Origin of the sequence: Micromonospora sp. NPDC049662 (genome assembly GCF_040675055.1) — a bacterium.
Taxonomy (GTDB): Bacteria; Actinomycetota; Actinomycetes; order Mycobacteriales; family Micromonosporaceae; genus Micromonospora.
In genome coordinates, this window is record NZ_JBFAOC010000005.1 from 112,959 (window position 1) to 226,952 (window position 113,994).

The window sequence follows — 113,994 nt, forward strand, 5'->3', positions numbered from 1 at the left end:
AACTGCCGCACCGGCGGTACCACCTTCTTCCCGCCGGTCACCGAGCCGCTGATGGCCGGAAACCCGGCCCGCCCGACCAGACCCGCGCGAGCGCGACTAGTGCACGGCGACGGCCAGGTCCGGGTCGACCGCGCCGAGGGTGGCGCGGGGCACGACCAGGACCATGACCGCCAGCGCCGCGGCCATGCCGCCCGCGATGACGATCGCCATCGGTACGCTCCCCGTCCCGAACAGCCCGGCCAGGGGCGCGGACAGCGCGCCGACGCCGAACTGGACGGCGCCGAGCAGCGCCGCGGCCGTACCGGCGGCCTCGCTGTGCCGGCTCATGGCCAGCGCCGGCGCGTTCGGCAGGGCCAGACCGGCCGCGGCCAACACCAGCCACAGCGACGCGAGCAGGGTGCCCAGGCCCCCGATGCCGGTGGCGGCGAACAGCACCAGCAGCAGGCCGGCCGCCGTCCCGGCGACCAGGGCCAGGACGAGGATCTGCTGTGGCGTGTAGCGCCGCAGCAGCCGGACGTTGAACTGGGTGGCCCCGATCAGGCCCACCGCGCCGGCGCCGAAGGCCAGGCCGAACTGCTGCTCGTCGAGGCCGTACTCCCGCTGGAGGACGAAGGACGACCCGGAGACGTACGCGAACAGCGACGCCATGGCCAGCCCGGCGACCAGCACCAGACCGACGAAGGCCCGATCGCTCACCAGTCCTCGGTAGTCCCGCAGGGTCGCCGCGACACCACCGTGCCGGCGGCGCGACACGTCGAGGGTCTCCGGCAGCTTCGTGGCCGCGACAACGATCAGCAACGCGCCCAGTACGGCCAACGCCGCGAACACGCCGCGCCACTCGGTCCAGCGCAGCAGTCCGCTGCCCAGCGTCGGCGCGAGGACTGGGGCGAGCCCCATGACCAGCATCAACCGGGAGAAGATCCGCGCGAACGACGCGCCGCTGAACAGGTCGCGGACGACGGCCGTGGCGACCACGGTGGCGGCGGCGACGCCGAGGCCCTGCAGGACGCGTAGTGCGCCGAGCACGGCGATGTTGGGCGCGACGACGCACAGTACGGACGCCACGATGTGCGCGGCGAGGCCGGCGAGCAGTGGCAGGCGTCGGCCGACCACGTCGGAGACCGGCCCGATCAGCAACTGGCCCAGCGCGAGGCCGATCAACGTGCCGGTGAGCGTCAACTGCACGGCGGTCTCGGTGGTCTGCAGGCCGGTCGTGATGGCCGGCAGCGCCGGCAGGTACATGTCGATGGTCAGGGGGCCGATGGCGATCAACGCACCGAGCACGAGCACGAGTTGCGTGCGTTGGCGGTTGGTCATCAGGTCGCCGGGCAGCGCGTCCTGCTCGGAGGTGGGCTTCGCCAACTTGATCTCTCTCCGGGTGCGGAAGCGCCGTCATCGAGGTCGACGAGGCCGGGGCGGGGTGACTCTCCCGGCTGCAACGCCATGGAGGTGGATCAAGATTCCCGCGCGGCGCTCACGTACCCGGGGAGCGGGCCCGCACCGGGTCGATCAGGCCCCGGTCCCCAGGCCACCCCCGCACCCTGGTAGCCGTCGTCTGCCGATCGAGGAATTCAATATCATTCCCTACTTTGGACGACTTACCGAGACAAGGGAGCGGCATGGCTCGGCACGAGCGGCCCGTAGATCCGACCGCTGGACCGTTGTCGTCTTTCGCCCATGAGCTACGAAAGTTACGTGTCGAAGCCGGCAACCCCACCTACCGGCGATTGGCCGAGATCGCCGGCTACAGCGCCTCGACCCTCTCCGCCGCGGCCAGCGGAATCCGGCAACCCAGCCTCGACGTGCTGCTCGCGTACGTCGGGGCCTGCGGCGGGGACACCGCCCAGTGGAGGCAGCGCTGGCTTGAACTGGACGAGGAGCTGCGGGCCGCCGGTTCGGCCGGCGCACCAGCCGACCCGGCGAGGGCAGCGACACCGGACTCGAGGCCGGCCGGACCGATCGCGACGCCTCTCGCCGAGTCACCATCCACTGTGCCTGCCGGGGATCCACCCGCCCCGGCTACCGGTGAGCCAACCGCCTCCAGCGGCGCAGCCGGACCGACCCACGACCAGCCCGCGAGCCCCCCGCGGCACCGGAAACTCCGACGGCGACTGGTGCTGGCGGCGGTGGCGGTCGCCAGCCTCGCCGGTACGGTCGCCGTGGTGCCGATGACCCAGCTGAAATGGCCGGCCAGCGGGGCGACGGCGGCTGGCACGACGACCACCACAGCCTGCCCGGCGACCACCACGGACGCCGCCTTCACCGCCGTCACCTACGGCAGTGGCGTGCATGTCCGGGGCGAGCCCCGCCGCGACCAGGGCATCCTCTACACCATTCAGCCCGGCTGCGTGATCGGGCTCACCGGCTACTGCCTGGGTGAGCGGATCGCCGACTCCACCTCCCAGACCCCCGACATCCGCTGGTTCAGCCTGGCCGACGGTGGACTGATCGCCTCCGGGGTGGTGCACGGCAACCCACCCCCGGGCCTGGAACCGTCCCGCTGCCGGGGCGACCGACCCGGGCCGGCCGCGATCGCCCTGGCGATCGCCCCCGATGTGACCGGCCCGGGTGGGTGGCGGCTGAGCGCGACCGGCACGCACGTGGAGATCGTCGGCTTCGCCGCCTACTACGCGGACGACCCCGCGCTGCCGGCGGAGCGCCGCTGGCACCAGATCGGAATGACCGGATTGGCCGCCCCGCCGTTCGACCTCGTCTGGAAGCTCGACCGCCGGTCCGGGCAACCCGGATCCACTGCCGAAATCCCGGTGGCCGCGGTCGCCTGTCTCGGCGGTGGCGCGCCGACCGACGTGCTCGACGTGCGGGTGGCCCGCCCCGACGGCTCCAGCACCGCCGAGGCCCTGCCGCTCGCCGCCGACCAGAGGCTCGCCGCCCGCCGTACCGCCTGCCTCTACCCCTGACGGGGGCGTACGCGGACGGACACCACCGGTGGCCCGGCGGGACGGATCCCACCGGGCCACCGGTTCGGCGTCACCGAACTCAACAGCCCTGGCGACCGGAGTGGATCCAGTAGGTGGTGCCGGCCCAGTCCATCTCGCCGTACGCGTCGACGCAGTTGTTCGCCGTGCCGGTCACTCCGCGCGGACCGGCGTAGTACAGGTAGTCGGCGTTGTCCTTGGTGGAGATCGCGGTGGCGGTGCACGAGCCGGTGCCGGAGGTCTCCGCGCACCGGGCGATCTGCACGGAGGTCCGCGCCGAGGAGCCGTACGCCGCGCCGCGGTGGTACATGCAGGCGCTGTTCGTGCCGCCGTTGGTGCTGTTGTAGTAGATGACCAGCTCGGCAACGGGCTTGCTCGGCGGGTACGCGTAGCTGTAGGTGACCGTGCCCGAGCAGGCCACCGCCGCCTGCGACGGGGCTGCCGTGACGACCAGCACCGTGCCGAAGGTCAGCAACGCCAGCAGCGCTCCGAACGCCTTGCGCAGCATCATGACTTCCACTCCTCCGGGACGGGGTTGGTTGAGAGCCGTCCCGCCGTCAACTTCTACGGAAGAGCGAAGTTGATCGCCGCTGACGAAGGCACCGATCAATCAATCCCGCACAACGCCGAACAACCGCGTACCGCGTCGCCGGGCCGGCTGATCGGCGCTGTCAGCCCTTCAGGAGTTGCCGCGCCATGACGACCCGCTGCACCTGGTTGGCGCTTTCGTAGCTCTGGGTGATCTTGGCGTCCCGCATCATCCGCTCGACCGGGTAGTCGCCCCGAGTCGGGGAAGGCATCGGGATTAACCGAGTCGCGATTTTCGCTTAATGCAATTCCCATTTCCGGTCGAGCACCATCAGCCGCAGCTCGACTACAGAGCGCTATATTCGCGTTTCCGCCGTCACGCGCCCGAACGGACCCTCTATTGTGGCCGAACGGTGGAATAGATACAGCTCAGAGCCATGAGTCGATCATGCGTACAGATTCCACGAGCATCCCCATCTACATTCCGCCCTTCCACAGAGAGTTATATGCGGAAAGGCCACTACGGATGCGTGAGGCGAGGATGATCGATCAATTGCGAGGGCTTGTTCCCGACAGCTCGACCGCAGTGGTTCTGGGACTGGTGGCCGGGGCGGTGATCGGGCTGGTCCGCGCCTACCTCCGGCACCGCACCCGGCTCCACGCGGAGCGGGAGCTGTCCGCACGGACAGCGGCCCGGGCGGCGGGCTTGATCACCCTGGTCAGCGGTCGCCACGAGAACATCACGGTCGACGAGCGGGACCGTGACGGGCACCGCGTCGTGGAGCTACGTGGACCTCGACAGACCAGCGACAAGGAGGCGGCGTGAACCGGAACAGTTCTGCCGCGGCCCGCGCCGCAACCCGCTCGCCCGAACCCACCCCGGCCGAGCTGGAGGCGTCCTTCACGGCCTTCTGCGACGACAACTTCCTGCGTGTCGAGCGCTTCCTGCGGGCCCGCTGCGCCAATCGGGACCTCGTCGACGAGGCGGTCCAGGAGACATTCATCACCACTCGGGCCAAGTGGGCGCAGATCCGCACCTTCGAGAAGCCCCTGGCCTGGGTGCTCAAGACGGCGCGGCACAAGCTCCAGGGGCAGCAGAGCCGGCGAAGCCGGACCAGCACTACCACGACGAACCTGGACGAGGTGCCCCCCGAGTTCCTCACCCAGCCGACCGACCCTCGGGAGGCGGACGAGTTGCTCGTCGCGTGGCTGCAGCAACTGCCGCCCCGGCAGGCGGAGGTGTTCGTCCTCTTCTTCGACGGCTGGCGGGACCTCGACATCGCCAGGATGCTGGGTCTCGCCCACACCACCGTTCGCGCCTACAAGCAGCAGGCGCGTCAGCATCTGCAGCGCCTCGCGGAACAGGCCGGTTTCAACAAGCCCACGGGGAGGTCATCGTGAACCTCGACGACGTCCTGGCACTCGCGGCCGAACGTGCTCCCACCCCCCTCGAACGCGCGCGCGCCCGACGCGCCAGCCGGCAGATCCAGCAGGCCTACGCCCACGCCGTGACGGCCGGGCGGGATCTCGTCGTGGATGTCGACCCGCACGACCCGCTGAACGCCGACGCCGACGCCGACGAAGCCGCCCGGATCGCCCGCGCGGCACAGCTGGCGAAGTTGGGCACCATCACCTGGATCTCCGCCACCGGAGAGATCTCCTGGTCCGACGAGATGTCACTGATCCTCGGCTGTGCCCCCGGCACGATCCGACCCTCCGCCGATCTGCTGTTCGAGCTGGTCCATCCCGAGGACGCGCACGCCGTTCGTCGGACCATCCACCTGGCGTGGCGGGAGCAGACGGTCAAGGAGACGACGTATCGGGTGGTCCGACCGGACGGGGCGACCAGGTACGTGCACTGCTACATCGAGGTCCTGATCGACCGGTTCGACCGGCCGCACGGCATCATCGGCACCGGTCAGGACGTCACCGACCTGGAGCTGGCCCGCCAGGAGCGGGACCGGCTCGCCCGCCGGTGCGAGACCGCACGCACCGAACTGATCAGCCGCGACCCGGCCACCGGCCTGCTGACCCGCCCGCGCTTCGCCGACGAGGTTGACCGGACCCAACGCGGCGGGTCGGGGGCCCTGCTCGTGGTGGCCGCCGAGCCACTGAACCTACCGATCTCCGGGCACGACCACGCGACCCAGGATCGGCTCGCCGCCGCGATAGCCGGTGTGGTGAAGAACGTGGCCCGCCGGACCGCCGTGTGCGGGCTCGTCGGCCCGGGCGAGTTCGGCGTGCTGCTACAGAACACCACGATGAGGTCGGCCACGACCATCGCGGAGAGCATCATCGACAGCCTGCGCAGTCACGCGTTCGTCGTCGGCCAGGACCGGGAACGGGTACGCCTCGACGCCTGGGGCGGTCTCGTCCGGTACCAGGACGGCGACGACAGTAGCGGCTTCGACCTGCTGGTGGACGCGGAGAGCGCCTGGCGACAGGCCAAGCGAGAGCAGGTGCCACTGACCGTGCTGCGACAGCCGGCCCGTCCCGAGGACCGGCAGGAGACCTGCCGGAGCCGAATCCGGGCGGCGGTCGCCGGCAACAGTTTCACGCTCTACGCCCAGCCGATTCTCGACCTCAGCCTCAACCAGATCACCCGCCAGGAGATCCTGCTCCGCGTCCTCGACGGCACGGGCCAGCCGGTACCGCCGTCGGCGTTCCTGGACGTCGCCGAACGGGTCGACGAGATCTGGCCGATAGACCGCTGGGTCATCGACCACACCATGGAGCTGATCGCCCACGGACCACGAACCTCGCACTACCAGGTGAACGTCTCGGGCCGGTCGCTCGGCGATCCGCACCTGTTGGAGCATGTCCACGAGGTCATGAAGCGGCACGTCATCGACCCCTCCCAGGTCACCTTCGAGATCACCGAGACGGCGTTGATCGGTAACCTGACGCAGGCGATCGACTTCGCCTGCGGGATCCGGGACATCGGCTGTCGGCTGGCCCTGGACGACTTCGGCTCCGGATACGGCACATTCACGCACCTGAAGTACTTCCCGATCGACCTGGTAAAGATCGACGGCGACTTCATCAGCAAGATCGAGGAGTCCCGTCCCGACCAGGTGATCGTCCAGTCCTTCGTCGACATGTGCCGGGGGCTGGGGATCCGGACCGCCGCCGAGTTCGTCCAGAGCGAGGCCACCCTGCGCCTGCTGCGCGACTACGGGGTGGACTTCGCCCAGGGCTACGCCGTCGGCAAGCCGACCCCGGTCGGCAACCCGCACCGGGCCCTGCTGGACTCCGCCGAGATCGAGACGGCCGGGCTGGGCGCCGCGTTGCGAACGGCGATCGGATGACGGGCCGCACCGGCGACCGTCGCGGGACGGATCGGCAGCGCCACCGACCGCCGCGTCCGGGCACGGCGGTCGGGGCGCGGCGGTCGGGGCGCGGACAGGCCGAGGCGCGGACAGGCCGAGGCGCGGACAGGCCGGGGCGCGGACAGGCCGGCCAGGGACCCGAGGCAGGTCCTAGACGACGTTGGCGAGGAGTTGCCGCGCCATGACGATCCGCTGGACCTGGTTGGTGCCCTCGTAGATCTGGGTGATCTTGGCGTCCCGCATCATCCGCTCGACCGGGTAGTCCCGCGTGTAGCCGTAGCCGCCGAGCAACTGCACCGCGTCGGTGGTGATCTCCATGGCGGCATCGGAGGCGAAGCACTTCGCCGCCGCGCCGAAGTAGGTCAGGTCGGCGTCGCCCCGCTCGGACTTGCCGGCGGCGGCGTACGTGAGCTGCCGGGCCGCCTCCAGCTTCATGCCCATGTCGGCGAGCATGAACTGGATGCCCTGGAACTCGGCGACCGCCTTGCCGAACTGCCGGCGCTCGGCGACGTACCCCTTGGCGTAGTCGAGCGCGCCCTGCGCGATCCCGACGGCCTGCGCGGCGATGGTGACCCGGGTGTGGTCCAGGGTCTTCATGGCGGTGGCGAAGCCGGTGCCCTCCGCGCCGATCATCCGGTCGGCGGGGATCCGCACGTTGTCCAGGTAGACCTCGCGGGTCGGCGAGCCCTTGATGCCGAGCTTCTTCTCCGGCGCGCCGAAGCTCACCCCCGGATCGGACTTCTCGACCACAAACGCCGAAATGCCCCGGGAGCGGGCGGCGGGGTCGGTGACGGCGAAGACGGTGTAGAACTCGGAGACGCCGGCGTTGGTGATCCACCGCTTCACACCGTTGAGCACCCAGTGATCCCCGTCACGCACCGCGCGGGTGGTCATCGACGCGGCGTCGCTGCCGGCCTCCGGCTCGGAGAGGCAGTACGAGAACATGGCATCGCCCGCCGCGACCGGCGTCAGGTAGCGGCGCTTGATCTCGTCGGAGCCGGCCAGCAGCAGCGGCATCGTGCCGAGCTTGTTCACCGCCGGGATCAGTGAGGAGGACGCGCAGGCGCGCGCCACCTCCTCGATCACGATGGCGGTGGCCAGGGCGTCCGCGCCCGCGCCGCCGTACTCCTCGGGGATGTGCGGGGCGTGGAAGTCGGCGGCCCGCAGCGCGTCGTAGGACGCCTTCGGGAACTCCCCGGTCTCGTCGGCCTCGGCGGCGTGCGGCGCCACCTTGGCGGCGCAGACCTCCCGGACCGCCTCCCGGATCGCCTCGTGCTCCTCGGGCAACCGGTAGACGTCGAACGACTCCCCTGCGGCCATGTCGGCCCCTCCCCTTCACCGCTATCATGCGCAGTCTGTGGCCTCCCCTGACCGCCGACCGCGCAGACTGAAGGATAGCGACTGCAGTTCAGGTGATGTTACCGGCGCGTAGGTATGGGCATGACGGAGCACCCGCGCCGCTGGGCGATGATGGAAGGCAGACAGTGAGCCACCCCTCCGGTGCCCGCCCAGGCGCCGCAGCAGAATGCGACGCGACGACGCGCCGCCAGTGCGAGCGGAGAAGACAGGCGTGACGATCCCCTACCCCACCATCCAGCCGACCCCCGCCATCGCCGCGGTGACGCCGCCCTCGGGCGCGTCTCGGCCGCGGGTGACGTTCCTGGGGACCGGTTACCTCGGTGCGACGTACGCCATCTGCTACGCCGAGCTGGGCTACGAGGTGCTCGGCTTCGACGTCGACGCGGACAAGATCGCGATGCTGAACGCCGGCGAGGTGCCGATCCACGAGCCCGGCCTGGACGAGCTGCTCAAGCGCAACCTCGCCGCCGGCCGGCTGCGGTTCTCGACCGACATCGCGGAGACCGCCGACTTCGGTGACGTGCACTTCATCTGCGTCGGCACCCCGCAGCGGGCCGACGGGATGGGCGCCGACCTGTCGTACGTCGAGGCGTCGGTGACCGGCCTCGCCCAGCACCTGACCCGCAAGGCGCTGATCGTGGGCAAGTCGACCGTGCCGGTGGGCACCGCCGAGTGGGTCGAGCAGCTCGTCGGCAAGCACACCCCGGACGACCTGGGCGTCGAGGTGGCGTGGAGCCCCGAGTTCCTCCAGGAGGGCTTCGCCGTCGACGACGTGCTGCGACCCAACCGGATCGTGGTCGGCGTCAAGAGCGAGTGGGCCAACGGCATGCTCTACGCCGCGCACAAGGGCGTCTTCGACCTGGCCGCCACCGAGGACCGCGAGGTGCCCCTGGTGGTCACCGACTTCGCCACGGCCGAGCTGGTCAAGGTCGCGGCGAACGCCTTCCTGGCCACCAAGATCTCCTTCATCAACGCCATGGCCGAGGTCTGCGAGGCCAGCGGCGGCGATGTCACCCAGCTCGCTCGGGCCATCGGCTACGACCCCCGCATCGGCAACCGTTTCCTCCAGGCCGGCCTCGGCTTCGGCGGCGCCTGCCTGCCCAAGGACATCCGCGCCTTCCAGGCCCGCGCACAGGAGCTGGGCGCGGGCGAGGCACTGCGCTTCCTGCACGAGGTCGACCTGATCAACCTGCGTCGCCGGACCCGCGTGCTCCAGCTCGCGGCGGACCTGCTCGGCCGCCGCTCCGGGCCGGCCGGTCCGGACTTCTCCGGCACCCGGATCGCCGTGCTGGGCGCGACCTTCAAGCCCAACACCGACGACGTCCGCGACGCCCCGGCGCTCGCCGTCGCCGCACTGCTGCAGAAGGCCGGGGCCGACGTCCACGTGTACGACCCGCAGGGCACCGAGAACGCCCGCCGCGCGGTGCCCGAGCTGACCTACGAGCCCGGGATCAACGAGGCGGTCGCCGACGCCGACCTGGTCTGCGTCCTCACCGAGTGGGCGGACTTCCGCAACGCCGACCCGGTCGCCCTGGGCGAGCTGGTCCGCGGCCGCAAGGTCGTCGACGGGCGCAACTGCCTCGACTCGGCACTGTGGACCCAGGCCGGCTGGGAGTACCGGGGTATGGGCCGTCCCTGACGATCCACCACTCACCGGCCGGCCGCGACGCACCCTTGGCGGCCGGCCGGTGATGTTGTTTGCCCCGGACCCGCCGACAAGTGTCGAAATCCGCGCCAGCTTTGGGCATGCTGCGACAGTGGGAGTCCACAGTGCGGGTGGAGGGGTGTCGTGGCGACCTTTCAGTGCTCCTCGTGCGGCCGGGAGATCAAGCCGGCCGTGCACTGCCCCCATTGCGGGGCCGACCAGCCGCAGTGGGTCGAGCATCTGGCGGACATCGAGCGCTCGATCGCGGAGATGAAGAGGCGCGACGCCGCAATCGCCAGCGAGCAGCGGCAGATCGCCGCCAAGATGCAGGCCGCGCTCTTCCAGCGGGACATCCTCGCCCACGCCGGTGAGGAACGGATCAAGCAGGCGACCCGACCCCGCCGGGTGCTGCGCCGCCGCCCCGGTCGCCGTCCGCCGACGGCCAGCCCCGGCACCGGCACCGCCGCACCGCCGCCCCGGGTTCCACGCCAGGGCACGCCGCCCGTTCCGGAGGACCCGCCGCCGCCCCCGCCCCGGCCGTCCTGGCTGGACGCCGACGATCCCGAACACCCGCCGGAGGCGTCCAGCCGGGAGGTGCAGAACATCCCGCTCGGGCTGGGCGCGCTGCTGCTCGCCGTGGCCGCGGTGGTCTTCGCCGCGGTGGCGACCAGCTCGATGGACGCGCTGGCCCGCCTCGGCGTCCTGCTGCTCGCCACCGCGCTGATGCTGCTCGCCCCGCCGGCGCTGGCGCGACGCGGGCTCACCTCCACCGCGGAGACGATCTCGGCGGTGGGTCTGCTGCTCGTGCCGCTGGCCGGCTATGCGCTCTGGGCGGTGGACCGGATCGGCAGCGGCACCTCGGGCGCCGTCTTCGCCGGGTTGATCTTCGCGGCCACCGCCGCCGTGTCCGTCGGCTACGCCGCCTGGACGGGTCTGCGCGCACCCCGCTTCGCGACCGTGGTCGCCGCGCAGCCGGTCCTGCCGCTGCTCGCGTACGACCGGATCACCGGGCCGGGTGGCTGGGCGCTGGTGCTGACCCTGGTGGCCCTGCTCGACCTCTGGTTGGCCCGCTCGCCGATCGTGGTGGAGCGCGCCCCCGGGCAGGACCTGCCGCAGCCGGCTCGGCCGTCGACGACGCCGCGCCAGCGCGACGCCGAGGCCCGACCGGAGGGCGACCCGGAGGAGGCCGGCGAGGTGGTCGACGTTGGCGCGGGCGCCGACGACACCCCCTCCGTCCGCCCGGTGCCCGGACTGCGCGAGCTGACCTGGTCGCTGCACGCGGTGGCCGTCGCGGTCGCCCTGGCGTACGCGGTCACCGCGCTGCTGCGGGCACAGGCCGTGCCGACGGCGACCGGCGCCGGGCTGGTGCTGCTGCTGGCCGCCGCCGTCGGGCTGGCCGGCGCGTTGGTGCTGCGCCGCCCACCGCTGCCCGACGTGGCGGCCGGCATCGTCACCCTGGCCGTGATCGGCGCGTTCGGCCGGGTCGCCTCCGTCGCCCTGCCCGGCCAGGCGTTGCTGCTGATCGCGGCGGTGATCACGGCGACCGGCCTCGCGGTACGCGCGATCCCCGAGGCCGCCCGCCGCGGCCCACAGATCGCCTCGGCGGTAGCGCTCACCGTCAGCGGGCTGATGGTCGCCGGAGGCGCCCTGCGGGCCGGCGTCGCCCCCGTCCGGGCAGCACTGCCCGCCTGGGACGCCGACCTGGACCGGCACGCCGCCGAGCTGGCCGCCGCCGTCGGCCCGACCACGTGGCAGCTCGCCGCCGCCGCGTTCCTGCTCACCATTGCCGCGATGCTGGCCCTGCCACCGGAGATCCGCCGCGAGTTCGCGGTCGCCGGAGCCGCGCTGACGGCGCTCGCCGTGCCGGCGTCGTTCGGCCTCGGTTGGGCGGCCGCCCCCTGGCCGATGGTGATCACCGCGATCGGCATCGGTGTCATCGGCCTCTCCGCGCGTACCCCCCGGGCCGCCCTGGCCCACGGAGTCGGCGCCGCCGTGGTGGGCCTGTTCGGCGCGGGCGCAGGCCTGTCCCGGCCCGCGCTCACGGCCGCGGTCCTGCTCGCCCTCTTCGCGGCCGGCGCGCTGGTCGCGTTGGCGCCCCGGGTCCGGATCGCCTCGGCCGCCGCCGAGACGGTCACCGCCTGGGCCGCCGGAGGCGCGGCCTTCGCGCTGCCCGGCGCGGTGGCCGCGTTCGTGGCCGCCACCGTCCCCGTCGACGACACTCCCACCCCGGCCAGCCTGCGCGAGGCGACCGTCCCGGTGCTCGCGGCGAGCTTCCTGGCCGTCTGCGTGACCCTCGGGTACGCCGCGATGGTGCAGGTCTCCCAGCGGCGCATCCCGGTGCCCCTGCCGGTCGGCACCGGGATGGGCGCGCTCGTCGTCACCGCCGCCGCCTTCGGCGCGCCCGGCGCCACCGTCGCCGACGCGTGGGTCGGGGCGCTCCTGCTGATCGCCGCGGTGCTGCTCTTCCTGGCCCCCTCGATCGACGCCGGCCGCCGCTCCGACCTGACCCTGGACGGCTCGGACCTGGCCGCCGCGGCGGTGACCACCGCACTGATCGCCACGATGGTGCGGATCGCCGCGGTCCTCGCCCCGGGTGGGCAGTTGGCGGTGGCCGCCGGCCTGGTCCTGGTCGTCGCCGTGGCCGCCCGCGCCATGCCCGAGGAGTGGCGACGCGGCCCGATCCTCGGCATCGCCGTCGGCGGCGTACTCATCGGGGTGCTCGCCGGTTGGACAGCGCTGCGCGGCGGCGTGGGCGTGCTGGCCACGCCCGGACCGATCTGGAACGGCGACCTGAGCAACTGGCCGGCGGCGCCGACCGGCGGCTCGACCTGGCAGGCGCCGATCGCGCTGCTGCTGCTGGCCGTCGCCGCCGGCGTCCTGCTGCCACCGCCCTGGCGCTGGGACGCGTCCGGCGTGGCCGTGGTGCTCGCCACCATCGGCGCGCCGGCCGCGTTCGACCTGCCCTGGTGGTCGCCGGTGCTGGTCGGGGCCATGGTCGCCACCGTCTTCGGGATGGCGGCGGTGGCCACCGAGGAGCCCCGGGCCGGGCTGTCCCGGGCCACCGTGGCCGGGGTGGTCGCGCTGCACGGGGCCGGCGCCGGTCTGGTCCGCCCGTGGACCACCGCGCTCGCGCTGGGCAGCATCGCGCTGATCGGTGTCGTCGTCGCCACGCTGGCCCGCGTCCTCGCCCGGCCCCAGGTGACCGACCTGGAGACCGAGGGCATGCCGCCGCACCTGGCGCAGATCGGCGGCGCGGCGGCCGGTGCCGCGCTGCTGGCGTTGCCGGGCGCGGTGGCGGCGCTGGCCGTCGAGTTCCAGCACTCGGCGCAGGTGGTGCTGACCGCCGCGCTGGCCGCGTCGAGCCTCGGTCTGGCCGGTGTGGCCGCCGTACGCCGGTACGTGCCGCAGTACCTGCCCTGGGTCAGTGTGGCCGTGGTCGGCGGGGCGAGCATCAGTGCCCTCGCCGCCATCCCGACCGGCCTGCCCGTAGGGGTCTACGCGGCCGCCGCCGCGCTGCTCGGTGTCCTCGCCGAGCTGATCCGTGCGGCGACCGTACCGCCCACCGCCGCCGCCCAGCCGGTCCGACGCTGGGCGGTGCTGCTCGACGGCGCGCTGCGCCGGCTGCCGGACGACCCGGATCGGCGGCGGTGGCGGGTCAGCCCCTCGGCCGGCGCGCTCGCGGCCGCCGCCCTGCCGACCGCCCTGGCCCTCGTCTCGATCGCGCCCGCGCTGGTCTTCGCCCTGGTCGAGCCGCAGCGCACGTTGAACCGGATCTGGCAGGGTCCGCCGCCGGAACTGCTCACCCCACCGCCGGACCTGGTCAATCCGACCCACGTGCTGACCGCGCTGCTGCTCACCGCGACGGCGGCCCTGGCCGCCACCGGTTTCAGCGGCGGACGGCGGTCCCGTGCCGTACCGGTGGTGCTCCCCGGCGCGGCCGTCACGCTGCTGATCGCGCCCATCGCGCTGGGCAGCAGGTGGCCGGCGAGCACGCTCGCCGCGCTGTCCGTGTTCACCATCTCCATGCTCGGTCTCGCCCTGACCCCGCCACCGCCGCTCGTCGAGCCGGCCCGTTCGTTGCGGCTGGCCCGGGTGCTCGTGTTCGTCATCGGTCTGGCCGCCGGTGGCGCCGGCCTGGCCGGCAGCCTGGCCGAGGAGCAACTGACCCTGTTCACCCTCGGCGGCGCGGTGGGCGTGGGCGTGGTGGCGGCCCTGTTCGGCACCACCCAGCGCGCCCGGATCCTCGGCTGGCTGTTCGCCTCGGTCATGGCTCAGCTCTTCGTGCTCACCGCCGGCCTGATCGCCGGGCTGGCCCCGGTCTGGTCCGCGTTCGGGGTGCTCGCCGTCGGCGCGGTCCTCCAGGTGCTCGCGGCGACCCTGCCCCAGCTGCGCCGCCCCGAGGCACAGCGCGAGGCGGCCACCGTGCAGTGGACCGGGTACGCCGCGGCCCTGATCGCGCTGGCGCTCGCCTTCGACTCGCCACGGCACATCGCCGCCCTGCTGGCCGCCTGGGGCGCCGTCCTCGGGGTGGCGGCGACCCGGCCCGGCCGGCGGCCCGTGGAGCGCCGGATCCTCTTCTGGGCGGTGGTGTTCTGCGAGATAACCGCCTGGTGGATCCTCATGCGCGTCGCCGACGTGGCGCTGCCCGAGGCGTACACGCTGCCGTTCGCCGCGCTGGCCCTGCTGGTCGGCGTGCTGGAACTGCGCCACCGGCCGGACCTGAGCAGCTGGGTGGCGTACGGGCCGGCGCTGGTCGCCGCATTCCTGCCGACCCTGGCGATCGTGCTCGCCACCGAGTCCAGCACGCTGCGGCAGATGCTGCTGCTGCTCGGTGCGGTGGCGGTGCTGATCTTCGGCTCGTCCAGCCGGCAGCAGGCACCGGTGATCGTCGGCGCGTCGGTCACCGCGATCGCCGCCATCCACGCGCTGTTCAGCCTGGGCCCGTGGCTGGTGCTGATCCCCGTGGGCATCCTGCTGCTCGTCCTCGGGGCCAGCAACGAACGCCGTCGTCGCGCCCAGGAACGCCTCCAGACCGCGCTACGCGGCATGAGGTGAAACCGGAGGGTCACGGCGGCGTGCGTGAGTGGGCACGGTGAGCGTGCCGGGTTCGTCGGTGGCCTCTCCGCGATCTTGCACTTTCTGTCGCCGCAAAGTTGGGCAAATGCCGCTTAGCGACCACCGAAAGTGCAAGATCGCGGAGGTGGTTGGGTGCGGGGCGCGGGGTGTGCGGGTTAGGGCAGGGTGGCCTGGAGGGCCGCGTCCCTGGTCTTGATGAGGTTCTCCAGGTCCTGCTGGTAGGTGGCCATCCGGGTGCGCAGCGTCTCGTCGGACGCGCCGAGGATCCGAACGGCCAGCAGGCCGGCGTTGCGGGCGTTGCCGATCGACACGGTGGCCACCGGAATCCCCGCCGGCATCTGCACGATGGACAGCAGCGAGTCCATGCCGTCGAGGTGCTTCAGCGGCACCGGCACGCCGATCACCGGCAACGGGGTCACCGAGGCGACCATGCCCGGCAGCGCGGCGGCGCCACCGGCACCGGCGATGATCACCTTCAGCCCTCGGTCGGCCGCCTCACGCCCGTAATCGATCATCGCGACCGGGGTCCGGTGTGCCGAGATGACCCGCACCTCGTACGACACCTCGAAGTCGTCGAGCACCTCGGCGGCGGCCCGCATGGTCGGCCAGTCCGAGTCGCTGCCCATGATCAGCCCAACCGTGGTCACCGGAGTCCTCCTTGGTTCGCGGCCACCCGGGTCACTCGTGCCCCACCTGGAGCCAACGCACGGCCCGCGCCGCCCGTGCCCGTACGTCGTCCAGGTCGTCACCGAGCACGGTGACGTGCCCGATCTTGCGACCGGGGCGTACCTGCTTGCCGTAGAGGTGCACCTTCGCCCCCGGCTCGGCGGCGAAGAGGTGGTGCAGCCGCTCGTCGACCGACATCCCGTCCGGTTCGCCGCCGAGGACGTTCGCCGACACGACGACCGGCGCGGTCAGCGCGGTGTCGCCCATCGGGTAGTCCAGCACCGCCCGCACGTGCTGCTCGAACTGCGAGGTCCGGGCACCCTCGATGGTCCAGTGCCCCGAGTTGTGCGGACGCATCGCCAGCTCGTTGACCACGATCGCGGGTCGACCGGCGTCGTCGCGCACCTCGAAGAGTTCCACGGCGAGCAGCCCGACCACACCGAGCGCGGTGGCCAGGTCGATGGCGAGCTGCTGGGCGGAGACTGCCAGCTCCTCGTCGAGACCGGGCGCCGGGGCCAGCACCTCGACGTTGATGCCGTCCCGCTGGACCGTCTCGACCACCGGGTACGCGGCCACCTGGCCGAACGGCGAGCGGGCCACCTGCACGGCGAGTTCGCGGCGCAGCGGCACCCGCTCCTCGACGATCAGCCGGGTGCCACCCGCGAGCAGTGTCGCGGCCAGCTCGGCGGCCTGGGTGGCGTCGTCCACCATCCAGACGCCCCGACCGTCGTAGCCGCCCCGAGCCGCCTTGAGCACCACCGGCCAGCCGACCTGCTCGCCGAACCCGACCAGGTCGGCGGGGTCGCCGACCGGCCGCCAGACCGGGTTGGGCGCACCCAGCTCGGTGAGGCGTTCCCGCATGACCTGCTTGTCCTGGGCGTGCAGCAGCGCGTCCGCCGGCGGGTACAGGGTCACCCCTTCGGCCGCCAGCGTGCGGATGTGCTCGTTGGGCACGTGCTCGTGGTCGAAGGTGACCACGTCGCAGCCCTTGGCGAAGGTGCGCAGGGCGGCCAGGTCGGTGTGGTCCCCGTACTGGACGTCGGCGGCGACCAGCGCCGCGCCGTCGTCGGGGGCGCTCGCGAGCACACGCAGTGACTGGCCGAGGGCGATCGCGGCCTGATGGGTCATCCGGGCCAACTGGCCGCCACCCACCATGCCGACAACAGGCAGACCGGTACGGGAATCCATAGCGCGGCCAGCCTACCGGTGCCCGACTCAGCCCAGCTCGGCGACCAGCTCGTCGACGGAGGTGACCGGCCGCTGGCAGACGAAACCCCGGCAGACGTAAGCGGCGGACCGCCCGTCGACCAACGGCCGGTCGGCGAGCAACGGCACTCCGGGCTGGTCCGGGAGGCCGGCGACCACCACCGCTCCGGGCGGGGCGTACCGGTGGGCGGCGGCCACCAGCGGATCGCCGGCCGGATCGTGGGTCACCACCGCGATCTCGTACGGACCGGACAGCAGCGCCTCGCCGACCGTGGCCGCGTACCCGCCGAAGCGGGCGTGCCGCCCGACGATCGGCGCAACGGTGGCGAGCGCGGCCTCGGCGGCCTCGCGGTAGCGGGTCTGTCCGGTCAGCGCGGCGTACGCGACCAGCCCGGCGACCAGCGCCGACCGCCCCGACGGGGTGGCGTTGTCGGTCGGATCGGCAGGCCGGGCGACCAACCGCTCGGCGTCGTCGGCCGTGTCGTAGTAGGCGCCGCCGGGAGCGGCGAAGCGTTCCAGGGCGTTGTCCAGCAGCTGGCCGGCCAGGGTCAGCCAGCGCCCCTCGCCGGTGAGCTGGTGCAGGGCGCAGAACGCCTCGGCCACGCAGCCGTAGTCCTCCAGCACCCCGGCCGGATCGCCGACCCTGCCGTCGCGGGAGACCCGGCGCAGCCGGCCGTCGACGACGTGCACGCTGGCCAGGTGCTCGGCGGCGTCCCGCATCGCGCCGTCGGCGACGATGGTGACGCCCTCCAACAGGTTGGCGCCCTCGTCCCGCTTCTCCAGGGCCAGCGCGGCTACCTGGAGGAACTCGACGATCGCGGTGATCGCCAGGCCGTTCCACGCGGCCACCACCTTGTCGTCGCGGGCCGGCTGGGGCCGGATGTCGCGGGCCGCGAGCAGTTGCCCGACCACCCCCTGCCAGCGGGTACGGACCTCGGGCGCGGCGTCGTCCACGTCCCGAGCGAGCTTGAGCACGCTCGTGCCGTGTTCAAAGGTGCCGTCCTCGGTGACCGCGAACAGGTCGGCGGCGAAGCGGCCATCGTCCTCGCCCAGCGCCTCGACGAGCTGCGCGGGCGTCCAGGCGTAGGTGAGCCCCTCGACGCCGTCGGTGTCGGCGTCCAGCGCGGACGCGAACCCCTCCCCCGGACGGTGCAGCTCGTCGGCGAGGAACCGGGCGGTGTCCCGGGCGACCCGACGCGCCAACGGATCGCCGGTCAGCCGCCAGAGCTGCGTGTAGACGCGCAGCAGCAGCGCATTGTCGTAGAGCATCTTCTCGAAGTGCGGCACCGTCCAGTGCGCGTCCACCGAGTACCGGGCGAAACCGCCGGCGAGCTGGTCGTAGATGCCGCCCCGGGCCATCGCCTCGGCGGTGTGCCGCACGATCTCCAGGCTGCGCGGGTCGCCGGTGCGCTGGTGGTGGCGCAGCAGGAAGAGCAGGTTCATGTGCGGTGGAAACTTCGGGGCGCCCCCGAACCCGCCGTTCGTCTCGTCGTACTCACCCGCCAGGTTGCCGGCCGCGGCGTCGAGCAGTGGGCCGTCCAGCGGCGCGGTGGGGCCGCCCACGGCCTGCGCGCCACCGATCGCCTCGACCACGGCGGCGCCCTGGCGCAGCACCTCGTCCCGCTGGTCCCGCCAGGCGGTGGTGACCGACTGGAGCAGGCGGGTGAAGTTGGCGCGCGGGAAGTAGGTGCCGCAGAAGAACGGGGTGCCGTCCGGGGTGGCGAAGACCGTCATCGGCCAGCCGCCCTGACCGGTCATCGCCTGGGTGGCGGTCATGTAGACGGCGTCGACGTCGGGGCGCTCCTCGCGGTCCACCTTGATCGACACGAAGTTGTCGTTCAAGAGCGCACCGACCTGCTCGTTCTCGAACGACTCGTGCGCCATGACGTGGCACCAGTGGCAGGCCGCGTAGCCCACCGAGATGAGCACCGGCACGTCGCGTCGTTTCGCCTCGGCGAACGCCTCGTCGCACCAGGGCCACCAGTCGACCGGGTTGTCGGCGTGCTGGAGCAGGTACGGGGAGGTCGCGTCGGCGAGTCGATTCACCGTTCCAGCCTCGCACAGAGAGAGGGAGCGCGGTTCGGCTGCGGTGTCGCTATGGTGCTCGGATGTCCGAGACGGGGAATTGGGCGGAGCCCACGGTCATCCGGACGGGCTGCTGCGAGGGGGCGCGCTGGCGGCTCGAACTGCCCGGCCCGGACAACACCCGCGACCAGAACCGGCTCGCCGGACTCGCGATGAACCCGGCCGCCCCGACCGACGTCCTGCTCGCCCTGGTTCGGGACGGCGGTCGGCTGCCACGGCTCGTCCTCGCCGAGCGCCTGCAAGGGAACTCGCCGCTGGCGCAGGAGATTCCTGACGTCGTCGCGGCGCTGGTGGCGGTGACGGTCGAGACCGGCGACCCGCATCTGTTGCAACGCCTCCTTTTCGAGGGCGACTTCCCGCCCGACGCGATCGCGGCCTTCCGCGCCTCGTCCGACCACCGGCTGCGGTCCGAGGTCCCCTGGCTGAAGGCGTGCCCACCGGAGACCGTGGCCGCGCTCGCCGACGATCCCCACCCCCAGGTGCGACGAAGTATCGCCTTCCTCACCAATGTCAGCCCGGAAATCCAGGCCAAGCTGGCCCGCGACCCCGACCCGGCCGTACGCGATGGGATCGGCCAACGCGAGTTCTCAGCCGAGATCGCCGAGATCCTGGCGCACGACGAGGTCCCCGCCATCCGGGCGGAAGCCATCGAACAGGCCGGAGACTGGCTGGGCGAGGAGTTGGCCGCCAGCCCCGACCCGGAGGCCCGCGCGACGGCCGCCCAGTGGGGACGCCTGTCCGTAGCGGCGATGGTGGCGCTGTCCGAGGACCCGGTCGTCGCCGTCCGTCGCGCGCTGACCTGGTCGGAGCACGTCTCCAGCCCCCTGCTGGCGGTTCTCGCCCGGGACAGCGATCCCGAGGTCCGCCGAGCGGTCGCGCTGCACTCCGCCACGTCGACGGAGACCCTGACGACGCTGACCCGCGATGTCGACGAGACGGTGGCCCGTACGGCTGTCGAACGATTCACGAAGGACAGCTTCCGGCCGCTGCCCAACCTGGAGCGGTTGGAGGCAGTTGCCGACCGGCTCTCCGTCGAGCAACTCCAGGACCTGCTCGGCAGGTGGAAGTCGGGTTGCGAGCCCGGTCCGAGGCCGTGGCCGGTTGAAGACGCGAAGGAAGCGCTCCAGACCCTCCTGACGCAGTGCGCGGGGTCCCGATCAGCACGCGTACGCGCTGCCGCCGCCGCCAACTGGTCGCTGTCGGAGGAGACCGCCGCTCAACTGGCCCAGGACCGCAACCCCATGGTCCGCCGCTGGCTCGCCCGGCACTGTGGGCATCCCGAGATCCTGCGCCGACTCGCCGAGACGCCCGTCCGGGGCATCGGTGCGGCGCTCGCGAGCAACTCGCGGACCCCGCCCGACGTGCTGAGCCGGCTGCCCGTCAAGCCCCATCTTCTGGCAGAGAACTGGAGCGCGTCGGGCGAGCTGCTGGCCCGGCTGCTCGACGGTGCCGACCACGTCACCCGGCTCGCCATCGCCGAGCACCGGAACACCCGACCGGAGGCATTGGCGGAGCTGGCCCGAGGCGACGTCGAACGGGACGTGCTCCGGGCGGCCTGCGCCCATCCGGCGCTGCCGGTGCCGGTCATGTGGGAGTTGCTGCGGCGACCCGCTTGACGGGAGCGCCGAGCGGTCAGGAGGCGCCGTCGGCGCGCAGCCGGAAGACGTTCGACTCGGCCGAGTCGCGCAGCGTGCCCAGCACCGCACCGATCTTGTCGGCCGGCATCGGCTTGAAGAAGTGGTAGCCCTGCGCGGACGTGCAGCCCAGCTCGGCCAGGGCCAGCCGCTGTTCGGCCGTCTCCACGCCCTCCGCGACCACCCGCAGCCCCAACTCGTGGGCGAGCCCGACGGTGGTCCGGACGATCGCCGCGGCCTCCGGCGAGTCGGCCATCCGGATCACGAAGGAGCGGTCCACCTTCAACTCGTCCACGGCGATCCGGGTCAGGAACGTCAACGAGGAGAAGCCGGTGCCGAAGTCGTCCACCGCGAGCTGTACGCCCATCGACCGGAGGTTGGCGAGCACCTCGTCGATGATCTCCAGCTCGCTCATCACCACCGTCTCGGTGATCTCCAGGACCAGTCGGCGGGGTGGCACCTGGTGGCGGCGCAGCGCGTCGCCGATCTCCGCCGGGAGGCGGGGGTCGAGCAGGCTACGCGCGGACAGGTTGACCGAGATCGGGACGTCCAGCCCCTCGCGGGCCCACCCGGCGGCCACCCCGAGCGCCTTGTCGAGCACGTACCGGGTGAACGTGCCGAGCTGTTCGCTGTTCTCCACCGGGCGGATGAAGTCGGCCGGGCCCAGCCAGCCGCGCCGGGGGTGCTGCCAGCGGATCAGCGCCTCCACCCCGGTGGGAGCGCCGGTCGCCAGGTCGACCGCCGGCTGCAACGCCAACACCAACTGGTCGTCGACCTTCAGCGCCTCGCGCAGTTCGGCGAGCAGGGCGAGCTGGTCGGTGCTGGCCGCGTCCCGGGTGCTGTCGTAGGCGGCAACGCTGCCGCCACCCTCCTTGGCCTGGTACATGGCGATGTCCGCGCGGCGCAGCAGCTCGGTCAGATCGGCGGTGCCGGCGTCGGCCACGACCACGCCCACCGAGACCTCGATGGACATCCGCACCCCGGCCACCTCGGTCGGCGCGGCCAGCCGCTCGGCGATCTCACGAGCCTGACGCAGCGCGTGTGCCATCGGCGCGGCCCGGTCACCCAGCACGGGAACCGAGGTGAGCAGCAGCGCGAACTCGTCGCCGCCGAGCCGGCCGAGCAGGTCACCCGGGCGGGCCAACGCGCTGAGCCGATTGGCCGTCAGCCGCAGCAACTGGTCGCCGGCCGCGTGTCCGAGGGTGTCGTTGACCTCTTTGAACTGGTTGATGTCCAACAGCAGCAGGGCCACCGGGTGGTCGTGTGCGAGCTGCCGCAACGACTGGTCGCCCTTGCCGAGCATGGCCGTACGGTTCGCCAGCCCGGTGAGCGCGTCGTGCACCGCCTCGTACGACGATCGGGCGGTGACCAGGCGCAGTTCGCGGTGGGTCGCGGCGTCGTGCAGCGCGGCGGCGAGCGCGTCACCGAACGCGGCCACCGCGTCCCGTTCGCGGGTCGTGGGCGGGGCGGAGCGGGGGAACCGGACCCGGAGCCGACCGACCGGCACGGCGCCCACCGACAGGGGGCGGACCAACTCGTACTCGTCGGGCTCCGACTTGTCGGGCGGGCCGACCTCCCGGTCGAGCAACTGGCCCCCGGCGTCCCCCCGGTAGCGACGCCACCTGCCGTCGGGCCGGGCCACCTCGACATCGACCAACTCGGCGTTGAACAGCGCCAGCGCGCCCGTCACCGCCGCGCTGGCGACGCCCCGCTCGTCGAGCTGGTTGAGAGCGGCGGTGGCCTCGGCGAAGGCGCGCCACGTCCGACGTTCCTGGTCCGCCCGCAGGCGGTAACGGTAGGTCTGTTGCAGCAGCCAGAGCAGCGGCGGGAGCAGCAGCAACCAGCGCGGGTCCAGCTCCAGCAGCGCGATCACGACCAGGCCGACCGCCACGTTGCCGACGAACATCAGCAACTTGCCGCGCAGCGCGGTCAGCAGCGGCGGCCCGATCGGCAGCCCGTGCCGCAGGCTCAGGCTCACCGCGCCGAGCCAACCCGTCACCATCAGGTACGTCACCGACCCGGCGATCACGGCAAGCGCCAGCACCGGAGTGGGCGGGGTGAGCAGGGGGTGCCCCAACGCGGTGGTGACGGACACGGCCAGCGCCGACGCGGCGGCCAGCGACGCGGCGATCCGGACGATCTCCAGCGGCGGGCGGCGGTCGCTGTGCAGGGACAACCCCGTCCAGGCCAGCCCGGCGCCGATCAGCGTGGCCGACGGCAGCCAGCCGGCCGGAGCGAGATAGAGGCAGACGATCAGGGCCGCTTCACCCCAGGTGATGCTGACCATGCCGGCGGTCCCGCGGAACCGGAGCCGGGCGAGTTGGGCCAGGGCCAGGACACCGACCGCGATGCCGAAGCGGGCCGGACCACCCAGCGGGTCGTCGGCCGGCAGCCCGGACGGAAGCGTCAACCCGACCACGGCGGCGACCAGCGCGGTCAGCGTCACCGCGACCGTCAGCACGCGCAGCCGGACCGGCATGCCGTGCACCCCGAGCCGGTCGAACGGGTCGCCGGCCGGAGCGGAGGTCATCGACCTTCCCCGTCAGCCGACCGACCAACGGTACGGCGGGCAGCCGGTGCTGTGCTGGCCATCGGCGCCCCCTCCCGCGCACGTCTCGGGGACTTTTGGTCCCCCGGCGGAAGGCTAAGCCAAACCGGGTGGTCGCAACAGGGGTCCGCCACCCGGTTCGGCGTGAATCACGCGCGGACTACCCGTTCCGCTGCTGCTGGTGCCCATTGGGAGCGTGCGTGGATGAATCATGCGCGCCGGTCCCGTCTGTCGGATCGACGACTGAAGCGTCGGCCCTGGTCGGATCGACCGCCGGCCCCGGCTGCGGGAACCGGTCGGGCAGACGCCGCAGTCGGGCGTTCATGTTGCGGATCAGCAGGATGGTGGCGGTAGCCAGCAGCAGGATGAGGAGGAGGCCCATCGGGCCGGCCAGACCACCCGTGCGGGTGTCCCCGAAGTTGTTCTCCGCGAGCACCTGGGCAGCGGTCAGCATGGTCGTCCTCCGATGTGCGATTGCCTACCAGGGTAGCCCTGGCCGGGATCAGCGCGCGTGCGCCGTCTCCCGCACTCCGGCGAAGAGGTCGGACTCGGGCAGCGGGCTCTCCACCATGGTGCGTACCAGCTCGAAATCCTCCGTCGGCCAGGCCTGCTGCTGCATCTCCATGGGCACGTGGAACCAGAAGCCGTCCGGGTCGACCTGGGTGGCGTGGGCGCGCAACGCGTCGTCCCGCACGGGGAAGTATTCGGCGCAGTCGACCCGGGTGGTGATCCGTGGGCCCTTGTCCGGACGCTCGTCCCAGCGCTTGAGCCAGTCCTCGTACGGCGACTCGGCGCCCGTGGCCAGCACCGCCTCGTGCAGCGCCATGATCTTGGCCTTGGAGAAGCCGATGTCGTAGTAGAGCTTCAGCGGCTGCCAGGGGGCGCCCAGCTCGGGGTAGCGCTCCGCATCACCGGCGGCCTCGAAGGCGGCCACGCTCACCTTGTGGCACATGATGTGGTCGGGGTGGGGGTAGCCACCCTCCTCGTCGTACGTGGTCACCACGTGCGGACGGAACTCCCGCATCAGCCGGACCAGCGGGCCGGCGGCCACCTCGACCTCCTGGAGGGCGAAGCAGCCCTCGGGGAGCGGCGGCAGCGGGTCGCCCTCGGGCAGGCCGCTGTCGACGAACCCGAGCCAGGCCTGGTCGACGCCGAGGATCGCCCGCGCGGCGTCCATCTCGGCCCGCCGGATGTCCGCGATGTTGGCCCAGACGTCGGGCCGGTCGAGCTTGGGATTGAGCACGCTGCCGCGCTCACCGCCGGTGCACGTCACCACCAGCACGTCGACCCCCTGGGCGACGTACTTCGCCATCGTCGCCGCACCCTTGCTCGACTCGTCGTCCGGGTGCGCGTGGACGGCCATGAGACGCAGCTGCTCTGCCAACTTACGGCGCTCCTCGTCTGTGTCGGCCGGTGGACCCGACCGGGCTCGACCGGCTGACCTGCCAGGAACCTCCCCCGCCCCGCCGCCGGTCGGCACCTGCGGGACCCGACCTGCCGTTCCTGGCATTCGGCCGGGCTGGGAGGATGGACTCCTGCCATTCTTGCCGATGCCGCCGACAACAACGCCAGGAGATACCCGCCGGTGACCGAGACGCACGCCACAATTTCACCGGGCGCGCCGGTCTTCCCGGCCGGGCGCTACGGCCGACGCCGGGCACCCGGCGGAGGCCGGCGTCGTACGCTGCTGGCCGCCCTGGTGCTCCTGGTGCTGGTGGTGGGGCTGAGCCTGATCTCACTGCGGCTCTACCGGCAGTACGGCGACCCGGTCTACGACGCCCAGGTGATCACGTACACCGACATCACGGACAACCAGGTGGTGGTCGACTTCCGGGTACGTGTGCCGGAGGGCGGCTCGGCCGTCTGCGTCCTGCGCGCCCGGGACCGCGCCGGCGTCGAGGTGGGCCGCGACGAGGTCACGGTGACCGCCGGCCCGGGTGAGCGGCACGTCGGCGCCCGGCACCGGCTGAACACCAGCGCCCGACCGTTCATCGGCGAGGTGCTGCGCTGCCGAGCGCCGTCCTGAACTGCGGAGACATCACCCGGTAACGGCCGTCGCCCGGCATCGAGCGCGGGTGCCGGATCCGGACACCAGCGGTGATCGCCGACACGCTGTGTCGTACCGCACTGGTAACTTGGTAGTTCACCTGTCAGCCAGCCACGCACAACCAAGGAGAACGCCTGTGTCCACTGGCAACGAGGCGCCCGCCACCTGGCTGTCCCAGGACGCGTACGACCGCCTCCAGGCCGAGCTCGACGAGCACATCGCCAACCGGCCGGCGATCGCGGCCGAGATCAACGCCCGCCGCGAAGAGGGCGACCTGCGGGAGAACGGCGGCTACCACGCCGCCCGTGAGGAGCAGGGCAAGGCTGAGGGTCGCATCCGCTACCTGCAGGAGCTGCTGCGCACCGCCAAGGTCGGCGCCGCGCCGACGGCCGACGCGGTGTCACCCGGCATGGTGGTGACGATCTACTTCGACGACGACACCGACGACACCGAGACCTTCCTGCTCGGCTCGCGGGAGATCGCCGCCACCACCGACCTGACGGTCTACAGCCCCGAGTCGGCCCTGGGTAAGGCGATCCTGGGTGGTCGCGCCGGGCAGACCTGCACCTACACGGCACCGAGTGGCGCCGACATCAAGGTGACCGTGGTCAGCTTCGAGCCGTTCTCCGGCTGAGCGGCAGCTCCCCTACGGTGTAACGCCGCCGGGGCGTGGCACCGCCTGTCACGCCTCGGCGGCGAACACCACCTGATAGCCACTGGCCCGCAGCGCGCTGATCAACGTGTCGGAGTGCTCCACACCACGGGTCTCCACCGACAGCGCCACCTCCACCTCGCCGAGGCCGAGGTGCGGGTTGGCCCGCTGGTGTTCCACGTCCACCACGTTGGCCCGGTGCTCGGCGATCTGACTGAGCAGTGACGCGAGCTGCCCGGGCCGATCCGAACAGCGCACGGTCACCCGCAGGTAGCGGCCGGCCGCGGCGAGACCGTGCTCGATCACCCGCATCATCAGCAGGGGGTCGATGTTGCCGCCGGAGAGGACCGCCACCACCGGCGTCTCCACCTCCACCACGCCGGCCAGGAGCGCGGCCACGCCGACCGCCCCGGCCGGTTCGACGACCTGCTTGCCCCGCTCCAGCAGCATCAGCAGGGCCCGCGAGATGTCCTCCTCGGAGACCGTGACGATCTCGTCGACGAGCTTGCGGACATGGTTGAAGGTGATCTCCCCCGGCCGTCCGACCGCGATGCCGTCCGCGATGGTGGCGAACGCCGGCAGCCGGACCGGCTCTCCGGCCACCAGGGAGGGCGGGAAGGCCGCCGCGCCCGCCGCCTGCACCCCGATGATGCGTACGTCCGGGCGGAGCGCCTTGGCGGCCACCGCCATGCCCGAGATCAGGCCGCCGCCGCCCACGCCCGTGATGATCGTCCGCACGTCGGGACACTGTTCGAGGATCTCCAACGCCACCGTGCCCTGCCCGGCGATCACGTCCCGGTGGTCGAACGGGTGGATGAGCACCGCACCGGTCCGCTCGGCGTACGTCTGTGCGGCCACCAGCGACTCGTCGACGGTGTTGCCGGCCAGCTCGACCTGCGCGCCGTACCCCTTGGTGGCGGCGACCTTCGGCAGCGGCGCGTTGACCGGCATGAAGACCGTCGCGTGCGTGCCGACCAACCCGGCGGCGAGCGCGACGCCCTGGGCGTGGTTACCGGCGCTCGCCGCGACCACGCCACGCGCACGCTCCGCCGCCGACAGCCGGGAGATCCGCACGTACGCGCCGCGCACCTTGTACGAGCCGGCGCGCTGCACGTTCTCGCACTTGAGCCACGTCGGCCCGCCCAGTGCCGCGCTCAGCGGCCGGGAGGGCTCCAGCGGGGTGGTCCGGACGACGTCGGCGAGCAGTTTCCGCGCAGCCCGTACGTCGTCGAGGCCGACCAGTTCCGTCATGCCCCGATCGTGCCATCCGGGCCCGGCGGCCTCGGCGGCGACACCGGGGTACGCGACGCGACCACCCGCGTCGACGGTCCTCGGACGCCCCGATCGCCCGACTTGCGGGCCGCCCCCGCGTTGATCCACTCCAGATCGCCGACGTGGGGCTGTCGGGTCGCCCGGACAGCGCCACATCGGCGATCTGGAGTGGATCACGACCTGGGCGCGGCCCCCGGCGTCTCCGAGGGCGCCACGGCCGCCGGGGACGCCACGGCCGCCGAGGGCGCCACGGCCGCCGAGGGCGCCACGGCCGCCGGGGCCGCCGGGGCGGGCTGGCCTGCCGACGTGACCGGGGCCGGCGGCCAGGCTTGTGCTGGCCAGACCGGGGCGGTCGGCCACGCCGGGGCGGCGCGGGCGATCCGGGCCTCCTGGGCGGCGGAGATCCGGTGGATCAGCAGGATCAGCGTCACCGCCGCGACCGCGCAGCCCAGCGCCGGCAGGGCGTTGCGAAGCAACGAGTCCCGGTAGTGGTCGACGTACGCCTGGTAGCCGGCGTCGTTGAACGGGGTCTCCGGCAGCTTCGCGTACGCCCTGTCGTCGAGGCGGCTGCTCAGCCGCTCGCCGATGCTGAACACCAGCCAGGAGCACCACCAGACGCTCACGAGGGTGGGCGTGAACCGCCGCCAGAGGCTGTCCCGAGCGATGTTCGCCACGACCCGGGCCGGCACCACGAAGTTCGCGAACGGCACCAGCCAGCCGGCGATCGCCCAGCCCGCTCCGAGGGTGGGCAGTGCGCCGGGGAAGGCGTCGGTGTTCTTGCGCGCCCGCCAGGTCCAGATGATCACCAGGACGGCGGCGGTGAGGTAGACGACGGCCATGGTCAGCGCCACCAGGACGTTGATGATCACCACACCGAGGAGCAGGTCCGGGTCGTCGTCGGCCATGGCCCGCCGGGCCAGCGCCATCCCGATCAGCGGGGACAGCGCCACCACCAGGTAGAGCACGGCGGTCGCGCCGACCGCGACGCTGGCCGCCAGCCCGATCCCCCGTACGCGGTAGGTCGGCAGCCCCGGCGTGACCGCCGGCTGGCCGAGCGGCGTGTAGCAACGCGGGCATTCGTTGTGCTCGGAGGACGTGGCGTCTCCGCAGGTCTGGCAGCGCATTGGTGTCCCCCGTGGTTCGCGCGATGGTGCGCGCACACGCTAGACGATCATGCGCTGGCCGGCGACCCCGTTCCGACGAGGGGATAGCCGGGCGCGTGGCGCACCCACGGGGCGGTCATCTCGAACTGACCGGCCACACCGAGCAGCAGCAGCTCCGAGCCGGGCGGACCGACGATCTGCACGGCGACCGGCAGGCCGTCCGGGCGGCGTCCCACCGGTACGACGATCGCCGGCAGGCCGGCGACGTTCCACGGCGCGGCGTACGGGGCGTACCTGATGTTGGCCGACAGGTTCGCCCGCCAGGACCGCTCCGACCAGCGGCCGGCCTCCGGCGGCGCGCTCGCCAGGGCGGGCGTGAGCAGCAGGTCGACGGAGTGGTCGGTGAAGAAGTCGACGGACCGCTGCCGCCAGGCGACCCGGTCGGCCTCCCGGACGTAGCCGCGCCGCTGTGCCCACTCGCCCAGCGCGACGTGCCGCCGGGTACGGCGTTGCAGACCGCGCCGGTCCAGCCCGGCGGCCCGGACGTCGGCGGCTGCCGCGGCGAACCAGGTGGCGAGGCCCTGCAGGCCCAGGGCCGTGGGGTAGACCGGATCGGCCGGCACGGTGTCGTGGCCGGCGGCGGCGAGCAGCCGGCCGGCCGCGGCCACCGCGTCCCGGTTGGGCGCGTCCGGCGAGACTCCGCGTACCGGAGAGCGCAGCGAGACACCGACGCGCAGCCGTTGCGGCGGGACCAGCTTCTCCGGGCGTCGGCCGGCGAGCACCGAGAAGCCGACGGCGGCGTCGGCGACCGTGCTGGCAAGCATCCCGTGCTCGGTGAGACCGAACCAGTCGTCCGCGCCGAGCTGGCAGGGCACCACACCGCGGCCGGGTTTGAGGCCGACCAGGCCGCAGCAGGCCGCCGGGATGCGGATCGAGCCGAGGCCGTCGTTGCCGTGCGCGATCGGCACCAGGCCGGCGGCGACCGCGGCGGCCGCGCCGCCCGAGGAACCGCCGGGGGTACGCGTGCTGTCCCACGGGTTGCGCGTCACCGCGCTGTCGTCGTCGGTGAGCGCCCAGAGTCCCAGCTCCGGCATCCGGGTGACCCCGAGGATCACCGCGCCGGCGCCCCGCAGCCGCCGGACGACCTCGTGGTCGGCCTCCGCGACCTCGGTCCGCGCGGCGGCCGACCCGTTCCAGGTGGGCAGGCCCGCGACCGGGGTGTTCTCCTTGACGGCCACCGGCACCCCGGCCAGGGGGAGGTTGGCCAGGTCCTCCTGCTCGTCGACCTTCTCCGCCTCGGTGATCGCCTCGCCGCCGCGAACGGCGCGGAACGCGGCCAGTTCGCGGTCGGCCGAGGCGATGTACTCGAGGTGGTCGGCAACGACCTGGGTGGCCGAGACGTCACCCCGCCGTACGCCCCGGGCGATCTGCTTGGCGGTCGCCCCGACCCAGGTCGCCATGATGTCCTGCACGGCCGTCCTCCCCAGCGGTCAGCCCAGCGCCTGCTCCAGATCGGCGAGCAGGTCGTCGACCGTCTCGATGCCGACAGACAGTCGCACGAGATCGCCGGGAACTTCAAGCGGCGAGCCGGCAGCACTTGCATGTGTCATCCGACCCGGGTGTTCGATCAGCGATTCGACGCCGCCCAGCGACTCGGCGAGCACGAAGAGCTTGGCCCGGTTGCAGATCTCGACGGCGTGGTCCTCGCCGCCGGCGGCCCGGAACGAGATCATGCCGCCGAACCGGCGCATCTGCTTGGCCGCCACCTCGTGACCAGGGTGCGAAGGCAGCCCGGGGTAGATCACCTCGGACACCTTGGCGTGCCCGTCGAGGTAGGCGGCGAGGCGCTCGGCGTTGTCGCAGTGCCGGTCCATGCGTACCCCGAGGGTCTTGATGCCGCGCAGGGTGAGCCACGCGTCGAACGGGCCGTTGATCGCGCCCATCGCGTTCTGGTGGTAGCGCAGCTCCTCGCCGAGCGCGGCGTCGGCGACGACGAGCGCGCCACCGACCACGTCGGAGTGCCCGCCGATGTACTTGGTGGTGGAGTGCACCACCACGTCCGCGCCGAAGGCGATCGGCTGCTGAAGGTACGGCGAGGCGAAGGTGTTGTCGACCACCAGCAGCGCGCCGGCGTCGTGCGCCACACCGGCCAGGACGGCGATGTCGGCGATGCCGAGCAGCGGGTTCGTCGGCGTCTCCACCCAGATGATCTTCGTCCGTCCGGGCTGCACGGCGGCCCGGACCGCGGCCGGGTCGGAGACCTTGGCCGGCGTGAACTCCAGCCCCCAGCGCTGGGCCACCCGGGCGAAGAGCCGGTAGGTGCCGCCGTACGCGTCGTCCGGAATGATCACGTGGTCGCCCGGCTGGCACACCGCCCGCAGCAGGGTGTCCTCGGCGGCCAGGCCACTGGCGAAGGCGAGACCCACCGGCCCGCTCTCCAACGCGGCCAGGCACTCCTGGAGGGCGTCGCGGGTCGGGTTGCCGGAGCGGCTGTACTCGTAGCCGAGCCGAGGCGCGCCGACGGCGTCCTGGGCGTACGTGCTGGTCTGGTAGATCGGCGGGATCACCGCGCCGGTCCGGGCCTCGGGGTCCTGACCGGCGTGAATGGCGAGCGTCTCGAAGCCGTGACTCATTCTGGTGAGGCTAGTGCCCCGTCCCGGCGACCCGGCACGGAACCCGCGCCCCGGGCGGGGGCCGGACCCATCCGGTCCGACCCCACGCTCCGGTTCAGCGTCGGGAACGGCCCTCAGGCGGCCGGGACGGGCAGGACGTGCAGGGTGACCGGGTGGTTTCCGGTCCAGTCGTAGGAGACCGCGTAGAGCCGGGCGCCGTTCGGGGCCCAGGCCAGCGCGCCGGGGCTGAGCTCGTCGCCCAGCTCGAAGTGGGCCAGCTCGGTGCCGCCCGTGGAGAAGACGAACACGTCCGGGTCGTAGGAGGCGTCCGCGCCGCCAGCGATCCGGGTGCCGTCGCGCGAGACCTCGACCGCATTGGGGTACGCGCCGGTGCGGAAGGTCGCCGACGGGGTGGTGATGTCGGCGAACGGGAACGCCTGCACCTCGTACGGGGCGCCGGACGCGGTGAACACGGTCGCGCCGGTCGGGTCGAGGGCGATGTCGCGCAGGTTGCTGCCAATCGCCATGAACTCGTTGGTGCCCGGCGCGCTCAGCGCACCACCGGTGCCGATCGTGTACGTGTATACCGACGCGGGGCTCAGGCCGGGCTGCCCGGCCAACAGCACCGAACGGTTCTGGCTGGCGGCGGTCAGCAGCGGAGCGCCGTAGAAGCCGCTACCGGTGTCCAGACCCGTGGTCACCCGCGCCGGCTGGCGGCCCAGGTCGATCCGGCCGATGTTGCCGTCCCAGCCTCCGCAGCCGTACCCGAACCACAGGTACCGCCCGGTCAGCGCCAGCGACGACGGGCACTCGCCCGCGCCGGTGTCGTACCGGGCCGACTCGACGAGCGTGCCGGTGTCGAAGGCGGCGATGGCATTAGCGGTCGGCAGCGCCACGTAGAGGGTCTGCCGGTCGGCGCTGAGCAACAGGTCGGTCGGACCGGGCAGGCCGGACAGGGTGCCCACGACCGCACCCGTCGCGCTGGCCACCACGACGTCGGTCGAGGACGGCCCGCCGCTGACGAAGACCCGGTCACCGGCCGAGACCACGTCGGCCACCGCCGGCAACGACAGCGGGGTGGCCGTCGGCGCGGGTGCGGCCTGGGCGGGGCCCGGGAGACCGGCGGTGAGCAACCCGGCGGCCAGTACGGCCAGTGCCAGGGTCGTGCCTCTCTTGCTGTGCACGTGCGTCCCCCCCATGTTCTTGATCCAGACCCGTAAATGAGTACCACAGTCGATGCGTACGTGGGGGGCAGGTCAGCGCAGATCGGCGCTATAGCCTGGCGCGATGGACGGGTGCGTGTTCTGCGGGATCGTGTCGGGTGACGTTCCGGCGTTCCGGGTCGCCGACGAGCCGGACGGGGTGGCGTTCCTGGACACCCGCCCGGTCTTCGCGGGGCACGTGCTGGTGGTGCCCCGGACGCACCTGGTGACCCTGGCCGAATTGCCGGCCGACCTGCTACCCGGTTACTTCGCGCTGGTCCAGCGGCTGGCCGTGGCGGTGGAGGCCGGCCTGGGGGCCGGTGGGACGTTCGTGGCGATGAACAACCGGGTGTCCCAGTCCGTCCCCCATCTGCACACCCACGTGGTCCCCCGCACCAAGGGTGACGGGCTGCGTGGCTTCTTCTGGCCGCGCACCCGGTACAGCGACGACGCCGAGGCACAGACCTACGCCGACCGGATCGCCACCGCCCTCGACGGCGGGGCCTGAGTCACAGTGGCGCGGGTAAGGAAGCAGAACCCACCGGTGTTACACGCTGGGAGACGCATGAGAGGAGTCCCACCGTGTTCCTGCGCCGTATGAACGCCGAGATGATCACGCCCGAGCAGGCCCTGCCGGGCCGCCCGATCTCGATGCCGGTCGCCGACCGCCACGAGGTTCTGGGCACCCCGCTGAAGGGTCCGTTCCCGGAGGGCCTCCAGGTGGCCGTCTTCGGCATGGGCTGCTTCTGGGGCGCCGAGCGGCTGTTCTGGACGCTGCCCGGCGTGTACACGACCTCCGCCGGCTACGCGGGCGGCTTCACCACCAACCCGACGTACGAGGAGACGTGTTCCGGCCGCACCGGGCACGCCGAGGTCGTCCAGGTGGTGTACGACCCCAGCAAGATCACGTACGAGGACCTGCTGAAGGTCTTCTGGGAGAACCACGACCCGACCCAGGGCATGCGCCAGGGCAACGACGTGGGCACCCAGTACCGGTCGGCGATCTACACGACCACCGACGAGCAGCGGGCCATCGCGGAGTCGTCGCGGGACGCCTTCCAGCCGATCGTGACCCGGGCCGGCAAGGGTGAGATCACCACCGAGATCGCCCCGCTCGGCAGCTACTTCTTCGCCGAGGACTACCACCAGCAGTACCTGGCGCCGACCAAGAACCCGAACGGGTACTGCAACCACGGCCCGAACGGCCTGAGCTGCCCGGTCGGCGTGGCCCGTACCGCCGGCTGACCCACCTGCGTGAACGCGATGCCCGGCTGCCGACGAGGCGGCCGGGCATTCCCGTTTGGCCCTGTGATCGAAATCCGTTGCCGAGCCCGGCGGGAACTCGATAACGTGGCCGTACACGTGAAAGGAGGTGGTCCAGACTTGTATAGCAATCGGACTCGTGAGGTGGCTGTCCGCTAGCCGCTGTCCTCGACAGTGATCGTCCGCCGCGAGGCGGGCAACCAGTACGACCGTCGAGACCGTGTGGCAGCGGTGCGGCGAAAACCACGACAGCCACCCGACCCCCGGGGTGCCGGCTTAGTCCAGCCGGCCCACGCGACAGCGTGGAGCGCCCCGGGGGTCGCTTCATCTCGGTGGGAGATCAGCGTGTCGATGCGCGAGCTGGTGATTCTCGGGACGGCCAGCCAGACCCCCACCCGGCAGCGCAACCACAACGGTTACGTGCTGCGCTGGGACGACGAGGTGATCCTCTTCGACCCGGGCGAGGGCAGTCAGCGCCAACTCCTGCACACCACCGTCACCGCCAGCGACCTGACCCGGATCTGCGTCACGCACTTCCACGGCGACCACTGCCTCGGTCTGCCCGGCACGATCCAGCGGCTCTCACTGGACCGGGTCCCGCACCCGGTCGCCGTGCACTTCCCGGCCGGCGGCGCCGAGTACTTCGCCCGGCTGCGGCACGCCACCTCCTTCTACGAGAGCGCCGAGCTGGCGGTAACGCCGATCGAGACCGACGGGCAGCGGATCGCCCTGCGCTGCGGGACGCTGGAGGCCCGCCGGCTGCGACACCCCATCGAGACGTACGGCTATCGGCTCGTCGAGCCGGACGGCTGCCGGATGCTGCCGGAGAAGCTGGCCGCGTACGGCATCGCCGGCCCGGCCGTCGGCGAGCTGATCCGCGTCGGCCACCTGGACCTCGACGGGCGTCGCGTCACCCGGGACGAGGTGAGCGAGCCCCGACCGGGGCAGCGATTCGCCTTCGTGATGGACACCGGCCTCTGCGACGGCGTGTACGCCCTGGCCGAGCACGCCGACCTGCTGGTCATCGAGTCGACGTTCCTGGAGTCGGAGGCCGCGCTGGCCGCCGAGGTCGGCCACCTGACCGCGGCCCAGGCCGCGCGGGTGGCGACCGAGTCGGGGGTACGCACGCTGGTGCTGACGCACTTCTCCCAGCGCTATCCCGACCCGCGCCGGTTCCATGACGAGGCTCGCGCGCACTTCGACGGCGATCTGGTTGTCGCCGAGGATCTGACCACCGTGCAGGTCCCGCCGCGCCGGGTAGCCTCGGCCGGGTGACTGTCACGCTCCGCCCCGCCACCGATCACGACCTGATGGGGGTCGGTGCCCTGCACCAACGGTCCCGGGTCGCCGCGTACTCCTCGTTCCTGCCGGCCGAGGCGCTGGCCAAACCGACCGGGGAGGCGATGGGACGGTACTGGGTCGAGCGGTGGAGCTGGGAGCGTGACACCCACCGGCTGATCGTGGCGGAACGCGTCGGCGGGCTCGTCGGGTTCAGCTACCTGGGGCCGGACGACGAGGACGATCCGACGACCGGGCTGCTCAACGCGATCCACCTGGACCCGGCCGAGCAGGGGCGGGGCACCGGCCGCGCGTTGATGGTGGACGCGCTCGACGCCATGCGTGACCGCGGTTGGCGTCGCGCGGTGCTCTGGGTGCTGCGGGAGAACGCCCACGCCCGCGCGTTCTATGAGCGCGGCGGCTGGACCCCGACCGGGGCCGAACGCGAAGAGAAGATGGGCACGGCCCCCACAACCCAACTCCGCTACACCCGCGCCCTCTAACCCCTCCCCCTCCCCTCCCCGGCCCCACCTCCCCCGGCCCCCACCTCCCCCGTCGATCATGGACTTGTGGTGGGCAATTTAGGCATTGATGCCCCCTTTGCTCACCACCACAAGTCCATGATCGACGCGGTGGGGTGGGGTGGGTGCGGTGGGTGGGTGGGTGGGGTGGGCGGTTAGTGGGCGCCCAGGTGGGACAGGAGGTCCTGGCGGGTCAGGACGCCCTTGGGCTTGCCGTCGACCAGGACCAGGGCGGCGTCGGACTTCTCCAGCAGGCCCACGGCCTCGCTGACCGGCTGGCCGCCACCGATCATCGGCAGCGGGTCACCCATGTGCCGCTCGATGGTGTCGTGCAGGTGAGCCTGGCCGGTGAACAGCGCGTCGAGCAGGTCCCGCTCGGCGATCGAGCCGGCGACCTCGCCGGTCACGACGGGCGGCTCGGCCTTGAGCACCGGCAACTGCGAGACACCGTACTCACGCATGTAGTCGATCGCGTCGCGGACCGTCTCGGTCGGGTGCACGTGCACCAACTCGGGCAGCCCGCCCGGCTTGCTGGCCAGCGCGTCGGCCACAGTGGGCTCGGCGCCGGAGTTGTCGAGGAAGCCGTACCGGGCCATCCACGAGTCGTTGAAGATCTTCGAAAGGTAGCCCCGGCCGCCATCGGGCAGCAGCACCACCACGACGTCGTCCGGGGCAGCCCTGCGCGCCACCTCCAGCGCGGCCACCACTGCCATCCCGCAGGAGCCGCCGACCAGCAGCCCCTCCTCGCGGGCCAGCCGCCGGGTCATCTCGAACGACGCCTTGTCGGACACCTCGATGATCTCATCGGCGACGCCCCGGTCGTACGTCTCGGGCCAGAAGTCCTCGCCGACGCCCTCCACCAGGTACGGCCGGCCGGTGCCGCCGGAGTAGACCGAACCCTCCGGGTCGGCGCCCACGATCTTCACCCGGCCGTCGGAGGCCTCCTTGAGGTACCGGCCGATGCCGGAGATCGTGCCGCCGGTGCCGACGCCCGCCACGAAGTGGGTGAGCCCGCCCTCGGTCTGCTTCCACAGCTCCGGGCCGGTGGTCTCGTAGTGCGAGCGCGGGTTCGCCGGGTTGCTGTACTGGTCGGGCTTCCACGCGCCGGGAATCTCGCGGGTCAGTCGGTCCGAGACGTTGTAGTACGAGCGCGGGTCCTCCGGGGCGACCGCCGTCGGGCAGACCACCACCTCGGCGCCGTACGCCCGCAGCACGTCCTGCTTGTCCTGGCTGACCTTGTCGGGGCAGACGAAGACGCACCGGTAGCCCTTGAGCTGCGCCACCAGGGCCAACCCGACGCCGGTGTTGCCGCTGGTCGGCTCGACGATGGTGCCGCCGGGCTTGAGCAGACCGGCCGCCTCGGCGTCCTCGACCATGCGCAGCGCGATGCGGTCCTTCACCGAGCCGCCCGGGTTGACGTACTCCACCTTGGCGAGCACGGTGGCCTGGATGCCCTCGGTGACGCTCCGCAGGCGGACCAGCGGAGTGTTGCCGATCATGTCGACGACGTTGTCGTAGTACTGCACGGTGTGCCCTTCGTTGCGGCGCCGGCGACGGCGGCCGGGCAGACGTATCCTCGCCGCCCAGCGTACGTGCCGTCAGTGCACCAGACCCCCGGGGATGACCGAGCTGCGCCGGGCCTCCCACTCCAGGAAGCGGTCGGTCTCGGAGAGCACGCTGCCCGCCAGCCAGGTGACCATGACGGCGTCGTCGGCCAGCCCGAAGATCGCCAGCGGGATCTCGGGCAGGAAGTCGATGGGCGAGACGATGTACGCCGTGGCCGCCGTCATGAGGGCCAGCCGGAGGCCACCGTCGTACTCGCCCCTGGTGGTGGCCCGGATCATCCGGGGCAGCGCCGCCAGCCGGGCCCCCAGCGACGGTCCGCCCCGCGCCCCCGCCATCAGTGCCCGCGCCAGGGCCGCGAACGCCGCGCTGCGCTTCAGTGTCTTCCCCATCGTCGCGCTCCTCTCCGCCGGATCAGCGTGGCGGGTCGGCGCAAGTCGGCCGGCCTCCACCGGACAGGTACCCCGTCGCGTCGGTTTCCAGGCATCCGCGAGCCGTGACGACGACAGCGGTGTGTCGGGCCGGCGCGATAATGTCGCCATATGGGGGTGGCTGGTTCTGTCGTACCCGTTGGTCCGCGCCGGCGGCAGGCCTGGCGGATCGCCCGACTGGCGGCGATCGGCACGGGCGCCACCGCGGCGGCCGCGATGGCGACCGGCGGCGTGCTGCTCGGCCAGGCCCGCCAGGCCCGGCGCACCATTCCGATGGCCGAGGCGCCCCCGCCGCGCTGCGACGGGATGTACGGCGCGAAGTTCCCCGGCCCCGCGCTCACCATGGTCGTGCTCGGTGACTCGTCGGCGGCCGGCTACGGGGTCCACCGCCGCCGGGAGACACCCGGAGCGCTGCTCGCCACCGGCCTCTCCCGGCGGCTGCACCGGCCGGTGCTGCTGCGCCGGTTCGCGGTGGTCGGGGCCATCTCCGCGGCCCTACGTCACCAGGTGGAGGCGGCGCTCGACTGCTCCCCGGACATCGCGGTGATCCTCATCGGCGGCAATGACATCACCAACCGCACCCCGCGCGGCCTGGCCGTGCGTTACCTGGTCGAGGCGGTCCGCTCGCTGCGCGCCGCCGGCTGCGAGGTGGTCGTCGGCACCTGCCCCGACCTCGGCGCGATCCGGCCGATCCAGCCACCGCTGCGCTGGCTGGCGCACCGGTGGAGTCGCCAGCTCGCCGCTGCGCAGACGGTGGCCGTGGTCGAGGCGGGCGGTTGGACGGTGTCCCTGGGCGACCTGCTCGGCCCGCGGTTCGCGGCCGAGCCGCTGCGGATGTTCGCCTGGGACCGGTTCCACCCCTCCGCCGAGGGGTACGCCATGGCCGCCGCCGCCCTGCTGCCGACGATGTTGTCCGCGCTCGGTGCGGGGCACGAACGACGGGTTACACCGGCGCGGGGCGAGGGCGTACGGTCGCTGCCAGAGGCCGCGCAGGAGGCGGCCCGGCACGCCGGCACCGAGGTCAGCGGCGCCCAGGTCCGGGGCCGCGACCGAGGGCCGGCCGGCCGGTGGGCGCAGCTGCGTCGCCGGGCGTTCTTCGGTGTGCACGCGGTGCCGCAGGCAGGCTCCGCGGACACCTCGACAGTGGAGGGACTGGCATGAACGAGCGCAGCGAGCGGGACGTGACCGCCGGCTTCCCCGGCCGGCTGGGTCGGGCGGCGGCGCTCTCGCTGCTGGCCGGCACGGTGGGCGGCGCCGCCGTCCTGGCCGGCGAAGCGTTCGTCGCGCGCCACCGGCGCTACGCCCAGCCGGAGCTGGGGCTGGCGCTGCGCGCCACGATCGGCCGGGCCGAAGCCGCACCGCTGCGCCTGGTGCTGCTCGGTGACTCGTCGGCACTGGGTGTCGGCGTCGACCGCCTCGAGGACACCATCGGCGGGCAGTTGGCCAACCTCCTCGCCGAGGGGCCGTCCGGCCGTCGGGTGCACCTGTCCAGCGTCGGCGTCTCGGGGTCCCGCTCCACCGACCTGACCACCCAGGTCGCCCGGGCCCTGCTCGGCGAGCGACCCGACGTGGCGCTGATCCTGATCGGCGCGAACGACGCCACCGGGCTGCGCCGGCCCGGCGACGCGTCCGCGTACCTGGGGGCGGCGGTGCACCGGCTGCGGGAGGCACGCGTCGAGGTGGTGGTGGGCACCTGCCCCGACCTCGGGGCCGTACGCGCCATCGCGCCGCCGCTGCGTCAGCTCGTCGGCTGGTCCGGTCGGCGGATGGCCCGCGCGCAGACCACGGCGGCGCTGGAGGCGGGCGGGACGGTGGTCGACCTGGCCACCGAGACCGGTCCGGTGTTCCGAGCCGACGCGGGCACGCTGTGCCACGACGGTTTCCACCCGTCGGCCGACGGCTACCGGGTGTGGGCGCACGCCCTGCTACCGGCCGTCGTGGCCGCCGCGGCGGTCGCCTCCCGGCGGTGACGCACGCCCGGCGAGGGTGACATTTCCCGCCGCCCTCGCTTCTTCCGCGCCATGTTACCGGCGGGTTAACGTTGGCCCATGCCGATTGAGTCGCCCCGCGATGCCGTCATCGTCGCTACCGCCCGCTCCCCCATCGGCCGGGCCCACAAGGGGTCCCTGCGCGATGTCCGCTCCGACGACCTCGCCGCGACCATCGTCCGGGCCGCCCTGGACAAGATCCCCCAGCTCGACGCGAGCACCATCGACGACATCTACCTCGGGTGCGGCCTGCCCGGCGGTGAACAGGGCTTCAACATGGCCCGGGTGGTGGCCACCCTGCTCGGCCTGGACACCGTGCCCGGCGCGACGCTGACCCGCTACTGCGCCTCGTCGTTGCAGACCACCCGGATGGCCCTGCACGCGATCCGCGCCGGCGAGGGCGACGTGTTCGTCTCCGCCGGGGTCGAGATGGTCTCCCGGTACGCGCGCGGCAGCTCCGACGGTCTGCCGCCGGAGGCGCAGGCGCTGGTCGGCGGCGGCTGGGAGAACCCGCGCTTCGCGTCCGCGGCCGAGCGCTCGAAGCGCCGCGCCCAGGGCGGTGCCGAGGTGTGGACCGACCCGCGCGACAGCGGCGACCTGCCGGACATCTACCTGACCATGGGGCAGACCGCGGAAAACCTGGCCCAGGTGTACGACGTGACCCGCGCCGACATGGACGAGTTCGGGGTACGCAGCCAGAACCTCGCCGAGAAGGCCATCGCGGACGGCTTCTGGGCCCGGGAGATCACCCCGGTCACCACGCCGGACGGCACTGTGGTGAGCACCGACGACGGTCCCCGACCCGGCGTCACCCTCGACGCGGTCGCCGGGCTGAAGCCGGTGTTCCGCCCCGACGGCCGGATCACCGCGGGCAACTGCTGTCCCCTCAACGACGGGGCCGCCGCCGTCGTGGTGATGAGCGCCCAGCGGGCCGAGGAGCTGGGCGTGACCCCGCTGGCCCGGATCGTCTCCACCGGCGTCACCGCGCTGTCGCCGGAGATCATGGGCCTCGGGCCGGTTGAGGCGTCCCGGCAGGCGCTGCGCCGGGCGGGCATGACCATCGACGACGTCGACCTGGTCGAGATCAACGAGGCGTTCGCCGCTCAGGTCATCCCCTCCTACCGCCAGTTGGGCATCCCGGAGGAGAAGCTGAACGTGATGGGCGGCGCGATCGCCGTCGGGCACCCGTTCGGCATGACCGGCGCCCGAATCACCGGCACCCTGCTCAACGCCCTCGAATGGCACGACAAGACGATCGGTCTGGAGACCATGTGCGTCGGTGGCGGCCAGGGCATGGCCATGGTGCTCGAGCGGCTCAGCTGACGGATTGAGCGCGCCGGGCGCCCGGCTGCGGGCTGCCCGGGGGCAGCCGGCGAGCCGCATTGGGTCGCCGGGCGCGCGGCACCGGGCGCGCCGCTACTCACAGCGCGTTGCGGGTCGCCGTCACCTCGGCGGCGGCCCGCGTCAGCACCTCGGCGTCGGCCCCGGCGGCGAGCAGGTCGGCCGTCACCACCCGCAGTTGGTCGGGCAGGGCCAGGTCGTTGTCGAGCCGGGGCACGGTTCGCCGTGGTTGCCCCTCGGCGTCGGCCGCGAGGTTGGCGACCTCCTGCACCAGACGGTGCACCAGGTCGGCGCGGGGCACGTTGCCGGTGGTCGCGGTCGCGGCCCAGCGCGGCTGTTCCCAGTGCCCGACCTGGCCGACCAGCAACCGCACGGCCTGCTCCAACTCCGCTACGCTCACCGCGCCGAGTCTACGGTCGACCCACGCCGCACAACCGGCCGGAGCAGCCGAGATCAACTCGACTTTCTGGAAACCGGGGCATCCCCGCGCCCCGGACACCCCGACATTCGGTAAAGCGAGTCGATCAGCGGCGCAGGTAGCTGAGCAACCGCAGCAACTGCCAGTAGAGGAACACCAGGCCGGTCAGCAGACCGAACGCGCTCAGCCACGCGTACCGGCGCGGTCGGCCGTCGCGCACCGACCGCTCGACCAGGTCGAAGTCGAGGATGAAGCTGAACGCGCCCGCGATGATCGCCACCACCGAGAAGGCGTACGGCAGCCAGCCGACCTCCCCGCTGACGCTGTAGACCGCCAACCCCGACCGGCCGGAGATCAGGTACGACACGAGGTTGACCACGCTCAGCACGGCGATGCCGAGCAGCGTGCCGATCACCAGCCGGGCCAGTCGGGGGGTCGCGCGGATCACCCGGGCCCGGTACAGCGCGGCCATGCCGAGGAACACACCGAAGGTGCCGGCCACCGCCTGCACGACGATCCCCGGGTAGACCTGTTCGAAGGCCCGGCTGGCCACCCCGAGCAGCAGCCCCTGGAGCAGCGCGTAGCCGATGATCGGCACCGGATTGGTGATCCCCCGCAGCGAGATGACCAGGACCAGCACGATCGAGGCCAGGGCGGTGCCGGCCAGGGCCGCGCCCAACCACACCGCGTCGGGCACCACCGCCCAGGACACCGCGGCGGTCGCGCCGGTGAGCAGGAGCAATCCGACGGTACGCACCACGACGTCGTCGACCGTCATCGGCTCGACGTCGCGGGAGCTGACCACCCGGGACTCCAACCGGCCGGTCTCGTCCAGCCGGTTGAGCACCGGGTTGTCGCTGCGCACCGTCGCCTCCTTCGCCCGTACCCCAGGAGATTCACTCTCCCCCGGACGGCCCGGCGGTGGCGGCGAAACGGCGCGGACGACGGCGCCCGCCCCCACGGGAAGCGGGAGCGGGCGCCGGTCAGCGGTGCGGACGAGGTCAGTCGTCGCCCTGGAAGTAGCTCAGCAGGCGCAGGATCTCGATGTAGAGCCAGACCAGGCTGACCAGGATGCCGAACGCGGCCACCCAGGAGTAGCGCTGGGGCAGGCCCATCCGGACGCCGTCCTCGATCTCCTTGAAGCTGAGCACGAAGCTCAGCGACGCGACCACGATGCAGACGAGGCTGAAGCCGATCGCGAGCGGGCTGCCGTCCCGCAGCCCGGTGTTGACGCCGAACAGCGCCAGCACCAGGTTGATCAGCATCACCGCGGCGAGGCCGATGATGGCCGTCGACACGATCTTCACGAACATCGGGGTGGCCCGGATGATCTTCGCCTTGTAGACCATCGTCATCACGAAGAAGATGCCGAAGCTCGCCACGGCGGCCTGAAGCACGATGCCGTCGTAGAAGGTCTCGAACGCCTTGCTGACCATGCCGACGAAGACGCCCTCGACCACCGCGTACGCGATGACCAGCGCCGGGTTGGCCATCCGGGAGAACGAGATGATCAAGCCCAGCACCAGGCCGACCACCGCCGCGCCGATCCAGGCGGCGCCGAGGAGCGAGTCGGGCACGAGCACCCAGGCGGCCGCAGCGGTGACGCCGAGGATGCCGAGCAGGGCGACCGTCTTGACGACCACGTCGTCGACGGTCATGGGCGCCACGGTGGGCGGTGCGGCCGGGTAGCCGGTCTGGGACGGGTACTGCTGCGGAATGCCGGGCTGTCCGTACGGCCCGGTCGGTGCGTACCCGGCGGAGCGCTCCCGCTCGGCCGCCTGGCCGAGCCGGGCGAGCACCGGGTTCGAGGTCTTCACTGTCTGGCCTCCCTCAGGGGGTCGTTTGCACGTGAACGTGCCCACCAAGAGTAAACTGCCCGACCCACTCCTGGTGATCACGAATGGGAACGCGAGGCCGTGCCGGATGGTGCCCGGGGCGGGGGTCGAACCCGCACGCCTTTCGGCAGCCGCTTTTAAGGCGGCCGTGTCTGCCGTTCCACCACCCGGGCGGGTGGCACCCGCGCGTCGACACGCACGGTGCAGTGTCACCGTAGCCGGTCGGCGGCGACCCGGCGTACCCCGCCGGCTTGGCCACATTAGGGTCGATGCCGTGAGCAGCGCAGCCCCCACGGCCCCCGACGCCGCCCCTGACCAGGCGGTCCGCCTCGCCGATCCGGCAGAGCGCGCGAGCCGGGCCGGACGGCTGCGCACGGCCGCCCGCCGCCACCGGACGGATCTACTGGTCGCCCTCGTGTGGGTGGCGCTGGCCGGCTGGCTGACCCACGGGCTGTGGCCCGACCCGGGCGGGCGCATGTTGGCGCTCAACCCCGAGGACCAGACGCTCTACGAATGGTTCCTGGCCGTCGACGCACGAGCGCTGCTCGGTGACTTCCACCTGCTCACCGACCGGCTCAACGCCCCGGACGGCGTCAACCTGATGGCCAACACCACGATCATCGCGCTCGGTGTGCTCTGCGCCCCGGTCACCCTGCTGTTCGGTGCGCCCACCTCCTTCGCGCTGCTCGCCGCCGCCAACCTGGCCGGCACCGCCCTCGCCTGGTACCTGCTGTTCCACCGGACGATGCGCGTCCGCCGGCTCGCCGCCGCGCTCGGCGGCGGTCTGTGCGGCTTCGGCCCCGGCATGGTCTCGCAGACCAACAGCCACCTGCACATGACGGCGCAGTGGCTGGTGCCGGTGATCGTCTGGCTGGTGGTACGGCTGCTGCGGGCGTCTGACCCCGGCGAGGGTCGTGGTCGGCCCACCGGCCCGGACCGACGGCAGATGATCAGCTCCGCAGCCGGGCTGGCGGTCGCCGTGACCGCACAGGTCTTCATCGGCGAGGAGGTGCTCTTCCTCAGCGCCGTCACGCTGCTGGTGATGGCGATCGCCTACGCCCTCGCGGACCGGAACCTCGCCCGGAGAGCGCTGCCCGGGTTCGCTGGCGGACTGGCGATCGCCGCCGGTCTGGCGATGCTGGTGCTCGGCTACCCGCTGTGGTTCCAGTTCGCCGGGCCGCAGGGTGTCGCCGACGGGATGTTCAGCCCGGCCTACTTCTCGGCCGACCTGAGCAGCTGGTGGGCGGTCTCACCGCTGTCGGTGGCCGGCAGCGACGAGGCGTCGCGACTCACCACCGGGCCGGCCGAGTACAACACCTTCCTCGGCTGGCCGCTGCTGCTCGTCACCGCCGTCTGCGCGATCTGGGCCGGGCGACGCCGGCTGATCCTGGCGTGTGTGGCGGCGGCCCTCGTGATGGGCGCCCTCTCGCTCGGCCCGGAGGTGGTGCTCGGCGGCACCCGCACCGCGCTGCCCGGCCCGTACGCCCTGCTTTCCGGCCTGCCGGTGGTGGACGGCGCGTTGCCGATGCGGTTCGGGCTGGCACTGCTGCCGATCGTCGCGACGGTGCTGGCCCTCGCCGTCGACCGGGCACTGGCCAGCACCGGGCGGGCGCGTCGGCTGGTGCCGCTCGCCGTCGTCGCGGCTCTCCTGCCGATCTTCCCGACCCCGCTGCCGACCGCCGGGCGGCCCGCCCTGCCGGAGTTCGTCACCGGCGGACACTGGCGGCAGTGCGTCGAGCCCGGTGGTGTGCTGGTCCCGGTGCCGCTGCCCACCCCCAAGGAGCCGTGGTCGATGCGCTGGGCGGCCGCCGCCAACGCCGGCTTCGGCCTGCCCGAGGGGTTCTTCATCGGCCCCTACGGGCGCGGTGGCACCGCCGCCATGGGCACCTTCAAGCAGCCCACCTCGGCCCTGCTGGCCGACGTCGCCCGCCGCGGCGACCAACCGGCCATCGGTGACGAGCAGCGCCGGCAGGCCGCGAAGGACGCGGACTTCTGGGGCGCATCCTGCGTGGCACTGACCGATGACGCCCCGCACGCCGACAGCCTACGGGCAACCCTGGAACAGTTATACGGCCCCGCCACCCGCATCGCCGACGCCTGGATCTGGCGAGTCTGACGCCGCCGCAGTGCGCCGACGCCGCCGAGGTGAGCCGATGCCGGCCGGGTGAAAGGAAGGGCCCCCTTCTATACCGGAAACGATAAGAAGGTGCCCTTCCTTACAGCTAAGTCAGACGCGCGGAGCGCCGACCGGCTGGGACGCCTCGACGAACTCCTCGCGCGGGTCGTGCAACTGGCCCAGCGCGACCACCTCACGCTTGAGGAAGAACGCCAGCGACCAGTCCACCACGACCCGGACCTTACGGTTGAACGAGGGGATCCGGCTCATGTGGTACGTCCGGTGCATGAACCAGGCCGGCCAACCCGTCATCTTGATGCCGTACACCTGGGCGACGCCCTTGTGCAGGCCGAGGCTGGCCACGCTGCCGGCGTGCTTGTGCTTGTAGTCGACCGGCTCGCGACCCCGGATCACCGCGACGATGTTGTCGGCCATCCGCGCCGCCTGACGCACCGCGTGCTGCGCGCTCGGCGAGCAGAAGTTGCCCGGCTCCTTGGTCAGGTCCGGCACGGCGGCGCAGTCACCCGCGCTCCACGCGCCCTCGATCACCCGGTCACCGTCGACCACCTGCAGGGTGGGGATGCAGGTGACCCGCCGACGATCGTCGCGCGGGAAGTCCGTCGCGTCCAGCATCGGCGACGGCTTCACGCCCGCCGTCCACACGATCGTGTCGGACCGGAAGCTGTCCCCGTCGGAGAGCTTCACGACCCCGTCGACACAGGACTCCAGGCGGGTGTCCAGCCGGATGTCCATGTTGCGCTTCGTGAGCTGCTGCACCGTGTAGGCGCCCATGTCCCGGTCGACCTCGGGGAGCACCCGCTGGGTCGCCTCGACGAGCACCCAGCGCATGTCCTCCGGCTTCAGCTCCGGGTAGTAGCGCAGGGCGTCCCGGGCCATGTCCTCCATCTCGGCGAGCGCCTCGATGCCGGCGTACCCACCGCCGACGAACGTGAAGGTCAACGCCGAACGGCGGACCTCCGCGTCCGGGGTCGCGGCCGCGATGTCCAGCCGGTCCAGCACGTGGTTGCGGAGGTAGATCGCCTCGCCGATGGTCTTGAACCCGATGCCCTGCTCGTGCAGGCCCGGAATCGGCAGCGTCCGGGACACCGACCCCGGGGCCACGATCACGTGGTCGTACGCGATCTCCCGGGCCGGGCCGGCGATCGGCTGCACGGTCGCCACCTTGCGGTCGTGCTCGACACGCGTCACGGTCCCCGCCACCACCGTGCACCGGCGCAGCTCGCGGCGCAGCGGCACCACGGCGTGCCGGGGGGAGATGTTCCCCGCCGCGGCCTCGGGGAGGAACGGCTGATAGGTCATGTGGGGCTGGGGGTCCACGACGATGACCTCAGCCTCACGGGAGCTGAGCTTCTTCGACAGGCGCAGGGCGGCGTAGAGACCGACGTGCCCGGCACCCACCACAAGGATCCGCTTCGGATTCACGTCATCTATCTTTCCCCGCCCTGCTCAGGTAATCCCGCTCGCGCCCCCCATCTGTGACGGAACACAACCCCTGTGACCTGCGTAACCCTGTTGCAACACCGGTTCACCTACGCCGCAGCAGCCAACCCAGCAACGCGGCGACACCCACCGCCACCAGCAGCCCGAGCACGGTGACCCACTGGTGACCGGTCTCGCCACCAAGACCCGCCACCCGCAACAGCAGCACCCCCAGCACGGCCGTACCCAGGAGCACCGCGGCCACCCGCGACAACCACCGGCTGATCAGTCCGGAGTCCACCACCCCGTCGTACGGCAGCAGTGCCGCCAGCGCGCACAGGGAGTGCCCCAGGTACAGCAGCGCGGCGACGGCGAGCAACCGCCACAACGCCACCGGCCGGCCGTACCCGTCGGTCGCGAGCAGCCAGCCACCCGCCATCACCAGCGCCGCGAACGTCGGCCACAACCGGCGCGGACCCACGGCCGGCAGTAGCGCGGCGACCGCCAGGAACAGCAGCGGCCGACCGGTCAACACCTCGCCGGGAAACGCCACCGCGAAACCGGCCAGCGTCGTGACGAAGATGGCGACCCGTACCAGCAGCGGTATGGCGCTGATCCGGGTCACGGCGTCCTGAGCGGCCCGAACCCGCTCCCCGATCGCGTTCACCATGCTCCTGTCGTTCGCGACTGCGGGGCTCGCAAACCCGGCTCACTCCTCGCGCTCACCGTGCTCCTGTCGTTCGCGACTGCGGGGCTCGCAAACCCGGCTCACTCCTCGCGCTCACCGTGCTCCTGTCGTTCGCGACTGCGGGGCTCGCAAACCCGGCTCACTCCTCGCGCTCACCGGGCACCCACCCTTGGGGCCGTCGCCAGCCGGGCCACGTCCCGCAACACCTGGTCCAGGCTGCCCGCGCCGGCCCAGCGCACCACGGGCACACCGTGCTCCCGGAGTTGCCCGATCATCGTCTCCCGGTCCAGTCGCCACAGGCGGTACGCCACCTCGGCCCACCCCCGGTCCTTCGGCGGAGTCAGGTCGGCCGGCAACGTGTCGACCGCCACCACGAAGCGGCCGGCGCGCGCCAGCCGTGCCAGCATCTGCGCCGACCGCTCGTCCAGCAGCGGGGTGAGGACCACCACCAACGCGTCCGAGGAGAGCAACTGCGGACCGAAGACCTGGTCGTATGGCTCGTGCTGGGCCGCCTCGGCGCGTACGTCGAGCAGCCATTCCAGCACCGTCAGGTACTGCCGGCGGCCGGCGCCGGGGCGCAGTCGGCGGGCGCCCGGCCCGTACTCGAGCAGCGACACCCGGTCGCCCCGGTGCAGGTAGTGCTCGGCGATCGCGGCGGTGGCCCGCACGGTGGTGTCCAGTACGGACGCGGCGCCGTCCACACCGCCGGAACGGCCCGCCTCGGCGAGCAGGTCGAGCAGTACCACCACCTCGGCGTCGCGGTCGGACAGCGTCGCCGCGACGTGCAACTGCCGGGCGCGCAGCGACACCCGCCAGTCGACGCGGCGGAGTCGGTCGCCCGGGGCGAAGACCCGCACTCCGGCCAGCTCACCGCCCTCTCCGGGACGGCGGGAGTGGTGCGCGCCCACCAGACCGGCGGCGCGGGGCATCGCCTCCACCGCCTCGAACGGCTCGGTACGCGGGTAGACCCGTACCCCGACCGGTTCGGTGATCACCGCCCGGGACACCAGCAGGCCACCCGCCGCGGCGACCCGCGCCCCGGCCGGGCCGACGGGGTGCCGACCCCACCGCAGAGCCCGCCCGGCCAGTTCCAGGTCCACCGCCGCGCCGCTGGGCACCGAGGTCACGAACGGCCGGTCGGCGGCCGAGCGTCCCCGGCCGGGGGCGGGCGAGGTGGCGGTGGCTGGCGGCGCGGCGACGGGTTCGACACCGGCGAAACCGGCACGGGCGATCCGCAGCCACGGCGAGACCCGCGACCGAACCACCACAAGGTCGTAGTCGACCGTGTCCGGGTTGCCGACACTCACCGCCGCCGCCACCTCACCGCCCTCGACCAGCGGTCCGTCCTCGGCACTGGTGATCCAGACCTGCGGCAGCGCGGTGGGCCGGCGACGCAGCGCGTACGCGGTACCCAGCGCGAGCGGCGCCGCCAGCACGACGAGGTCGACCCGTCCCAGCAGCACCCCCGCCACCAGCAACAGGCCGGCGAGCAGCACGGCGCGGCCGAGCGCGGGGGTGGGCGCCCAGCCGGCGCTCGACTCCGGCTCGGTGGATCGCGGCGCGGACGCGGTCGGACCGGTCATCAGTGCCGGGGCCCGCCGGCGGCGTAGCTGGGCAGGGCGCCGCTGGCCGGAGCCGGCGTCCCCTCCAACACCTCTCCGACCACGAACGCCGGGTCGACGCGGCGCAGCCACATCTCGGGGCGCAGGGTGATCCGGTGGGCGAGCGCGGGGGCGGCGACCGCCTTGACGTCCTCCGGCACCACGTAGTCCCGGCCGTCGAACACCGCGCGTACCCGGGACAGCAGCAGCAACGCCAACGAGCCACGCGGCGAGGCGCCGACCAGCACCGACGGGTGTTCCCGGGTGGCCGCCGTGAGCGCCACGATGTACCGGCCGATCGAGTCCTCCACCACCACGTCCTCCAGGGCGGCCTGCATGGCCCGCAGGGTGGCGGCGTCCACCACCGGTTTGATGTCCGCCTCCTCGCGGCGGCGGCCCATCCGACGGCGCAGCACCTCCCACTCCTCCTCCTGGTGGGGGTAGCCGAAGGAGACCCGCAGCAGGAACCGGTCGAGCTGCGCCTCGGGCAGCGGATAGGTGCCCTCGTACTCGATGGGGTTGGCGGTCGCCAGCACGTGGAACGGCTCGTCCAGTTTGTACGTGACGCCCTCGACCGAGACCTGCTTCTCCTGCATGGCCTCGAGCAGCGCGGACTGGGTCTTCGGCGGCGTCCGGTTGATCTCGTCGGCGAGGAGCAGGTTGGTGAAGACCGGCCCGGCCCGGAAGGTGAAGTCGCCGTTGCGCTGGTCGTAGAGGAAGGAGCCGGTGACGTCGGCGGGGAGCAGGTCGGGGGTGAACTGGAGGCGGCGGAAGTCCAGCCCGAGCGCCTGCGCGAAGGAGCGCGCGGTCAGCGTCTTGCCGAGGCCGGGCAGATCCTCCAGGAGCACGTGCCCACCCGCCAGGATGCCGGCGAGGACCAGTTCCAACGCGTCGCGCTTGCCGACCACGACGGTGCCGACCGCGTCCAGGACGGCCCGCGCCAGGCGACCGACCTCGGTGGCGGGCATGCTCCGGTCCACGTCGTTCATCAGATCTTCTCCAGTTCGGCGACGATCACCGCGAGATCGCGCGGCGACGGGGGGCGTCGGGGCGGGGTTTCCAGGAACGTCCACAGCCGGTCGCCCAGCAGGGCGCGGGCGCGGACCGGATCCGACTCACGGGTCACGGAGTGCTTCAGGCGAAGCCGCTCGTCGGCCAGTTCCGCGAGCCGGGGCAGGATCACCCCGGTGAAGCGTTCGGGTCGCGTGGTGGACCAGTCCAGCGGCAGTTCCCAGCCGTTGATCGCGGCGCGCAGCGCGTCCCGGGCACCCCAGTTCCAGGTGCCGTCGTCGTCCTGGGCGAGCCGGGTGCGGGACCTCGCCGCGGGTGGCGGTGCGAGCGCGGCGGCGACCCGGCGTACCGCGGACACGGCGAACACCCCGGCGATCAGGATCGCCAGGGAGATCTGCAGGCCGACCGCCCGCAGACCGACGACGAGGACGGCGACCAGGGCCGCGTTGCCGAGAAGGGCCCGGAACACCCGCCCGGCCCGGCCACCGGACCGCCCGTCGTCGTGCCTCGGCCGCTCCTCCTCGAAGGTGAGCAGGTCGTCGATGCTGGCGCTGCCACTCATGCCGGCACCTCGGGCGGGCCAGTCGTCACGATGGTGAGTTCGCCACGCAACCGCCGCAGCGCGGCACGGGCCTGGTCGCGGGTGCCCGCGCCGACCTCACGCGTGGCGTACCGGGCCTCGCGGTAGACGTGCGCGAACTCGGCCAGCACGTCGGCGCTGACGATCGCCGGGACACCTGTCGACTCGTCGCCCCGCAGCAACCGGGTGACCAGGTCGGTCGGTGTGTCGCCGAGATGCCGGGGCACACCGGCGGCGGAGGCGGCCTCCTCCAGACGTACCCAGCAGGCGATGACCGCGACCCGCGGATCGGTGGACTGGTCGTCCAGCTCCACCAGGCCGGCGTCCAGGGCGGCGACCACCTCGCGGGCCGTGCCCTCGGCCGTACGCCGGGCCCGCTGCGCCGGTAGGACCCGCGAGGTACGACGCAGCGCGCCACGCAGCAGGATCCAGGTCAGGTAGCCGAGCACCGCGAGGATCGCCAGCCCGAGCAGGGCCATCGCCACAGTCGCGATCCACTGCGGGATGTGCGCCTGGGTGGCCTCGCCGGCGTCCCTCGGTTCGACGGGGATCGACGGCGACGGCACGTCCGTCGGGTATTCCGGTACCCACGGCACGTTCGAGGCGGCCGGCGGGATCCGGCTCGCGCCGATCGACGAGTGGGCGGACGCGAGCGCGGCCGCCGCGAGCAGGGCCGCCACCACACCCACCGGCCACCAACGGCGCAGCAGGCCGAGCACCGGGCGGACCACACCCGATCCGGCGGGCGGCGACGGCGCGGGCGGGCGTGTTCCGGTCGTCATCGCCACCACCCCACGCGTCCTCAGTCCACTTCGGCCAGCTGCTTGGCCCGGCCGAAGACGTCGTCCAACATCCCCGGTGTCAGCCGCCCGGTGAAGGTGTTCTGCTGGCTGACGTGGTAGCAACCGAGCAACTCCGGCACGGCCGCGCCGGACCAGTGTGCCCCATGGCCGAACGCCGGTCGCGGGCTGGGCGGGCGCTGCCCGTACACGTGGCGGAGCACCGGCCACCACGCGGCCCAGGCGAACGCGCCCAGCGCGACCACGACGCGCAGGGTGGGTCGGATCAGCGTGACCTCACGGTGCAGCCAGGGCGCGCAGGTGTCCCGTTCGTCCGGGGTGGGCTTGTTGTCCGGCGGCGCGCAGCGGACGGCCGAGAAGATCCGGGTGTCCCGCAGGGTGAGCCCGTCGTCGGCGGCGACGCTGGTCGGCTGGTTGGCCAGGCCGGCCCGGTGCAGGGCCGCGAAGAGCACGTCGCCCGAGCGGTCGCCGGTGAAGATCCGGCCCGTGCGGTTGCCGCCGTGCGCGGCGGGCGCGAGGCCCAGGATGGCGATGCGCGCGTCGCCGGGCCCGAATCCGGGCACCGGCCGACCCCAGTACTCCTGGTCGCGGAAGGCCGCCCGCCGGGTGCGGGCCACCTCCTCCCGCCACCCGACCAGCCGGGGGCAGGCGAAACAGTCGCTGACCGCGGCGTCGAGATCGGCCAGGTCCGCCGCCCGCGCGGCACGGGCGACGACCTGATCGGGGGTACGGGACTCAGCCAAGCTTGGCCCGGAAGAGTTCGAGGGTGCGCGCCCACGCGCTGGAGGCGGCGCGCTGGTCGAACGCCTCCGGCCGGTCGTCGTCGAAGAACCCGTGCGAGGTGCCCGGGTAGTCGTAGAGCTGGCAGGTGCCGCCGGCCTCCTCGACGGCGCGACGAACGGCCTGCACACCCTCGTCGGTGGAGGTGCCGTCCTGATCGGAGCAGTGGACGATGGCCGCCTTGCCGGCGTAGTCGACCCAGTCGGAACGCATCGACTCCCCCGACAGGGCGGGATAGAAGCCCGCGGTGGCCACGATCCGCTCGGAGCGGGTCGCCGACTTGAGAGCCAGGCTGCCACCGGCGCCGAACCCGACCGCGCCGACCTTGCCGGTGACCTCGGGACGCCCGGCGAGGTAGTCGGCGGCGTCCGCGACGTCCTTCGCCGCCTCGGCCACTCGCGTCGCCAACTCGTGCTGCGCCTCGACCGCCTGGTTGGTCTCCGTGTCGTGCCGGAAGTTCGGGACGAGGGCGACGAAGCCGGCCTCGGCGAACCGGTCCGCGACCGACCGGATGTGCGGGACCAGGCCCCACGACTCCTGCAGGACGATGACGGCCGGGCTGGCCGTGCCGCTCGCGGGTATCGCGAGATACCCCTCGCTCGTGCCCCCGTTGCTGCGGTAGCTCACCATGTCGCCCATCGGCCGTCCTCCTAGCGGTCAGTCATCGTTGGCTGGTCGCCCAGTGGTCCTACGTGCCGGTAGCCTGCCACGCCGTGACCCCGGCCGGGAAGACGTCGGAACAGTGGCATTTACCTCCCGTTCGCCGGGCGTTGACTGCGGGTACGCCGACGGCGGCGGGGAATGTTCCCCGCCGCCGTCATCGGTGCTTCAGGCGTGTTATCAGGCCTTCTTGGTCAGGCAGAGCACGTAGCCCTTCTTGCCCGACTCGATGCTGTAGAAGACGTACCCCTCCTGGCCTTCCTTGAAGAACTCGTTGCAGGTGGTCTCGGACTTGGCCTGGGTCTCGGTCTGCCCGTCGAGCCGACCGACCACGTTGTACGCGGCGTCGGTGGAGGTGCACTCGACGACCTTGGCGCCGTCGACCTTCTCCTCCTTGTCCCCCTTGATCTCGGGCAGCTCGGCGATGCAGTCGCCGGCCTTCGCGTCAGCGGTCTCGTCCTTGTTCACGAAGTTGCCGATGGCCGTGCCGAGGCCGAACTTCAGGCCGGCGATGACGAGGAAGATGACGATCGCGCCGATGATGCCGAGCGCCTTCTTACCGCCGGACTTACCCTCCGGCTCGGCCGGCGGCGGCGTCTCGACGGCCGGCTGGGCCGGCGTGCCGACGGCCGGCTGGGCCGGCGTCTCGGCGGCCGGCTGGGCCGGCGCTGCGTCGGACGCGGGGGGCGGTGCGACCTGCTCTGACACGGGGGTTCCTTCCGAGGGATGAATGAGCAGACGACACCGTAACGATCATTGATTTCCGGTGCCGTCCCGCTCGCCTCGTCCGTTCAGCTATTTCCCAGCATCGCGTGCATGATCTGGTTCACATCGCCCCTCAGCTCGTCGGGGTCGGGGTCGGCTCGTCACTCGGCGTCGCGCTCGAGCTTGCCGGCGCTGCGCTCGGGCTTGCCGGCGCTGCGCTCGGGCTTGCCGGCGTCACGGTCGGGGTCGGCGTGCCGGTGGGTGACTCGCTGGCCGACGGCGTGCTGGTCGGCGCCTCGGGCAGTCGCGGACCCCGGGGCCCGAACGGCGGCCGGTCCGGGCAGTACGGGTACGGCCGCAGCAGCGGGTTGCCGTACTCGTCGACGCGGCCTTCACAGTCCGGGTAGCCCAGCCGGATCGGATTGCCGTTCTGGTCGAAGAGCCGGGCGTTCTCCACCAGCCGACCCTCGCTGTCGTAGACGAAGACGTCCCGCACCTGGCTGTACGGGTCGTTGATCGACGTCGGATCGATGCCGTAGTCGCCGTACCGCATCCGGTCCTCGGCCTGCATGAGAGCGGAGAGCGCGAAGACGACGAGCACCGCGCTGCCGACCTGCACCGCCGAGCGCGGCCAGCGGGTGAGCTGGGCCGAACGGCGGCCGAGCCAGATCGAGGCGAGCACGAAGCCCACCAGCATGATCAGACCGGCGAGCAACTCCCCACCGAAGCGGGGCAGCACCCCGAAGCTGCCGCCGGTGCTGATCACGGTGAGCAGCATGGCCGCCAGGTAGCCGCGCAGCACCCACCAGGCGGGGCGCAGCAGACGGAGGAATTCGCTCGCCGTCGCGTACCCCAGGGGTGGGCCGAGCCGGGAGTCGAGCGCGCGCAGCCGGCTGCGGACCCGGACCACGGCGGCGGCGACCCGGTGGTCCAGGTTGCGACCGCCGCCGACACCGACGCCGGCAGCGGCGCGCAGCTCGGCGGCGTACGCCTCCGGCTCGCCCAGCCGCTCGACGAGGGTGCCCTCGGCCTCGGCGGCGACCTCCGTGAGGTGGTCGGCGAGGTCCTCGGTCAGCTCGGTGCGGCGATCCGGCGGCAGGTCGGCCAGTGCGGCCCGGACCCGCGCCACGTAGTCGGTGATCTCCTGCTCCATGACGGTCATGCCGCCAGCCCCCGATCGTCGAGCAGCGTGTCCATGGTGGTGGCGAACGAGCGCCAGAGCTTGCCGGAGCGGGTCAACTGGTCACGCCCGGCGGCGTTGAGCGAGTAGTACTTGCGGTGCGGCCCGGTCTCGCTCGGCACGACGTAGGTGGTGAGCAGGCCGGCGGCGAAGAGACGGCGCAGGGTGCCGTAGACCGAGGCGTCGCCGATCTCCTCCAGGCCGGCCTCGCGGAGCCGGCGCAGGATGTCGTAGCCGTAACCGTCCTCTTCGCGCAGGACGGCCAGGACGGCCAGATCGAGCACGCCCTTCAACAATTGTGTGGTGTCCACGCATTGCACACTAGTGTGCAATGCGAAGTAGCGTCAACGACTCGCCGATGTGTGGGTGTCGATCAGCATCAGACGGGTTGGAGGCTCCAGGCGATGCCGTCGAGGATGTCGTGCTCGGACGCCACCACCGAGGGCATGCCGGCCCGCTCCATGATCACGCGCAGCACCAGCGCCCCCGCACCGATCACGTCGGCCCGTCCCGGATGCATCACCGGGATCTCCAGCCGCTGCGCGCTGGTCCGCTCCAGCAGGTCCGCAGTCACCCGCGCCACCGCCTCGTACGACACCCGGGCGTGGTGGATGCGCTCCGGGTCGTACCCCTGAAGGTTCTGAGCGATGGCGACCACGGTGGTGACCGAACCGGCGAGGCCGATGAGGGTGGCCGCCTCGCGGCCGGGCACCGCCGCGAGCGCCCGGTCCACGACGGCGGCGACGTCGGCCTCCGCCGCCGCGACCTGCTCCGGCGTCGGCGGGTCACCCGCCAGGTGCCGTTCGGTCATCCGGACGCAGCCGATGTCCACCGAGATGGCCGACCGCACACCGGCCCGGTCACCGACCACGAACTCGGTCGAGCCGCCGCCGATGTCGACGACGAGGAACGGCTCCTCGGCGTCGGCCGGCAGCCCGCGCACCGCCCCCGTGAACGACAGCCGGGCCTCCTCGTCGCCGCTCACCACCTCGGGCGCGACGCCGAGGGTCTGCCGCACCATCTCGGTGAAGTCGGCGGCGTTGGCAGCGTCCCGCGAGGCGGAGGTCGCGCACATGCGCACCCGCTGGGCGCCCAACTTCTCGATGTCGGCGGCGTACGACGCGAGCGCCACCCGGGTCCGCTCGATCGCCTCCGGGGCGAGCCGGCCGGTCCGGTCCACCCCCTGACCCAGCCGGACGATCTCCATCCGCCGGGTCACGTCGGTCAGCGGGGCCTGCGGCCCGGCCGACTCCTCCGGCAGGTCGGCGACCAGCAGTCGGATCGAGTTGGTCCCGCAGTCGATGGCCGCCACACGCGTCGTCACCCGGCAACCCTACGACAGCCCGCCACCGACGCCGGGGAGCCCGTCTCCGATGAGCGTGATGCCTCTGGGTCATCTTGATGACTCACCGGCATCACGCTCAACCGAGCGGTCGGCGCCCGACAGCTCGACGTCGAACGGTGACTACAACCGCAGCAGCATCCGGGTGTTGCCCAACGTGTTGGGCTTGACCCGCTCCAGGTCCAGGAATTCCGCGACACCCTCGTCGTACGAGCGCAGCAGCTGCTCGTAGACCCGCTGCGGCACCGGCGCGCCGTCGATCTCGCGGAAACCGAACGAGCCGAAGAACTGGGTCTCGAAGGTCAGCACGAAGATCCGTGCCACACCCAGCTCCCGGGCCGCGGCGATCAGCTCGCCGACCAGCCGGTGCCCGATGTGCTGACCTCGACAGGACGGATCCACGGCCACCGTACGGATCTCGGCCAGGTCCTCCCACATCACGTGCAGCGCCCCGCAGCCCACCACGACGCCGTCGTCGGCCCGGACCGCGACCCGGAACTCCTGCACGTGCTCGTACAGGGTCACGGTGGCCTTGCTCAGCAGCCGCCGGTCGTTGGTGTACGTGTCGACCAGCCGACGGATACCCCGCACGTCCCCGGTGCGGGCACGCCGCAGCAGGATCTGCCCCTCGGCCTGGGTGGTCATTCGCTGTCGGGCACGTCCACGCACGGCCCCGCCGTCCACCAGGGCTCGACCAGCGCCAACGTCTCGTCGCCGAACGGGTTCACGCCGGGGCCGGCGCCCAGGGCGTGGCCGAGGTGCACGTGCAGGCACTTCACCCGGCCCGGCATCCCACCGGCCGAGATGCCGGCGATCTCCGGCACCTCACCGATCGCGTCCCGGCGGGCGAGGTAATCCTCGTGCGCCGCCCGGTAGTGGGCGGCCAGCTCCGGATCGGTCGTCAACCGGTCGGCCATCTCCCGCATCAGCCCCGCCGACTCCAGCCGGCTGCACGCCGCGGTGGCTCGGGGGCAGGTCAGGTAGAACAACGTCGGGAACGGGGTGCCGTCGGCGAGGCGGGGCGTCGTCTCCACCACGTCGGGCAGGCCGCACGGGCAGCGGTGGGCCACCGCCCGGGTGCCTCGGGGCGGGCGGCCGAGCTGCGCGGCCACCGCGGCCAGGTCGGCCTCGGTCGCCGGTTCCCGCTGCGGCAGGGGTACGGAATCCGCCGCCGGCTCCGACGGGGGTACGACAGTCACGGTGCTCGTCTCTCCTGGTGTGCTGGTCGGTGGATCACTTGCCCGGCTGCTGGCTGTCCGCCGCGCGCACGCTCGACCAGAGGGTGTCGTACCAGGTCGAAGGCCCTGCCGGGGCACCCGAACCGGTCGGCTTGCCGGCGTCGCGGGCCGCGCCCTCGGCGTCGTTCATGACCACCATCATCTTCTCGCCCGGCCGGCCCATGAAGAACCGCTCCCGGGCCTTGGTCTCGATGAACTCGTCGTCCTGCCACTTGGCGGCCTCGGCGGCGAGTCGGGCGATCTCCTTTTCCTGCGCCGTCTGCGCGGCCTCCATCCGTTCGATGTCGGCCTGCTGGTCGAGGTAGACCCGCACCGGGTAGGTGTACGCCAGGGCGAGCGCGATCAGCACCGCGAACAGGACGGTGGCCCGCCCGGTGAAGCGACGGGGATGGGGTGCGGCGAGCCGCTTGACGGCACCGCCACCGGCGGCGGTACGCCGGGCGGCGGCCGGACGACTCGCGGAGCGTCCGCCCTCGGCGCCCCGGACCGTGCCCGGGGCGCGACCGGCGGCGCCGCGTGTTTCGGCGCGTACGCCGGCGTCCCGGAGCGACCCGCGGGCGGCCCGCCCGGCACCCGGCCGGCCAGCCTGACCCGGTCGGCGGGCGGGCCGTTGACCACCCGGTGTGCGGCGCTGCATCGTCACACCCCTCCCCCGAGGCTACGTCTGTCGCGTACGTGCGCCGGGAGGCCCCACCTGGGGCCTCCCGGCAACCCCACTCAGGCCGAACGGTAACGCGGGAAAGCACCCGCGCCCGCGTAGCGCGCCGCGTCGGCCAGCTCCTCCTCGATCCGGAGCAGCTGGTTGTACTTGGCGACCCGGTCCGAGCGGGCCGGAGCGCCGGTCTTGATCTGACCACAGCCGGTGGCGACCGCCAGGTCGGCGATGGTGGTGTCCTCGGTCTCGCCGGAGCGGTGGCTCATCATGCACTTGAAGCCGGCCCGGTGGGCCAGGTCCACCGCGTCCAGGGTCTCGGTCAGCGAACCGATCTGGTTGACCTTCACGAGGACGGCGTTGGCGGCCTTCTCCGCGATGCCACGGGCGATGCGCTGCGGGTTGGTCACGAACAGGTCGTCACCGACGATCTGCACCCGGTCGCCGATCGACGCGGTCAGCGTCTGCCAGCCGGACCAGTCGTCCTCGGCCAGCGGGTCCTCGATCGACACGATCGGGTACTCGTCGGCGAGCTTGGTGTAGTAGGTGCTCATGTCCTCGGCGGACTTCGCGGCGCCCTCGAAGGTGTAGGTGCCGTTCTCGAAGAACTCGGTGGCCGCCACGTCGAGCGCGAACACGATGTCGGTGCCGAGCCGGTAGCCGGCCTTCTCGACCGCCTCGGCGATCAGGTCCAGGGCAGCCGCGTTGGTGGGCAGGTTCGGCGCGAAGCCACCCTCGTCACCGAGCCCGGTCGACAGGCCCTTCTTCTTGAGCACCGACTTCAGCGCGTGGTAGACCTCCGCGCCGGAGCGCAGCGCCTCGCGGAAGGTGGGCGCGCCGATCGGCGCGATCATGAACTCCTGGACGTCGACGTTGGAGTCGGCGTGCGCGCCACCGTTGAGGATGTTCATCATCGGCACCGGCAGCAGGTGCGCGTTCGGGCCGCCCAGGTAGCGGAAGAGGCTCAGCTCGGCGCTGCTGGCGGCGGCCTTCGCCACCGCGAGGGAGACCCCGAGGATGGCGTTCGCGCCCAGCTCCGACTTGCTGTCGGTGCCGTCGATGTCGAGCATCTTCTGGTCGATGAGCCGCTGCTCGCTGGCCTCGTAGCCGATGAGCTGGTCGACGATCTTGTCTTCGACGTTGGAGACCGCCTTCTCCACGCCCTTGCCCTGGTAACGGTCGGCGTCACCGTCGCGCAGCTCGATCGCCTCGAACGCGCCGGTGGAGGCGCCGGAGGGCACCGCGGCGCGGGCCACCGTGCCGTCGTCCAGGCCGATCTCGACCTCGACCGTCGGGTTGCCCCGCGAGTCGAGAATCTCCCGCGCGACGATTCCCTCGATGGTTGCCACTGAGTCGCTCCTCGTTGTTGTGATCCGGTCCGTGGGTGGGCCGCGACGGTGCGGCTGAGGCAGGTGTTGAACGCAGCGTATCGGGCGACGAGATCGGGCACGGCGTCGCCCGCACACCCGAGTCGCCCCGCAGTGACGGACATTCCCGTATTTCCGGGCGTCAACCGGCAACGGGTTTGCGCTGCGCGGACTAGATCCACCAGGCTGGTCGCCATGCCCGCCGCCACGACCACCCTCCGCATGCTCGCCGTGTCGGTCATCGCGTCGCTCACGGTCACCGGCTGTCAGACATTCGAGGACGCCGGCAGCGCCATGGGTCGCTCGGATCTCGTCAACGACCTCGCCGCACGCCTCGACCGGGCACTGGAGTTGACCTACACGGCCGACTACCAACTGCCCGGCGGCCAGACCGCCGCGATCGTCCAGGCGCAGGACCCGGCCCGCTCCGCCTACACCTACCCGGGTGGGCGGCTCACCGTCACCCCCGACGCCGTCACCCGCTGCACAGCGACCGGCGGTCGGATGGCGTGCACACTCGTCGCGCCACCCACCCCCGGCAGCAAGCCCACGGTGGCGCTGTTCGACGAGGCGAACCAGCAGGGTCTCGTCACCCCGCCCGTGGTGGTCGGCCTGCTGACCGCCGCCGCCCTCGACCCGCAGGCAGTGATCAAGCAGAGCGACACCACCGTCGCCGGGCACCACGCCGCCTGCGTCGAGGTACAGCGCTCGGACGGCGACTTCAGCGCCTGCGTGACCACCGAGGGTGTGCTCGGCAGCTTCCTCGGCTCGGTCGACGGCAAACCAATGGAGCTGGCGTTGAGCGACTACTCCGAGTCGGTCGAGAAGGACGCGTTCGACCCGCCCGCCGGAGCAGGCGTCGTCGACAACCGCCCCGGCGGCTCCTGACGTCGTACCCCCGGCTCCTGCTGGCTGTGCCGGCGCGACGGGTGACCGTCCGACGGCCCGGCGGGCGTCAGACGCCGAGCAGGGCGCGCAGGTGGCGCGGCGGCGGGCAGTCGTGGGCGAGCATCGCGTCGTGCCAGTCGCGCGCCGACACCCCCTCCGGGCGGGCGGCGGCGATCTCGGCCACCTCGCTGTACCCGACGAAGTACGTGGAGAGCTGCGTCGAGGTGAGCAGGGACCGGCGCCACTTGCCGGCGGCCTCCCCCTCCTCCTGGAAGCCACGACCGGTCATCAACGCCATGGCCTCGGCCTCGGGCAGCTCCTCGGCGTGCACCAACTGGTCGAGCAGCGCGTTGATGGTCATGCGGAGCTGCATCTTGAGCTGCTGCATCCGCACCGGCAGACCGCCGAAGCCGAGACCGGCCATCAGCTCCTCGGCGTACACGGCCCAGCCTTCGACGAACGGGCCGGAGCGGGCCAACGCCCGCACCCGCGTGCCGCCGACGTGCCGCCGGGCGTGGGCGAGCTGGAGGAAGTGGCCGGGCATCGCCTCGTGCACGGTCAGGTTACGAACCATGTGATCGTTGTACTCGCGGTAGAAGGAGTCGACACGCTGCGCCGACCAGTCCGCCGGGGTGGGCGCGATGCAGTAGAACGTCGGCACCGCCGCGGTCTCCAACGGGCCGGGCGAGTCGCAGTACGCCACCGCGACGCCCCGCGCGAACTCCGGCATCTCCTGGATCACGCACCGGTCGTCGACCAGGGTGACCAGGTCGTGCAGCCGGACGAAATCGGTCGCCTCGTCCAGGGTCACACCGGCCAGCTCGACGATCGTCGAGTCGTCCGGGTGCTCGGCGGCCAACAGGTCCAGCGCCCGGCGTACCGTCTCGTCGTCGGCCGGACCACCGACCAGCTCGACGGCCGCCGCGCGGATCTCCTCGGTGACCCGGTCCAGGTTGGCCCAGGCCCGGCGCTGGATCTCGGCGGCCCCCAGCTCGGTGTCGAGGGTGTGCCAGAGCCGCGCCTCCCAGCGGCGGCGGCCCAGGCGCGGGTCGCGGCCGGGCCCGGCGTCGGCGGCCAACCGGACCCGCAGCCAGGCGACGAACTCGTCCAGCGCGGCGATCGCGGCGGTCGCCGCCGACTCGACCCGCTCGAAGCCGCCCGGCACCTGCGCGATCAGGCCCGGTAGCTCGTCACGGATGAGCGCGGCCGTGCCGGTGAACTGCCCGACCGCCGTCTCCGCGTGGATCCGCGGCATGTCCCGCAGCGTCGCGCGTGCGGTGGCGAGGGCATCCGGTACGGCGGCGAGCCGACCGACGAGCTGGGTCAGGCGCACCTCGGCCGGGGCGTACGGGCGGGCCAGCAGGGGGTGCAGCAGCGGGCCGGGGTTGTGGAACAGGGGGTCCCACTCGTGCGACCGGATCTCGGTGAGCTCGAACAGCTCCCGGTCGACGAAGGAGGTGAGCAGCGCGTGGTCGACCTGCTCGTCGACGTCGAGCGCGTCCGGGTCCAGTTCGGAGAGTGCGTTCGCCGCGTCGGTGAGCATCACCCGGTCGGCGGCTAACGCGTCGGCGGACAGGTCAGGAAGCCGATCGTCGAACCGATGATCGCCAGCCGAGGTGGCAACCCCCGGCCGCGCCTCCAGCAATGCCTCGACAACCCGCTCAGCCAGTACCCCAAACGCTTCCACCGGACAACCCTACCGACCACCCCGCACCCAGCCGTGTTGATCAAGAGGTTCGCGTCAGATACGAGCCGGATCCTGACGCGAACCTCTTGATCAACCTCGTTCGGCGGCGCGGATGGATTCGGCGTGGGTCAGGGTCGCGCGGCGCAGGGCTGCCTCTGGGTCGAGGTTGGCCCTGCGGGCTTCTGAGACCAGGGTCAGGAGGGTGGCGCCTAGGCGCTCCTCCTCGTCCAGCCCCGTGTCGGGGGACGGGGTTTCGACGGTCAGGTTGGCGCGGGCGGCGCGGTCGAGGATCTGCGCGGCCAGGGACAGGGCGGGTTGGCTGAACGCCACGCCGTCCAACACCGAGTCGCGCGCCTTCTCGACCCGCTTGATCCGCTCCCAGTTGGCGGTGATCTCCTCCAGCGTGCCCGCCTCCGCACCGGCGAAGACGTGCGGATTGCGCCGGATCATCTTGTCGACCAGGCCACCGGCCACGTCGTCGATGTTCCACCGCTCACCCTCGGGCAGCTCCTCGGCGAGCCGCGCGTGCAGCACCACCTGGAGCAGCACGTCGCCCAACTCCTCGCGGAGCGCGTCGGTGTCGTCGGCGCTGATCGCGTCGTACGCCTCGTAGCTCTCCTCCAGCAGGTAACCCGCGAGGCTACGGTGCGTCTGCGCCCGCTTCCACGGGTCACCGCCCGGCGAGGCCAGCCGGTCCAGCACGGCCACCGCGTCGAGCAGCCGTGCCCCCGGCGGATCCCACGAGCCGTACATCAGCTCCATCTCGGCGAGCCCCGGCTCCCGGGCCAGCCGCAGACCCAACTCCCTTGCCAACGACTCGTCCCCGGCCGGTCCGGCCAGCCAGACCGCCGTACCGTGCGCCGCGACCATGTCCAGCAACGCCTGCGTGGCCGGGCCGGCCACGACGGTCACCTCGGCGCCCGCCTGCCGCACGGCCGTGGTCAACTCGCTCTCCGCGCCGGTCAGCACCGGATGCTGGCGTACGACGTCCCAGGCCGCCGAGGTCAGCAGGCCGGCCGGCAGCCGGGGCGAGGTGACCAGCAGGACGATCCGTGCCGTCATGCTCAGCTGGCCGTACCCTCGGCGTCCGGGTTGGGGCTCGACGGCGACGGCGACACGTCCGGGGTGGAGACGTCGGTGACCGTGCTGCTGGCCCGGTCCAGGTAGGGCAGGTCGTACAGAGCAGTGCCCTGGTTCGGCACCTGGAACAGGGCCGGAATCTCCAACGACGAGTAGCGCGGATTGACGGTGACGTCCTCCCGCTTGACCTCTTCCTTGAAGGCCGTGCTGAGCGCCACCACCGCGTTCACCTGCGGAGCGATCTCCGGTGCCCCGAACCGCTCGCGCTGCTCCTCGACGGACCAACCGGCGGAAGCGACCCCGCTCTTCACCAGAGCGTCGTAGATTGCCGAACGCTCGTCGTCGGTCAACTCGGCCGGCGGCAGACCCGCCTGCAGGGCGGAGAAGTGGTTGTACCAGTCGGCCGCGAGCTTCGCGTACTCGGAGCCGGGGACCTGGAGGCTCTGACCCAACTCGTCGGCCTTGATCTGGTCCTTGACCGTGATGTTCTTCTCCGCGACCACTCGCTTGGCGAGGTCGAGGCCGACGAGCAGGTTGAGCATGTCCTGCCGGGTCGCCTTGAAACGCAGCTGATCGGGCGAGGGAGTTGCCGACGGGCCGTTCTGCTGCGCGAACGCCGCTCGGGCGTTCGTCTCGTACTTCGCCTGCGCCTCCGCGAAGAGGGTGTCGACCCGGTCCACCGAGTAGGTGGTGTCACCGACATAGGCGGCGACGCTCGGCGCGGATCTGCCGCAGGCAGCGAGGGAGAGGGCAGCCAGGGCCGCGACGCTGGCGGCGACGATCACACGGCGAGCACGCATACCGGTCACTCTCTCATGCCCTCTCCCACGCTGTGACGGCCCCCACCTCACCGCGCCGACGTCGCGGCCACAACCCGGCTCGCGTACGCGCCTCGCCCGCGTACGGGACCGTCACGCGGGCGCGGCGGCGAGCGGCGCGGGGGCGCCCAGGACGTCGGCGAGCAGTTGCGCACACCATTCGAGCAACGCCTGGTCGCGCAGCGGTTCGCCACCGATCCGACGGGTGCTCGGCCGGGGCACGCTGACCTGGTCGGTGGCCTGCTTGTAGACCGCGTCCGGGTGGTAGCGCTTGAGCCGCATCTGCTTCGAGTCCGGCAGCGGCAGCGGCCCGAACCGGATGTGCTTGCCCTGCATGGTCACGTCGGACAGGCCGTACCGGCGGGCCAGCAGGCGGAACCGGGCCACCGCCACCAGGTTCTGCACGGGGGCGGGCGGCTCGCCGTACCGGTCGGTCATCTCGGCGACGACCTCGCGCAGGCGGTCCTCGTCGCGCGCCTCGGCGAGCTTGCGGTACATCTCCAGGCGCAGGCGTTCCACGCCCACGTAGTCGTGCGGCAGGTGCGCGTCGACCGGCAGGTCGATCTTGACGTCGGTCTCCTCCTCCTGGCGCTCGCCCTTGAACGCGGAGACCGCCTCGCCGACCATCCGCACGTACAGGTCGAAGCCGACGCCCTCGATGTGCCCGGACTGCTCACCGCCGAGCAGGTTGCCGGCACCCCGGATCTCCAGGTCCTTCATCGCGACGTACATGCCGGCGCCCAGCTCGGTGTGCTGCGCGATGGTGGCCAGCCGCTCGTGGGCGTGCTCGGTGAGCGGCTTCTCCGGCGGGTAGAGGAAGTACGCGTACGCCCGCTCCCGGCCCCGGCCGACCCGACCCCGGATCTGGTGCAGCTGGGCCAGCCCGAGCAGGTCGGCCCGCTCGACGATCAGGGTGTTGGCGTTCGGGATGTCGATGCCCGACTCCACGATGGTCGTGCAGACCAGGACGTCGAACTCCTTCTCCCAGAAGCCGACCATGACCTTCTCCAGGGCCTCCTCGCCCATCTGCCCGTGCGCCACGGCCACCCGCGCCTCGGGCACCAGCTCGCGCAGCCGCCGCGCCGCCCGGTCGATCGACTCGACCCGGTTGTGCAGGTAGAAGACCTGCCCGTCGCGCAGCAGCTCGCGGTGGATGGACGCGGCGACCTGCCGGTCGTCCTGCGCGCCCACGAAGGTGAGCACCGGGTGCCGCTCCTCCGGCGGGGTGGCGATGGTGGACATCTCCCGGATGCCGGTGATCGCCATCTCCAGGGTGCGCGGGATCGGGGTGGCCGACATGCTGAGCACGTCCACCGAGGCGCGCAGCGTCTTCAGGTGCTCCTTGTGCTCGACACCGAAACGCTGCTCCTCGTCGACGATCACCAGCCCGAGCTGCTTGAACCGCGTCGCCGTCTGCAGGAGCCGGTGCGTGCCGATGACGATGTCGACGGTGCCGTCGGCGACCATCTCCAGCGTCCGCTCGGTCTCCTTGGCGGTCTGGAACCTCGACAGCTGCCGGATCTGCACCGGGAACTGGCTCATCCGCTCGGCGAACGTGTTGTAGTGCTGCTGCACCAGCAGGGTCGTCGGCACGAGCACCGCCACCTGCTTACCGTCCTGCACGGCCTTGAACGCCGCCCGCACCGCGATCTCGGTCTTGCCGTAGCCGACGTCGCCACAGATCAACCGGTCCATCGGGACGGTCTGCTCCATGTCCCGCTTGACCTCGTCGATCGCGGCGAGCTGGTCGGGCGTCTCCTGCCACGGGAAGGCGTCCTCCAACTCGCGCTGCCACGGGGTGTCCGGGCCGAACGAGTGGCCCTTGGACGCCTTGCGAGCGGCGTAGAGCTGGATGAGCTGCGCGGCGATCTCCCGGACCGCCTTGCGGGCACGGGCCTTGGACTTCTGCCAGTCCGAGCCGCCCATCTTGTGCAGGGCCGGCTGCTCACCGCCCACGTAACGGGAGAGCTGGTCGAGCTGGTCGGTGGGGACGAACAGCCGGTCGCCGGGCTGGCCGCGCTTGCTGGCCGCGTACTCGATGACCAGGTATTCCCTGCTGGCGCCGTTGACGGTGCGCTGCACCAGCTCGACGTACCGACCGATGCCGTGCTGCTCGTGCACCACGTAGTCGCCGGCCTTGAGCTCCAGCGGGTCGATCGTGTTGCGCCGGCGGCTCGGCATCTTGCGCATGTCCCGCGTCGAGGTGCCCCGGCCACCGGTCACGTCGTTACCGGTCAGCAGCACGAAACGGGACGCCTCGTCGACGAATCCGCTGGTCAGCGCGCCACAGGTGACGACCAGGTCGCCGGGGGCGGGTGCGGTGGGCACCTCCTCGGTGAGCCGCGCGCCCAGGCCCGCGTCGCGCAGGACCTCCACGGCACGCTGGGCGGGGCCGTGCCCCTCAAAGACCAGCGCGATCGACCAGCCCTCGCCGGCCCAGCGCTTGAGGTCGTCGACGACCCGCGCGGTCTCGCCGTGGTAGAGCGGGGCGGGCTGGGCGGCGAGGGTCACCGCGATGGCGTCGTCCGGGGTGACGCTGGCCTGCTCGGGCGCGTCCTCCCAGGGCTGCCGCGCCTCGGCGGTCTCCGCCTCGACCAATCCGAACGGGGACAGCGTCCACCAGGGCTGGCGGAGCGTGCCGGCGGTGGCGCGTACCTCGGCCAGGGTGCGGAAGGCGGCGGCGCCGACGTCCACCGGGGCCTGGCCGCCGACCGCGGCGGCGGCCCAGGAGGCCTGCAAAAACTCCTCAGAGGTACGCACCAGATCGTGCGCCCTCGTGCGAATGCGCTCCGGGTCGCACAGCAGGACGTGGGTGCCGGCCGGCATCGCGTCCAGCAGCAGCTCCAGCGAGTCGGGGCCGACCAGCACCGGGGCCAGCGACTCCATCCCCTCCACCGGGATACCCTCGGCCAGCTTGTCCAGGATCTCGGCCAGCTCGGGGTGCTGCTCGGCGAGCGCGGCGGCCCGCTCGCGCACTGTTGGGGTCAGCAGCAGCTCCCGACAGGGCGGCGCCCACAGCAGCGGCACCTGCTCGATGGTGCGCTGGTCGGCGACCGCGAAGGTGCGGATCTCCTCCACCTCGTCGCCCCAGAACTCGACCCGGGACGGGTGCTCGTCGGTGGGCGGGAACACGTCCAGGATGCCGCCGCGCACCGCGAACTCGCCGCGTTTGGTGACCAGGTCGACCCGGGCGTACGCCATGTCGGTGAGTCGGCGGGCGACCACCTCAAGGTCCGCTTCCTCGCCGGCCGCGAGCTGCACCGGTTCCAGGTCACCGAGGCCCTTGAGCTGCGGTTGCAGCAGCGACCGGACCGGGGCGACCACCACCCGCAGGGGACCCGTCCGGCCGTGCGCGTCGGCCGACTCGGGGTGCGCGAGGCGGCGCAGCACGGCCAGCCGTCGGCCCACCGTGTCCGATCGGGGGGAGAGCCGTTCGTGCGGCAGCGTCTCCCAGGAGGGGAAGACCACCACCTGCTCCGGCGGCAGCAGCCCGCCGAGCGCGGCGGCCAGGTCGTCGGCCTCGCGGGTGGTGGCGGTCACGGCCAGCACGGGTCGCCCGGCCCCGCCGGTGTCCGCGGCGACGGCCGCGACGGCGAACGGGCGCAGCGCGGCAGGAGCGGTGATGTCGAGGCCATCGACCTGGGCGGCACCGGAGCGCGCCAGGTCACGCGCCCGGGCCAGCCCGGGGTCGGCCAGGGCGGCGGAGAACAGACCGGTGAGCAAGGGAGTCCTTCCAGGGGAGTCGACGCACACGACGGCGGGCCCCTCGCCCAGTCGGACGGGGGGTGCGCACCCCACAAGCCTATCCCCGTCCACCGACACCCACCCCGTTCCGCCCAGGTCCCACGCCCTCGCGTCGCCCGCCCTCGCGCCCTCGTGCCCCGTGCCCTCGTGCCCCGCTCCGCCCCGCGCCCCGCTCCGCCTCGTGCCCCGCGCCTCGCGCCTCGCGCCTCGCGCCCCGCGCCCCGCGCCCCGCGCCCCGCGCCCCGCGCCCCGCGCCCAAGATCCTCACAACTTCGGGGATACTGCTGCTTCAGACGCGTCGGAGACAGCAATAACGGGGAAGTTGCGCGGATCTTGCCCGGCGCCCGCGATCTTGCCCCGCGCCCGCAGACTTGCCGCGTGCGCATGCGCTACAGCGCGAGCCGATGCGTACAGCGCGAGCCGATGCGTACAGCGCGAGTCCGCGCGGATCTTGACCGGGGCGGGACGCCGTGGTCGAGTGCGGGGATGGGTGAGCAGTGGCGGGCGCAGTTCGACGCGGAGGTCAGCTTCGCCAACGGAGGCGGGCTGCGGACCGAGGGGTTCCGGCTGGACATCCCTGGGCCGGAGATCACCGATGACGATCTGGCCGCGCTCTTCGTCCGGCATCTCGGGCTGCTCATGGTCGCCGAGGTCCGGATCAGCGCGAAAACGATCATCGAGGAACCGCACAAGGGTGGCCGCGCCGTCGCCCCGACCGGCGGCGGTCGCCGGCTGGTGGAGTTGAGCCACGTCATCAGCGACGGGATGACCACCCTGCCCGGGTGGCCGGGTCCGCGGGTCACCGACTGGCTGACGTACGCGGCGTCCCGGGAGCGGTACGCGCCGGGCACCGAGTTCCACGTGGCCCGGATCGACATGATCGCCAACACCGGCACGTACGTGGACACCCCCGCCCACCGCTGGGCCGGTCGCGAGGATCTGACCGGGGTGTCGTTGGACCGCCTCGCCGACCTGCCCGGGGTGGTGGTCCGGGTACCGGCCGACACCCGAGCCGTGGATCGGCTGCTGCTGGCACCGTACGAGGTGGCCGGGCGTGCGGTGCTGCTGCACACCGGGTGGGACGCGCACTTCGGCGCCGAGCGGTACGCCGCGCCGGAGGCGCCGTACCTGAGCGAGGACGGCGCGCGGGCACTGGCCGACGCGGGCGCGGCCCTGGTCGGCATCGACTCGATCAACATCGACGACATGAGCCCGGCGGCGAACGGCGTACGCCCCGCGCACAGCGTCCTGCTCGCCGCCGGCATCCCGGTCGTGGAGCACCTGACCGGCCTGGGCGCGCTGCCGCCGACCGGGTTCCGGTTCACCGCGGCGCCGCCGATGGTGGCCGGGATGGGCACCTTCCCGGTCCGCGCCTTCGCCGTGGTCGAGAGCTGAGGTCGAGAGCTAGGGCCGAGAGCCGTGGTCGAGAGCTGTGGTCAAGAGCTGAGGCCGTGACGGTCACGGAACGCCGTGCGGTGCCGAGCAGGTCGGGAGTCGGGGGAAGCTGTGCCCGCTGAGGGATTCGGTAGTGATCCGCGTCGGCACACCACCCCGGCCCGTTGGCGGGTGCTCGGGCACCCGGACGGGATGCTGATCTACCAGGTGCGCTGCATCGTCGAGAACCACGGGTGGACGGAGACCGTCACCCAGGACCGTCACAAGATCATGCTGGGCCGGTCCGGGGCGTACCGGCGTCGGCTCAACGGGCGGGTCGAGCTCTCCGACGCCACCTCGGTGCTGCTCACCCGGCCCGGGGACGACATGGCCGTGGCGCATCCGTTCGGCTGCGGCGACTCGTACACCTGCCTGGAGATCGATCCGTCGGTGCTGGCGGACCGGCCGGACGCCCAGCGCTGGATGGACCGGAGCGGTTGGGCGGGCACCTCGGACGCCACGCTGGACCTGGCGCACCGGCTGCTGGTGGCCGAGTTCCGGCGCGGGCTCGACCGGTTCGAGATGGCCGAACGGCTCCAGCGGTTCCTGGCCCGCCTGCTGCACCACAGCGACCTCGCCGCCGACGAGGTGGACGCCGAGGTCGAGCGGGCCGTCCGCCGACGGCCGGCGACGCTGGCCGCGCACCGGCGGCTCGCCGACCGGGCGCGCGAGGTGCTGGCCCACTCCGGCTTCACCCTCGGCCTGGGCGAGGTGGCCCGGGAGGTGGGCAGCTCACCGCACCACCTCAGCCGGGTGTTCCAGCGGGTGACCGGCAGCAGCCTGACCGCCTACCGCAACCGCCTTCGGGTGCGCGCCGTACTGGACACCCTCGCCGAGCCCGACGGCCGTCCGCTGGGCGCGCTCGCCACCGAGTACGGCTTCGCCGACCAGGCGCACCTGACCCGGGTGGTCCGCGAGCAGGTGGGTCATCCACCCGCGCGCCTGCGTCGACTGCTCGCCCCCGCCGGGTCGGACCCGAGCGTCACCGCCTGACACCGGACGCGGTGGAGGTGCCGTACCTGGGGGCGTACGGCACCTCCCTGGGCGCGGGTCCGCACCGGGCTTCGGGCCTCCCCGAACAGGCCCGCGGGCTCCGGGTCGGCCACCCTGGGCAGGGGACCTCCGGACCGACGAGAACCATCGTCGCCGTGACACCTTGAACAGGTCTTGAAGAAAATTGCTCGTCTGCGCCGGATGGCGGTCAGGATCGGACGCCCACCGGCGGAAAAGCCCCAAGCAGGACAAACCGCACCCTAGGCTGGCCTGGTGGACGAGTCGCCGGAGGTCCGGATACGCGACCAGATCCCTCGTACCGCCGGACTGCTGCTCGGCACCCTGGCGCTGGCCGTCGCGTTCATCGCCGCGTACGTCGGCGCCCTGCACCAACCCCACCCCCGCGACGTGCCGGTCGGCGTGGCGAGCGGCGACCAGGCCGCACGAACGGTCCTGACCGCCGTTCGCGACCGGACCAACACGATCAAGGCCATCGAGTACGCCGACCCGGGCGCCGCCGACGACGGTCTGACCAGCCGCGAGGTGTACGGGGTACTCGGCTCCACCCCCGACGGCGGGTTCGTCCTGACCACCGCCAGCGCCAGCGCGCCGGCCGCCACCGAGGTCGTCGTGCAGGTCCTCACCGCCGCCGCCGAACAGGCCCGGATGCCACTGCGGGTGGCCGACGAGGTGCCGGTCGCCGACACCGACCCGCGCGGTCTGGTCCCGTTCTACCTGGCGATCGGGTGCGTCCTCGGCGGGTACCTGGCCTCGACCGCGCTCGGCATCTCCGTCGGCACCACGCCGCGCACCCTGCGCCGCGCGGGCGTACGGATCGGCGCGCTCGCCGTCTACAGCGTCGTGCTCGGCATCGCCGGCGCGGTGATCGTCGGCCCGGTGCTGGACGTCTGGCACCACGACCTGCCGGCCGTCGCCGGCACCGGCATGCTCGCCGCCTTCGCCGCCGCGATGGTGGCCGCCGCCGTGCAGGGCTGGTTGGGCGTACTCGGCACCGGACTGGTGATCCTGCTGCTGGTGGTGCTCGGCAATCCGGGTTCCGGCGGCATCTACGCCCCGGAGTTCCTGCCCACCTGGCTGCGCGGCATGCACCGGTGGAACGTGCCCGGACTCGCCACCGATCTGGTCAAGTCGGCGGTGTACTTCGACCGACGGTCGATCGGCTGGCCCCTGACCGGGCTGGCGCTGTGGGCGGTGGTCGCCCTGGCGGCCCTGCTCGCCGCGACCGTGGTGCGGGGAGGCCGGGCAGGCACCCGCGCAAGACCCTGAGGTGATCTCCGGGGTGTTCCGTCTCACGACGCGGCGCGCCCGGAGCCCCTCCTGCCGGAGGGCCAGACGCGGATACCATCCAGGGAGTCGGACAGCGCTGTCCTTCGTACTCACGTAAGGAGCGCATCGTGACCGACCAGCACGACCACGACGGCCCGGACGCCGCGCTGCGCGCCGACATCCGCCGGCTCGGCACCCTCCTCGGCCAGACCCTGGCCCGCCAGGAGGGCCGCCCGCTCCTCGACCTCGTCGAGGAGATCCGCGCCCAGGTACGCTCCGACGTCCCGGCCGCCGCCCAGCGGCTCGGCGGGCTCGACGTGACCACCGGGACCAAGCTGGCCCGCGCCTTCTCCACCTACTTCCACCTGGCCAACATCACCGAGCAGGTGCACCGCGCACGGGACCTGCGCCGCCGCCGCGCCGTGCAGGGCGGCTGGCTCGACCAGGCAGCCAAGATGATCGCCGAGCGCGGCGTGCCGGCCGAGGAGATCGCCGCCGTCGCCCGCCGGCTGGCGGTCCGGCCGGTCTTCACCGCCCACCCCACCGAGGCGGCCCGCCGCTCGATCCTGTCGAAGCTGCGGGCCATCGCCGACGAGTTGGACACCGAGACCGCCAACGCGATCCTCTACGGCGCGAGCGACGAGGGCCCGGCCAACCGCCGGCTGGCCGAGCTGCTGGACCTCATGTGGCAGACCGACGAGCTGCGGCTGGACCGGCCGGACCCGACCGACGAGGCCCGCAACGCCATCTACTACCTGCGGGACCTGTACGCCGAGGCCGCGCCGCAGGTGCTCGACGACCTGGCTGACACCCTGCGGACCCTCGGCGTGGAGACGTCGCCGACGGCCCGCCCACTGAGCTTCGGCACCTGGATCGGCGGCGACCGCGACGGCAACCCGTTCGTCACCCCGGCGGTCACCCGCGAGGTGCTGACCATCCAGCACGAGCACGGCATCGCCGCCACCGAGAAGGCGATGGACCACCTGATCAACGAGGTTTCGGTCTCGCGCCGGCTGCGCGGGGTGTCGCTCGACCTCTCCGCCAGCCTCGCCGCCGACCTCGACGCGCTACCCGAGGTGGCGGCCCGGTTCCGCCGGGTCAACGCCGAGGAGCCCTACCGGCTCAAGGCGCGCTGCGTGAAGGCCAAGCTGGCCAACACCCGGCAGCGGCTGCGCCAGGGCACGGCCCACGTGCCGGGTCGGGACTACCGGGGCTCGGCCGAGCTGATCGCCGACCTGGACCTGCTGCGCGCGTCGCTGGCCCGCAACTCGGGGCAGCTCACGGCCGTCGGCCGGCTGGCCTCCACCATCCGGACGGTGTCCGCGTTCGGCCTGCACCTGGCGACCATGGACGTCCGGGAGCACGCCGAGAAGCACCACGAGGTGCTCACCCAGCTCTACGAGGCGGTCGGCGAGGTGCCGGACTACCCGGCGTTGAGCCGGTTGGAGCGCACCAAGCTGCTCGCCGACGAGCTGACCGGCCGGCGACCGCTGTCCACCCTGGACACCCCGCTGACCGAGTCGGCCCGCAAGACGTTCGACGTGTTCAGCACGATCCGCGAGGCGCAGGACCGGTTCGGCGCGGAGGTCATCGAGTCGTACATCATCTCGATGACCCTGGGCGTCGACGACGTGCTGGCCGCCGTGGTGCTCGCCCGCGAGGCCGGGCTGGTCGACGTGCACAGCGGCCGGGCCCGCATCGGTTTCGTGCCGCTGTTGGAGACCCCGGCCGAGCTGAACGCCGGCGGCGAGATCCTCGACGAGCTGCTGTCACTGCCCGCGTACCGGGCGCTGGTCGCGGCCCGTGGCGACGTGCAGGAGGTCATGCTCGGCTACTCCGACTCCAACAAGGAGGCGGGGATCACCACCAGCCAGTGGTCGATCCACCGGGCCCAGCGGGCGCTGCGTGACGTGGCCGCCCGGCACGGCGTACACCTGCGGCTCTTCCACGGTCGCGGCGGTACGGTCGGGCGCGGCGGTGGCCCCACCCACGAGGCGATCCTGGCCCAGCCGTACGGCACGCTGGACGGCGCGATCAAGGTGACCGAGCAGGGCGAGGTCATCTCCGACAAGTACACGCTGCCGTCGCTGGCCCGGGAGAACCTGGAGCTGACGCTCGCCGCGGTGCTCCAGGCGACGCTGCTGCACACCGCGCCCCGGCAGCCGGCCGAGATGCTGGAACGCTGGGACGCGACGATGGACGTGGTGTCCGAGTCGGCCTTCCGGTCGTACCGGTCGCTCGTCGAGGACCCGGACCTGCCGGCGTACTTCTGGGCGTCCACCCCCACCGAACTGCTCGGCGCGCTGAACATCGGCTCCCGGCCGGCGAAGCGTCCCAACACCGGCGCCGGCCTGTCCGGGCTGCGGGCCATCCCGTGGGTGTTCGGGTGGACGCAGACCCGACAGATCGTGCCGGGCTGGTTCGGCGTCGGCTCCGGCCTGGCCGCCGCCCGCGAGGCCGGGTTGGCGGACGTGCTGGCCGAGATGCACCGCAACTGGCATTTCTTCCGCACGTTCCTGTCGAACGTCGAGATGATGCTGACCAAGACCGACCTGAGCATCGCCCGTCGGTACGTCGAGACGCTGGTGCCGAAGAAGCTGCACCCGATCTTCGAGAAGATCGAGCAGGAGTACGAGCTGACCAAGCGCGAGGTGTTGGCCGTCACCGCCTCGCCGGCCCTGCTGGAGAACTCCCCGGTGCTCCAGCGCACCCTGGCCGTGCGCGACACCTACCTGGAGCCGCTGCACCACCTCCAGGTGGCGCTGCTGCGCCAGTACCGGGAGTCCGGCGCGGCGGGCCGGGCGGTCGCCACCGCACCGGGTGGTCGACGCGCTCCCAGCGACGGCACGGCCCTGGAACGGGCGCTGCTCACCACCGTGAACGGCATCGCCGCCGGCATGCGCAACACCGGCTGACCAGACAGCACGGCAACGGGCCCCGGTCGAGTCGACCGGGGCCCGTTTCGTATGTCGCTCAGCGCTCCGCGCCCGTCACCAGTCACCACCGCCGAAGTCGCCGCCGCCGAAATCGCCACCACCACCGAAGTCGCCGCCACCGAAACCGCCGCCGCCGAAGTCACCACCGGCATAGTCGCCGCCGCCGAAGTCACCCGCCTGGTCGCCACCACCGAAGTCGCCGCCCTGGTCGCCGTAGTCGCCGCCCTGGTCACCAGCGTCGCCGCCCTGGTCGTCGGCGTAGTCGGCGCCGTCGCCGAAGCCCTCCTGGTAGCCCTGGTCGTAGCCGTACCCCGGATCGGCGAAGGCCGGCGAGAACAGCGCGTCGGCGATCAGCATGCCGCCGAGCACGCCGGCGCCCGCGCCCAGCGCGGTCTTCCACCACGGCGTCGAGTACCAACCGGCCGGCACCGGCCGACCCTGGTACCGCCCACCCGGGTAGTAGTAGGGCGTGTCCCGACCGGGCTGCGGGCCCGCCCGGAAGGTCTGGCCCTGCACGTCGACCTCGCGCTCCTTGGTGAGCTGCCCGACGCCCCGCGCGGCGGCCAGCGCCGGCACCTCGGGGCCGGGGTCGATGCCCAGCGCCGTCCGCGCCGCCCGGATGTACGCCAACCCCTCCAGCGCGGTCTCCCGGGCGAGCGCGAACTGGTTCGGCGTCCGCGCCTGCTCCAACTGCGAGCCGGCCGCGTTGTAGCGCTCCCCCGCGTCGGCGAGCGCCTGCCGGACGGCGGGCTCCTCACCCTGCAGGGTCATCAACTGGCCGCCGAGGCGCTCGTACCACCGTTGCGCCTCGGCGCGGGCGTCGCCGAGCGCGACACGCCGCTGAGCATTGGACCGGGAGTAGGCGAGCAGGCCGGCACCCACCACGGCGGCGACGACGACCACCAGGCACAGCAGAGCTTCCATGTCAACGAACGTACCCCCGGGTGTCACGTCGCACCCGTCTGGCAAGCTCCGGTGATGGACGTCTCGACGTTGCTGGTGGTGGTCGTCTGCCTCGGTGCCGGCGGGGCGGTGGGTTGGTACGCGGCCCGGTCCCGGTCGGCGGCCGACATCGCCCGGCTGGACGCCACCCTGACGGCCACCCGCGAGGGCGAGGGGCGGCTGGAGCAGTCCATGCGGGCGTTGAGCTACGAGGCGACGGCGCAGTCCCAGGAGGCGGTGGCCCGGGCCGTGGCGCCGCTGCACGACAGCCTGCGCCGCTACGAGCAGCGGGTGGCCGAGCTGGAACACGACCGCGTCGACGCGTACGCCGAGCTGCGCGAGCAGGTCCGCTCGATGAACGTGGTCTCCGGTGAGCTGCGCACCGAGACCAAGCAACTGGTGGCCGCGCTGCGCGCGCCACAGGTGCGGGGCCGCTGGGGCGAGCACCAACTGCGCCGGATCGTCGAGGCGGCCGGCATGCTGGAGCACTGCGACTTCTCCGAGCAGGTGACCGCCGCCACCGACGATCAGGTCGTCCGCCCGGATCTGGTGGTACGCCTGCACGGCGGCCGGTCCGTGGTGGTGGACGCGAAGGCGCCCTTCGACGCGTACCTGACGGCCATGGAGGCCCGCGACGAGCGCGGCCGGGACACCTACCTCGACGCGCACGCCCGACACCTGCGCGGGCACGTCGACGCCCTGGCCGCCAAGTCGTACTGGTCGGCGTTCGACAGCTCGCCCGAGTTCGTGGTGCTGTTCGTCCCGGCCGACCCGTTCCTCGACGTCGCCCTCCAACGCGATCCGACGCTGCTGGAGCACGCGTTCGCCCGCAACGTCGTGCTGGCCACGCCGGCCACCCTGGTCGCGCTGCTGCGCACGGTGGCCTACTCGTGGCGGCAGGAGGCGCTGGCCCGCAACGCGGTGGCGGTGCACACCCTCGCCCGGGAGCTGTACGGCCGGCTCGCCACCCTCGGCGACCACGTGGGCAAGCTCGGATCGTCGCTGACCGGCGCGGTGACCGCGTACAACCGGGCGGTCGGCTCGCTGGAGGCGCGGGTGCTGGTCAGCGCCCGCAAGCTCGCCGAGCTGGGCGTCTCGGACGAGGAGCTGGCGGCCCCCGCCCAGGTCGAGCTGACCCCGCGCCAGCCGCAGGCTCCGGAGCTGCTCAACGACGCCGACCGCTGACGGGGGGCCGTTTCCCTAACGCCGGTTGGCGCTCTCGACGACGAACGGGATGCCCTGCTGGCAGGTGGTCATCGTGCCCTTCTCCACCCGGCCGGTGACGGTCACCCGGGCACCGGCGGTCAGCACATCCCGGGGCCCGCCCACCAGCAGGTACCCGTCGAGGAGCACGCAGTTCGGCTCCACTCCGGCGGTGATCGTGCCGGTGAGCTCGGTGGCGCCGACCGGCGGCGGGACGGTGGGCCCGCCCGGCGACTTGATCGGCGGGGCGGGGGTGCTGGGCGACTCGGGGGTGCTCGGCGACGCGGGAGTGCTCGGCGACGCGGAGGCGGGCTGCCCGGTCGTCGCCGACGGTCCGCCGGGGGTGGCGGGACCGCCGGTTTCACCGCAGGCGCTCAGCGCCGCGCAGACGACCAGAGCGGGGACGACGAGCCGAAATGTCCTCATGCCGTCTTCGACGTACGGGACGGGCCCGGCGTTCCGCCGCGCTGGCGCTGGATCGTGTCAGCCGCGGGCCGCGGCGGCCTTCATGTCCCGCTTCAGCTCCTGCGGAAGCGAGAAGGTGAGCCGTTCGTTGGCGGTGGTGATCTCTTCGACGTCGGCGAAGCCGCGCTCGGCCAGATGTGCCAGCACATCGCGGACCAGGTCCTCGGGGACGCTCGCGCCGGAGGACACGCCGACCGTGCGGGCGTCGGCCAGCCAGGCGTCGTCGATCTCGTGGGCGAAGTCGATGAGGTGACCGGCGCGCGCGCCGGCGTCCAGGGCGACCTCGACCAGGCGGACCGAGTTGGACGAGTTCGTCGAGCCGACGACGATCACCACGTCGCACTCCGGTGCGATCTCCTTGACCACGTGCTGCCGGTTGGAGGTGGCATAGCAGATGTCGTCGCTGGGCGGGGACTGGAGCAGTGGCAGCCGCTGCTTGAGCCGGGCGACCGTCTCCAGGGTCTCGTCCACCGAGAGCGTGGTCTGGGAGAGCCAGACCACCTTCTCCGGGTTCCGCACGGTGACCTTGTCGACGCCGTCCGGGCCGTCCACGAGCTGGATGTGCGCGGGCGCCTCACCGGCGGTGCCGACGACCTCCTCGTGCCCCTCGTGGCCGATCAGCAGGATGTCGTAGTCCTCGGCGGCGAACCGCTTCGCCTCCTGGTGCACCTTGGTGACCAGTGGGCAGGTCGCGTCGATGGCCTTCAGCGAACGCTCCCGCGCCTGCTCGTAGACCTCGGGCGCCACGCCGTGCGCGGAGAAGATGACGGTCGAGCCCTCCGGCACCTCCTCGTTCTCCTCCACGAAGATCGCGCCCTGGGACTCCAGGGTCTGCACGACGTGCTTGTTGTGCACGATCTGCTTGCGGACGTAGATCGGGGCGCCGTACAGCTTCAGTGCCTCCTCGACGGTCTGCACCGCACGGTCCACACCCGCGCAGTAGCCACGAGGCTTGGCCAAAAGCACGCGCTTACCAGTCCGGAGATCAGTCACCCCCCCATCGTACGTGCCGCTGGTCCCCCCGCACCCGGGCCCAAATCCCGGTGATCAAGAGGTTCGCGTCAGAAACGCGCCCGGATCCGACGCAAACTTCTTGATCACCGAGGGCCTCCGTAGGGTTGGGGGGTGAGTGGGGTGAGTGGTGTGGGTGGGGTGGGTGGTGGGGGCGGCGAGGGCCGGAGCAGCGCGGAGGAACCGTGGCCGGTTCGGGTTGTCTCGCAGAAGGTCGGGGCGTGGATCGCCAAGCTGGGCTGGGTGTGGGTGGACGGGCAGGTGGCGCAGATCAGCCGCCGTCCCGGGGCCACCACCGTCTTCCTGACCCTGCGTGACCCGTCCGCCGACCTGAGCCTGACCGTCACCACCAACCGTGACGTGCTCGACGCCGGCGCGCCGGAGCTGCGCGAGGGTGCCCGGGTGGTGCTGCACGCCAAGCCGGAGTTCTACGCCGCCCGGGGCACGTTGAGCCTGCGGGCCGACGAGATCCGCCAGGTGGGTCTCGGTGAGCTGCTGGCCCGGCTGGAGAAGCTCAAGAAGCTGCTCGCCGCCGAAGGACTGTTCGACCGGGCCCGCAAGCGTCGGCTGCCGTTCCTTCCCGGCCGGATCGGTCTGATCACCGGCCGGGCGTCCGCCGCCGAGCGGGACGTGCTGACCAACGCGCGCCGGCGCTGGCCCGCCGTGGAGTTCCGGACGGTCAACGTGGCGGTGCAGGGCCCGTCCGCCGTGCCGCAGATCGTGGACGCGCTCAAGGTCCTGGACGCGGACCCGAGCATCGATGTGATCATCATCGCCCGGGGTGGTGGCGGCATCGAGGACCTGCTGCCCTTCTCCGACGAGGCACTGTGCCGGGCCGTCTTCGGCTGTCGTACCCCGGTGGTCAGCGCGATCGGCCACGAGACGGACACGCCGCTGATCGACTACGTCGCCGACCTGCGGGCCTCCACCCCGACCGACGCGGCCAAGCGGGTGGTCCCCGACCTCACCGAGGAGGTACGCCTCATCGGTCAGGCCCGGCACCGGCTCCAGCGGGCGGTGCGCAACCTGGTCGACCGGGAGTCGCACCGCCTCGACAGCCTGCGCTCCCGGCCGGTGCTGGCCCGGCCGCAGGTGATGGTGGAGCACCGTGCGACCGAGCTGGCCGCACTGCGTCAACGCGCCGGGCGCTGCCTGGACCACCGGGTCGCGGCCGCCGACGACGACCTGCGGCACACCCTGGCCCGACTGCGCGCCCTCTCCCCCGCCGCGACGCTCGACCGGGGGTACGCGATCGTGCAGCGCGCCGACGGGCACGTCGTCCGGGCGGCGGCCGAGGTCGGCAAGGGCGACCCGCTCCGGGTACGCCTCGCCGAGGGCGAGCTGGCCGCGACGGTCGGCGGGGACGTGGCGACGAAGTGACACCGACCGGGGTGTGCTGAGATGGACGCGATGACTGACGACACGAAGGCCGGGCCGGACGAGCGGCTCAGCTACGAGCAGGCCCGCGCCGAACTGGCCTCGGTGGTCGAGCGGCTGGAGGCCGGCGGCACGTCCCTGGAGGAGTCGCTGGCGCTGTGGGAGCGCGGCGAGGCGCTGGCGGTGATCTGCCAGCGCTGGCTGGACGGTGCGCGGGCGCGAATCGACGCCGCCCGTCAGGAACCGTCCGCCTGACCGTCGGGTGGGATGGCCGGAGCCACCCCACCCGTACGACGGTCAGTTGAACAGGCTGTACAGCTCGGCGGGCGCTTCGACGACCTGGTCCGCCGGCGGCTTCTGCGCCGGGGTGGCGGAGCCGTAGTCGGAGTACGTCATCTTGATCTCCTGGGCCGTGGTCTGGCCGGAGGCCGGGAGTTGCAGCGCCAGCTCGCTCAGCCGGCCCTGCGGGTCGACCTTCGCGGTGAACGGGACCGTCTTCGCCTGGGTGCCCAGCGCGGCGATCGTGGCGGCGTTCAGCGAGCCCGCCTCGGCGGCCTTGGTGACGTCGATGGTGCCGGCGTACGTGCCGGTGCCGGTGCTGCGGACCTCGGTGATGCCCTGGGTCAGCACCGCGCTGCCGGCCGGGTCGACCTTGTCGAAGTCGAAGCCGAGGTTCTTGTTGCCCTTGACGCGGGCCTGGTCGAGGTGCTGGTACTTACCGAGGTTGAGCTGCTTGATGGCGGGCAGGCTGTCGGCGGTGGGGCCGGTCAGTTCCAGCTTCACCCAGCTGTCCGGCTTGGCGTGGATCACGTCGAGCTTCATGGCCAGGTCAGAGGAGGGGCCACCGATGGCGAACTTCAGAGCGGCGCTCTGACTCGGCTGGTGCACCTGCCCCTCAGCCGTGGACCCGGCGCCGGAGAGGGTGAACCGGAAGTTGCCGTCGCTGATCGCCTTGGTGGAGTCGAGCAGGGCCTGCTTGGCGTCGCCGGACACCGGCGCACCGCCGGACTGGCTCGGCGCCCCGGACGCGCTCACCGTCGGGGACGCGGTTGACCCGGCCGTGCCGGTCGTGCCACCGGCGCAGGCGGCCAGGGCGGGCGTGAACAGGGCGGCGGCTACCAGGCCGGCACCCAGTCGTCGAACAGTCATACGTGTCTCCCAAGGGGGTCACCCGACTACCTGGTCGGCGCCGGAAACCGGGCGACGCGGCAGCCCTTCGGCCACGTCGCACAATCCGGGCCGAGCGGCGCGCCCGGATCGCTCTCTTCTTGTTCCCTGTCGACGCGTCGGACAATCACCCTTGTTGTCCGGTTGTTTGCGGGCAACCGGTGCCGAACAGAGCGGGCCGGGGTGACCTCTGGTCGCCCCGGCCCGCCGTGCGGCTTACTTGAACATCTCGTACGTCTCCGCCGGGGCTTCGACCACCTTGTCCGCCGGCGGCTTCTGGGCGCCGGTCCCGGCGCCGTAGCCCGCGTATCCGATCTTGATGTCGTGCGCGGCGGTCTCGCCGGCGGCCGGCACCGAGATGACCAGCTCGGTGAGGCGACCCTGCGGGTCCAGCTTGGCGGTGAACGGCAGCGACTTGGCCTGCGCGCCGAGCGCCTTGACCACGTCCTCGTCGAGGGCGACCGACTCCGCGGAGGCGCTGATGTCGATCTTGCCGGCGTAGCTGCCCTCGCCGGTCTTCTGCACCTCGGTCACGCCCTTGACCAGGGTCTCGCTGTCGACCGGGTCGAACGTCTCCGGGTCGAGCTGGAAGTCCTTGATCTCCTTGGCCTTGGTCTTGTCGAGGTGCTGGTACTTGCCCTTGTTCTTCGCCAGCTCGGGGACCATGGCCGCCATTTCGCCGCCGAGCTCCATCTTCACCCAGCTCTCCGAGTCGATGTAGATGAGGTCCATCTCCATCGACACGTCCTGGGAGGCGTCGCCCATCTTCATGGTCAACTGCGCGCTGTTGCTGGGCTTGTGCACCAGGCCACCGCCGGTCAGGTCGGCGCCCGCAATGGTGAACGTGAAGTCGCCCTTGGCCATCTCCTTCGTGGAGGCGAGCAGCGCCTCCTTCGGGTCGGCCGGTACGGCCGGAGCGGACGCGCTCGGGGCGGCGGCCGGCTCGGCAGCGTCGGACTTGCACGCGGCCAGGCCGGGGACGAGCAGGGTGGCGGCGAGGAAGCCGAAGCTCCACCGTCGAATGTTCACTGAGTTCTCACTTCACAAAAGGGGACATGGTCCGGCCACCGCGTGCGGGCCGGACCGAGCCGAGGGAGCGTACCGGACCGGCCCCCTCGGCGTGCGCCTCCTCGACTGTGGACTCCTCAGCCCAGCGCGCCGGCCAACTCCCGCAGTTCGTTGTCCCGCGCGTCACCGATCACGAGCACCGTGCGGGTCGGCTCCAGCAGGGCCAGCGCCTGCTGGTTCCCCCGGGCCGTGTACCGCTGCCACGTGCGCCCACTCAACTCGGTCGGCCCCTGTGGCTGCCCCTGGTCGGTCAGCTCGGCCGGCAGCAGCCGCTCGGCCGGCACGCTGCTCTGCACGAGCTGCACACCCCTGCCCTCCGGCGTCAGGTAGCCGATCCGCAGCGTCGCGCCACCCTCGACGCTCTGGTAGCGGGCGCTGACCGTACGCCATCCGGAGCCGAGCCCGTGCGGCTCGCTCACCGGGACCGCGTTCGCGGACCGCGCCTGTTCGATCGCCGGGGCGGGGTCGACGGTGGTGGCCTCGTCGCCGCCCAGGAAACCCCGGTAGAACGCCAGCAGCAGGGCGATCGGGACGAGCAGCACCAGCAGCGAGATCGCCATGTCCTTGGGTGACCGCTCGGACTTGCCCGCCGTCGCGGCCGCCCGGGGCGGCGACGGCCGGGCCGCCGGCCCCGGTCCGACGTGGGCCGGCTCGGCCACGGGGGTCGCCTCGTCGGCGACCAGGGCCGGCTCGCCGGTGGTCGGTGCCGTCGGATCCACCGGGCCCGTCGCGGCGGGCCCGGCGCCGGGGGCGTCCGGGAGGTCGGCCGGCGGCTGGCCGTCGGGCGGCGTCTGGTCGGCGGGTACGCGGTCAGCAGGCTGTGCGGGTTCCACCCTGCCATCTTCGCAGCCGCCCGACCGGCGGTATCCGGCCCATCACCGCCCCGCACCCGCGCTCGGTCGGCCATCGTGTGAGGATCAGCGACAAAGCCGGCAGCGACGCCACTTCGCCGCCGGCCGTCCCCGCACCGTCGCGAGGAGGAGCAGCCGTCATGACGAACACCAGGACCCGGATCCCACAGGATCTCGACCGCAACCTGGCCCTCGACCTGGTCCGGGTCACCGAGGCCGCGGCGATGGCCGCCGGCCGCTGGGTCGGCCGGGGTGACAAGGAGGGCGGCGACGGCGCCGCTGTCGACGCCATGCGCAAACTGATCAACTCGATCCAGATGCGCGGCGTCGTGGTGATCGGCGAGGGCGAGAAGGACAACGCCCCGATGCTCTTCAACGGCGAACACGTCGGCGACGGCACCGGCCCGGAGGTGGACGTCGCGGTCGACCCGGTGGACGGCACCACGCTGATGAGCAAGGGCATGCCGAACGCCCTCGCGGTGCTCGCCGTCTCGGAGCGAGGCGCGATGTTCGACCCCAGCGCGGTCTTCTACATGGAGAAGCTCGCGGTCGGTCCCGCGTACGTCGACGTGATCGACATCAACGCCGGGGTCAGCGAGAACCTGCGCCGGATCGCCAAGATCAAGGGCACCGACGTCTCCGAGGTGACCGTCTGCGTGCTGGACCGCAGCCGCCACGAAGACCTGGTCACCCAGATCCGCCGGACCGGCGCGGGCATCAGGTTCATCTCCGACGGCGACATCGCCGGTTCCATCCTGGCGGCCCGCGGCGAGTCGGACGTCGACGTGCTCATGGGCATCGGCGGCACCCCGGAGGGCATCATCTCGGCCTGCGCGCTCAAGTGCATGGGTGGCGCCATGCAGGCCAAGCTGTGGCCGCGCGACGCCGAGGAGCGGGAGAAGGCCCTCGCCGCCGGGCACGACCTGGACCGGGTGCTCGGCACCGACGACCTGGTCACCGGGGACAACTGCTTCTTCGTGGCGACCGGTGTCACCTCCGGTGACCTGCTGCGCGGGGTGCGGTACCGGGCCGGCGGCGCGTACACCCAGTCGATCGTCATGCGCTCGAAGAGCGGCACCATCCGGGTCATCGACTCGTACCACCGGCTGGAGAAGCTGGCGCTCTACTCCGCGGTCGACTTCGACGGTCGCCCGCTAGCCGAACAGGAGTGAGCGGCACCGGCACCGCGGCTCCGCCGACCCTGCCAGCCACCCGCCGGATCATCGGTGTCGCGCTGGCGTCGGTCGCCGGGGTCGCGGTGGCGGCGCAGTCTCGGATCAACGGCGAGCTGGGCGTACGCCTGGCCGATGGTTTCGCCGCCGCGGTGGTCTCCTTCGGGCTGGGCCTGGTGGTGCTGCTGGTGCTGGTGCCGGCAACCCCTGGCGGGCGGCGAGGGCTGCTCGCCGTACGGCGGGCCCTCACGGCCGGCACGCTGCGCCCGTGGCAGTGCCTCGGGGGAATGTGCGGGGCGTTGCTGGTGGCCACGCAGGGGCTCACCATCGGCTCGCTGGGGGTGGCGGTCTTCACCGTGGCGGTGGTGGCCGGCCAGTCCGGTAGCAGCCTCGCCGTCGACCGCGCCGGCATCGGCCCGACCGGTCGGCAGCCGGTCACCCGACAGCGCCTGGCCGGCGCGGTGCTCACGGTGCTCGCGGTCGTCCTGGCGGTCGGTGACCGGCTCGGCGATCCGGGCGGGCTGGCGCTGGCGCTGCTGCCCCTGCTGGCCGGGGTGGGCATCGCCTGGCAGCAGGCGGTGAACGGGCAGGTCCGGGGGGCGGCCGACAGCGCGTTGACCGCCACGCTGGTGAACTTCGCCGTGGGCACGGCAACCCTGCTGGTCGCGTTCGCGGTCGACATCGCCGTACGCGGCTGGCCGACCGGTCACGCGCCGAACGAACCGTGGCTCTACCTGGGCGGCCCGATCGGCATCGTGTTCATCGCGATCGCCGCCGCGATCGTGCGGACGACAGGTGTGCTGCTGCTCGGCCTGGCCACCATCGCCGGCCAGATCGTGGGGGCCGTACTGCTGGATCTGGTGCTGCCCACAGCGGCCTCGCACCCCAGCGTGAACAGCCTGCTCGGGGCGGCACTGACGTTGGTGGCCGTGCTGATAACCGCCCTGGCCCCACCCGCCGCCCAGCCGTGACCGTTGGCAGCTCGATCCACTCTGGTTCATCGAAACCGCGCTGTCCCACCGCCTCCGACGCCCCGATGTTCAAGAACCCGAGTGGATCAAGGCGCAACCCGGTAGGGCGGGTAGGGCGGCGAGTCGCGCCGGTTCTCTTCGCGGGCCGGGTCGGCCAGCCTCGCGAGCCGGACCGCCAGCAGCAGGCCCGGCACGGTGGCCAGCCCGGCCAGCGCGACGGCCACCCAGGTCTGCCCGAGTGTGCCGTTCACCCAGCCGGCCAGCGGTAGCGAGGCCAGGATCACGGTGAGCAGCAGGTCACCCACGGCCAACCCGACCCAGTGTCCCGGAGCAAAGTTGAGCCACGCGACGAGAAGCAGCGCGCCCGCCGCCAGCGCGCCCAACGGCACGACCAGGAACAGCACCGTGACCACGACGCTCGTCGCGTCGACCCGGGGCCAGCTGGCATCCAGCACGAGTCCGGCCAGCACGATCGTGACGGCACCCGCGATCCCCCACCCGCGACCGCCGCCGCCCCGTCGGATCGCCAGATGACCGGCGAATACGGTGACCACGCAGCCGAGCAGCAACGCGAGCCCGAACGCGAGCCAGACGTCGACCCCGCGTTGGACCCGCCCGCCGTCGCGCAGCGGGGGCAGTTCGGGCGGACCAGTCGCGGACGGCTGCTCACCGAGGAACCCGGCGCGCCGCCACCCGCCGTCCGACAGGCGACGCAGGAAGCCGTCCCGACCGTTCGCGACCAGCACCTCGTGGCCGCCGCCCAGGTGTGGATAGACGACCAGTTCCCGGGAGGAGAAGTGACGGCGGGCGTCGCCGGGGGCCGGATAGCGCTGGGCCAACGCGTCGCGCCGCGGGTCCGGCACCTCCCAGGCAACCTGCCAGGTCACGCCGGCGTCGTCGCTCTGCTCCACCCGAAGGTGCCCCGGTATCACCCGGTAGCAGCGCCGTGGGTCTTCCGGCGCACACGCCCGCTGACGCGGGGAGTCCTGGCTGTTCAGCCGTCCCGTCTCGTCAACGGTGGCGTTGCGCCAGGTCACCGCCCCGTCGTTGCTGACCGCCCACTGGCCGTCGGCGGGGTCGTCCGGCCAGAACGACGCGTCTTCGGAGCCCTCGCCGACCGAGATCGCCGGACGGCCGTCAAGCATCGTCGTACCCAGCGCGTACGGAAACCAGGCCGCACTGGTGGCGGCCACCGCCAACACCGCCGGTGGCAGGACCACCAGCAACCGGACCAGCCGGGCCGTCCGGTGCCGCACGGGTCGCCTCCGCGCCCGCGTCCAGCTCCACCACGCCAGGCCGAGTGCCGGCAGCGTGAACAGGTCGGTCCGGTCGGCCCGGACCAGTGACGGTCCCGCCAGTGCGGTCCAGGCCGAGGAGGCCAGCTCAGCGGCGTACCCACTGGATTTGACCACCGCGAATCCGGCGCCCACCGCGACCAGGCCGACCAGCGCGGCCCTGCGGGCCGGCAGCCGCGGCGCCAGCAGCGTGAGCAGCACCGCGACCAGCGGCGGAGCGAGCACCAGGCCCGCCACGTCGCTCAGCTTGCCCGTCACCAGGCCCGGATACGCCGCCTTCCACAGCCGGTCGTTGAGGACCAGGAGGACGAGCGCGAGCAGAGTCGTCGGGTGGCAGAGCCAGGCCAGCGTCGTGGGTGCGCCATCACGTGCCTTCCCGGTCCCCGTCATTCCCTCAGGGTCCATTCGACCCGTCTCGAACCGGACACGAACCGGTCAGTGTGCGATACCGACCGTCAGCCCACGTCGGAGGAGTGCCCGGGGAACAGGTGCGCGCTCGGGTCGATGGCGACCGCCGCGTTGTTGACGGCCGTGGCGGCCTCGCCGAAGCCGGTGGCGATCAGGCGCACCTTGCCCGGGTACTCGGTGATGTCGCCGGCCGCGAAGACCCTCGGCAGGTTCGTCGCCATCGCGCTGTCCACCACGATGTGCCGGCGGTCGAGCCGGAGCCCCCATTCGGCGAGGGGGCCAAGGTCGGCGGTGAAGCCGAGGGCGGCGACAACCGTGTCCACCGGCAGGGTCTCGGCCGCGCCGCCGCGCACGGTCACCTCGGCGCCAGTCACCTCAGCGTCCCCGATCAGGCGGGTGACCTCGGCGTTCACGATCACCCGCACCGGCAGCGACAGCACCCGGGCGACCGTCGAGGCGTGCGCCCGGAACTTCTCCCGACGGTGCACGAGGGTCACCGAGCGGGCCAGCGGTTGCAGGGCCAGCGCCCAGTCGAAGGCCGAGTCGCCGCCGCCGACGATGAGCACGTCCCGGTCGGTCAGCTCGGCCGGGTCGGTCACGAAGTAGACGATGCCGGCACCGGGGGCGCCGTCGGCGCAGGGCAGCGGCCGTGGGCTGAAGCTGCCGAGCCCGCCGGTGACCACGACCGCGCCGCAGCCGAGCTGCTCACCGCCGGCCAGGCCGAGCACCGGCCGGTCATCGGTGTACGACAGCTTCTCGGCCCTCGTGCCGAGCAGGTACCGCGGAGCGAAGGGCGCCGCCTGGGCGACCAGGTTGGCGACCAGGTCACGACCCTTGACGGCGGGGAAGCCGGCCACGTCGAGGATCAGCTTCTCCGGGTACATGGCGGTGACCTGGCCGCCCGGCTCCGGAAGGGCGTCGATCACCGCCACGGACAGGCCCCGGAACCCGGCGTAGTACGCGGCGAAGAGGCCGGCGGGACCGGCTCCGATCACGGCGACATCGACCTCGCGCATGGCGTACCGTCGCTTTCCGCTCGCGGATCAACGCGTGCTGATCTCGACGGTAGGCGGGGCGCGGCGGTCGGGCAAGCATGTCCCAGGGGCGCGCCGACAAGCAGGTCAGGGCAGGCTGAGGGTGGATCCCGAGTAGTCCGGACCGTCCACCGTGGGTCGGCGGCGGCGGAACAGGATCGCGGCCACCACGCCGCCGAGCAACCCGAACAGGTGCCCCTGCCAGGAGATCCGCTCGTCGGTGGGGAGGATGCCGACGAGCTGCCAGCCGTAGAGCAGGCCGACGAGCAGGAAGACGGCGAAGTTCCACCAACTGCGCTCGACGATGCCGCGGGTGAGCAGGATGCCCAGGTAGCCGAAGATCACCCCGCTCGCGCCGACCACCACCGAGTTGGGTGAGCCGGTGAACCAGACCCCGAGGCCGGAGACCAGGATGATGACCAGGGTCGACCACAGGAACCGCCGGGCGCCGGCGGCCAGCACGAAGGTGCCCAGCAGGATCAGCGGGATGCTGTTGCTGTAGAGGTGGTCGAAGCCGTGGTGCAGGAACGGCGAGAAGAAGACACCGTCGAGGCCGTCGATGCGGTGCGGGATGATGCCGGCGGTCGCGTCCAGGCCGAACGCGAGCCCCTGGTCGATCGCCTCGATGAGGAAGAGGAACGGGACCACCGCGCACATGGCGACGAAGGCCCGGCCGAGGGCGGCGTAGAACGCCTCGGTGCCGAACCGGAACGGGTCGCCGCTTGGCGGATGCAGGCTCACCCCCCAACTGCTATCAGCAAAAGGGGCCGACCGCCACTCACGTCCTGACCGGGGTTACGCGCGACGGCGGGGCGGGTGGTCGCCCACCCGCCCCGCCGTCGTACGTCGTCAGTAGTGGTTGTTGTTCTGGAAGTAGGTCCAGGCGCCACAGGGCGTCTTGTACTTGCCCTTGATGTAGCCCAGGCCCCAGATGATCTGGGTGGCCGGGTTGGTGCGCCAGTCGTCGGCGACCGTGCCCATCTTGCTGCCCGGCAGTGACTGCGGAATGCCGTACGCGCCGATGGGGTTGGCGGCCTTGTGGTTCCAGCCGCTCTCCTTGGTCCAGAGCTTCTCGAGGCAGGGGAACTCGGCGATGCCGAAGCCCTTCTCGAGCATCAGCGCACAACCGATCTTGCGGTTGCCGCTGTACTCGGCGCAGGAGGCCGGGATCGGCCCGTCGTACGGCTTGGCGGCCTTCTCCGCCTCTTCCCGCTCGCGCTTGCGCGACGCGGCGGCGGCCTCGGCCCTGCGGGCCCGCTCAGCGGCCTCCTTGGCCGCCTGGGCCGCCCGCAGCTTGGCCTGGTACTCGGCGGCCCGCTGCCGCGCGAACGCGACCTGGTGGCTGGCCTGGCGCTCGCGCTGGTAGGCGAAGTCGACGCGGTCGACCTCGACGCCGACCTGCGCGGTCAGGCCCTGCTGCTGAGTTTCCCGGTCTTCGCCCAGGTAGAAGCCACCGGCGACGCCCACGGAGAGCAACGCGACAGCGGCCGTACGGGCACCCAACCGGCTCCACAGCCGACTCACGAAGTGGTCCCTTCGTCGGGGGCAAGGACACGGCGCGGCGCCGGGCCACGTCAGCCCTCAGCCGTGCCGTGAGCGCCCCGACCGGTGAGCCGGTCGCGCCGACGCACCGATCGCCACTGATGCCGCCCTGACCTCGGGCGAGCGATCACCGACGATGCCTGTGGTGCGTGGGCGCTCGTGGGACACCATCGCGCACAGTGAGGCACATGGGAAACCGACCGCGCCGTTTGTGATCTGCGCCACACTTAGAATAGGGACGAAATGCTACAAAACCCCCATCACTGCGGGATGTCCTCGAGAAGATCGGTCACCATGGCGGCGATCGGCGACCGCTCCGAACGGCTGAGCGTGACGTGGGCGAAGAGCGGATGGCCCTTCAACGCCTCGATCACCGCGGTCACACCGTCGTGCCGGCCGACCCGCAGATTGTCCCGCTGGGCCACGTCGTGGGTGAGCACCACCCGGGACCCCTGCCCGATCCGGGACAGCACGGTGAGCAGCACCCCGCGCTCCAACGACTGGGCCTCGTCCACGATCACGTAGGCGTCGTGCAGGCTGCGCCCCCGGATGTGGGTCAGCGGCAGCACCTCGAGGATGCCCCGCGAGGTGACCTCCTCCAGCACGTTCTCGTGCACGACCGCGCCGAGCGTGTCGAAGACCGCCTGCGCCCAGGGCGACATCTTCTCCGACTCCGACCCGGGCAGATAGCCCAGCTCCTGACCACCGACGGCGTAGAGCGGGCGGAAGACGATCACCTTCTTGTGCCGGCGACGCTCCATCACGGCCTCCAGGCCGGCGCAGAGCGCCAACGCCGACTTGCCGGTGCCGGCCCGGCCGCCCAGCGAGACGATCCCGATCGTCTCGTCGAGCAGCAGGTCGAGGGCGATTCGCTGCTCGGCCGAGCGGCCGTGCAGCCCGAACGCCTCACGGTCGCCCCGGACCAGGCGGACCGACTTGTCGGGCAGCACCCGCCCGAGCGCCGAGCCGCGCGCCGAGTGCAGCACCAGCCCGGTGTGGCAGGGCAGCCCGGCCGCCTCGTCCAGGTCGAGCGTCTCGCCCGCGTACAACTGGCCGATCTGCTCCTCGCCCAGCTCCATCTCCGACATGCCGGTCCAGGTCGGGTCGCTGGCCTGACCGTGGCGGTACTCGTCGGCGCGCAGACCCACCGAGGCGGCCTTGACCCGCAGCGGCATGTCCTTGCTGACCAGCGTGACGTCCCGCCCCTCGGCGGCGAGGTTGAGCGCCACCGACAGGATCCGGGCGTCGTTGCTCTCGGTGCGGAACCCGGGGGGCAGTACGCCGTCGTCGGTGTGGTTCAGCTCCACCCGCAGCGTCCCGCCCGCGTCGTTGGCGGGTACCGGTCGGTCGAGGCGGCCGTGCCGGATGCGCAGTTCGTCGAGCATCCGCAACGACTGCCGGGCGAACCAGCCCAGCTCCGGATGGTGCCGCTTGCCCTCCAACTCGGTGATGACCACCAGTGGCAGCACCACCTCGTGCTCGGCGAAGCGGTGGAACGCCGCCGGGTCGGACAGCAGCACGGAGGTGTCGAGAACGAAGGCCTGCCCCGCTGGTCGGGGCTCCTTGTTCTCGGCCGGCGCGGCGTCCGCCGCACGGCGGCTCCGGGCGGCGCGGCGGGTCGTGGCAGTCGCGGCCGGGGTCTGGTCGGCACCGGCGGTGGTACGGCGAGTCGTCACAGGCCTGCTCCGACGGATGGGCACCCGGCCACCCGTTTTCCGCCTCGTCCGGTGCCCGGAGGGGTCGGATGCGGAACCCCGTGCGCGAGGTCGCAGATCCGGGTGGACCGGCTGGCTCGGGAGAACCCCGCGCCATGCCTAGACGCTAGCGGCGCAGGACCGTCCCGGCTAGGGGCGATCGTGGATCTCTGGAGACGGCCGTGTGAACAGCGCCGGACCGACGAGCCGGCGCGGGACGACGCGCGACGTGCGGCACCGTGGCGGCCGGGCGCGGCGAGCCGGCCGGGATGCATGCCCCCTGCGCGCATCCCGGCCGGCGGGGCCGCCGCCACCGGTCTGACGTGGCCCCGACGGTGCGTGTCCGCCGCGGACGACGCACCGCGTTCCCGCGTGCCGGTCGGCGGGACGCTCGGAGGCGACCCGCCAGCCGGCTCAGCCGGTTCGTCGAACGAGCGTGCCGGTCGGGTGCCGCCCGGTGATCGGGGCAGCCGGCGCGGTGAACGACGAGCCGGTGTAGGTGGTGCCGGGGCGGGTCACCGCGTCGGGGCGGACGACCGTGCCGGCGGAGCGGACGGCCCCCGGGGAGGAGACCGACAACGCGGAGGCGATCGCCGCCTGGGCGTCGCGACGGCGGCGGTTCCAGGCGCCCCGGTCCCCGTCGAAGTAACCCTGGCGGTAACCGAAGCGATAGCCGATGCGGTAGCTGAGCTGGCCGTGCAGGCGACCGGCGGCGTAGCTGGTGGCACCGAGCACCAGGACGAGGAAGACCACGAGGAACGGGCTCATCGGGCGCCCCCCGCCCGGCCCGGACGCCGGCTCATCGCTCCTCCGGCTCGACCGTGGTGGGGTCGGCCGTGGGGTCCGCGACCAGCAGCCGGTCCAGGTCGTCGGTGCTGACCTCCTCGACCAGCTCGACGGTGATCCGACAGCCGTCCAGCACGACCTCGGCGACCGAGGATCGACGGATCTCCCCGCCGGCGTCGTAGACCCGGACGCTCAACTCGGGGCAGCCGAGGTGGGTACGCCAGGCGTTCCACTCGGTGCGGTCGCCGACGCTCAGCGACAGGTATCGGCAACCTCGGGCAAGGTAGAGGCGCCACGGGGCACTCAGCCCCGCTGCCACTCCCTCGGCGATCAGCCCGAAGGCCTGGGCTCGGGTGGCGAGCTCGGTCACCACACCCCCTCGGCACCGGGGGCGTGACGCATGTGAGCACCAGTCGTCTCATGCACGTGACACACCGTAGATTGTCCCATGAGCGTGACAGTATCAGCTTTTCGTCCCCTTACATTCGCCACGACGGGCATCTATTCTGCCCGGGTGACACCCCTCGAAAGCGGCGCTGGATCGTTGGTTACGAATCCGAGAGTGCCGTCACGTCCGCGTGACAGCAGCGTGCCTGGGCAAACATCCGCTGACGGCTGGTCGTACCGTCACGGGGTGACCGAGACGGCCAACGCGCGAAAAATCGCCTTCGCCACCTTCGTTCGGCGCGCCCTCGACGAGGCGCGGGCCACGCGCGCCTGGAGCGGCACCGAGGTGTCCCGGCGTACCGGCGTCTCCCGGCAGACCATCAACCGGTGGGTCCGTGGCGACTGGGCCAGCGACCCCGAGGCCGAACGGGTGGTCGCCTTCTGCGAGGGCCTGGGGCTGAACCCCGCCGCCGCCTTCGCCGCGCTGGGTTGGGACCGCACCGCCAGCGGCCCGCGCGCCGGACAGCCGGCCCCTCCGATGGACCCGGACGTGGAGGCCCTGCTGCGCCGCCTGGTCGACCCGAACGTGTCGGACGCGGAGAAGTTCCACATCCGCGAAACCATTAGATACCTCGCATACCGCCCAACGCTGCCGGTCGATGTCCGAAATAGAGGCAATCAAGCCGGGTAGTTCCTCAGATGGCGAAAGAACGCCTGGTCAGGTTCATTCGTTTCGCTCCGGGGCAGGAACGGGCACGCTAGCGTCCCTATTCGTACTGCTTGGGCTCGTCATCGGCGGGGGGACGGGACAAGGCCGAACCTAGCCCTGCGGGACAGAAGGAGGGGTCTGTCCATGACCCTGAAGTGGTGGGGAGTCGTGGTCGCCACGGTGTCGATGACACTGTGGGCGACCGGCAACGTGGTGACCCTCGCGGTCAACGGTGGGCAGCTGCCGCTGCTCGTCAACCTTCTCGCGCTCACCAGCGCCGGTACGGCGGTCATCCTGGCCGTCGTCGCGGAACTGCACGAGCGGCTCAACGACCGGCTCAGCGCGCTCACCGAGTTCCTGGTGGCACGCCTCAACGAAATCGAGACCCACACCGGGGATCGAAACACCGGGTTCGTGGAGGGCTACCTGCTCAGCCACGGACAGGAGGCGGCGGTGGTGCCGTTCGGACGCCGTGGACGAGGAGCCGCCGAACGCTGACCGAGCGCCGCCGGGTGGGTCCGCTCGGCCAGGAATGAGCCTCCAACGCCGGGGTACGCTGACGCGCGTGCCGCCGTTGAATCTGGGCAACCACCAGCCGAGGACCCCGTTGAACGCCGACCAGGCTTGGCAGATAACCGCCGGCCGGGCCGGTGGGACCGTGCTCTTCTTCGACTTCGACGGCACCCTCGCGCCCGTCGACGACGATCCGACGGCGGTCCGTCCCGCGCCGAACGCGCTCGCCGCGATCGAGGCGCTGGCCCCGGTGGTGCGGCGGATCGCGATCGTCTCCGCGCGGCCCGTCGAGTTCCTCCGCGACCGCCTCGGTGAGCTGAGCGGCGTGGACCTGTACGGCCTCTACGGCCTGGAGCACAGCCACTCCGGTGGTGAGACCGTCACCGAGCCCACCGCCCTGCCCTGGGTGCCCACCATGGCCGAGTTGGCCGACCTGGCGCGCGAGGAGCTGCCACCCGGCGCCCTCGTCGAGTTCAAGCGGCTCTCCGTCGCGCTGCACTGGCGTACGGCCCCGCAGCTCGGTGCGACGGTGCAGCAGTGGGGTCAGGCGCAGGCCGACCGCCTGGGGCTGCGGGTGCAGGCCGGTCGGATGGTGCTGGAGCTCAAGCCACCGGTCGACCGGGACAAGGGGATGGTGATCGGCGAGGTGGTCCAGAGCGCCAGCGGCGCCTGGTACTTCGGCGACGACGTCTCCGACATCAAGGCGTTCGCGGCGCTACGCGCCCGCGCCGAGGGCGACCCGGACTTCTTCGGTGTCTGTGTGGCCGTGGCCAACCCGGAGACCGGCCAGGAGGTGGCCGACGCGGCCGACCTGACCATCGAGTCACCGGCCGCGCTGGGGGACTTCCTGACCCGGGCCCTGGACCAGCTCCCCTGAGGCCGTCAAGCGCCGTAGCGGCGCTGGCGGGTGGCGTACGAGCGCAGCGCCCGCAGGAAGTCGATGTGCCGGAAATCCGGCCAGTTCAGCTCGCAGAAGTAGAACTCCGAGTGCGCGGACTGCCACAGCATGAACCCGGACAGTCGCTGCTCCCCACTCGTACGGATGACCAGGTCGGGGTCGGGCTGGCCACGGGTATAGAGGTGTTCGGCGATGTGCTCGACGTCCAGCACCTCGGCCAACTCCTCGAGGGTGCCGCCGGATGCGGCGTGCTCCAGCAGCAGCGAGCGGACGGCATCGGTGATCTCCCGCCGGCCGCCGTAGCCGACCGCGATGTTGACCTCCGCGCCGCCGCTGCGGTCCCGGGTACGCTCCTCGGCGCCCTTGAGCGCCGCGGCGGTCTGGGCGGGCAGCAGGTCGAGCGCGCCGACGATGCGCAGCCGCCAGGGGTTGCCCTCCTCCGCCAGCTCCACCACCAGGTCCTCGATGATCTGCAGCAGCGGGTCCAGTTCGCTGGCAGGGCGGCGCAGGTTGTCGGTGGCGAGCAGGTAGAGCGTGACGTGGCCGATACCGGCCTGGTCACACCACCCGAGGACATGCTTGATCTTCGCCGCGCCGACCCGGTGCCCGTCGTTCGGGTCGACGTAGCCCATCTCGCGGGCCCACCGGCGGTTGCCGTCGCACATCACCCCGACGTGCCGGGGCACCGGCTTGCCCGCGAGCTTCGCGGTGAGCCGGCGCTCGTACACGGAGTAGATAAGGTTCCGCAGCGTCATCACCTAGCAGCGTAGCGACCCGCCCGCCGGATCACCCCTTCGGAGGGCGATCCCCGCCGGACAGTTCGATGCCGATCATGCCCAGCGTACGGGCGGTGAGCCGCCCGTCGCCAAGCCCCAACTCGACCACGTCGTCGAACACCCGGTCGTCCCGACGGGCCGCCCGGACCGCGGCGTCGACCACTCGTCGCCGCCGCGCCAACCAGGCGGCCACCGAGCTGTGGCGCAGGTGTGTGCCGAGGCGACGACGCAGACCCGCAGCGTAGCGGCGGGCCGCCGCCTCCGGTTCCCGAGCCGCAGCGGCCCCGGCCAACGCTCCGGAGAGCAGCGCGTAGAAGATGCCCTCCCCGGTGAACGGATTGATCAGCGACAGGGCGTCGCCGGCCAGCAGGGTGCGGTCCCGACCCGGCGCCGGCCGGTGCGTGGACAGCGGCAGGTGGTGGGCGCGCAACGCGGTCACCGTCGACAGGTCGGTGCCGGGCAGCAGCGCGGCCAGTCGATCCAGCAGGTAGGCGCGGCTCAGCGGCTCGCCGCGCAGCACCTCCCCGTACCCGACGTTCGCCCGCCCGTCGCCGATCGGAAACGACCAGGCGTACGCCGGCCAGCGCGCCTTGGAGGTCACGATGAGCTGCTCGGGTGGGCCGGGCAGCGCGGGCGCGTACCCACGGATGGCCAGCGCGAGGTGCCGGTCGGGGTTGACGGGGTGGCCGAGGGCCCGGCGCACCACCGACCCGGCGCCGTCCGCGCCCACCACCACCCGGCCGGACAGCTCTCCGTCGAGCACCACCCGGTCGCCACGCGGCTGGACCCGGCGGACGCTGTGCCGACGCAACTGCGCGCCGGCGGCCACCGCCGCGGCCACCAGCCGCGCGTCGAAGACCTCCCGGGGCACGGTGTACGCCGGCCGGGGCAGCGCCCGAGCCACCGCCTGGCCGCCCGGAGCGACCATCCGCAGCGCGGGCAGCGGGGCGTACCCGGCCACCGCCTCGGTCACGCCCAACTCGTTGAGGACGTCCACCGAGTGCGCAGCGATCCCGTCGCCGCACGCCTTGTCCCGAGGAAAATCGGCACGGTCCAGCAGCAACACGCTGGCACCCGCCCGGCGGGCCGTCAGGGCGGCGGCCGCCCCGGCCGGCCCGGCACCGACCACCACCACGTCGAACTCGTCGCTCACCGCGCGCCTCCCTCCGACCGGGGCGGCACGGCTCGTACCCGTCCCGCCCGGCGATCACCTGGGCCGTCGACACCGGCCACGGTGACCGACGTCACCCGTCATCCTGCCCCCTGACCGCCCGCCCACACGGCCGCCGCTCTGCCGCCCGCCCACACGGCTGCCGCTCTGCCGCCCGCCCACACGGCTGCCGCTCTGGCGCCCGCCCACACGGCTGCCGCTCTGGCGCCCGCCCACACGGCTGCCGCTCTGCTGCACCGCTGCCGCCCGCCCAGCCGCCCGCTGCCACCCAGACGGCCGCCGCCCGCCCACACTGCTGCCGCCCGCCCACACTGCTGCCGCCCGCCACACACCGCTGCCGCCCGCCCACGCGGCTGCCGCTCTGCCGCCTGCCCGCCGACGCGTGGACCGGCGGATCGGCTCCGGCACCCGTGCCGTCTACTGCGCTGCCTGTCGAGCTGCCCCATAGATGGGGCAGGGGCTCCGATGGCTCGACGGCGCGCTGCCGCCGAGGCTAAGCCGCACCGCCGGCGACCCATATCCGGGGCAACTCGACAGGGCTCACACCAACCCCGCCAGCCCCGCGCCTCCGATGGCTCGACGGCGCGCTGCCGCCAGGGCTAAGCGAGCGCCGCCGGCGGCCCATATTTGGGGCAACTCGACAGGGCTCGCACCAACCCCGCCAGCCCGACCGGCCAGCCCCACCGACCGGCCAGCCCCACCGACCGCTTCGCCGGCACGCGCGCAGGCTCTCAGGCGGGGATGGCCGCGTCGGATGCCCGCGCCGCCCGGCGTAGGCCGTAGAGGGCCAGGGCCGCGGCGGCCACCAGCGGGGCGCCGTCGCGGATCAGGCCGTCCAGGCCCAGCAGCCACCAGCACAGCGGCAGGTCCACCGCGAGTACGCCCAGCGTGACGACGATCAGCAGGCCCCGCGCCCAGTCCTTGCCGCGCATCAGGAACGCGGTGCAGAACAGCACGGCGTAGCTGGCCGCGATGCCGGCGCCGAACCAGAACAGCACGGCCGGCACGGCGGAGAGGCGATTGTCCAGGATGGCACCCCCGGCCACCAGCGCCGGCACCAGCATCAGCGGGCTGTAGGTGAACGCCGCCACGCGGCTGGTCAACAACCACGCGCTCGCCTGCGGCCGACGCGGCGGCGTCTCCCGCCACGAGATGCCGGTCTTGTCGATGACCAGTCGGGGCCGGTGCCGAACCAGGTGCCCGGCGAGCGCCGACGAGCGGTAGAGCAGCCAGACCACCGCCACACACAGCGCGCTGAGCGCGGCGAAGCCGAGCAGTCCCGGCAGCGGCGGCACTCCCTGCCGGGGCACGATCAGCCGGCCAACGGCGAAGATCGTGGTGACCGCGAGGATCAACCCGAACGGGCGGGCCACCGTCCGGCCCCTGCGCACGTGCCCGATCAGCAGCAGAAAGCCGAACGAGCGCAGCATGGCCCAGCCGGTGCGTACGGCCAGACCGAAGCCCTGCTCCGGGGCGTACCACCAGTTGAGCAGCTCGACCACGACGGTGGCCGCCGCTGTCGTCGCGAGCAGGAGGGTGAGCGCGCGGACGGCGGACGGCCGCCGGACCTCGGTCTCGGCGGCCGTCCTCATGGGATCCGTTGTTGCCCGCGGCGGGCGATGTTCACACCTGGCGCTGGGGCTGTACCGCGTCCAGTCGGGCGCGCAGCGCGTCCAATTCGGCCCACAGCACGCCGGGCAGCTTGTCACCGAACTTCTCGAACCACTCGGTGATCATCGGCAGCTCGTTGCGCCACTCGTCCGGGTCGACCTTCAGCGCGATCCGGACGTCCTCCGGGGTCATGTCCAGTCCCTCGACGTCGAGCGCGTCCTGCGCCGGGACCATGCCCACCGGGGTCTCGACCGCGTCGGCCGTGCCCTCGATCCGCTCGACGATCCACTTGAGCACCCGGGAGTTCTCGCCGAAGCCCGGCCACAGGAACGAGCCGTCCGGATCCTTGCGGAACCAGTTGACGTAGTAGATCTTCGGCAGCTTGGCCTCGTCGCCGTCGGCGCCCTTGCCCATCTCGATCCAGTGCCGGAAGTAGTCGCCCGCGTGGTAGCCGATGAAGGGCAGCATGGCCATCGGGTCGCGGCGGACCACACCCACCGCGCCGGACGCGGCGGCCGTCGTCTCGGACGAGAGCGTCGCGCCCATGTAGACGCCGTGCACCCAGTCGCGAGCCTCGGTCACCAGCGGAATGGTGTCCTTGCGGCGGCCACCGAAGAGGATCGCGTCGATCGGTACGCCGTTCGGGTCGAAGTACTCGTCGGCGAGGATGGGGCACTGCGTGATCGGGGTGCAGAACCGGCTGTTCGCGTGCGAGGAGAGGCTGTCGCTCTCCGGCGTCCAGTCGTTGCCCTTCCAGTCGATCAGGTGCGCCGGGGGCTCCCCCATGCCCTCCCACCAGACGTCCCCGTCGTCGGTGAGGCCCACGTTGGTGAAGACCGAGTTGCCGCGGTCCAGCGTGCGCATGGCGTTGGCGTTGGTCTTCCAGTCGGTGCCGGGCGCGACGCCGAAGAGGCCGTACTCCGGGTTCACCGCGTAGAGCCGGCCGTCCGGGCCGAACCGCATCCAGGCGATGTCGTCGCCGATGGTCTCGACCTTCCAGCCCGGGATGGTCGGCTCCACCATAGCCAGGTTGGTCTTGCCGCAGGCGGACGGGAAGGCCCCGGCGATGTGGTGGACCTTGCCCTCCGGCGAGGTGATCTTGAGGATGAGCATGTGCTCGGCGAGCCAGCCCTCGTCCCGGCCCATCACGCTGGCGATACGCAGCGAGTAGCACTTCTTGCCGAGCAGCGAGTTGCCGCCGTACCCGGAGCCGTACGACCAGATCTCGCGGGTCTCCGGGAAGTGCGAGATGTACTTGGTCTCGTTGCAGGGCCACGGCACGTCCTGCTGGCCCGGAGCGAGCGGGGCGCCGATCGAGTGCAGCGCGTGCACGAAGTCCGCGTCGTCGCCCATCGCCTCGAGGATCGCCGCGCCCATCCGGGTCATGATGCGCATCGACGCCACCACGTACGGGCTGTCGGTGATCTCGACACCGAACATCGGGCTCTCGGCCTCGACCGGGCCCATCACGAACGGGATGACGTACATGGTGCGACCGCGCATCGAGCCGCGGTACAGCTCGGTCATCGTCCGCTTCATCTCGGCCGGCGCCATCCAGTTGTTGGTGGGGCCGGCGTCCGCCTCGTCGACAGAGCAGATGTAGGTGCGCTCCTCGACCCGCGCGACGTCGGACGGGTCGGTGCGCGCGTAGAACGAGTTCGGCTTCTTCTCCGGGTTCAACCGGATGAGGGTGCCGGCCTCGACCAGCTCATCGGTGAGGCGGCGCCACTCCTCGTCGGACCCGTCCACCCACACGACCCGGTCGGGGGTGGTCAGTTCCGCGACCTCACGGACCCAGGCAAGCAGTTTCGGATGGGACGTCGGGGCCTGATCGATACCCCGCACTACAGCCGGAGCAACCATGACACATCTCCTTGTGGTCGACGCTGACCGATCTATGGGATGCACGAGTCTCAGCGACGCGAAGCGCCGCCTTCGTGGAAACCTGGGATTGGGCTCAGCGTAAACCGGGCAGCCTTCCGAGTCAGTGGGACTGGTTGTGAAGAACTGCACAAGGTACGGCCACGCTGCGGCATCACGATCTGATACCCGCTTTCCTGCGCAGTTTCACGCAAATCTTGTTGTGCACCCCCGGTCGACGCGTGTTGCGGTCGGGCCGTCAACCCACCCTGCCGACCGGTTCGCGGATTCCCGTTCCGAGCCGCGTCAGTCCTCCCTTCTGGTTACGCTGCGTTCAACGGCGGCACACCGACTGACAGGGCCGCCATAGGCGACGATGTCCCCCTCGCCGTTGCTCCCCCGCCGACACGTCCACAGCCGGTAGGCTCGCCCCGTGGCCGCCACGATGACCGGGGAGCAACCGGGCCCCCGGCAGACCCGACCGGGTCTGGTCCGCGCACTGCTCGACCGTTTCGGTCACCTCGTGCGCGAGTTGAGCAAGTTCGCCACGGTGGGCGGGATTGCCTTCCTCGTCGACTTCGCGCTCTTCAACTACCTGACGACCGCGCGCGGCATGGAGCAGGTGACGGCGAAGACGATCTCGACCGTGATCGCTGCGACCTTCGCCTTCCTGGGCAACCGCTTCTGGACCTGGCGGCACCGCCAACGCAGCAACCCGGCGCGGGAGTACGCGCTGTTCTTCTTCTTCAACGCTGTCGGCCTGGGGATCGCGGTGGGCTGCCTCGCGATCAGCCGGTACGGGCTCGGCAGCATCTGGCCGGCGGTGTTCCAGACGCAGCTCGCCGACAACATCGCCAGCTTCGTCGTGGGCACCGGCCTCGGGACGCTGTTCCGATTCTGGTCCTACCGGCGGTTCGTCTTCGTCGAAGCGGGAACACCGGTCGTTCCGCAGGTGGAGCACGACCGGGATCACGGGGCGTGACCTGCCGCCCACCTCGTCCGGCCGGTGATCGCCGGCTTCACCGACTGCCCTAAGGTGTTTCGCATGCGTCTTGTCCGTCTGCTGCCTGAGCGCTGGCAGAAGTTCATCCACGAGGCGCTCAAATTCGGCATCGTCGGCGGTGTGAACACCGTCATCAATTACGCCGTGTTCAATGTCCTTGCACTTACCGTTTTCGTCAACGGTCAGTTGAAGGCGAACGTGATCGCGACCCTCGTCGCGACGATCACGTCGTACCTGATGAATCGTCACTGGACGTACCGGGATCGCCCGAAATCGGCGCTTCGCCGGGAGTACGTCCTGTTCTTCCTGTTCAACGGTGCCGGCCTGCTCATCGAACTGGGCGCGGTGGCCGCAGCCAAGTACGGCCTCGGCGTACACGGCCTGCTGGCGCTGAACGTGGCGAAGACCGCCGGTGTCCTGCTGGGCACCCTGTTCCGGTTCTGGTCGTACCGCACCTTCGTCTTCCAGCCCGTCGCACCGGCCGCGGACGCCACGAAGACCGAGCCCACCTGGCACGACATCCCGCGTGACGAGTGGGACACCATGGCCGAGATGGACCCGGTCGCCGAGCTGGCCGAATCGGTCTCCGAGCTGGAAGAGGCGCAGTCCGCCGACCGGCCCGGCCCGACACCCGGCCCGACCGGCGCCGCTCCCGTGCAGGGGCGGCCGATGACCGCCGACCTGGACGCGGAACTCGCCGCGGAGCTGCACGCCGGCACGCGTCGCGCACCCCGCCGGTGACGGCTCCCGCCCCCCGCTCCGGCACCGGAGCGGCCGCCGAGCTGTTCTTCGAGGACCTCGTTCCGGGGCTCACCGTCGACCTCGGGACGGTGACCGTGGACGGCGACGAGATGCGGGCCTTCGCCCGACGCTTCGACCCGCAGTGGTACCACGTCGACCAGGAGCTGGCCGAGGCCAGTCGGTACGGCGGGGTGATCGCCAGCGGCTTCTACACGGTCAGCCTGTTCATGCGGGCGTACGTCGATCACCTGCTGTCCCGCGCGGCGGCGGACGCCTCCCCCGGCCTGGAGGAGTTGCGGTGGCTCGCCCCGGTCCGGGCCGGTGACCGTCTCGCCGTCCGGGTCGACGTGATGGGCGCCCGCCCCTCGGACGCTCGCGCGGGGCTCGGCACCGTCATCCTCACCGGCACCATGCTCCGCCTCGGCCCGGACAACCAGCCCGAGCAGGAGGTGCTGCGGACCCGCTTCCGTGGCTGGTTCGCGCTACGGCCGGTCGAGACAGACCCCGAGGCCGGGCCGTCCTCGACCGATCCGGCTCCCGCTCCGCCAGAACAGGCTGGGGCAGAGCCGGCTGGAGTAGAGCCGGCTGCGGCGGAACAGGCTGCGGCAGGGCCGGCGGCGGCCGGGGCAGGTCAGCACACCTGACCACTCCGACCCGTCCTCGGGCCGGAGTGGTCAGCGCCGATCGGCTCAGCTCGTGGTGTCGCGCAACGGCTTGCCCTCGCGCATGTCGGCGAGGATGTCGCGCATCTCCCCGTCGCCCAGCGAGTGCTTGTCGTGCTGCGCCTCGACCAGCTCGTAGAGGGTGGTCTGCACCCGGCCGACCCCCGGTACGTCCTTGAGCACCGACTGGCCGCGTTCGCCGGCGGACTCGATGGTGAGGGTGCCGCAGCCGAGCATCCGCTCGAAGAAGTGCTGGTTCATCGAGTGGTCGTTGATCCGGGTGAGCGGGAGGTCCCGCCGGTCCCGGGAGAACACACCCTGCTGCAACAGCACGCGCTCGTTGGTGAACAGGTAATGGGTGGTACGCCAGACCAGGAACGGCCACAGACCGAGCCAGAGGACCGCGACCAGGCCGATCGCGCCGATCACGGCCAACGCGATCGAACCGCCGGAACTCTCGGGCAGCAGGAGCACGCCGACCACCACGGCGGCGATGGCGAGGACCAGCACCAGGATCGGCCGGACCAGAGCCTTCCAGTGCGGGTGTAGGTGCAGCACGACGTGCTCGTCCTTCGTGAGCACGTCTTCGGGGAACGCCACGACAACCTCCAACGCCTTTTCTTTGACGCGCCGACCGTAATCCCCGAAGGCCACTCGGCGACATCCGCCACGCGGCCCCACCCGAGCTTCCGCGATCTTGCACTTTCGGTCGCCGTTACGCGGCCTTGAGCCCGGTACGCCACGACAGAAAGTGCAAGATCGCCGCGCAGGGAGGGCTAGCGCAGGTGGAGGACGTCTCCGGCGGCGATGGATCGGGTTCCGGTGGGGGTGGTTAGTTGGAGTTGGCCGTCAGCGTCGATGCCGGATGCGGTGCCGGTTTGGGTCTCGCCGTTGGGCAGCAGGACCCGTACCTCGCGACCGATCGTCGCGCAGGACGCCAGGTAGGCGTCGCGCAGGCCGCTCGCCTCGGCGTCCCCGCCGGCGGTGCGCCAGCGGTCGTACCAGTCCGCCACCGAGCGCAGCAGCGCCCGGAGCAGCGGATCCCGGTCGGTGGCCGCCGCGCCGGCCAGTTGCAGCGAGGTGGCCGGCAACCCGGTCGGGTTCACCGGCAGTTCGTCGGCCCGCAGGGTCACGTTGAGGCCGATGCCGAGGACGATGGCGGGCGGTTGGGCCGGCGAGCGCCCCGGCACCGCCTCGGCCAGCACACCGGCACACTTCGCGTCGCCGATCAGCAGATCGTTGGGCCACTTCAGAGCGGCGTCCAGCTCGGCCAGCCGGGCCACCGCCTCGACCAGCGCGACGCCCGCGAGAAGCGGCAGCCAGCCGTACCCCGTGGGTGGAACCGCCGCCCAGTCGCGGTCCGGCACGGCCTCGCCGGGCCGCAGCAGGACGCTGGTGGCGATGCCCGCGCGCGGCGGCGACTGCCAGACCCGGCCGCGCCGACCCCGCCCGGCGGTCTGCCGCTCCGCGACCACGACCAGCCCCTCCGGCTCGCCCGTGGCGGCGGCCTCGGACACGTCCGCGTTCGTGGAGCCCGTCTCGGCGTGCAGCTCCAGGCGGGCCCACGGTCCGTTCGGCGCGACCAGCGCGCGCCGCAGCCGGGCCGCCGACAGCGGCGGTCGGTCCAGATCGGTGTACGGGGAGCCCGGCATCCCGTCAGCCTACGGCGGCGAGCGGTGCCGGCGTTGAGGCGTACTGCACAGACGCTCCCACCTGAACCATCGTTATATTCCCTGGGTGACTACCGAGACCGGGACCAACATCCACAGCACTGCCGGCAAGCTGGCGGACCTGGAGCGCCGGGTCGACGAGGCGGTGCACGCCGGGTCGGCGCGCGCGGTCGAGAAGCAGCACGCCCGGGGCAAGAAGACCGCCCGCGAGCGGATCGACATGCTGCTCGACGAGGGTTCCTTCGTTGAGCTGGACGGGCTGGCCCGGCACCGGTCCACGGCCTTCGGGCTGGAGCGCAACCGCCCGTACGGCGACGGCGTGGTGACCGGCTACGGCACGGTCGACGGCCGGCAGGTGTGCGTCTTCGCCCAGGACTTCACCGTCTTCGGCGGCTCGCTCGGCGAGGTCTTCGGCGAGAAGATCGTCAAGGTGATGGACCTCGCCATGAAGATCGGTTGCCCGGTGATCGGCATCAACGACTCCGGCGGCGCCCGCATCCAGGAGGGCGTGGTGTCGCTCGGCCGGTACGGGGAGATCTTCTTCCGGAACGTGCGGGCGTCCGGCGTCATCCCGCAGATCTCGCTGGTGATGGGGCCCTGCGCCGGCGGCGCGGTCTACTCCCCGGCGGTCACCGACTTCACCGTCATGGTCGACCAGACCTCCCACATGTTCATCACCGGCCCCGACGTGATCAAGACGGTCACCGGCGAGGACGTCGGGATGGAGGAGCTGGGCGGGGCCCGTACGCACAACACCCGCAGCGGCAACGCGCACTACCTCGCCAACGACGAGGACGACGCGGTCGACTACGTCAAGGCGCTGCTGTCGTACCTGCCGTCGAACAACCTCGACGAGCCGGTCGTCTTCTCCGTTGACGCGGATCTCGACGTCACCGACGAGGACCGTGAGCTGGACACGCTCATCCCGGACTCGGCCAACCAGCCGTACGACATCCACACCGTCATCGAGCACGTCCTGGACGACGGGGAGTTCCTCGAGGTCCAGCCGCTCTACGCGCAGAACATCGTCATCGGCTACGGCCGGGTGGAGGGCCGCCCGGTCGGCGTGGTCGCCAACCAGCCGATGCACTTCGCCGGCACCCTGGACATCGCCGCCTCCGAGAAGGCAGCCCGGTTCGTGCGCACCTGCGACGCGTTCAACATCCCGGTGCTGACCTTCGTCGACGTGCCCGGGTTCCTGCCCGGGACCGGCCAGGAGTGGGACGGCATCATCCGCCGGGGCGCCAAGCTCATCTACGCGTACGCCGAGGCGACCGTCCCCAAGGTCACCGTGATCACCCGCAAGGCCTACGGCGGGGCGTACGACGTGATGGGCTCGAAGCACCTCGGCGCGGACCTGAACTTCGCGTGGCCGACCGCGCAGATCGCCGTGATGGGCGCGCAGGGAGCGGTGAACATCCTCTACCGCTCCGAGCTGGCCGGCGCCGAGGACCCGGCGGCGGTCCGGGCCCAGAAGATCGCCGAGTACGAGGACACCCTGGCCAACCCGTACGTGGCGGCCGAGCGCGGGTACGTCGACTCGGTGATCGCGCCGCACGAGACGCGTACGCAGATCGTCCGGGCGCTGCGCGTCCTGCGCACGAAGCGGGAAACCCTGCCCCCGAAGAAGCACGGCAACATCCCGCTCTGACCCTGGCGCCCGGTCGCGCTCTGGCGTCGTCGCGCTCCGGCGTGCTCCGGCGTGGTCGCGCTTGATCCGCGCAACTTCGGGGAAACTGCTGCTTCCCGGCGGCGGGAGGCAGCAACATCGCCGACGTTGTGCGGATCTTCGCCGCGCGGCCGGCAGTCAGCAGGCCGGGTTGGCGGCGGCGCACATCCGGCGAGCGGCGACCTCCGCCAGGCGGCGCAGATCCAGCTCGGTGCCGGCCTGCCCCAGTCTGAGCACGGTGATCAGGTCACCGACCCGAACCACGGCGGTGGTGTCCGGGCGGTGCGCCGAACCGATCGGCTCGCCCGTCTTCTGGTCGACGGGCTGCGTACCGGTGTGCCGCAGCAGCGCGGCCCCGTCGCCGGCGAAACCCCGCTGGACCACCGCCCAACGGTGCGTCGCCGTCCCGCTGCCCGTTGCGCCACCCACCTTGTACTCGCCAACGCTGGTCCACTCGGCGCACGGGGCGACCACGTCGTCCAGCGTGGCGAGAAGCTGGATGGCCGCGTCCGGGGTCAGCCGGAACAGATCCTGCGTGATCAGGCCATCCGATTGGGTGAGGATCGGCGCGGCGCGTCTGGGCACCAACGTCTGTGAGCGGGACACGATGGAAAACTCCCAGCCATCGGAGCGCCCCTGGCTCGTCCGGCAGGCGCCGAGCATGGGATCCAGCAGGACCGGCTCGCCCAGCCCCGATTGGCTGAGCTGCACCTCGACCTGCTGGGACAGGTCGGCCGGCTGCAGCAGGGCGTCGGTAGTGATCTCGTGCCGGGTCGGCGAGGCGGAGGGGGCGGCGGCCGGCGGGGACGGCGGCGGAGACGTCCTCGGGGCGGCGACCGCCACGGCAGAGACCCCGGCGAGAGCCAGTACGACGCCGGCCACCACGATCCTGCGCTGGCTGCGGCGACGGGCTCTGCCGCGGATCTCCTCCGGGGCAGGCCAGCGCACGTCCCGCAGCTCCCGCTGGATCTGTTCGACGAACGTCGGGTCGTCACGCATCGGTGGCCTCCTCCAGGTCAGAGACGGCGAGCAGGCCGGCGAGCGCGGTACGCCCCCGGGAGAGACGGGCCTTGACGGTGCCGACCGGGGCAGCGGTCTCCCGCGCCACCTCGGCGACCGGCATGCCGACCAGGTAGTACAGGGCAATGGCGACGCGCTGCTCCTCGGGCAGCCGGCGCAGGGCGGCGACCACCTCGACGGTGTCGGTGCCCGGCCCGGGGACGGTCTCGGTCGCCCCGTGCCGCAGGTACGCGCGGGCGCGACTACGCAGGCTGCGCCACCGGCTGACGGCGATGCGGCTGGCCACCACCCGTACCCACGCCTCCGGGTCGTCGTACCCGCTGATCGTCGACCACCGCTGCCAGGCCCGGATGTACGCCTCCTGCACCGCGTCCTGGGCCTCGACCCGGTCGCCGGTGAGGGCGTAGACGAAACCGAGCAGCCTTTGTCGGCTCCCCCGGTAGAACTCGTCGAACCCGTCGACGTCCGGCACCCGTTACCTCCCCGTGTCGGTCGCAGGGAACACGCGCCGTGCGGGGCCTCCGGTTGCCCGGTTCAGGCGATCATCTTCTCCAGCTCGGCGAGCGGGAACGCGCCGGCCGCGATCCTCTCCCGGCTGGCCCGCCGTACCGCCCGCTGCACAGCCACGTTCGCTGGCGTCGGTACGCCGTGCAGCCGGCCGAGTAGCGCGATCTCCCCGTTGAGGTGGTCGACCTCGGTCGAGCCGGTGCCCCGGGCGAGGCTCTGCCAGGTGGAGCCGCCGGACCGGTCGGCGCCCCCGACCGGGCGCTGCTGGACCAGGTCGCCGCGCTCGGCCCGCTCCTGGGCCGGGGAGGTGTGCGGGATGCGGGCGGCGGCGAGCGCGGCGACGCCCTCGGCGCGTACCCGTTCGACGAGGGCGTCCGGGATGTCCTCCCCGAGCAGCGCCTGAAGGCCGTTGCCGAGGTTGCTGAGCAGCTTGCCGTACTTCCAGCTCAGTACGTCCTCGCGGACCGGCGCGACGAAACCGGCGGCGGTCAGGTCGGCGGCGATCGCCCGGTCGGTGTCGTCGGCGCCGCCCGGATAGCGGCCGATGTGGAGCATCCCGGGGTGCGGATGTCCGTTCGCCACCACCACGCCCGGATCCAGGTGGGTGGCCGGCAGCCAGACGCAGACCGGATGCACGTCGGCGAAGAGCCGCAGGGCGGCCCGCTCGTTCGCCACCCCGTTCTGCGCGGTGACCAGCGGCAGTCGCTCGCCGGCCGTCCCGCCGCCGGCGACGGGAGCGTCCACCCACGTCGCCAGCGCCGCCTCGGTGTCCTGCGACTTGACGGTCAGCACCAGCACCGTGTCGGCGGGCAGCAGCCGGTCACCCGGGCCGTCGATGGCGGCGAGCCGGGCGGTCACGTCGCCGTCGGGCTGCCGCAGCGTCAGGCCGCGCTCCCGGATCGCGTCCAGGTGCGCGCCTCGGGCCACCAGGGTCACGTCCCGGTCGGCCTGCGCCAGCCGTACGCCGATGGTCCCGCCAACCGCGCCCGCCCCGATGATCACGTATCGCATGGGCCCATTCTGCCCGCCGCCCCGCGGCACCCCGTCGATCATGGAGTCATGGTGCCCGAATGCATAAGGATTGCGGCTTTGGTGGCCCACCACAACTCCATGATCGACGGGGAGAGGGCCGGGGAGGGGGCCGGGGACGGGGCCGGTGTCAGAGGGTTAGGCCGGCGTCGGTGAGGATGGGGCCAGCTAGCAGCAGGGCGCCGGCTATTAGGGCGACCAGGTTGACCAGGGCGAAGAACGTGACCCAGAAGAATGCCGGGAACGGGGTCAGCCCGGCGAGCTGGTCGGCGTCGGAGGCGGGCATCCGGCCACGCGCGCGCAGGCGTTGCAGCTCCACCACCGGCCGCACCCCGCCGAGCAGCAGGAACCACACCCCGGTGTACGCGAACGCGGCCTGCACCTGCGGCGTCGCGTACCAGGAGACGGCGAACACCAGCGCCCCGGTGACCAGCAGCGACACCACACCGAACGCGTTTCGGATCATGACCAGCATGGCGAGCAGCAGCACCACCGCGACCCAGAGCAGGAGGGTGATCCGGTTACCGCCGAGCAGCCACGCGCCGGCCAACCCGATCAGCGGCGGGGCGACGTACCCGGCGAGCAGTGTCAGGATCATGCCCGGTCCGGTGGGCCGACCGGCGGAGAGCGTCAGCCCGGACGTGTCCGAGTGCAGCCGGATGCCACGCAGCTTGCGACCGGTGAGCAGAGCGACGAGCGCGTGCCCGCCCTCGTGGGCGATGGTGATGGCGTTGCGAGCGATCCGCCAGGGCAGCCGGGTGGACACCACCACCAGCGCGACGGCCGCGGTGATCAACACCAGCAACGGGGGCGGGTCCGGCTGCGCGCCGAACAGCGTGTCCCACATCTCGCCCAGTCCGTCGATCGACATCATGGGGCGCGAGCCTACCGGCGGCGTTCCGGGTCGCTGCCGAGGCACCGGCTCGTATCCTGTGAGACTGATCGGGTGGCGAGTGAAGCGGGAGGTGCGGGCCGATGAGCGCGGAACCCCTGGGACACCACGTCGGGCTGATCCTGGCGGTCTGTTGGTCTATGAGGCGATCAACGTCCGGCTCGACGTCGACCGGGTCGTCATTCCGGATCTCGTCGTGACCGACATCGACGACGACGGCGCCTTTCTGGACGCCGAGCGGGTGACCCTCGTCGGCGAGATCGTCTCGCCGGGCAACGCTGCCGCTGACCGCCTGGTCAAGATGCAGCTCTACGCGATCGCGCGAATCCCCTGGTACCTGCTGGTCGAGCAGGACGGTGACGGTCATTCGCTGCGTCTGTACCGGCTCGACGGCGAGCACTACATCGAGGATCAGGTCGCCAAGGCCGGCGAGACGTTGAGCATCACGAAGCCGTTCCGCTGGCAGCTCGACCCGGCCACGCTGCGCTGATCCGTTCGACTCCCGCCACCGGACGATCGCAGCCCATCGATGAAAGTTTTCTCTACAGCTATTGCGATCAAGGGCACTTAACTCCAAAGATGGGCGTCAATAGACCGGCGTCCCTGGAGGCACTCATGGCCCGTACCCGATCATCGCTGCGCCGCGCGCTCGCCGCCGGCCTCACCGTCCTCGCCACCGCGGCGGCGACCCTGGTCGCGACCGCCGGCCCAGCGGCGGCGGCCACCACCGCCGGCGTCGACGTGTCCCACTACCAGGGCAGCATCAACTGGACCAGCGTCCGGAACGCGGGCATCGAGTTCGCCTTCATCAAGGCGACCGAGGGCACCAGCGTCAAGGACTCCGCCTTCAACGCGAACTACGTCAACGCCTACAACGCCGGGGTGATCCGCGGGGCGTACCACTTCGCCCGGCCCAACATCTCCGCCGGCTCGACCCAGGCCAACTACCTGGCCTCCAACGGTGGCGCGTGGTCGGCGGACAGCCGCACCCTGCCGGCCGCGCTGGACATCGAGGCGAACCCGTACAGCGGCGGCTACTGCTACGGGCTCAGCACCACCGGGATGCGCAACTGGGTGCAGGACTTCCTGAACACCTACCGCTCGCGCACCGGCCGGTACGCGGTCATCTACACCACCACGAGCTGGTGGAACCAGTGCACCGGCAGCTGGACCGGCCCGTGGGCCAACCACCCGCTCTGGCTCGCCCGCTGGTCGAGCACCCCCGGCGCCCTGCCGGCCGGTGCGCCGGTGTGGAGCTTCTGGCAGTACACCAGCAGCGGCGCCGTCTCCGGGATCAGCGGCAACGTGGACCGCAACTACTGGAACGGCGACCGGAGCCGCCTCATCGCCCTCGCGAACAACACCTGATCGGGCGGTTGGCGGCAGCGGGATCGACTATCACCTCACGGTGCACAATCGGTCCGGCTGCCGCCACACCACCGGTTACGGGTCAGGCCCGCCGTCGGCTCATCGCCGGCACCATCACCGGAGCGTCCTCGCGGACGACCGCATCCCGCCGGCTGAGCCGCCGGACGCCCACCGCACCAACGGCGATGGCGACGACGCCGAACAGCGCGACGAGTACCGGAAGCCCAACGCTGATCAGCAGCAGTGCCACATCCCCGAGTGCGACGAGCATCCACAGTGCCAGCCGGGGCCGGGCGTTCCTGTATCGGTAACCCATGTCGCACCTCCCTCCGTCGTTGGAGATCAGATACCCCGAACGACGCAAGAACATGCGAGAGAGGTTCGTGCAGGTGCGGAACGCCGGTCAGTTGACCCGGTCGGGCTTGAAGCCCTTGACGATCTGGTCGAAGTTGGCGAGGTTGGCCTGCCAGTCCTTCTCCGCGATCTCCCACCGGATGGCGTAACCCCGGTTGCTGGCGGTTACGAAGCCCCGGTTGCGCACGTGGACGCGGGTGTTGTTCCGGGTCTCCAGCCACTCCCAGTCGGCGCAGGTCCGGTACCAGTCGCAGGCCTTGATGCTGCCCACCAACTGGTAGTTGGTGACCAGATTCCGGCGGTACGGTTCCTTTTCCTTCCAGTCGGCGACCGCGTCCTTCAGCGGGGTGGGAGTCCACTGGACCAGCATCTTGCCGGGCCCGCCGGACTGGTTGAAGATGGCCGTGTCCGAGCCGGTCTGACCGCCGCTCCAGCCGGGTGGGAGCGGGATGGAGAAGGTCGGCCCCTCGTACAGCTTCCAGCCGGCCGGCAGCGCGTTCGGGTCGGCCGACGGCGTGGCCGAGGGCGTCGCACTCGGTGCGCCCGTGGTGGGCGGAGGCGCCGCCGGAGCGGAGGACTGCGCTGGCGCCGACGTCGCGGCCGCCCCGGTCGTCGGGCCGGCCTGCGGGCTCTCGGTGTCGTCGCCGTTGGTCAGCATGGGCACGATCACCACGAGGCCGACCAGCAGCAGGGCCACCAGCGCACCGATCAGCACGTTCCGGCGCGTGTTGTTCGACTTCGTACCGTCGAACACCGGCACCGCCGCGCGCCCGGCCGGACCCACCGGCGGCATCACCGACGTGGGCGTCGAGGGCTTGCGCTGCTCCGGCGCCACCGGCGGACCGTCGACGGCCGTCGGCTCGTCGTCGCCTGCCGTCGTACCGTCATCGGGTTTGTCGTCGGCGGCCGGCACCGTCGCGGTCGGCTCAGCCTCGGACGGGCGGTCGATCTTCGCCGTCGGTTCGGCCGGCACCGTTGCCGTCGGCTCGGCGTCCGCGCCGGCCGGCACGACCTCCGTCGGCGTCGCGTCGGCCACCGCCGGCCCGGCCGCGGCGGCGGCTACCGGCGGCGGGGTACGCGGAGCCGGTGGCGACACCGAACGATCGGCGACCTCCTCGGCCGGCCGTGGTGCCGGTACGAGCGGCGGGCGCGGCTCCCGTGGACCGTTCGGCCCCGGCCGGCGTACGCCATCGAGCAGTGAGATCCCGCGCGCCCGCTTGCCCCCGGCGCGGCGCAGCAGCCGCTCGGCCACCTCCGCGGTGATCCGCTCGTTCGGGTCCTTCTGGAGCAGCCCGGTGAGCACCGCCTTGAGCGGGCCGGCGTTCTTCGGCGGCGGCATCGGCTCGGTGGCCAGCGCGGCGAGCGTGGCGATCGCGGACGGCCGCGCGTACGGCGACTTGCCCTCCACCGCCGCGTAGAGCGTCGCGCCCAGCGACCACAGGTCGGCCTCTGGGCCGGCGGTGCCCTCCCGGGCCCGCTCCGGCGAGATGTACGCGGGCGAACCGAGCACCATGCCGGTACGGGTGACGTTCGGGTCACCGGGGATCGTGGCGAGGCCGAAATCGGTCAACACCACCCGGCCGTCCTCGCCCAGCAGCACGTTGCCCGGCTTGACGTCGCGGTGCATGACGCCCGCCTTGTGCGCCGCGTTCAGCGCGCCCAGCACGCCCAGGCCGATCTCGATCGTGCGGGCCACCGACACCGGCCCGTCCTCGGCGAGGGTGTCCTGCAACGACCTCGACGCCACGTACTCCATGACGATCCACGGGTCGCCGTCGGTCCGCAGGACGTCGAAGATGCGTACCACGTTGACGTGGTTGAGCCGGGCGATGGCCCGCGCCTCGCGCAGCGACCGCTCCCGCATCTCGCGGCGTTCCTCGTCGGTGAGGCCGGGCGGCGGCACCAACTCCTTGATGGCGACGTCCCGGTGCAACACCTCGTCGCGCGCCTTCCACACCCGACCCATGCCACCCTGGCCGAGCGGCGACAGAAGCCGGTATCGGTCAGCGACGAGTTGGGGAAGCGCGTTCGACATCGCTGAGACGGTACCCGGACCCGCCGACGGTCACACCGCCGGCACGCCACTGTGCGTGTGACGTGACTTCGGGCCGCGTACCCTGGCGGCATGCCTGCCGAAGAGCCGCTGTTCCGGGTCGTCCGCGGCGTGCCCACCGCCGAGGAATTGGCCGCCCTGGTCGGGGCGATCATCGTGCGGTCCCGACCGGCTACCGCACCCGCGCCGACGGCCACGTCCGCCTGGGCGCGCAGCGGCCGGCCCGCCCGCCCCGACACCTGGCGGGCCTCCGGTCTGCCTCGCTGACCCCGGTTCCCATTCCGGGGGCTGCCAGGATGGCGCGTAGCCGTTAACCTCACTGAGGGAAACGGTGCGGTGACGGACAGGGAGGGTCGATGATCCCCGAAGAGGACCAACCGGCGCCCTGGCTGCACGGCTACGGCGGCATCGAGGCCGACATCCGTCAACTCCGCGAGTTCGCCGACCGGCTCGCCGCCGAGGTCGAGAGCAACTACGCGCCCCACCTGCCGTACATCGCCGAAGACATGTCCGCGAAGGTGCCCAACCCCTGCGACGCGTTCGTCGAACTGGTCACCTTCCTGCACGCCCACCACGAGACGCAGCAGGCCACGACCGACATGGTGTACGCCGTCCGCGGCGCCACCGGCCACCTTGCCGCCGTCGCCGACCGCGTCGCCACCCAGTACGCCGACAGCGACGCCTTCTCCGCCGCCCGCGCCGTGGACGTCCAACACGCCCTCGCCGACCCGGGAACCGTCCTGCCCGGCAGCCGGACGCCGACGCTGAGCGACCCCACCGGCCCCGACAGCGAAAGGCCGGTGGTCCTCCCGTGATCGAGCGTGGTGGCGGCCGCACCTCAAGCCAGACCGACTGGCACCTGATGGACCTCAACAGCATGTGGGCGTGCCTCCAGGACCACGACACCACCAACCACTGGAAACAGGTCGCCGGCTGGCGCAAGGTCTGCGACCTCGCCCAGATCCACCTCGGCCGACTTCAGGAGTACCGGCGGGGCCTCGCCGAGGCATGGCCCCCCGAAACCAGCGCCGCCTCCGGCACGTACCTCGCCCAACTCGACGACCTGATCGCCAAGGTGCGACACACCCACGACGCCGCCGCCGCCAACTACACCGCGCTGTCCGCCGCCACCCAGGCCATCGGCACCACCCGCGCCGAGCTGCGCAAGCTCCACGAGGAGTACGCGACAAAGCTCCAACAGAAGCGGGCGTACGAGGCCACCGCCGCCGACCCCAAGGCGGTCATGGGCAATCGGGTCGTGGACGCGCCCGTGACAGATAGCGACCTGGAACGGCTGAACGTGCAGGCGCGGGCAATGATGTTCAACCTCAGTGGCGAACTACAACAAGCCCAAGCCACCCTCCAAAAACCCCCACCCAGCCCTAGGATTAATCCGGTCATTGACCATAGCGACGCAGATGTGTATGGCGGACCCTCCGCCGCTCCAGTCATTCCTCCGATAGTGCCGGTTCCACCTCCACCGTCACCCATTCCCAGCCCGGGCTCCACTGCCGGGGGCCCTGCCGGGAAAGCCTCGACCTCTGGCATCGGACCTGTACTTGGCGGGATAGGCGGCACCATTGTCCCTGGCCCTTCAAGTCCAGCCCCGCCGACCAGCCTGACGGTATTACCATCAATTAACTCAACACCTAGCATCGGAGCAACCCCGATGCCGCCCATTATCCCTACACACGGTCCAACCTCTGGCGCCCCCTCGTCACCAAGAACGAATAACCGCTTGGACGCCGGAGCAGGGTTGAGGGGAAATCCGTCAATACAGCCTCACCCAATGCCACCCGGGGGCCTGATCGGGGGAATGCCTGGAGCCGGAATCGGGCAGCCCGGAACCAATGCCGCCTCGCCACGAAGGATCAACCCAGTTGGTGGAGTGATCGGTGGAGGGGGTGCCGGAACCGGGCCGACAGGTGGTGCTGGCTCTCGTCCGGGCGGCGGGCGCGGCACAGGCGCCTCAAACGGGGTAACACCATTTAGCATCAGCACTGGCAACGGTGGTGCCGGCGGCACCCCAAGCAGTTACTCAACGCTGCGGCCCGCCACACCCGTCAAGACCGATGAACAGGTGAGTGACTGGGATCCAGATAATCCATGGAAAACCGCTGAGGGGGTCGCACCGGTTGTTCGACCACCCGACGAGAAGGGTCCCATCGATCCCGGTCCTGCTATTGGTTTCGGTCGTTGACTCTCCATAGTTTTGGGACGGCAATAGCTGCTCTAGGCCTACTCGCAGCACCCTTATACGCGTTGAATCACGCTGAGATACTGACGCTCGGAGGCTCGGACCGCATACGTGGCGACCAGTGGCATCTAACCTTTCTCAAGGTCACTGAGGCACACACGGTCAGCCGTGGCAGAAATGTGATCGTGGCTATACCGGATACAGGAATCGAACCCCATCCGGATCTGCAGGGCAATCTATTAGCGGGAGCCGATGTTGTTGCCGACGGCGATGGCCGGGAAGACGAAACCGGCCACGGCACTGGAATGGCCGGCTTGGTGGCTGCGCACGGCCTATCTAATAACACGGGCGCC

General features: G+C 72.0%; 104 protein-coding genes, 1 tRNA gene and 1 pseudogene (1 of these 106 cut by a window edge). 40 read left to right on the forward strand and 66 right to left on the reverse strand.

The annotated features are described in order from the left end of the window. Positions 1-96: 96 nt before the first annotated feature. Positions 97-1,362: a multidrug effflux MFS transporter gene (locus tag AB0J36_RS06000; RefSeq protein WP_363660152.1), complete on the reverse strand. Its 1,266-nt coding sequence runs from the start codon at positions 1,360-1,362 to the stop codon at positions 97-99. A gap of 257 nt (positions 1,363-1,619) precedes the next feature. On the opposite strand from AB0J36_RS06000, the gene AB0J36_RS06005 reads away from it, so the two are divergent. After that, the gene (locus tag AB0J36_RS06005; protein WP_363660153.1) at positions 1,620-2,918 is read left to right on the forward strand and encodes a helix-turn-helix domain-containing protein; all 1,299 of its coding nucleotides are present in this window, start codon (positions 1,620-1,622) and stop codon (positions 2,916-2,918) included. A 79-nt stretch (positions 2,919-2,997) separates the two neighbouring features. On the opposite strand, the gene AB0J36_RS06010 is transcribed toward AB0J36_RS06005, so the two are convergent. Together AB0J36_RS06010 and AB0J36_RS06015 are read right to left on the reverse strand one after the other, a co-directional pair. Then, on the reverse strand, positions 2,998-3,447 hold the full coding sequence (locus AB0J36_RS06010; RefSeq protein WP_357130005.1) for a hypothetical protein: 450 nt from the start codon (positions 3,445-3,447) through the stop codon (positions 2,998-3,000). A 160-nt stretch (positions 3,448-3,607) separates the two neighbouring features. Further along, positions 3,608-3,736, reverse strand: coding sequence for an acyl-CoA dehydrogenase family protein (locus AB0J36_RS06015; RefSeq protein ID WP_357174900.1), 129 nt, complete (start codon positions 3,734-3,736; stop codon positions 3,608-3,610). 314 nt (positions 3,737-4,050) lie between these two features. Between AB0J36_RS06015 and AB0J36_RS06020 the strand changes: the two genes are divergently transcribed. From AB0J36_RS06020 to AB0J36_RS06030, 3 genes are read left to right on the forward strand one after another with little or no spacing between them, the layout of a single operon-like run. Beyond that, positions 4,051-4,290: a hypothetical protein gene (locus AB0J36_RS06020; protein WP_357130011.1), complete on the forward strand. Its 240-nt coding sequence runs from the start codon at positions 4,051-4,053 to the stop codon at positions 4,288-4,290. Then, on the forward strand, positions 4,287-4,865 hold the full coding sequence (locus AB0J36_RS06025) for an RNA polymerase sigma factor (protein ID WP_357130014.1): 579 nt from the start codon (positions 4,287-4,289) through the stop codon (positions 4,863-4,865). Before AB0J36_RS06020 ends, AB0J36_RS06025 begins: the two co-directional genes overlap by 4 nt. After that, the gene (locus AB0J36_RS06030; RefSeq protein ID WP_357130016.1) at positions 4,862-6,772 is read left to right on the forward strand and encodes an EAL domain-containing protein; all 1,911 of its coding nucleotides are present in this window, start codon (positions 4,862-4,864) and stop codon (positions 6,770-6,772) included. The genes AB0J36_RS06025 and AB0J36_RS06030 overlap by 4 nt, the downstream gene beginning before the upstream one ends. A gap of 171 nt (positions 6,773-6,943) precedes the next feature. On the opposite strand, the gene AB0J36_RS06035 is transcribed toward AB0J36_RS06030, so the two are convergent. Continuing rightward, positions 6,944-8,113, reverse strand: a complete 1,170-nt coding sequence (locus AB0J36_RS06035) for an acyl-CoA dehydrogenase family protein (protein WP_357397684.1) — start codon at positions 8,111-8,113, stop codon at positions 6,944-6,946. A 250-nt stretch (positions 8,114-8,363) separates the two neighbouring features. Here AB0J36_RS06035 and AB0J36_RS06040 point away from each other — a divergent pair, with 250 nt between their 5' ends. Further along, entirely contained in the window at positions 8,364-9,791 is a 1,428-nt protein-coding gene (locus tag AB0J36_RS06040) for a UDP-glucose/GDP-mannose dehydrogenase family protein (RefSeq protein WP_355048810.1), read from the forward strand. A gap of 150 nt (positions 9,792-9,941) precedes the next feature. Continuing rightward, entirely contained in the window at positions 9,942-14,852 is a 4,911-nt protein-coding gene (locus tag AB0J36_RS06045; protein ID WP_363660154.1) for a permease, read from the forward strand. Between the two features lie 176 nt (positions 14,853-15,028). On the opposite strand, the gene purE is transcribed toward AB0J36_RS06045, so the two are convergent. The 3 genes from purE to AB0J36_RS06060 are packed head-to-tail and all read right to left on the reverse strand — an operon-like array spanning position 15,029 to position 18,791. Next, positions 15,029-15,520 (reverse strand): 5-(carboxyamino)imidazole ribonucleotide mutase, encoded by a 492-nt coding sequence (purE, locus tag AB0J36_RS06050; protein WP_357397678.1) that lies wholly within the window; start codon positions 15,518-15,520, stop codon positions 15,029-15,031. A gap of 31 nt (positions 15,521-15,551) precedes the next feature. Next, on the reverse strand, positions 15,552-16,727 hold the full coding sequence (locus AB0J36_RS06055) for a 5-(carboxyamino)imidazole ribonucleotide synthase (protein ID WP_357130032.1): 1,176 nt from the start codon (positions 16,725-16,727) through the stop codon (positions 15,552-15,554). Positions 16,728-16,754: 27 nt separating this feature from the next. Beyond that, positions 16,755-18,791, reverse strand: a complete 2,037-nt coding sequence (locus AB0J36_RS06060; protein WP_357397676.1) for a thioredoxin domain-containing protein — start codon at positions 18,789-18,791, stop codon at positions 16,755-16,757. A 62-nt stretch (positions 18,792-18,853) separates the two neighbouring features. On the opposite strand from AB0J36_RS06060, the gene AB0J36_RS06065 reads away from it, so the two are divergent. Continuing rightward, positions 18,854-20,446 (forward strand): hypothetical protein, encoded by a 1,593-nt coding sequence (locus AB0J36_RS06065; protein WP_357397674.1) that lies wholly within the window; start codon positions 18,854-18,856, stop codon positions 20,444-20,446. A 16-nt stretch (positions 20,447-20,462) separates the two neighbouring features. Here AB0J36_RS06065 and AB0J36_RS06070 read toward each other — a convergent pair whose 3' ends face one another. The 3 genes from AB0J36_RS06070 to mca form a co-directional block, all read right to left on the reverse strand. Next, positions 20,463-22,943, reverse strand: a complete 2,481-nt coding sequence (locus AB0J36_RS06070) for a bifunctional diguanylate cyclase/phosphodiesterase (protein WP_357397700.1) — start codon at positions 22,941-22,943, stop codon at positions 20,463-20,465. 229 nt (positions 22,944-23,172) lie between these two features. Further along, entirely contained in the window at positions 23,173-23,466 is a 294-nt protein-coding gene (locus AB0J36_RS06075) for a hypothetical protein (protein ID WP_357130041.1), read from the reverse strand. Between the two features lie 48 nt (positions 23,467-23,514). Continuing rightward, a complete protein-coding gene (mca, locus tag AB0J36_RS06080) occupies positions 23,515-24,396 on the reverse strand; it encodes a mycothiol conjugate amidase Mca (RefSeq protein ID WP_357130044.1) in 882 nt (293 codons plus the stop codon). Between the two features lie 201 nt (positions 24,397-24,597). Between mca and AB0J36_RS06085 the strand changes: the two genes are divergently transcribed. Then, complete coding sequence (locus AB0J36_RS06085) at positions 24,598-25,038, forward strand: DUF4307 domain-containing protein (RefSeq protein ID WP_357130047.1); 441 nt, start codon at positions 24,598-24,600, stop codon at positions 25,036-25,038. A gap of 157 nt (positions 25,039-25,195) precedes the next feature. Continuing rightward, positions 25,196-25,693 carry a transcription elongation factor GreA gene (gene greA, locus AB0J36_RS06090; RefSeq protein ID WP_355048818.1) on the forward strand — a complete coding sequence of 166 codons (498 nt, stop codon included), beginning with the start codon at positions 25,196-25,198 and terminating at the stop codon, positions 25,691-25,693. Positions 25,694-25,741: 48 nt separating this feature from the next. On the opposite strand, the gene ilvA is transcribed toward greA, so the two are convergent. From ilvA to AB0J36_RS06115, 5 genes are all read right to left on the reverse strand, one after another. Further along, entirely contained in the window at positions 25,742-26,962 is a 1,221-nt protein-coding gene (gene ilvA, locus AB0J36_RS06095) for a threonine ammonia-lyase (RefSeq protein ID WP_357174925.1), read from the reverse strand. Positions 26,963-27,156: 194 nt separating this feature from the next. After that, entirely contained in the window at positions 27,157-28,107 is a 951-nt protein-coding gene (locus AB0J36_RS06100) for a DUF4328 domain-containing protein (protein WP_357397669.1), read from the reverse strand. A 47-nt stretch (positions 28,108-28,154) separates the two neighbouring features. Then, positions 28,155-29,546 carry an amidase family protein gene (locus AB0J36_RS06105; protein WP_357130407.1) on the reverse strand — a complete coding sequence of 464 codons (1,392 nt, stop codon included), beginning with the start codon at positions 29,544-29,546 and terminating at the stop codon, positions 28,155-28,157. Positions 29,547-29,576: 30 nt separating this feature from the next. Then, the gene (locus tag AB0J36_RS06110) at positions 29,577-30,719 is read right to left on the reverse strand and encodes a cystathionine gamma-synthase (RefSeq protein WP_357130057.1); all 1,143 of its coding nucleotides are present in this window, start codon (positions 30,717-30,719) and stop codon (positions 29,577-29,579) included. Positions 30,720-30,832: 113 nt separating this feature from the next. Then, entirely contained in the window at positions 30,833-31,882 is a 1,050-nt protein-coding gene (locus AB0J36_RS06115; protein WP_357397666.1) for a hypothetical protein, read from the reverse strand. Between the two features lie 103 nt (positions 31,883-31,985). On the opposite strand from AB0J36_RS06115, the gene AB0J36_RS06120 reads away from it, so the two are divergent. The 4 genes from AB0J36_RS06120 (at position 31,986) to AB0J36_RS06135 (ending at position 34,944) form a co-directional block, all read left to right on the forward strand. Next, positions 31,986-32,408: an HIT family protein gene (locus AB0J36_RS06120; protein WP_357130063.1), complete on the forward strand. Its 423-nt coding sequence runs from the start codon at positions 31,986-31,988 to the stop codon at positions 32,406-32,408. Between the two features lie 74 nt (positions 32,409-32,482). After that, positions 32,483-33,145 carry a peptide-methionine (S)-S-oxide reductase MsrA gene (msrA, locus tag AB0J36_RS06125; protein WP_357130066.1) on the forward strand — a complete coding sequence of 221 codons (663 nt, stop codon included), beginning with the start codon at positions 32,483-32,485 and terminating at the stop codon, positions 33,143-33,145. Positions 33,146-33,508: 363 nt separating this feature from the next. Continuing rightward, the gene (locus AB0J36_RS06130) at positions 33,509-34,438 is read left to right on the forward strand and encodes a ribonuclease Z (protein WP_357174934.1); all 930 of its coding nucleotides are present in this window, start codon (positions 33,509-33,511) and stop codon (positions 34,436-34,438) included. Further along, positions 34,435-34,944 carry a GNAT family N-acetyltransferase gene (locus AB0J36_RS06135; RefSeq protein ID WP_357397661.1) on the forward strand — a complete coding sequence of 170 codons (510 nt, stop codon included), beginning with the start codon at positions 34,435-34,437 and terminating at the stop codon, positions 34,942-34,944. The genes AB0J36_RS06130 and AB0J36_RS06135 overlap by 4 nt, the downstream gene beginning before the upstream one ends. 173 nt (positions 34,945-35,117) lie before the next feature. Here AB0J36_RS06135 and AB0J36_RS06140 read toward each other — a convergent pair whose 3' ends face one another. Both AB0J36_RS06140 and AB0J36_RS06145 read right to left on the reverse strand, forming a co-directional pair. Beyond that, positions 35,118-36,488 carry a cystathionine beta-synthase gene (locus AB0J36_RS06140; RefSeq protein WP_357130075.1) on the reverse strand — a complete coding sequence of 457 codons (1,371 nt, stop codon included), beginning with the start codon at positions 36,486-36,488 and terminating at the stop codon, positions 35,118-35,120. 72 nt (positions 36,489-36,560) lie between these two features. Next, entirely contained in the window at positions 36,561-36,917 is a 357-nt protein-coding gene (locus tag AB0J36_RS06145) for a YkvA family protein (RefSeq protein WP_355048830.1), read from the reverse strand. A 150-nt stretch (positions 36,918-37,067) separates the two neighbouring features. Between AB0J36_RS06145 and AB0J36_RS06150 the strand changes: the two genes are divergently transcribed. The 3 genes from AB0J36_RS06150 (at position 37,068) to AB0J36_RS06160 (ending at position 40,267) form a co-directional block, all read left to right on the forward strand. Beyond that, positions 37,068-38,117, forward strand: a complete 1,050-nt coding sequence (locus AB0J36_RS06150) for an SGNH/GDSL hydrolase family protein (protein WP_357130078.1) — start codon at positions 37,068-37,070, stop codon at positions 38,115-38,117. Then, positions 38,114-38,926: an SGNH/GDSL hydrolase family protein gene (locus AB0J36_RS06155; protein ID WP_357397530.1), complete on the forward strand. Its 813-nt coding sequence runs from the start codon at positions 38,114-38,116 to the stop codon at positions 38,924-38,926. Before AB0J36_RS06150 ends, AB0J36_RS06155 begins: the two co-directional genes overlap by 4 nt. Positions 38,927-39,004: 78 nt before the next feature. Continuing rightward, positions 39,005-40,267, forward strand: coding sequence for an acetyl-CoA C-acetyltransferase (locus tag AB0J36_RS06160; RefSeq protein WP_357174943.1), 1,263 nt, complete (start codon positions 39,005-39,007; stop codon positions 40,265-40,267). 97 nt (positions 40,268-40,364) lie between these two features. Here AB0J36_RS06160 and AB0J36_RS06165 read toward each other — a convergent pair whose 3' ends face one another. The 4 genes from AB0J36_RS06165 to AB0J36_RS06180 all read right to left on the reverse strand — a co-directional run bounded on the left by AB0J36_RS06165 (position 40,365) and on the right by AB0J36_RS06180 (position 42,711). Beyond that, positions 40,365-40,685 (reverse strand): hypothetical protein, encoded by a 321-nt coding sequence (locus AB0J36_RS06165; protein ID WP_357130087.1) that lies wholly within the window; start codon positions 40,683-40,685, stop codon positions 40,365-40,367. A 124-nt stretch (positions 40,686-40,809) separates the two neighbouring features. Next, complete coding sequence (locus tag AB0J36_RS06170) at positions 40,810-41,568, reverse strand: Bax inhibitor-1/YccA family protein (RefSeq protein ID WP_357174946.1); 759 nt, start codon at positions 41,566-41,568, stop codon at positions 40,810-40,812. A gap of 136 nt (positions 41,569-41,704) precedes the next feature. Further along, the gene (locus tag AB0J36_RS06175) at positions 41,705-42,520 is read right to left on the reverse strand and encodes a Bax inhibitor-1/YccA family protein (RefSeq protein WP_357130093.1); all 816 of its coding nucleotides are present in this window, start codon (positions 42,518-42,520) and stop codon (positions 41,705-41,707) included. A gap of 107 nt (positions 42,521-42,627) precedes the next feature. After that, positions 42,628-42,711: transfer RNA gene (locus AB0J36_RS06180), tRNA-Leu, on the reverse strand. Between the two features lie 101 nt (positions 42,712-42,812). On the opposite strand from AB0J36_RS06180, the gene AB0J36_RS06185 reads away from it, so the two are divergent. Beyond that, positions 42,813-44,654 carry a hypothetical protein gene (locus AB0J36_RS06185; protein ID WP_363660155.1) on the forward strand — a complete coding sequence of 614 codons (1,842 nt, stop codon included), beginning with the start codon at positions 42,813-42,815 and terminating at the stop codon, positions 44,652-44,654. A gap of 111 nt (positions 44,655-44,765) precedes the next feature. On the opposite strand, the gene AB0J36_RS06190 is transcribed toward AB0J36_RS06185, so the two are convergent. The 9 genes from AB0J36_RS06190 to AB0J36_RS06230 form a co-directional block, all read right to left on the reverse strand. After that, complete coding sequence (locus AB0J36_RS06190; protein WP_357130099.1) at positions 44,766-46,097, reverse strand: NAD(P)/FAD-dependent oxidoreductase; 1,332 nt, start codon at positions 46,095-46,097, stop codon at positions 44,766-44,768. A gap of 103 nt (positions 46,098-46,200) precedes the next feature. Next, positions 46,201-46,761, reverse strand: coding sequence for a hypothetical protein (locus tag AB0J36_RS06195; RefSeq protein ID WP_357130410.1), 561 nt, complete (start codon positions 46,759-46,761; stop codon positions 46,201-46,203). Positions 46,762-46,934: 173 nt separating this feature from the next. Further along, the gene (locus AB0J36_RS06200; RefSeq protein ID WP_357130102.1) at positions 46,935-48,365 is read right to left on the reverse strand and encodes a DUF58 domain-containing protein; all 1,431 of its coding nucleotides are present in this window, start codon (positions 48,363-48,365) and stop codon (positions 46,935-46,937) included. Then, positions 48,365-49,372 (reverse strand): MoxR family ATPase, encoded by a 1,008-nt coding sequence (locus AB0J36_RS06205; protein WP_355048839.1) that lies wholly within the window; start codon positions 49,370-49,372, stop codon positions 48,365-48,367. Before AB0J36_RS06205 ends, AB0J36_RS06200 begins: the two co-directional genes overlap by 1 nt. Beyond that, positions 49,372-49,956 (reverse strand): hypothetical protein, encoded by a 585-nt coding sequence (locus tag AB0J36_RS06210; protein WP_357130105.1) that lies wholly within the window; start codon positions 49,954-49,956, stop codon positions 49,372-49,374. Before AB0J36_RS06210 ends, AB0J36_RS06205 begins: the two co-directional genes overlap by 1 nt. Next, positions 49,953-50,756, reverse strand: a complete 804-nt coding sequence (locus AB0J36_RS06215; RefSeq protein ID WP_357130108.1) for a DUF4129 domain-containing protein — start codon at positions 50,754-50,756, stop codon at positions 49,953-49,955. Before AB0J36_RS06215 ends, AB0J36_RS06210 begins: the two co-directional genes overlap by 4 nt. Before the next feature lie 20 nt (positions 50,757-50,776). Then, positions 50,777-51,517 carry a uracil-DNA glycosylase gene (locus AB0J36_RS06220; protein WP_357130111.1) on the reverse strand — a complete coding sequence of 247 codons (741 nt, stop codon included), beginning with the start codon at positions 51,515-51,517 and terminating at the stop codon, positions 50,777-50,779. Next, positions 51,510-52,193: a dienelactone hydrolase family protein gene (locus AB0J36_RS06225; protein ID WP_357174952.1), complete on the reverse strand. Its 684-nt coding sequence runs from the start codon at positions 52,191-52,193 to the stop codon at positions 51,510-51,512. The genes AB0J36_RS06220 and AB0J36_RS06225 overlap by 8 nt, the downstream gene beginning before the upstream one ends. 201 nt (positions 52,194-52,394) lie before the next feature. Then, positions 52,395-52,922, reverse strand: a complete 528-nt coding sequence (locus AB0J36_RS06230; RefSeq protein WP_357130117.1) for a hypothetical protein — start codon at positions 52,920-52,922, stop codon at positions 52,395-52,397. 205 nt (positions 52,923-53,127) lie between these two features. On the opposite strand from AB0J36_RS06230, the pseudogene AB0J36_RS06235 reads away from it, so the two are divergent. Further along, positions 53,128-53,184: pseudogene (locus AB0J36_RS06235) on the forward strand (hypothetical protein); the annotation flags it as partial. 893 nt (positions 53,185-54,077) lie between these two features. Here the strand turns inward: AB0J36_RS06235 and AB0J36_RS06240 are convergent. From AB0J36_RS06240 to eno, 6 genes are all read right to left on the reverse strand, one after another. Further along, positions 54,078-54,410: a PadR family transcriptional regulator gene (locus AB0J36_RS06240; protein WP_007455685.1), complete on the reverse strand. Its 333-nt coding sequence runs from the start codon at positions 54,408-54,410 to the stop codon at positions 54,078-54,080. Positions 54,411-54,478: 68 nt separating this feature from the next. Beyond that, positions 54,479-55,411 (reverse strand): Ppx/GppA phosphatase family protein, encoded by a 933-nt coding sequence (locus tag AB0J36_RS06245; RefSeq protein ID WP_357175047.1) that lies wholly within the window; start codon positions 55,409-55,411, stop codon positions 54,479-54,481. A 153-nt stretch (positions 55,412-55,564) separates the two neighbouring features. Beyond that, on the reverse strand, positions 55,565-56,086 hold the full coding sequence (locus tag AB0J36_RS06250; protein WP_357397539.1) for an amino-acid N-acetyltransferase: 522 nt from the start codon (positions 56,084-56,086) through the stop codon (positions 55,565-55,567). After that, positions 56,083-56,640 (reverse strand): DUF501 domain-containing protein, encoded by a 558-nt coding sequence (locus tag AB0J36_RS06255; RefSeq protein WP_357397542.1) that lies wholly within the window; start codon positions 56,638-56,640, stop codon positions 56,083-56,085. Before AB0J36_RS06255 ends, AB0J36_RS06250 begins: the two co-directional genes overlap by 4 nt. A gap of 34 nt (positions 56,641-56,674) precedes the next feature. After that, positions 56,675-57,316 carry a septum formation initiator family protein gene (locus AB0J36_RS06260; RefSeq protein ID WP_357397544.1) on the reverse strand — a complete coding sequence of 214 codons (642 nt, stop codon included), beginning with the start codon at positions 57,314-57,316 and terminating at the stop codon, positions 56,675-56,677. An 80-nt stretch (positions 57,317-57,396) separates the two neighbouring features. Further along, positions 57,397-58,680: a phosphopyruvate hydratase gene (gene eno / locus AB0J36_RS06265; RefSeq protein ID WP_355048850.1), complete on the reverse strand. Its 1,284-nt coding sequence runs from the start codon at positions 58,678-58,680 to the stop codon at positions 57,397-57,399. 213 nt (positions 58,681-58,893) lie between these two features. On the opposite strand from eno, the gene AB0J36_RS06270 reads away from it, so the two are divergent. Next, a complete protein-coding gene (locus AB0J36_RS06270; RefSeq protein WP_357174964.1) occupies positions 58,894-59,586 on the forward strand; it encodes a hypothetical protein in 693 nt (230 codons plus the stop codon). A 67-nt stretch (positions 59,587-59,653) separates the two neighbouring features. Here AB0J36_RS06270 and AB0J36_RS06275 read toward each other — a convergent pair whose 3' ends face one another. From AB0J36_RS06275 to mfd, 4 genes are all read right to left on the reverse strand, one after another. Next, complete coding sequence (locus AB0J36_RS06275) at positions 59,654-61,273, reverse strand: DUF885 domain-containing protein (protein ID WP_357397547.1); 1,620 nt, start codon at positions 61,271-61,273, stop codon at positions 59,654-59,656. A gap of 90 nt (positions 61,274-61,363) precedes the next feature. Then, on the reverse strand, positions 61,364-62,335 hold the full coding sequence (locus AB0J36_RS06280; RefSeq protein WP_357397549.1) for a nucleoside triphosphate pyrophosphohydrolase: 972 nt from the start codon (positions 62,333-62,335) through the stop codon (positions 61,364-61,366). A gap of 2 nt (positions 62,336-62,337) precedes the next feature. Next, entirely contained in the window at positions 62,338-63,153 is an 816-nt protein-coding gene (locus AB0J36_RS06285; RefSeq protein ID WP_357130141.1) for a hypothetical protein, read from the reverse strand. Between the two features lie 111 nt (positions 63,154-63,264). Next, positions 63,265-66,894 (reverse strand): transcription-repair coupling factor, encoded by a 3,630-nt coding sequence (gene mfd / locus AB0J36_RS06290; RefSeq protein WP_357397552.1) that lies wholly within the window; start codon positions 66,892-66,894, stop codon positions 63,265-63,267. Between the two features lie 507 nt (positions 66,895-67,401). Between mfd and AB0J36_RS06295 the strand changes: the two genes are divergently transcribed. The 4 genes from AB0J36_RS06295 to ppc all read left to right on the forward strand — a co-directional run bounded on the left by AB0J36_RS06295 (position 67,402) and on the right by ppc (position 73,544). Then, positions 67,402-68,310, forward strand: a complete 909-nt coding sequence (locus AB0J36_RS06295; protein WP_357130147.1) for a cyclase family protein — start codon at positions 67,402-67,404, stop codon at positions 68,308-68,310. A gap of 111 nt (positions 68,311-68,421) precedes the next feature. Continuing rightward, positions 68,422-69,342: an AraC family transcriptional regulator gene (locus AB0J36_RS06300; RefSeq protein WP_357395946.1), complete on the forward strand. Its 921-nt coding sequence runs from the start codon at positions 68,422-68,424 to the stop codon at positions 69,340-69,342. A 273-nt stretch (positions 69,343-69,615) separates the two neighbouring features. Beyond that, the gene (locus AB0J36_RS06305) at positions 69,616-70,629 is read left to right on the forward strand and encodes a hypothetical protein (RefSeq protein ID WP_357395944.1); all 1,014 of its coding nucleotides are present in this window, start codon (positions 69,616-69,618) and stop codon (positions 70,627-70,629) included. Positions 70,630-70,757: 128 nt separating this feature from the next. Next, on the forward strand, positions 70,758-73,544 hold the full coding sequence (ppc, locus tag AB0J36_RS06310) for a phosphoenolpyruvate carboxylase (RefSeq protein WP_357130155.1): 2,787 nt from the start codon (positions 70,758-70,760) through the stop codon (positions 73,542-73,544). Positions 73,545-73,619: 75 nt separating this feature from the next. Here the strand turns inward: ppc and AB0J36_RS06315 are convergent, their stop codons facing one another. Continuing rightward, entirely contained in the window at positions 73,620-74,489 is an 870-nt protein-coding gene (locus AB0J36_RS06315; protein ID WP_357174984.1) for a hypothetical protein, read from the reverse strand. A 54-nt stretch (positions 74,490-74,543) separates the two neighbouring features. Between AB0J36_RS06315 and AB0J36_RS06320 the strand changes: the two genes are divergently transcribed. After that, the gene (locus tag AB0J36_RS06320; protein WP_357174986.1) at positions 74,544-75,692 is read left to right on the forward strand and encodes a DNA recombination protein RmuC; all 1,149 of its coding nucleotides are present in this window, start codon (positions 74,544-74,546) and stop codon (positions 75,690-75,692) included. Between the two features lie 15 nt (positions 75,693-75,707). Here the strand turns inward: AB0J36_RS06320 and AB0J36_RS06325 are convergent, their stop codons facing one another. Next, positions 75,708-76,136 (reverse strand): hypothetical protein, encoded by a 429-nt coding sequence (locus AB0J36_RS06325; RefSeq protein ID WP_357395941.1) that lies wholly within the window; start codon positions 76,134-76,136, stop codon positions 75,708-75,710. Between the two features lie 57 nt (positions 76,137-76,193). Beyond that, on the reverse strand, positions 76,194-77,168 hold the full coding sequence (locus AB0J36_RS06330) for a 4-hydroxy-3-methylbut-2-enyl diphosphate reductase (protein WP_357395938.1): 975 nt from the start codon (positions 77,166-77,168) through the stop codon (positions 76,194-76,196). 132 nt (positions 77,169-77,300) lie between these two features. Between AB0J36_RS06330 and xseA the strand changes: the two genes are divergently transcribed. Both xseA and AB0J36_RS06340 read left to right on the forward strand, forming a co-directional pair. After that, positions 77,301-78,566, forward strand: a complete 1,266-nt coding sequence (gene xseA, locus AB0J36_RS06335; protein WP_357395935.1) for an exodeoxyribonuclease VII large subunit — start codon at positions 77,301-77,303, stop codon at positions 78,564-78,566. 30 nt (positions 78,567-78,596) lie between these two features. Continuing rightward, positions 78,597-78,818 carry an exodeoxyribonuclease VII small subunit gene (locus tag AB0J36_RS06340; protein WP_355048864.1) on the forward strand — a complete coding sequence of 74 codons (222 nt, stop codon included), beginning with the start codon at positions 78,597-78,599 and terminating at the stop codon, positions 78,816-78,818. 42 nt (positions 78,819-78,860) lie between these two features. On the opposite strand, the gene AB0J36_RS06345 is transcribed toward AB0J36_RS06340, so the two are convergent. From AB0J36_RS06345 to AB0J36_RS06355, 3 genes are all read right to left on the reverse strand, one after another. After that, positions 78,861-79,712, reverse strand: a complete 852-nt coding sequence (locus AB0J36_RS06345; protein ID WP_357130170.1) for a hypothetical protein — start codon at positions 79,710-79,712, stop codon at positions 78,861-78,863. A 234-nt stretch (positions 79,713-79,946) separates the two neighbouring features. Next, positions 79,947-80,759: a hypothetical protein gene (locus AB0J36_RS06350; protein ID WP_355048866.1), complete on the reverse strand. Its 813-nt coding sequence runs from the start codon at positions 80,757-80,759 to the stop codon at positions 79,947-79,949. A 116-nt stretch (positions 80,760-80,875) separates the two neighbouring features. Then, a complete protein-coding gene (locus tag AB0J36_RS06355) occupies positions 80,876-81,631 on the reverse strand; it encodes a DUF4245 family protein (RefSeq protein WP_357130174.1) in 756 nt (251 codons plus the stop codon). 158 nt (positions 81,632-81,789) lie between these two features. On the opposite strand from AB0J36_RS06355, the gene glpX reads away from it, so the two are divergent. Together glpX and AB0J36_RS06365 are read left to right on the forward strand one after the other, a co-directional pair. Continuing rightward, positions 81,790-82,821, forward strand: a complete 1,032-nt coding sequence (gene glpX, locus AB0J36_RS06360) for a class II fructose-bisphosphatase (protein ID WP_357130177.1) — start codon at positions 81,790-81,792, stop codon at positions 82,819-82,821. Beyond that, positions 82,818-83,792, forward strand: coding sequence for a DMT family transporter (locus AB0J36_RS06365; RefSeq protein ID WP_357130180.1), 975 nt, complete (start codon positions 82,818-82,820; stop codon positions 83,790-83,792). Before glpX ends, AB0J36_RS06365 begins: the two co-directional genes overlap by 4 nt. A gap of 86 nt (positions 83,793-83,878) precedes the next feature. Here AB0J36_RS06365 and AB0J36_RS06370 read toward each other — a convergent pair whose 3' ends face one another. The 7 genes from AB0J36_RS06370 to AB0J36_RS06400 form a co-directional block, all read right to left on the reverse strand. Continuing rightward, positions 83,879-85,477 carry a hypothetical protein gene (locus tag AB0J36_RS06370; RefSeq protein WP_357395928.1) on the reverse strand — a complete coding sequence of 533 codons (1,599 nt, stop codon included), beginning with the start codon at positions 85,475-85,477 and terminating at the stop codon, positions 83,879-83,881. A gap of 65 nt (positions 85,478-85,542) precedes the next feature. Continuing rightward, positions 85,543-86,511, reverse strand: a complete 969-nt coding sequence (locus AB0J36_RS06375) for an NAD(P)/FAD-dependent oxidoreductase (RefSeq protein ID WP_357130186.1) — start codon at positions 86,509-86,511, stop codon at positions 85,543-85,545. Between the two features lie 105 nt (positions 86,512-86,616). Next, a complete protein-coding gene (locus AB0J36_RS06380) occupies positions 86,617-87,270 on the reverse strand; it encodes a rhomboid family intramembrane serine protease (protein WP_357130188.1) in 654 nt (217 codons plus the stop codon). 108 nt (positions 87,271-87,378) lie between these two features. Then, positions 87,379-88,053, reverse strand: a complete 675-nt coding sequence (locus AB0J36_RS06385) for a lytic transglycosylase domain-containing protein (protein WP_357130192.1) — start codon at positions 88,051-88,053, stop codon at positions 87,379-87,381. Between the two features lie 278 nt (positions 88,054-88,331). Next, a complete protein-coding gene (locus AB0J36_RS06390; protein WP_357130195.1) occupies positions 88,332-89,747 on the reverse strand; it encodes a PhoH family protein in 1,416 nt (471 codons plus the stop codon). 432 nt (positions 89,748-90,179) lie between these two features. Then, positions 90,180-90,533, reverse strand: coding sequence for a hypothetical protein (locus tag AB0J36_RS06395; protein WP_357130198.1), 354 nt, complete (start codon positions 90,531-90,533; stop codon positions 90,180-90,182). 31 nt (positions 90,534-90,564) lie between these two features. After that, entirely contained in the window at positions 90,565-90,921 is a 357-nt protein-coding gene (locus AB0J36_RS06400; RefSeq protein ID WP_355048876.1) for a hypothetical protein, read from the reverse strand. 264 nt (positions 90,922-91,185) lie between these two features. Between AB0J36_RS06400 and AB0J36_RS06405 the strand changes: the two genes are divergently transcribed. The 3 genes from AB0J36_RS06405 to otsB all read left to right on the forward strand — a co-directional run bounded on the left by AB0J36_RS06405 (position 91,186) and on the right by otsB (position 93,037). Continuing rightward, positions 91,186-91,629 carry an XRE family transcriptional regulator gene (locus tag AB0J36_RS06405; protein ID WP_266248891.1) on the forward strand — a complete coding sequence of 148 codons (444 nt, stop codon included), beginning with the start codon at positions 91,186-91,188 and terminating at the stop codon, positions 91,627-91,629. Positions 91,630-91,791: 162 nt separating this feature from the next. Further along, on the forward strand, positions 91,792-92,145 hold the full coding sequence (locus tag AB0J36_RS06410; protein ID WP_357130202.1) for a hypothetical protein: 354 nt from the start codon (positions 91,792-91,794) through the stop codon (positions 92,143-92,145). 67 nt (positions 92,146-92,212) lie between these two features. Beyond that, positions 92,213-93,037 (forward strand): trehalose-phosphatase, encoded by an 825-nt coding sequence (gene otsB / locus AB0J36_RS06415; RefSeq protein WP_357174995.1) that lies wholly within the window; start codon positions 92,213-92,215, stop codon positions 93,035-93,037. Between the two features lie 5 nt (positions 93,038-93,042). Here the strand turns inward: otsB and AB0J36_RS06420 are convergent, their stop codons facing one another. The 4 genes from AB0J36_RS06420 to AB0J36_RS06435 form a co-directional block, all read right to left on the reverse strand. Further along, positions 93,043-93,813: an isoprenyl transferase gene (locus AB0J36_RS06420; RefSeq protein WP_357130208.1), complete on the reverse strand. Its 771-nt coding sequence runs from the start codon at positions 93,811-93,813 to the stop codon at positions 93,043-93,045. A 31-nt stretch (positions 93,814-93,844) separates the two neighbouring features. Next, entirely contained in the window at positions 93,845-94,987 is a 1,143-nt protein-coding gene (locus AB0J36_RS06425) for a geranylgeranyl reductase family protein (RefSeq protein WP_357130211.1), read from the reverse strand. A 749-nt stretch (positions 94,988-95,736) separates the two neighbouring features. Next, complete coding sequence (locus AB0J36_RS06430) at positions 95,737-96,597, reverse strand: hypothetical protein (protein WP_357395908.1); 861 nt, start codon at positions 96,595-96,597, stop codon at positions 95,737-95,739. Positions 96,598-96,628: 31 nt separating this feature from the next. Continuing rightward, positions 96,629-98,479, reverse strand: a complete 1,851-nt coding sequence (locus AB0J36_RS06435) for a phosphoenolpyruvate carboxykinase (GTP) (RefSeq protein WP_357130217.1) — start codon at positions 98,477-98,479, stop codon at positions 96,629-96,631. Between the two features lie 430 nt (positions 98,480-98,909). Here AB0J36_RS06435 and AB0J36_RS06440 point away from each other — a divergent pair, with 430 nt between their 5' ends. The 3 genes from AB0J36_RS06440 (at position 98,910) to AB0J36_RS06450 (ending at position 100,864) form a co-directional block, all read left to right on the forward strand. Then, entirely contained in the window at positions 98,910-99,458 is a 549-nt protein-coding gene (locus tag AB0J36_RS06440; RefSeq protein ID WP_357130220.1) for a GtrA family protein, read from the forward strand. Between the two features lie 63 nt (positions 99,459-99,521). Then, on the forward strand, positions 99,522-100,220 hold the full coding sequence (locus AB0J36_RS06445) for a GtrA family protein (protein WP_357130419.1): 699 nt from the start codon (positions 99,522-99,524) through the stop codon (positions 100,218-100,220). After that, a complete protein-coding gene (locus AB0J36_RS06450) occupies positions 100,217-100,864 on the forward strand; it encodes a MaoC/PaaZ C-terminal domain-containing protein (RefSeq protein WP_357130223.1) in 648 nt (215 codons plus the stop codon). Before AB0J36_RS06445 ends, AB0J36_RS06450 begins: the two co-directional genes overlap by 4 nt. A gap of 45 nt (positions 100,865-100,909) precedes the next feature. Here AB0J36_RS06450 and AB0J36_RS06455 read toward each other — a convergent pair whose 3' ends face one another. Together AB0J36_RS06455 and AB0J36_RS06460 are read right to left on the reverse strand one after the other, a co-directional pair. After that, entirely contained in the window at positions 100,910-101,482 is a 573-nt protein-coding gene (locus tag AB0J36_RS06455) for a PH domain-containing protein (protein WP_357130226.1), read from the reverse strand. Positions 101,483-101,658: 176 nt separating this feature from the next. Then, a complete protein-coding gene (locus AB0J36_RS06460; protein WP_357395904.1) occupies positions 101,659-102,534 on the reverse strand; it encodes a biotin--[acetyl-CoA-carboxylase] ligase in 876 nt (291 codons plus the stop codon). An 85-nt stretch (positions 102,535-102,619) separates the two neighbouring features. On the opposite strand from AB0J36_RS06460, the gene AB0J36_RS06465 reads away from it, so the two are divergent. Next, positions 102,620-104,203 carry an acyl-CoA carboxylase subunit beta gene (locus AB0J36_RS06465; protein WP_357130232.1) on the forward strand — a complete coding sequence of 528 codons (1,584 nt, stop codon included), beginning with the start codon at positions 102,620-102,622 and terminating at the stop codon, positions 104,201-104,203. 156 nt (positions 104,204-104,359) lie between these two features. Here the strand turns inward: AB0J36_RS06465 and AB0J36_RS06470 are convergent, their stop codons facing one another. The 4 genes from AB0J36_RS06470 to AB0J36_RS06485 form a co-directional block, all read right to left on the reverse strand. Next, complete coding sequence (locus AB0J36_RS06470; protein ID WP_357395900.1) at positions 104,360-105,220, reverse strand: hypothetical protein; 861 nt, start codon at positions 105,218-105,220, stop codon at positions 104,360-104,362. Then, the gene (locus AB0J36_RS06475) at positions 105,213-105,713 is read right to left on the reverse strand and encodes a SigE family RNA polymerase sigma factor (RefSeq protein WP_357130238.1); all 501 of its coding nucleotides are present in this window, start codon (positions 105,711-105,713) and stop codon (positions 105,213-105,215) included. The genes AB0J36_RS06470 and AB0J36_RS06475 overlap by 8 nt, the downstream gene beginning before the upstream one ends. 62 nt (positions 105,714-105,775) lie before the next feature. Beyond that, the gene (locus tag AB0J36_RS06480) at positions 105,776-106,759 is read right to left on the reverse strand and encodes a 2-dehydropantoate 2-reductase N-terminal domain-containing protein (protein ID WP_357395897.1); all 984 of its coding nucleotides are present in this window, start codon (positions 106,757-106,759) and stop codon (positions 105,776-105,778) included. Between the two features lie 148 nt (positions 106,760-106,907). After that, positions 106,908-107,651, reverse strand: a complete 744-nt coding sequence (locus AB0J36_RS06485; RefSeq protein ID WP_357130244.1) for a M50 family metallopeptidase — start codon at positions 107,649-107,651, stop codon at positions 106,908-106,910. 151 nt (positions 107,652-107,802) lie between these two features. Here AB0J36_RS06485 and AB0J36_RS06490 point away from each other — a divergent pair, with 151 nt between their 5' ends. Both AB0J36_RS06490 and AB0J36_RS06495 read left to right on the forward strand, forming a co-directional pair. Next, positions 107,803-108,159, forward strand: coding sequence for a Uma2 family endonuclease (locus tag AB0J36_RS06490; protein ID WP_357395894.1), 357 nt, complete (start codon positions 107,803-107,805; stop codon positions 108,157-108,159). 125 nt (positions 108,160-108,284) lie between these two features. Beyond that, positions 108,285-109,037: a GH25 family lysozyme gene (locus AB0J36_RS06495; RefSeq protein WP_357130422.1), complete on the forward strand. Its 753-nt coding sequence runs from the start codon at positions 108,285-108,287 to the stop codon at positions 109,035-109,037. An 82-nt stretch (positions 109,038-109,119) separates the two neighbouring features. On the opposite strand, the gene AB0J36_RS06500 is transcribed toward AB0J36_RS06495, so the two are convergent. Both AB0J36_RS06500 and AB0J36_RS06505 read right to left on the reverse strand, forming a co-directional pair. Next, the gene (locus tag AB0J36_RS06500) at positions 109,120-109,353 is read right to left on the reverse strand and encodes a hypothetical protein (RefSeq protein WP_141907885.1); all 234 of its coding nucleotides are present in this window, start codon (positions 109,351-109,353) and stop codon (positions 109,120-109,122) included. Positions 109,354-109,440: 87 nt separating this feature from the next. Then, positions 109,441-111,426, reverse strand: coding sequence for a protein kinase (locus AB0J36_RS06505; RefSeq protein ID WP_357395888.1), 1,986 nt, complete (start codon positions 111,424-111,426; stop codon positions 109,441-109,443). 90 nt (positions 111,427-111,516) lie between these two features. Between AB0J36_RS06505 and AB0J36_RS06510 the strand changes: the two genes are divergently transcribed. Both AB0J36_RS06510 and AB0J36_RS06515 read left to right on the forward strand, forming a co-directional pair. After that, positions 111,517-111,711 carry an acyl-CoA carboxylase subunit epsilon gene (locus tag AB0J36_RS06510; protein WP_357130254.1) on the forward strand — a complete coding sequence of 65 codons (195 nt, stop codon included), beginning with the start codon at positions 111,517-111,519 and terminating at the stop codon, positions 111,709-111,711. A gap of 89 nt (positions 111,712-111,800) precedes the next feature. Beyond that, positions 111,801-112,259 carry a hypothetical protein gene (locus tag AB0J36_RS06515; RefSeq protein WP_355048897.1) on the forward strand — a complete coding sequence of 153 codons (459 nt, stop codon included), beginning with the start codon at positions 111,801-111,803 and terminating at the stop codon, positions 112,257-112,259. A 292-nt stretch (positions 112,260-112,551) separates the two neighbouring features. Here AB0J36_RS06515 and AB0J36_RS06520 read toward each other — a convergent pair whose 3' ends face one another. Beyond that, the gene (locus AB0J36_RS06520) at positions 112,552-112,689 is read right to left on the reverse strand and encodes a hypothetical protein (protein ID WP_357130258.1); all 138 of its coding nucleotides are present in this window, start codon (positions 112,687-112,689) and stop codon (positions 112,552-112,554) included. 1,017 nt (positions 112,690-113,706) lie between these two features. On the opposite strand from AB0J36_RS06520, the gene mycP reads away from it, so the two are divergent. After that, positions 113,707-113,994, forward strand: the 5' end (the start) of a protein-coding gene (gene mycP / locus AB0J36_RS06525) for a type VII secretion-associated serine protease mycosin (RefSeq protein ID WP_357395883.1). Its footprint extends 792 nt past the window's final position; only the first 288 of its 1,080 coding nucleotides appear in the window; it begins with the start codon at positions 113,707-113,709; its stop codon lies beyond the right edge, outside the window.

What these genes read in the sequence shown, in the direction of transcription:
- AB0J36_RS06005 (WP_363660153.1), top strand. Translation starts at nt 1,620, where the DNA reads ATGGCTCGGCACGAGCGGCCCGTAGATCCGACCGCTGGACCGTTGTCG.
- AB0J36_RS06010 (WP_357130005.1), bottom strand. Translation starts at nt 3,447, where the DNA reads ATGATGCTGCGCAAGGCGTTCGGAGCGCTGCTGGCGTTGCTGACCTTC.
- AB0J36_RS06015 (WP_357174900.1), bottom strand. Translation starts at nt 3,736, where the DNA reads ATGCCTTCCCCGACTCGGGGCGACTACCCGGTCGAGCGGATGATGCGG.
- AB0J36_RS06035 (WP_357397684.1), bottom strand. Translation starts at nt 8,113, where the DNA reads ATGGCCGCAGGGGAGTCGTTCGACGTCTACCGGTTGCCCGAGGAGCAC.
- AB0J36_RS06055 (WP_357130032.1), bottom strand. Translation starts at nt 16,727, where the DNA reads ATGGATTCCCGTACCGGTCTGCCTGTTGTCGGCATGGTGGGTGGCGGC.
- AB0J36_RS06065 (WP_357397674.1), top strand. Translation starts at nt 18,854, where the DNA reads ATGTCCGAGACGGGGAATTGGGCGGAGCCCACGGTCATCCGGACGGGC.
- AB0J36_RS06070 (WP_357397700.1), bottom strand. Translation starts at nt 22,943, where the DNA reads ATGCCGGTCCGGCTGCGCGTGCTGACGGTCGCGGTGACGCTGACCGCG.
- AB0J36_RS06075 (WP_357130041.1), bottom strand. Translation starts at nt 23,466, where the DNA reads ATGCTGACCGCTGCCCAGGTGCTCGCGGAGAACAACTTCGGGGACACC.
- ilvA (WP_357174925.1), bottom strand. Translation starts at nt 26,962, where the DNA reads ATGACGGAACTGGTCGGCCTCGACGACGTACGGGCTGCGCGGAAACTG.
- AB0J36_RS06100 (WP_357397669.1), bottom strand. Translation starts at nt 28,107, where the DNA reads ATGCGCTGCCAGACCTGCGGAGACGCCACGTCCTCCGAGCACAACGAA.
- AB0J36_RS06105 (WP_357130407.1), bottom strand. Translation starts at nt 29,546, where the DNA reads ATGGCGACCTGGGTCGGGGCGACCGCCAAGCAGATCGCCCGGGGCGTA.
- AB0J36_RS06110 (WP_357130057.1), bottom strand. Translation starts at nt 30,719, where the DNA reads ATGAGTCACGGCTTCGAGACGCTCGCCATTCACGCCGGTCAGGACCCC.
- AB0J36_RS06120 (WP_357130063.1), top strand. Translation starts at nt 31,986, where the DNA reads ATGGACGGGTGCGTGTTCTGCGGGATCGTGTCGGGTGACGTTCCGGCG.
- AB0J36_RS06145 (WP_355048830.1), bottom strand. Translation starts at nt 36,917, where the DNA reads ATGGGGAAGACACTGAAGCGCAGCGCGGCGTTCGCGGCCCTGGCGCGG.
- AB0J36_RS06150 (WP_357130078.1), top strand. Translation starts at nt 37,068, where the DNA reads ATGGGGGTGGCTGGTTCTGTCGTACCCGTTGGTCCGCGCCGGCGGCAG.
- AB0J36_RS06155 (WP_357397530.1), top strand. Translation starts at nt 38,114, where the DNA reads ATGAACGAGCGCAGCGAGCGGGACGTGACCGCCGGCTTCCCCGGCCGG.
- AB0J36_RS06160 (WP_357174943.1), top strand. Translation starts at nt 39,005, where the DNA reads ATGCCGATTGAGTCGCCCCGCGATGCCGTCATCGTCGCTACCGCCCGC.
- AB0J36_RS06200 (WP_357130102.1), bottom strand. Translation starts at nt 48,365, where the DNA reads ATGACCGGTCCGACCGCGTCCGCGCCGCGATCCACCGAGCCGGAGTCG.
- AB0J36_RS06205 (WP_355048839.1), bottom strand. Translation starts at nt 49,372, where the DNA reads ATGAACGACGTGGACCGGAGCATGCCCGCCACCGAGGTCGGTCGCCTG.
- AB0J36_RS06210 (WP_357130105.1), bottom strand. Translation starts at nt 49,956, where the DNA reads ATGAGTGGCAGCGCCAGCATCGACGACCTGCTCACCTTCGAGGAGGAG.
- AB0J36_RS06215 (WP_357130108.1), bottom strand. Translation starts at nt 50,756, where the DNA reads ATGACGACCGGAACACGCCCGCCCGCGCCGTCGCCGCCCGCCGGATCG.
- AB0J36_RS06225 (WP_357174952.1), bottom strand. Translation starts at nt 52,193, where the DNA reads ATGGGCGACATGGTGAGCTACCGCAGCAACGGGGGCACGAGCGAGGGG.
- AB0J36_RS06250 (WP_357397539.1), bottom strand. Translation starts at nt 56,086, where the DNA reads ATGACCACCCAGGCCGAGGGGCAGATCCTGCTGCGGCGTGCCCGCACC.
- AB0J36_RS06260 (WP_357397544.1), bottom strand. Translation starts at nt 57,316, where the DNA reads ATGCAGCGCCGCACACCGGGTGGTCAACGGCCCGCCCGCCGACCGGGT.
- AB0J36_RS06270 (WP_357174964.1), top strand. Translation starts at nt 58,894, where the DNA reads ATGCCCGCCGCCACGACCACCCTCCGCATGCTCGCCGTGTCGGTCATC.
- AB0J36_RS06280 (WP_357397549.1), bottom strand. Translation starts at nt 62,335, where the DNA reads ATGACGGCACGGATCGTCCTGCTGGTCACCTCGCCCCGGCTGCCGGCC.
- AB0J36_RS06285 (WP_357130141.1), bottom strand. Translation starts at nt 63,153, where the DNA reads ATGCGTGCTCGCCGTGTGATCGTCGCCGCCAGCGTCGCGGCCCTGGCT.
- AB0J36_RS06295 (WP_357130147.1), top strand. Translation starts at nt 67,402, where the DNA reads ATGGGTGAGCAGTGGCGGGCGCAGTTCGACGCGGAGGTCAGCTTCGCC.
- AB0J36_RS06315 (WP_357174984.1), bottom strand. Translation starts at nt 74,489, where the DNA reads ATGGAAGCTCTGCTGTGCCTGGTGGTCGTCGTCGCCGCCGTGGTGGGT.
- AB0J36_RS06320 (WP_357174986.1), top strand. Translation starts at nt 74,544, where the DNA reads ATGGACGTCTCGACGTTGCTGGTGGTGGTCGTCTGCCTCGGTGCCGGC.
- AB0J36_RS06325 (WP_357395941.1), bottom strand. Translation starts at nt 76,136, where the DNA reads ATGAGGACATTTCGGCTCGTCGTCCCCGCTCTGGTCGTCTGCGCGGCG.
- AB0J36_RS06340 (WP_355048864.1), top strand. Translation starts at nt 78,597, where the DNA reads ATGACTGACGACACGAAGGCCGGGCCGGACGAGCGGCTCAGCTACGAG.
- AB0J36_RS06345 (WP_357130170.1), bottom strand. Translation starts at nt 79,712, where the DNA reads ATGACTGTTCGACGACTGGGTGCCGGCCTGGTAGCCGCCGCCCTGTTC.
- glpX (WP_357130177.1), top strand. Translation starts at nt 81,790, where the DNA reads ATGACGAACACCAGGACCCGGATCCCACAGGATCTCGACCGCAACCTG.
- AB0J36_RS06370 (WP_357395928.1), bottom strand. Translation starts at nt 85,477, where the DNA reads ATGACGGGGACCGGGAAGGCACGTGATGGCGCACCCACGACGCTGGCC.
- AB0J36_RS06375 (WP_357130186.1), bottom strand. Translation starts at nt 86,511, where the DNA reads ATGCGCGAGGTCGATGTCGCCGTGATCGGAGCCGGTCCCGCCGGCCTC.
- AB0J36_RS06395 (WP_357130198.1), bottom strand. Translation starts at nt 90,533, where the DNA reads ATGAGCCCGTTCCTCGTGGTCTTCCTCGTCCTGGTGCTCGGTGCCACC.
- AB0J36_RS06410 (WP_357130202.1), top strand. Translation starts at nt 91,792, where the DNA reads ATGACCCTGAAGTGGTGGGGAGTCGTGGTCGCCACGGTGTCGATGACA.
- AB0J36_RS06420 (WP_357130208.1), bottom strand. Translation starts at nt 93,813, where the DNA reads ATGACGCTGCGGAACCTTATCTACTCCGTGTACGAGCGCCGGCTCACC.
- AB0J36_RS06430 (WP_357395908.1), bottom strand. Translation starts at nt 96,597, where the DNA reads ATGAGGACGGCCGCCGAGACCGAGGTCCGGCGGCCGTCCGCCGTCCGC.
- AB0J36_RS06435 (WP_357130217.1), bottom strand. Translation starts at nt 98,479, where the DNA reads ATGGTTGCTCCGGCTGTAGTGCGGGGTATCGATCAGGCCCCGACGTCC.
- AB0J36_RS06445 (WP_357130419.1), top strand. Translation starts at nt 99,522, where the DNA reads ATGCGTCTTGTCCGTCTGCTGCCTGAGCGCTGGCAGAAGTTCATCCAC.
- AB0J36_RS06460 (WP_357395904.1), bottom strand. Translation starts at nt 102,534, where the DNA reads ATGCCGGGCTCCCCGTACACCGATCTGGACCGACCGCCGCTGTCGGCG.
- AB0J36_RS06470 (WP_357395900.1), bottom strand. Translation starts at nt 105,220, where the DNA reads ATGCGTGACGACCCGACGTTCGTCGAACAGATCCAGCGGGAGCTGCGG.
- AB0J36_RS06480 (WP_357395897.1), bottom strand. Translation starts at nt 106,759, where the DNA reads ATGCGATACGTGATCATCGGGGCGGGCGCGGTTGGCGGGACCATCGGC.
- AB0J36_RS06485 (WP_357130244.1), bottom strand. Translation starts at nt 107,651, where the DNA reads ATGATGTCGATCGACGGACTGGGCGAGATGTGGGACACGCTGTTCGGC.
- AB0J36_RS06495 (WP_357130422.1), top strand. Translation starts at nt 108,285, where the DNA reads ATGGCCCGTACCCGATCATCGCTGCGCCGCGCGCTCGCCGCCGGCCTC.
- AB0J36_RS06500 (WP_141907885.1), bottom strand. Translation starts at nt 109,353, where the DNA reads ATGGGTTACCGATACAGGAACGCCCGGCCCCGGCTGGCACTGTGGATG.
- AB0J36_RS06505 (WP_357395888.1), bottom strand. Translation starts at nt 111,426, where the DNA reads ATGTCGAACGCGCTTCCCCAACTCGTCGCTGACCGATACCGGCTTCTG.
- AB0J36_RS06510 (WP_357130254.1), top strand. Translation starts at nt 111,517, where the DNA reads ATGCCTGCCGAAGAGCCGCTGTTCCGGGTCGTCCGCGGCGTGCCCACC.
- AB0J36_RS06515 (WP_355048897.1), top strand. Translation starts at nt 111,801, where the DNA reads ATGATCCCCGAAGAGGACCAACCGGCGCCCTGGCTGCACGGCTACGGC.
- AB0J36_RS06520 (WP_357130258.1), bottom strand. Translation starts at nt 112,689, where the DNA reads ATGACCGCCTTGGGGTCGGCGGCGGTGGCCTCGTACGCCCGCTTCTGT.